This is a genomic window from Lapidilactobacillus luobeiensis (assembly GCF_024345205.1).
Lineage (GTDB): Bacteria > Bacillota > Bacilli > Lactobacillales > Lactobacillaceae > Lapidilactobacillus > Lapidilactobacillus luobeiensis.
Window position 1 is genome coordinate 1 of the sequence record NZ_BROC01000011.1, and the last position, 88,270, is coordinate 88,270.

The 88,270-nt window shown below is 47.2% G+C and carries 65 protein-coding genes, 1 pseudogene and 3 riboswitches; of the genes and pseudogenes, 17 read left to right on the forward strand and 49 right to left on the reverse strand.

Translation table 11 applies throughout. The features are described from left to right. Window positions 1-657 precede the first annotated feature (657 nt). From OCU21_RS05270 to OCU21_RS05280, 3 genes are read left to right on the forward strand one after another with little or no spacing between them, the layout of a single operon-like run. The gene (locus OCU21_RS05270) at window positions 658-1,035 is read left to right on the forward strand and encodes a GntR family transcriptional regulator (protein ID WP_261806424.1); all 378 of its coding nucleotides are present in this window, start codon (window positions 658-660) and stop codon (window positions 1,033-1,035) included. Further along, window positions 1,025-1,921, forward strand: a complete 897-nt coding sequence (locus OCU21_RS05275) for an ATP-binding cassette domain-containing protein (protein WP_261806425.1) — start codon at window positions 1,025-1,027, stop codon at window positions 1,919-1,921. Before OCU21_RS05270 ends, OCU21_RS05275 begins: the two co-directional genes overlap by 11 nt. Next, on the forward strand, window positions 1,918-2,916 hold the full coding sequence (locus OCU21_RS05280; protein ID WP_261806426.1) for a hypothetical protein: 999 nt from the start codon (window positions 1,918-1,920) through the stop codon (window positions 2,914-2,916). Before OCU21_RS05275 ends, OCU21_RS05280 begins: the two co-directional genes overlap by 4 nt. A 135-nt stretch (window positions 2,917-3,051) precedes the next feature. On the opposite strand, the gene OCU21_RS05285 is transcribed toward OCU21_RS05280, so the two are convergent. The 4 genes from OCU21_RS05285 to tnpA form a co-directional block, all read right to left on the reverse strand. Continuing rightward, entirely contained in the window at window positions 3,052-4,071 is a 1,020-nt protein-coding gene (locus OCU21_RS05285; RefSeq protein WP_261806427.1) for a TolC family protein, read from the reverse strand. 226 nt (window positions 4,072-4,297) lie between these two features. Then, the gene (locus OCU21_RS05290; protein ID WP_261806428.1) at window positions 4,298-5,980 is read right to left on the reverse strand and encodes an aryl-sulfate sulfotransferase; all 1,683 of its coding nucleotides are present in this window, start codon (window positions 5,978-5,980) and stop codon (window positions 4,298-4,300) included. Window positions 5,981-6,175: 195 nt separating this feature from the next. Further along, window positions 6,176-6,736, reverse strand: coding sequence for a TetR/AcrR family transcriptional regulator (locus tag OCU21_RS05295; RefSeq protein ID WP_261806429.1), 561 nt, complete (start codon window positions 6,734-6,736; stop codon window positions 6,176-6,178). A 95-nt stretch (window positions 6,737-6,831) separates the two neighbouring features. Further along, window positions 6,832-7,293 (reverse strand): IS200/IS605 family transposase, encoded by a 462-nt coding sequence (gene tnpA / locus OCU21_RS05300; protein ID WP_373875466.1) that lies wholly within the window; start codon window positions 7,291-7,293, stop codon window positions 6,832-6,834. Window positions 7,294-7,370: 77 nt separating this feature from the next. Between tnpA and OCU21_RS05305 the strand changes: the two genes are divergently transcribed. Then, complete coding sequence (locus tag OCU21_RS05305; RefSeq protein ID WP_261806431.1) at window positions 7,371-8,615, forward strand: RNA-guided endonuclease InsQ/TnpB family protein; 1,245 nt, start codon at window positions 7,371-7,373, stop codon at window positions 8,613-8,615. Between the two features lie 456 nt (window positions 8,616-9,071). On the opposite strand, the gene OCU21_RS05310 is transcribed toward OCU21_RS05305, so the two are convergent. Both OCU21_RS05310 and OCU21_RS05315 read right to left on the reverse strand, forming a co-directional pair. Then, window positions 9,072-10,853, reverse strand: a complete 1,782-nt coding sequence (locus OCU21_RS05310) for an ABC transporter ATP-binding protein (protein ID WP_261806432.1) — start codon at window positions 10,851-10,853, stop codon at window positions 9,072-9,074. A gap of 1 nt (window position 10,854) precedes the next feature. Next, window positions 10,855-12,570, reverse strand: coding sequence for an ABC transporter ATP-binding protein (locus OCU21_RS05315; RefSeq protein ID WP_261806433.1), 1,716 nt, complete (start codon window positions 12,568-12,570; stop codon window positions 10,855-10,857). Window positions 12,571-12,976: 406 nt separating this feature from the next. Here OCU21_RS05315 and OCU21_RS05320 point away from each other — a divergent pair, with 406 nt between their 5' ends. Then, window positions 12,977-14,287: a dihydrolipoyl dehydrogenase family protein gene (locus OCU21_RS05320; RefSeq protein ID WP_309297200.1), complete on the forward strand. Its 1,311-nt coding sequence runs from the start codon at window positions 12,977-12,979 to the stop codon at window positions 14,285-14,287. Between the two features lie 500 nt (window positions 14,288-14,787). Here the strand turns inward: OCU21_RS05320 and OCU21_RS05325 are convergent, their stop codons facing one another. The 4 genes from OCU21_RS05325 to OCU21_RS05340 all read right to left on the reverse strand — a co-directional run bounded on the left by OCU21_RS05325 (window position 14,788) and on the right by OCU21_RS05340 (window position 19,207). Continuing rightward, window positions 14,788-16,530, reverse strand: coding sequence for an ABC transporter permease/substrate binding protein (locus OCU21_RS05325; RefSeq protein WP_261806435.1), 1,743 nt, complete (start codon window positions 16,528-16,530; stop codon window positions 14,788-14,790). Window positions 16,531-16,533: 3 nt separating this feature from the next. Then, window positions 16,534-17,757, reverse strand: coding sequence for a quaternary amine ABC transporter ATP-binding protein (locus OCU21_RS05330; protein WP_373875469.1), 1,224 nt, complete (start codon window positions 17,755-17,757; stop codon window positions 16,534-16,536). A 300-nt stretch (window positions 17,758-18,057) separates the two neighbouring features. Further along, the gene (locus OCU21_RS05335; protein WP_261806437.1) at window positions 18,058-18,519 is read right to left on the reverse strand and encodes an 8-oxo-dGTP diphosphatase; all 462 of its coding nucleotides are present in this window, start codon (window positions 18,517-18,519) and stop codon (window positions 18,058-18,060) included. A 7-nt stretch (window positions 18,520-18,526) separates the two neighbouring features. Next, on the reverse strand, window positions 18,527-19,207 hold the full coding sequence (locus OCU21_RS05340) for a GntR family transcriptional regulator (RefSeq protein WP_373875467.1): 681 nt from the start codon (window positions 19,205-19,207) through the stop codon (window positions 18,527-18,529). A gap of 281 nt (window positions 19,208-19,488) precedes the next feature. Between OCU21_RS05340 and OCU21_RS05345 the strand changes: the two genes are divergently transcribed. Further along, window positions 19,489-20,121, forward strand: a complete 633-nt coding sequence (locus OCU21_RS05345) for an NAD(P)-dependent oxidoreductase (protein WP_261806439.1) — start codon at window positions 19,489-19,491, stop codon at window positions 20,119-20,121. Window positions 20,122-20,222: 101 nt separating this feature from the next. Here the strand turns inward: OCU21_RS05345 and OCU21_RS05350 are convergent, their stop codons facing one another. Next, on the reverse strand, window positions 20,223-21,197 hold the full coding sequence (locus OCU21_RS05350; RefSeq protein WP_261806440.1) for a ribose-phosphate diphosphokinase: 975 nt from the start codon (window positions 21,195-21,197) through the stop codon (window positions 20,223-20,225). Between the two features lie 484 nt (window positions 21,198-21,681). On the opposite strand from OCU21_RS05350, the gene lepB reads away from it, so the two are divergent. After that, window positions 21,682-22,260, forward strand: coding sequence for a signal peptidase I (gene lepB, locus OCU21_RS05355; protein ID WP_261806441.1), 579 nt, complete (start codon window positions 21,682-21,684; stop codon window positions 22,258-22,260). Window positions 22,261-22,320: 60 nt separating this feature from the next. Here the strand turns inward: lepB and efp are convergent, their stop codons facing one another. The 11 genes from efp to OCU21_RS05410 form a co-directional block, all read right to left on the reverse strand. Beyond that, window positions 22,321-22,884 (reverse strand): elongation factor P, encoded by a 564-nt coding sequence (gene efp / locus OCU21_RS05360; RefSeq protein WP_261806442.1) that lies wholly within the window; start codon window positions 22,882-22,884, stop codon window positions 22,321-22,323. A 264-nt stretch (window positions 22,885-23,148) separates the two neighbouring features. After that, window positions 23,149-25,080: a WxL domain-containing protein gene (locus OCU21_RS05365; RefSeq protein ID WP_261806443.1), complete on the reverse strand. Its 1,932-nt coding sequence runs from the start codon at window positions 25,078-25,080 to the stop codon at window positions 23,149-23,151. Between the two features lie 32 nt (window positions 25,081-25,112). Next, the gene (locus OCU21_RS05370; protein ID WP_261806444.1) at window positions 25,113-26,174 is read right to left on the reverse strand and encodes a WxLIP family cell surface protein; all 1,062 of its coding nucleotides are present in this window, start codon (window positions 26,172-26,174) and stop codon (window positions 25,113-25,115) included. A gap of 119 nt (window positions 26,175-26,293) precedes the next feature. After that, window positions 26,294-26,920: a WxL domain-containing protein gene (locus OCU21_RS05375; protein ID WP_261806445.1), complete on the reverse strand. Its 627-nt coding sequence runs from the start codon at window positions 26,918-26,920 to the stop codon at window positions 26,294-26,296. A 460-nt stretch (window positions 26,921-27,380) separates the two neighbouring features. After that, window positions 27,381-29,453 (reverse strand): WxL domain-containing protein, encoded by a 2,073-nt coding sequence (locus OCU21_RS05380; protein ID WP_261806446.1) that lies wholly within the window; start codon window positions 29,451-29,453, stop codon window positions 27,381-27,383. Window positions 29,454-29,524: 71 nt separating this feature from the next. Next, entirely contained in the window at window positions 29,525-30,556 is a 1,032-nt protein-coding gene (locus OCU21_RS05385) for a WxLIP family cell surface protein (protein WP_261806447.1), read from the reverse strand. A 194-nt stretch (window positions 30,557-30,750) separates the two neighbouring features. After that, window positions 30,751-31,371, reverse strand: a complete 621-nt coding sequence (locus OCU21_RS05390) for a WxL domain-containing protein (protein WP_261806448.1) — start codon at window positions 31,369-31,371, stop codon at window positions 30,751-30,753. Window positions 31,372-31,708: 337 nt separating this feature from the next. Next, entirely contained in the window at window positions 31,709-32,032 is a 324-nt protein-coding gene (locus OCU21_RS05395) for a hypothetical protein (protein ID WP_261806449.1), read from the reverse strand. 113 nt (window positions 32,033-32,145) lie between these two features. Further along, window positions 32,146-33,384 (reverse strand): tyrosine-type recombinase/integrase, encoded by a 1,239-nt coding sequence (locus OCU21_RS05400; RefSeq protein ID WP_003594421.1) that lies wholly within the window; start codon window positions 33,382-33,384, stop codon window positions 32,146-32,148. A 76-nt stretch (window positions 33,385-33,460) separates the two neighbouring features. Further along, entirely contained in the window at window positions 33,461-33,709 is a 249-nt protein-coding gene (locus tag OCU21_RS05405) for a hypothetical protein (RefSeq protein ID WP_024305600.1), read from the reverse strand. 81 nt (window positions 33,710-33,790) lie between these two features. Continuing rightward, on the reverse strand, window positions 33,791-35,035 hold the full coding sequence (locus OCU21_RS05410) for a replication initiation factor domain-containing protein (protein ID WP_024305599.1): 1,245 nt from the start codon (window positions 35,033-35,035) through the stop codon (window positions 33,791-33,793). A 384-nt stretch (window positions 35,036-35,419) separates the two neighbouring features. On the opposite strand from OCU21_RS05410, the gene OCU21_RS05415 reads away from it, so the two are divergent. After that, the gene (locus OCU21_RS05415) at window positions 35,420-35,965 is read left to right on the forward strand and encodes a helix-turn-helix domain-containing protein (protein WP_024305598.1); all 546 of its coding nucleotides are present in this window, start codon (window positions 35,420-35,422) and stop codon (window positions 35,963-35,965) included. A 181-nt stretch (window positions 35,966-36,146) separates the two neighbouring features. Here the strand turns inward: OCU21_RS05415 and OCU21_RS05420 are convergent, their stop codons facing one another. The 5 genes from OCU21_RS05420 to OCU21_RS05440 all read right to left on the reverse strand — a co-directional run bounded on the left by OCU21_RS05420 (window position 36,147) and on the right by OCU21_RS05440 (window position 39,310). Beyond that, complete coding sequence (locus tag OCU21_RS05420; protein ID WP_024305597.1) at window positions 36,147-36,803, reverse strand: DUF190 domain-containing protein; 657 nt, start codon at window positions 36,801-36,803, stop codon at window positions 36,147-36,149. 10 nt (window positions 36,804-36,813) lie between these two features. Then, window positions 36,814-37,656, reverse strand: coding sequence for a metallophosphoesterase family protein (locus OCU21_RS05425; protein WP_261806450.1), 843 nt, complete (start codon window positions 37,654-37,656; stop codon window positions 36,814-36,816). 63 nt (window positions 37,657-37,719) lie between these two features. Next, window positions 37,720-37,781, reverse strand: a riboswitch (Fluoride riboswitch). Window positions 37,782-37,816: 35 nt separating this feature from the next. Then, window positions 37,817-38,386: a DHH family phosphoesterase gene (locus tag OCU21_RS05430; RefSeq protein WP_024305595.1), complete on the reverse strand. Its 570-nt coding sequence runs from the start codon at window positions 38,384-38,386 to the stop codon at window positions 37,817-37,819. A 48-nt stretch (window positions 38,387-38,434) separates the two neighbouring features. Beyond that, a riboswitch (Fluoride riboswitch) is annotated at window positions 38,435-38,494 on the reverse strand. A gap of 73 nt (window positions 38,495-38,567) precedes the next feature. Then, entirely contained in the window at window positions 38,568-38,918 is a 351-nt protein-coding gene (locus OCU21_RS05435; RefSeq protein WP_024305594.1) for a fluoride efflux transporter FluC, read from the reverse strand. Then, complete coding sequence (locus OCU21_RS05440) at window positions 38,912-39,310, reverse strand: fluoride efflux transporter FluC (protein ID WP_024305593.1); 399 nt, start codon at window positions 39,308-39,310, stop codon at window positions 38,912-38,914. Before OCU21_RS05440 ends, OCU21_RS05435 begins: the two co-directional genes overlap by 7 nt. A gap of 185 nt (window positions 39,311-39,495) precedes the next feature. Continuing rightward, window positions 39,496-39,564, forward strand: a riboswitch (Fluoride riboswitch). Window positions 39,565-39,614: 50 nt separating this feature from the next. On the opposite strand from OCU21_RS05440, the gene eno reads away from it, so the two are divergent. From eno to OCU21_RS05455, 3 genes are all read left to right on the forward strand, one after another. Further along, window positions 39,615-40,901 carry a phosphopyruvate hydratase gene (eno, locus tag OCU21_RS05445; RefSeq protein WP_024305592.1) on the forward strand — a complete coding sequence of 429 codons (1,287 nt, stop codon included), beginning with the start codon at window positions 39,615-39,617 and terminating at the stop codon, window positions 40,899-40,901. Between the two features lie 74 nt (window positions 40,902-40,975). Beyond that, window positions 40,976-43,249, forward strand: coding sequence for an HAD-IC family P-type ATPase (locus OCU21_RS05450; RefSeq protein ID WP_024305591.1), 2,274 nt, complete (start codon window positions 40,976-40,978; stop codon window positions 43,247-43,249). A 191-nt stretch (window positions 43,250-43,440) separates the two neighbouring features. Next, a complete protein-coding gene (locus tag OCU21_RS05455) occupies window positions 43,441-43,845 on the forward strand; it encodes a sigma-70 family RNA polymerase sigma factor (RefSeq protein ID WP_024305590.1) in 405 nt (134 codons plus the stop codon). 324 nt (window positions 43,846-44,169) lie between these two features. On the opposite strand, the gene OCU21_RS05460 is transcribed toward OCU21_RS05455, so the two are convergent. From OCU21_RS05460 to OCU21_RS05475, 4 genes and pseudogenes are all read right to left on the reverse strand, one after another. Continuing rightward, a complete protein-coding gene (locus tag OCU21_RS05460) occupies window positions 44,170-45,219 on the reverse strand; it encodes a hypothetical protein (protein WP_261806451.1) in 1,050 nt (349 codons plus the stop codon). Between the two features lie 99 nt (window positions 45,220-45,318). Then, a complete protein-coding gene (locus OCU21_RS05465; protein ID WP_261806452.1) occupies window positions 45,319-46,851 on the reverse strand; it encodes a MutS-related protein in 1,533 nt (510 codons plus the stop codon). Further along, window positions 46,848-48,392, reverse strand: a complete 1,545-nt coding sequence (locus OCU21_RS05470; protein WP_261806453.1) for a MutS-related protein — start codon at window positions 48,390-48,392, stop codon at window positions 46,848-46,850. The genes OCU21_RS05465 and OCU21_RS05470 overlap by 4 nt, the downstream gene beginning before the upstream one ends. Before the next feature lie 282 nt (window positions 48,393-48,674). Continuing rightward, window positions 48,675-49,256: pseudogene (locus OCU21_RS05475) on the reverse strand (histidine phosphatase family protein). A gap of 236 nt (window positions 49,257-49,492) precedes the next feature. On the opposite strand from OCU21_RS05475, the gene OCU21_RS05480 reads away from it, so the two are divergent. Together OCU21_RS05480 and OCU21_RS05485 are read left to right on the forward strand one after the other, a co-directional pair. Next, complete coding sequence (locus OCU21_RS05480) at window positions 49,493-50,482, forward strand: helix-turn-helix transcriptional regulator (RefSeq protein WP_261806454.1); 990 nt, start codon at window positions 49,493-49,495, stop codon at window positions 50,480-50,482. Between the two features lie 174 nt (window positions 50,483-50,656). After that, entirely contained in the window at window positions 50,657-51,667 is a 1,011-nt protein-coding gene (locus OCU21_RS05485) for a helix-turn-helix transcriptional regulator (protein WP_261806455.1), read from the forward strand. 274 nt (window positions 51,668-51,941) lie between these two features. Here the strand turns inward: OCU21_RS05485 and OCU21_RS05490 are convergent, their stop codons facing one another. From OCU21_RS05490 to OCU21_RS05515, 6 genes are all read right to left on the reverse strand, one after another. Further along, a complete protein-coding gene (locus OCU21_RS05490) occupies window positions 51,942-52,190 on the reverse strand; it encodes a Mor transcription activator family protein (RefSeq protein WP_261806456.1) in 249 nt (82 codons plus the stop codon). Window positions 52,191-52,295: 105 nt separating this feature from the next. After that, window positions 52,296-52,535, reverse strand: coding sequence for a Mor transcription activator family protein (locus tag OCU21_RS05495; RefSeq protein WP_261806457.1), 240 nt, complete (start codon window positions 52,533-52,535; stop codon window positions 52,296-52,298). 223 nt (window positions 52,536-52,758) lie between these two features. Continuing rightward, a complete protein-coding gene (locus OCU21_RS05500; protein ID WP_261806458.1) occupies window positions 52,759-55,077 on the reverse strand; it encodes a YeeR family protein in 2,319 nt (772 codons plus the stop codon). Between the two features lie 263 nt (window positions 55,078-55,340). Beyond that, the gene (locus OCU21_RS05505; protein WP_261806459.1) at window positions 55,341-56,876 is read right to left on the reverse strand and encodes a SpaA isopeptide-forming pilin-related protein; all 1,536 of its coding nucleotides are present in this window, start codon (window positions 56,874-56,876) and stop codon (window positions 55,341-55,343) included. A 261-nt stretch (window positions 56,877-57,137) separates the two neighbouring features. Then, window positions 57,138-61,280: an MSCRAMM family protein gene (locus OCU21_RS05510; RefSeq protein ID WP_261806460.1), complete on the reverse strand. Its 4,143-nt coding sequence runs from the start codon at window positions 61,278-61,280 to the stop codon at window positions 57,138-57,140. A gap of 268 nt (window positions 61,281-61,548) precedes the next feature. Then, a complete protein-coding gene (locus OCU21_RS05515) occupies window positions 61,549-66,033 on the reverse strand; it encodes a MucBP domain-containing protein (RefSeq protein WP_261806461.1) in 4,485 nt (1,494 codons plus the stop codon). 443 nt (window positions 66,034-66,476) lie between these two features. Here OCU21_RS05515 and OCU21_RS05520 point away from each other — a divergent pair, with 443 nt between their 5' ends. Next, a complete protein-coding gene (locus tag OCU21_RS05520; protein ID WP_261806462.1) occupies window positions 66,477-68,480 on the forward strand; it encodes a cation:proton antiporter in 2,004 nt (667 codons plus the stop codon). A 198-nt stretch (window positions 68,481-68,678) separates the two neighbouring features. Here OCU21_RS05520 and OCU21_RS05525 read toward each other — a convergent pair whose 3' ends face one another. From OCU21_RS05525 to OCU21_RS05550, 6 genes are all read right to left on the reverse strand, one after another. Further along, entirely contained in the window at window positions 68,679-69,857 is a 1,179-nt protein-coding gene (locus OCU21_RS05525) for a tetratricopeptide repeat protein (RefSeq protein WP_261806463.1), read from the reverse strand. 387 nt (window positions 69,858-70,244) lie between these two features. Next, complete coding sequence (locus OCU21_RS05530; RefSeq protein ID WP_261806464.1) at window positions 70,245-72,776, reverse strand: excinuclease ABC subunit UvrA; 2,532 nt, start codon at window positions 72,774-72,776, stop codon at window positions 70,245-70,247. 1,001 nt (window positions 72,777-73,777) lie between these two features. Then, window positions 73,778-74,617: an alpha/beta fold hydrolase gene (locus tag OCU21_RS05535; protein WP_261806465.1), complete on the reverse strand. Its 840-nt coding sequence runs from the start codon at window positions 74,615-74,617 to the stop codon at window positions 73,778-73,780. Further along, window positions 74,610-75,041: a MarR family winged helix-turn-helix transcriptional regulator gene (locus OCU21_RS05540; protein WP_261806466.1), complete on the reverse strand. Its 432-nt coding sequence runs from the start codon at window positions 75,039-75,041 to the stop codon at window positions 74,610-74,612. Before OCU21_RS05540 ends, OCU21_RS05535 begins: the two co-directional genes overlap by 8 nt. A 406-nt stretch (window positions 75,042-75,447) precedes the next feature. Next, on the reverse strand, window positions 75,448-76,692 hold the full coding sequence (locus OCU21_RS05545) for an MFS transporter (protein ID WP_261806467.1): 1,245 nt from the start codon (window positions 76,690-76,692) through the stop codon (window positions 75,448-75,450). Next, window positions 76,673-78,514 carry a ThiF family adenylyltransferase gene (locus OCU21_RS05550; RefSeq protein WP_261806468.1) on the reverse strand — a complete coding sequence of 614 codons (1,842 nt, stop codon included), beginning with the start codon at window positions 78,512-78,514 and terminating at the stop codon, window positions 76,673-76,675. The genes OCU21_RS05545 and OCU21_RS05550 overlap by 20 nt, the downstream gene beginning before the upstream one ends. A gap of 829 nt (window positions 78,515-79,343) precedes the next feature. On the opposite strand from OCU21_RS05550, the gene OCU21_RS05555 reads away from it, so the two are divergent. The 3 genes from OCU21_RS05555 to OCU21_RS05565 all read left to right on the forward strand — a co-directional run bounded on the left by OCU21_RS05555 (window position 79,344) and on the right by OCU21_RS05565 (window position 82,425). Beyond that, the gene (locus OCU21_RS05555; protein WP_261806469.1) at window positions 79,344-80,204 is read left to right on the forward strand and encodes a helix-turn-helix domain-containing protein; all 861 of its coding nucleotides are present in this window, start codon (window positions 79,344-79,346) and stop codon (window positions 80,202-80,204) included. A gap of 417 nt (window positions 80,205-80,621) precedes the next feature. Then, window positions 80,622-81,206 (forward strand): TetR/AcrR family transcriptional regulator, encoded by a 585-nt coding sequence (locus OCU21_RS05560; protein ID WP_261806470.1) that lies wholly within the window; start codon window positions 80,622-80,624, stop codon window positions 81,204-81,206. Next, window positions 81,199-82,425 carry an MFS transporter gene (locus OCU21_RS05565; RefSeq protein WP_261806471.1) on the forward strand — a complete coding sequence of 409 codons (1,227 nt, stop codon included), beginning with the start codon at window positions 81,199-81,201 and terminating at the stop codon, window positions 82,423-82,425. Before OCU21_RS05560 ends, OCU21_RS05565 begins: the two co-directional genes overlap by 8 nt. Window positions 82,426-82,567: 142 nt before the next feature. On the opposite strand, the gene OCU21_RS05570 is transcribed toward OCU21_RS05565, so the two are convergent. The 6 genes from OCU21_RS05570 to OCU21_RS05595 form a co-directional block, all read right to left on the reverse strand. Then, the gene (locus OCU21_RS05570) at window positions 82,568-83,992 is read right to left on the reverse strand and encodes an MFS transporter (RefSeq protein WP_373875470.1); all 1,425 of its coding nucleotides are present in this window, start codon (window positions 83,990-83,992) and stop codon (window positions 82,568-82,570) included. 308 nt (window positions 83,993-84,300) lie between these two features. Next, a complete protein-coding gene (locus OCU21_RS05575) occupies window positions 84,301-85,344 on the reverse strand; it encodes a zinc-dependent alcohol dehydrogenase family protein (RefSeq protein WP_261806473.1) in 1,044 nt (347 codons plus the stop codon). 169 nt (window positions 85,345-85,513) lie between these two features. Continuing rightward, window positions 85,514-86,119: a cyclophilin-like fold protein gene (locus OCU21_RS05580; protein ID WP_261806474.1), complete on the reverse strand. Its 606-nt coding sequence runs from the start codon at window positions 86,117-86,119 to the stop codon at window positions 85,514-85,516. Then, window positions 86,119-86,697, reverse strand: coding sequence for a DapH/DapD/GlmU-related protein (locus OCU21_RS11270; RefSeq protein ID WP_309297199.1), 579 nt, complete (start codon window positions 86,695-86,697; stop codon window positions 86,119-86,121). Before OCU21_RS11270 ends, OCU21_RS05580 begins: the two co-directional genes overlap by 1 nt. A gap of 293 nt (window positions 86,698-86,990) precedes the next feature. After that, a complete protein-coding gene (locus tag OCU21_RS05590) occupies window positions 86,991-87,716 on the reverse strand; it encodes a hypothetical protein (protein WP_261806475.1) in 726 nt (241 codons plus the stop codon). Next, a complete protein-coding gene (locus OCU21_RS05595; RefSeq protein WP_261806476.1) occupies window positions 87,713-88,162 on the reverse strand; it encodes a hypothetical protein in 450 nt (149 codons plus the stop codon). The genes OCU21_RS05590 and OCU21_RS05595 overlap by 4 nt, the downstream gene beginning before the upstream one ends. Window positions 88,163-88,270: the final 108 nt, after the last annotated feature.

Below are 88,270 nucleotides of genomic sequence, written 5' to 3' on the forward strand. Positions count from 1 at the left end.
CCTTATTCTAAGCGGCAAAGCCGCTAAGAATAACGACACGGCGATCTTACCCGCCACACTCCACTCCGCCCGCTCAATCGTTTTAAGTAGATTAAGCTGCCACGATACCTCGCCTGCTCGTGTAAAATGACAAATCTCACCGCAGTTAGCGACCATGGCTAGTCGTCACAAGTTCGTACTGATAGTCACACCGTAACAAGCAACTTGATGATCACCAACAATTCCAGTCAAACAGATACAGGACTTTTCTAGCAAAATGAAATGATAGCATTTTGTCCGCCACACTAGCAAAAGCACTTCGTCAACTACTTCACCTAGATTGCAGATAAGCTCGATCCTGCCTAGCAACCGCCTCAGGGCGTGTGGCTCAGCAGTGAAATTTGCCTTAGTGGCTTTGCCACTTAGACAAAGACCTGATTTTGAGACAAGCCGCGCACTTTGCGGATTGGCTCAAAACAGCGTCCACTGCGTTCCAGCCACGACAAACGCCCTGAGGCGGTTGCGTCCACACTAAAACCAACTACACCCGCAAGCAAGCTGAACAGGTAAATACAGAAGCCGCACTTTTAAAATCAGTTCAAAAAAAACCATGAAGAGGACTTGCTTTTTCAAGGTGTACTGTGCATAATAGTACACGTAGACAAGGAGATGATGAGCATGGTCGCGCCAAATTATTCTGGCTTGGCAATTTATGAGCGTTTAGCGCTCAGAATCAAAACACAGGTCTTACAAGGTGTGCTTCAACCAAGTGACAAACTTCCTTCTGTCCGTGAAATGGCTTTACAGGAACAACTTAATCCCAATACAGTCGCTAAGACTTACAAACTATTAGAAGAACAACAGGTGATCTACGTCGAACCGGGCAAGGGCTCATTTGTGAGTCAGATGCAGACTACCGCTGATGAACGTACCAGCACTAAATTTAAAGCACAATTTCGTCATTTGATCATTGCTGCTCGCGCTCAGGGTATCCAACAGGTGCAGTTGGAGCAATGGTTAGCTGAACAATTTGAGGAGGAGAATCATGAAGCTTGATGTAACTAATCTGGCTAAGTCGTTTAGACAACAACCAATTTTGAAACAGATCGATTTTTCTTGGACGGATCAGGAGATCATCGGACTAGTTGGCCGTAATGGCGCCGGTAAAACTACCCTACTTAACTGTTTAACCAATTACTACCAACCAGATCTAGGGGCGGTTTTTCTGGATGAGGTCGGGTTGATGGAGAAACCCGAATTACGACAACATTTAGTCGCAGTCGATTCGCAGCACCCTTTCTTTCAATCCGAGCGCTTGACGGCGATCAGTGACTATTACCAACTGGCTTATCCCAACTTTGACAAGCAACAATTACAGAAATATTGGCTCAGTAATCAAATCGAGCGAAATAAACACTATCGCGAGTTTTCCAAGGGACAGCAAGCATTCATTTGTATCACATTGGCGATTTGTTGTCGCACTGAATTCGTGATCTTGGATGAACCGTTTGATGGTCTGGATCTGATCGTGCGCGATAAGATCGTTCGTCTGATCATCGCTAACAGTACGAAACACCACTGCGGTTTCTTGATTGCTTCCCACAACCTCAACGAGTTGGATGGGCTTTGTGACCGTGCACTTTTCTTGAATCACGGGAGGATCACTCATGATTACGCTTTGGAAGCGACGCGAACGCAGAGCAAGAAATTCCAATTGGTCTTTCGCCAGCAACAAATTCCCGCATTGGTTTATGAGCAGGGTAAGATCTTAACGGTGCGCGGCCGTGTGTTGGAGGTAGTCTTCACAAATTACGACGACGGTTTAGCCGCTGATCTCGCCGCGCTAGAACCGGTTTTATGCGAAGAACTGCCCTTGGAACTGACCGATCTTTTTAAGGCAGAGTATCAGTCAACTTCAACAAGAAAGAAGGTCCTAGCATGACCAATCTGCAGAAAATAATTTGGAAACGACATCGTTGGCTAATTTTTCTATTTATCGGCGTCTTGGCAATTTTTTTGGTCAAATTGGGTACTGATCTGCGTGATGTCGATATTAAAGTTACTTATTCAAACACACTGCGACGACACTCCGACACAATGCTTGTTCTTGATCCTTTTGGTTCGATTCTGCTTACCTCACCGACTGTAATCAGTTATCTCAGTTTCTTTTTCGTTCTGATCACGTCGTTCATTGATCGTCACACTGGTTTTACTGACTTTCTCATGAGCACGGGACATAGCCGTCAAAAAATCGGCTGGGCTTTGTTACGTCAGAATTTGGTGATCACTTTAAGTGCCACATCCGTCGCTGTCCTCCTTCTGACTGGCGGTTTCCTTTTCACGATCGGTCTGAACCAGCCGCAACTATTATTGGGGATCGCCTGGTCTTGGCTCCGGATCATCTTAGCAACGACTGTCTTGGATCTAATAGCAACGTTGTTTGGTATCCTTTTTTCCGGAATTGGTGGCTTGATCGTGCTGGCCGACTTGATCTACATCCTTTCTACCATCATTGCTAACACGGCTAGAAGGTTTCCGATCCTGAGTCTCATCGTAACTGGCTATGGCAGCTACAGTAATTCGAGTCAACATGAAATTTCCCAACCACTGTTGCTCATCGGTCAGCATCTCTTGCTTTACTTGATCGTGATCAGCGTTTACTCTTGGTTACTTAATTACTGCTTCAAGCATTGGTCAGCTGAACAACGCCAACGCTCACTAAGTCTGGATCAGTTTCGCTTACCCTTGTTGCTTATCGCCGTGGTCCCATTCTTCACCATCTGGATCATCCTTGATTTTGTTAATCTGCCCGATGGGGAACTGACCACACCCTTGTTAATCACCAGTCCGATCATCATTTGGTATTTTTGGCCTTTAGTCACCCGCCTATTCACCTCGAAAATCTTCCAGCAGAAAAAACAGTCGCTGGATCAATAACATCAAAACCTAGCAAATCAAAAAAAATACCGTGATCATTGCCAGCCTGAACCAGCCGCTAAGGCCAATCTGGCTCAATAATGATCGTGGTATTTTTTTTGGTGCGGGGACTACTCAAGAATCTCCCCACTCATGCTAAAAGTCGTTCCAGTCATCGTCATCTTGCTCTGGGCCAGAATGCCAGTCTGGTTGGCTCTTAGCCTGGGTTGCCTTGGTGTCAGCTTGATCCGTCTTAGTTTGATCTTTTCCTTGCGCAGATTCGGTCTGATCCTTTTGTTGCTCAAATCCACTTAATGCTCGCTGGGCCTGCTGGATCTCGTGTTCGATCTCAGCCTTATCGCTTTCGCCTTTCGCGCGCTCATTGGCGTTGAAAAATGACCGAACATCTACCATTCGTTGCGTGAACCGCAACAATTTTATCCCGAGACGAGCCTCTGCTGGACTGTCATAATCTTGATGGCTACCGAAACTATCAGATTGAGTTTCCTGCTCCTCAGCTTCAGCTGCTTCAATATCCGTCGCCGCTTCTTTCTGGGCTTCGGTTAGTTCTTCTTGGGCATCTTGTAGCTCTTCTTGGGCATCAGTGATCTCTTCTTGGCCATCTTCACGAACTTCAACAACGTCATCTTGCGCTTCTTCCAAGTCCGCTTGCGCCTCATCAACATTATCTTGAGCATCAACCACAGCGTCCTCAGCGTCACTTAGCGCTTCTCGAGCAGCGTCGGTCTTGACTTTTTCGACATACTCACGCGCTCTGATCACATTTTCCTGGGCCAAGCGAAGGCTTTCTTGGGCCTTGGGGACTTCTGCCTCGGCTTGACGGACACTGGCTTCTGCTTCCCGTAGTGCTGCCGCAGCTTTGCGCTGTGCTTTTTCGATACCGACGCCAGCTTGGGCAATTTCTGCTTCAGCCTCTTTGATCATGGCAGCCGCTGCCCGTTTTACTTCTGCGGTCTCAGCCGCAGCATCGGCTCGCATTTGGGCACGATCTTGCGCCTCTTCGGCAATTTCAGACTCCGCTTCATGCCGCGCCTGAGCAACCTTGGTTCCGAATTTGCTTGCAGTTTCCTGATCGTCCCAATCATCATCGCTCGCAGTGTAAGCTTGCTGATGTTCCTTACGTTTTCCCGCACTGCTAAAAATTTTAATAGCCATGCTAACTCCACCCTTCAAAAAAACAGTTAAGCACTAATCTCATATTATAAAGCAATTGTAATCTTGCTCTCATTATTTAGCAATCCGTCTAAAGTCTCAACCTGCAATTTATCGGCTGGATAAATTCTGATTTTATCTTGGTTAGGCTAAATGCAAAAAACGCCACTCTCCCGCAGTGACGTTTCTTTAGCATTAAGCAATTATTAGCTCCTTGCGCGCCATTTTTTTAATTTGTAACATCGAATAAATAATCCTCATCATAGGTCGCCAAGCGATAGGCTCGATAAACATAGGCCTTCGATGATGGGTTGGAGACGGTCAGATTATAGACCTGTTCCTGTCCATCGACCTCGATAATATTACTTTCAGTGGCATTACTCTTCCAACCGAAGTCGATCAAATAATTGCCATTGCTCAACTTCTGGGTGTAACCGATCGCCGGAGTAAAGTTCGCCTTACCGAGCGATTTCCCGTAGGACCAAGTTTCCGTGATCGTCATTTTCTCCGTGTCGATATGGTATTGGACCCCTTCAGAATATTTACCACTGGTGTCCTTGTCGCCGTTAGTCACGTTGATATTATTATTGTAAAGCAGGATATCCTCACTACTAGGATCACCATTCTCATCTTCTAGCAGATTGATCCCATGCTGACCACCAAGAACACTGGTGCCTGCCGTTGGACTTAACAATAATTTTTGATATTTCGTTGGCCAAGTCGACTTTTTCTTACCTGAATAGATCCATTTTAGGTTGGTTGTTTTCAGATCCATTTTCAAGATCATATCCTGATTTCGACCGGAGATCAAAATACTCTGATCCGTTTTATCATACCAGACCGCATTTTGGTGGAACCAATCAACAGTACCTGCGTCTGATTCTTTATACGATTGATACATCGCTTCAGGTAGGATCCGTTTCAAATCGATGATCTGCTTGACTTTACCAGTAGTATGCGAGATCACGGCCATGGTATCTTCGACATACTTTGAGCCATCACTGACTGTTGCCAACAAATCATGGTTTGGTAACTCGATGATATCATGATGGATCACTGTCTTATCATCACCAGCCTGCTCACTATTACCCGTCTTCGTATCAAACAAATATTCCTTATAAATGCGACCCAAATAGTCTGTTTCCAAGAGGTCATTGTAAGTATCGCCACTTTGGCTTTCTTTCGTCAACATCAAAATGTGACCATTGCTGATCGGCTGTAACATGTGCTGAACATAGTAAGTTGAGTACCAACGAACAGCGCCATCAGCATCAACGGCGAATGATTCTTTTGTGGTCCGCACTAGGAAGGTCAATTGATTATCACCGATCGCCATTTTTTTCTTATCATTTTTTGTGACCGTGATCTTCGTTGACTTGATATATTTCGGTAAGGTCGTACTGGTGGTGATCGTCAATTTCTGCGTGGTCGTGGCGCCGCTTTCGCTGGTGACCGTTATGTTGACTGTATTGTTGCCTGCATAAAGACCAACGACGGGCACCTGATGTTGCGTTTGATAACCACCGTTAACCGTATTGGTGATCGATGTTCCTGCTGATTTTCCAACAACGGTGTAAGACACTTTGGCTTTTTCAGCTGTGGTGAAAATCACCAAAGCAGTCAGCGGTGATGTTTCATAGGGATTTACTTTGATATAAGGTTGAGCCACGGTATATTCAGCATTTGCTAAAGCTGCCTGATAGGTCTTATTCGCTTCGGTTTGATCGTCAGCTCGAGTCGTGACCAGTTTCGTACCGAGATTTTCAATGATCTGTTCCTTGGTCAATGGCGTTTCCGTCTCTTCATCAGCGCTTGCTTGCGTTTGACAGCCACCCAACACAACTAAAATACTGGTCATTGCCAACAAACTTGCTATTCTCACTACTACTCGATGCCTTTTCACTTTTTTCATCCAGCTCCTTCAAAAAACTTACTTATTCATAATAAGGTAAGGATTTGAAACGCCTATGAAAAAAATGATCGAGATATGAATGTTTTGTAAGACTTATGTGACGTTTTTGCAAGATTGGATCAAAGGAAATTCATTATAAATTCAAAAATAGAAAACCGCTCAGCAAGCATTATTGTCAAACGAGGGTTCTGTCGGTTATTCGGACACGACCGTGGCGACCGCCAAAAGCATGACTTGATCGAAGCGTTGGTCGATCTCGTCTGAGGTCAAACTAGCAAAAAATCCGCCAGTTTCCTGAACGACAAAGCCAAATAACGCGGACCGATATAATGTTGTCCCCGCGCAAACATCGTCGTTCTCCAGTTGCAAAGGTCTGAAAACACTGTGATAAAGCCTATTCAAGGCCGTGTGGGTTTGCGGACTTTGACGGTTATTCAGATCCAATAAAACTGGAGCTAATTCCGCATGGCCCCGTGTGGCCTGTCTAAATTCATGAGCAAAGACTAATAATGCCTCTTTACCTGAAACACCAACCAATTCCTGAACCACTGTTGCCGTCACTTCATTAACAAATTCCGCACCGACCAAATCCAGCAACTCGGCCAGACTAGTCACATAATTATAGACAGATTGCGGTCGGATCGACAACGCGTCTGCGACATCCCGCAAGGTCAATTCCGTCAAACCCTTTTCTTCGATCAAGCTTTCCGTGACTGCTAGCACTTTCGCCTGCGTCAAACTTTTCCTCTTTGTCATTCGATCGCCCATTTCTAGATATTCATCTTTCATTACAATTTTGGGCGGGAAACCTCTAACTTTAGTCAGAGGAGGAAAGCCTGCACTTGCTAACGCTAGTTAGCTTTCTTGCTTGGTCGTCCCGCCTTACCCCTTTCTGTTCTCTGATTTTGAATATAGTTGGCAACCGTCTCTTTTGACATGTTGCCGAGTGTCCCCATGTAATAGCTTGGCGACCACAAATGTCCACCCCAGAGGAGTTTCTTGGTCTCAGGATGAGCTGTGAACCATGTCCGAGCTGATGCACCCTTTAAGATCTTGACAACAGTTGCGGGCGCATACTTGGGCTTGAAGCTCAAAAGCAGGTGCACATGATCCGACATGACCTCTGCTTGTTCAATCGTGATCTCGTTATCAATTGCAGTGGTTTTTAGGATCTCAAGCATTTCCGCCACATACTGCGGTGTATCAAAAATTGGTCGGCGATATTTGGTGACCCACACAAGGTGGTAGTGAAAGCTGTATACGTAGCCGCGCTCTTTGATTACATTTTCCGATACCATAGGTATTGCCTCCATTTCTTTACTCAAAGCTGTATTATACTATAAATACAGCACCAAAGGGTATATAATAGAACATAAGGAGGTGAAAAATCATGGCACAGAAAATGGCAGACTTGGCTTATCATTATGGATTGAAAGTGCGGATCTTTCCATCCACAAAACAAAAGCGAACCATCGACAACAACATTAATGCCAGCCGGTTTGCTTACAACGAAATGGTCGCGATCGACAAAGAACTTTTCGCATTGAGTCACGTTAAAACACCAATTAGTATTGTTCAAGATCGAATTGCTTACTTGAATCGCCGCAAGAACAACACCCAAATGTTATTTGCAATCCACCCTTGGCTTGCAGGTACAGGTATTGGTACCGACGTGATCGATCAGGCCCGACGGGCTTATCAGTCTGCGTGGCGCTTGTTCCGCCAGGTACATCGCTCAGGTGTCCCAGTGTTCCACCGCAAACGTGCTGACGGCAGCTATCAGCTTCCGACCCGTTATACAAAACTAGGGGCCGGTTTAATGAATGGTTCTAACCGTTTCCTTGACCAAAATCATGTCACAATCAGTGGACTAGGGAAAATTCGTGTATCAGGATCACAAAAGCGTCTGTTCAGCCACATGAAGGACATCCGCATTGGCACGGTTACGGTACGCCGTGACGCCACTGATCGTTACTACTTGTCGATGCAGCTTGGCTCAAACACACCATTCGTTAGCACCGGCAAAGCAATCCAATCAGCGATTGGCATTGATCTCAACACAGAAAACTTTCTGACGGACTCTGACGGCAACGTCGTTGCCAATCCCCGCTATTATCGTGCAATCAGAGGTAAGTTAGCCCAGCAACAGCGTAAACTAGCACGACGTGCGCTTCGAGCCAAGAAAGAGCATCGTCCACTTCGTGATGCCAAGAACTACCAAAAGCAACGGGTGCTCATTGCTAACTTGCAACGGGAGGTGACTAACCGCCGCAATGCTTTTCTACACCTTGTGTCCACTGCACTGATCAAGAACCACGATCTGGTAGTGGCAGAGGAATTGAGAAGTAAGAACATGTTACGCAATCATGCTTTAGCGATGAGCATTGCCGACGTTGGATGGCGTACTTTCCTAGGAATGCTTACTTACAAAGCGGCTTTGTACGGGCGCAAACTTGTGACCGTTAACCCGAGAAACACCACTCAAACATGTAGTGATTGTGGCTTTGTATTAATGGGTGAACAGAAACTAACGCTTGCCGATCGTAAATGGACGTGTCCATACTGTGGCACGTACCACATCCGTGATCACAACGCTGCTAAAAATATCTTGGCTAAAGGCTTAGCCTTTAACTAAGAATCACAGTCCGTCTGGCAACCTGCGGACTCTAAAGGCTTTGGTAATTAGCACGTAAGACCTGCTTGCAGGCGATGGCTGTATCTAAGCAAATTGTGGTCGTGTCGCCGTTAGGCGATGCTCTCACAAGCCTGTGACTTTAGTCACGGGTGGTTGACTATACGTGTTCGCCACAACGACTTCCAAACAAAAAAGTGACTTCATCGCCAGAGAAATGTTGGCAATGAAATCACTTTTTATTAATTAAGGTCTGTCTGAAAAGCATAGTGCGCTGCCAAAACGCTGGCTAGGCTAATGCTCTGAAGCTGTCCAGGTCGGTTCGCGCTCTGATTTTTGAAACGCGCTTACCAACCTAGCTTCTTCCGCTTAGCTACGCAAAGTTTCCGGAGGCATGGACCCGCCTCCAAAATCCTTGCTAGGCTAATGCTCTGAAGCTGACCAGGTCAGTTCGCGCTCTTATTCAAAGACCATTTGGTTGTGGTAGAGTTCGGCATAGAAGCCGTTTTCTTTCAAGAGGGCTTGGTGGTTGCCTTCTTCGATCACTTGACCGTCGCGGAGCACGACGATTTTATCGGCGTTGAGGATGGTCTTCAAACGATGGGCGATCACGAAACTGGTCCGGCCGGCGATCACATTGTCCATGGCTGCTTGGATCTGCGCCTCAGTCACGGTATCCACATTGGAGGTGGCTTCATCCAGAATCAACAATTTTGGATTGGTCATGATCGTTCGCGCGATCGACATCAATTGTTTTTGACCCGCGGAGAAAATCGTATTCTCATCGCTGATCATGGTGTCATAGCCATCATCCAACGTCATGATGAAATCATGGATTCGCGCCTGTTGGGCCGCGGCAATCATCTCATCATCACTGGCATCCGGCTTCCCGAATTTAATGTTCTCGCCGATCGTCCCGGAGAAAAGTTGCGGATCTTGCAGAACGATCCCGACATTTTCCCGTAAGGAGAACAGATCCATTTCCTTGATTTCTGTACCATCAAAGGTGATTTGTCCTGAATCAAGATCATAGAACCGGTTCAGCAGGTTCATTACCGTGGTCTTGCCTGAGCCAGTTGGGCCGACTAACGCGACCATCTGGCCGGGATCCACATTGATATCGACCCCATGGAGGATCTCTTTTCCTGGTTGATAACTGAAATGGACATCCTTTAACTGGATCCCCTGGTCGATCGTCGTTAATTCCTGACCGTGGGCGGGGTTGACTTCATCAGGTTGTTCCCGCACTTCATTGATCCGGCGCGCGCCCGTGATCGCCAATTGGATCATGGTGTACAGGGATGTCAGGGAAATGATCGGTTGATAATATTGTTGCGCGTACTGAACGAAGATCACCACAAGGCCCAATCCAGCCGCGACGGACATTTGCTGATTCATCACTAAACTTGAACCGACAAAAATCACCAGCGCCGTATTGAACAGCGACATCCCTTGCATCAGCGGGAACAAGATCCCTGACCAGATCTGACCGCGCAACGTCGATTTCTTGACCTTGGCGTTGTGTTTCATAAATCCAGCGATCGAGTCCTTCTGCAGACCATTGGTGATGATCACTTTCTGTCCCGTGATCTGTTCGTTGATATAGCCATTCAGCTTACCAATATCGTCTTGTTGCGCGTTGACATATTTCTGGGCTTTGACGATAATGATCGCCGCCAAAATCACGGCCACCGGCGTTGACGCCACGGTGACCCAGGCCAAGGTCACATTCTGTCGGAACATCATGATGATCATCCCGATAAACAAGGTGATACTGGAGAAAATCTCAAAGAGCGCTTGGTTCATCGCGTTGAAAATATTATCCAGATCTGACGTATAACGGGCCAAAATATCCCCGTCCGAGTGAGTGTCAAAATAGCTGACCCGCATCCGTTGCATTTTACGAAACAGACCGATCCGCATCGTGCCCGTAGAACGCCCGGCGATCTGCGAAATGATCAAGGAACTGATCAACATCGCCACCGCGTTGAAAATGTAAAACCACATCAATTTGATCAAGGCGCTGTTGAACGCCGCCTTTGAAGCCTGCGCGCGAGTTGCTGGATTGGACCAAACTTGGAGATATTTGGCCAGATCACTGATTGCGTCACCCATGAACACAGGCGCTTTGACCTGTAAATAGGTCGCGACGATCGTTAAACCTAAAACGACCAACAAACCGAGCCAATATTTACGGAGATAATGGGCAAAAAACTTACCCGCACCTTTTAAATCACTCATCTTACGCCTCCTCTAACGCCTTTTGCGTCCGATAGATTTCCTGATAAGTTGGGTTGTTACGAACTAATTCGTGATGGGTCCCCATGCCGACCAATTGACCATGATCCAACACGAGGATCCGGTCGGCCTTGATGATCGAGGCGATTTTTTCAGCAATGATCACGGTGGTGGTGTGGCTTAATTCCTTGGCCAACGCCTCTTGGACCAGCTTCTCTGAACGGGCGTCCAAAGCGCTGGTCGAATCATCCATGATCAAAATATCAGGTTGACTGATCACGCCTCGGGTGATCGATAACCGCTGCTTCTGTCCACCAGAAAAGTTCGCCGAACGTTCTTCAACTGGCGCGTCATAGCGTTTATCCAATCGTTCGATAAATTCGGAAGATTGGGCGATATTCGCTGCCCAGCTCATATCTGTCGTCGTCGCTTCCGGCTTCCCTTGGCGCAAATTCTGAGCAATCGTTCCGGAGAATAAAGTTGACCGCTGTAACACAAAGGAAACTGCTTGCCGCAATGAATGTTCATTGACCGTGCGCACGTCCTTACCGCCGACCTCGATCGAACCCTTTTCCGGATCGAATAACCGTGGAATCAATTGCGCCAGCGTCGATTTACCCGAACCAGTCGCGCCGACGATCCCAATCATTTCACCCGGTTTCACGGAAAAACTAATATCTTGCAAAGTCGGTTTCTCATCACCTGGATAAGTGAAAGTCACATCATTGAATTCAATCGCGCCTGATAAGTTTTCATCAGGTACTTCTGGGAATGTGAGGCTTGGCTGGGTATCATAGATTTCTTGCAACCGGTTCAGGGAAACAAGCGCCTGGGAGACCCCAGTCATCATGAACCCCGCATTAACGATCGCGAAAAGGATCTGCATCAAATAACTGACAAACGCGGTCACGGCCGTTAACGCGCCGGGATCAGAGGTGACCATTTGCCCAACCAACATGATCGAACCGGCCACAGCCAGATTCCCCACTAAGAAGAAAGCGGGCATCAGAATAGAAAACAGATTACCGATATGGATCGTGGTGTCGGTCATCTCATCTGAAGATTCCGAGAATTTAGCAATCTGACTCTTCTCTTGAACGAAGGACTTGACCACACGGATCCCCATTAGGTTTTCCCGCGCTAACATATTGTTCCGGTCAAGGATCGTCTGCATTTTCATGAAATACTTGCCCATGCGCGCAAAGGCGAAGACACTGACCAAGCCGATCAGGACCATCATTAAAACAATGACCCACCACAGCTTGGGCAACGTGATGATCGCCAGGATCAGCGAACCAATGAAGAGAATCGGAATCCGCGTGATCTGTTGCAACACGGACATCACCACGTACTGCACATGGTTAACATCATTGGTCAAGCGCACGACCAAATTCGCCGCCGAGAATTTCTCGATATCTTCAAACGAGAATTTCTGGATCTGGCGATAACCATCTTCACGCATATCCGCGGCAACGCCTTGAGCCGCACGCGCCGAGAAAATTGTGTTAAAAACACTGGCAATGATGCCCAAGATCGTCAAACCAATCAATTGGATCCCCAACTGATTGATCGTCTGATCATCTTTCTTCAAGATCGCCGCCAGCATATCTTGCAAAAGATGCGGTTGCCACAAAGTGACGAACGCGATCACCGCCACCGCCAGTGTTGCCCATAACGCATCACTACGATAACGTTTCAAATATCGCATAAATGTTTTCATTCATTTACCCCCAATCGTTTTTGACAATAGAATATGATTTTACCCTAAAGAAAAAATAATCGCAATAGGTCTGTAGACTTACTTTCGTAAGTTTTTTGTGATCGTGATTATGCAAGAGTTATTGGTATTTCGCTTCTAGCGCAAGCTCACTCGCTGAAATCTGTTGAATCTCCAAAATAGCCGGCTAAACGACAGCTTTATATAGTAGAAACTAGATCCGGTAGCCCGTTTGACTGACCAAATGACTTGCCGTGAAATTGTTTTCCCCGCAGATCACAGATGGCGGCGCTCCGCGGTTCGATTATTTCGGTTCGTTGCGCCATGGTGCTATCATTGACCTGTAAGTTTCATTGATTATTGGGAATATTGGGGATTCCGCCCTGTTTTTTTTGCTGAAAGGAAGATTCTGATGGCAGATTATCAAACAATTATTATTGGTGCCGGCCCTGCCGGTAACGCTTTGGCTTATCGCCTGGCCAGCACCCAGAAAGTCTTGGTCGTTGAAAACGATCTCTTTGGCGGCACCTGCCCCAATCAAGGTTGTGACGCGAAAAAGATGTTGTATAGCGGGATCGAAGTGCGCCAACAAGCGCAGCGGCTCCAAGGTCACGGCCTAGCCTCCGCGCCAAAGATCAACTGGCCTGACTTAATGGCGTTCAAGCGCAGTTACACCGAACAAGTCCCAACAGCCACGGAAGCCGAGTTGAGAAACGTTGGCGTGACTACGGTTCATGGCACCGCTAAATTTATCGCCGCCGATATTCTGGAAGTCGACCATCATCAATACCACGGCAACCATATCGTGATTGCCACCGGTCAGCGGCCGCATCAACTCCAGATCCCCGGCGCCGAATTGCTTAAAACAAGTCGGGACTTTCTCGACCTCGACCAATTGCCGCAGCGGATTATTTTTATTGGTGGCGGTTATATCAGTTTCGAATTGGCCAATATCGCCGCCACAGCAGGCGCACAGGTCACGCTGATCCACCACAATCAGCGGCCGCTGAAACAGTTCCCACAAATGCTGGTCGCTAGCCTGATCCAACAAATGACCGCTGCAGGTATCCAGGTCCACTTAGGCGCCGAACCCCAAGCCGTCCAAAAAACCGCCACCGGCTTGCAACTGCAAACCAGCGCCGGTGACTTCGATGCCGACCTGATCATCAACGCTACTGGTCGCCAACCCAATATCGATGCCTTGGGACTGGACCAAGTCGGCATCAACGCCGATGTTCACGGTGTCGCCGTCAATGACCATCTACAAACCAGCCTTCCTGAAGTTTATGCCATCGGTGATGTGGTCAAACGAACTTTGCCGAAATTGACACCCGTTGCTAGTTTCGAAGGTGACTATTTGGCTGACCAACTCTTAGGCTTGCGGGACGACGCCATTGATTATCCGCTGATCCCGACCATTGTTTTCGGCACGGAAAAGCTGGCCCAGATCGGCGTTTCAGTTAACGAGGCGCAAAAAGACACCCTCCATTTCCAAGTGACGGAGATGGATGTGGGCAGCTGGTACACTTATAATCGAATCCAAGATAAAAACGCCAAGGTATTGTTGGTCAAAGATATGGTGGGGCAAGTGGTCGGCGTCAGTGTGCTGTCCGCATTGGCCGACGAACTGATCAATCATTTCGCGGATCGGCTGGCTCAAGGTCACGCGCCACTGTATCTGTATCCAACCACCGCCAGTGATCTAGCCTACTTGAATTAAACCGATATTGTTTGTTCTAAAGTTGGTTGAGCACTCGTAATGTTGGTGGTAGGTAGGTGTGGTGGGGCTCCAGGTCGGGCTGGGGGTGGTGGAACGCTGCGGGCACGACTTGAAGCTTTTCGGAAACCCGCCGAAAATCTTCAAGCTCGGCCTTATTGTAGGCGATAAATCGCCAACAATAATATCGCGGCTGACTCACCCCCAGTCCGACCTTCCGCCAGCTAGCAAACAGCCCACCAACGACAGAGTGCGGAACACAACGGGTTGACTTTGAGCATTAACCTAGTCAGGATTTTGGAAGCGGGTTTCGCTTCCAGAAGCCTGAAGTAGTTAAGCGCAGAAGTCAGTTGTGTGCAGCACGTTTCGAGTGTAAACCGACCTGGGCAGCTTCTGAGCATTAGCCCAGCAATTGTTTTAGGCTCTAGCTGGCAAAACCACTTTGACAGCAACAAAATAATCCCCTTACCTAAAATCAGTAGGGGGATTATTTAGCAAAACAGTTACTTGACTTGCCAAGCCTTGACTTGTTTGGGATGTGCCTTGATCCACTTTTGCGCGGCTTTTTCTGGGCTCATGCCCCGATTGATTGCTAGCATCACGCTTTGCATATCTTTGACGGACCAGTGGAAGTTATCCAGGACCCGATAAACTTCGGGTTGATCTTGTTTCAAGTCCTTACGCACGATCGTGTTGATGGTTTCGCCTTGACCCATTACCTGTTGCGGGTCGGCCAGATATTTCAGGTCGTACTTAGCGAATAACCAATGTGGGGACCAGCCGGTGATCACAATCGGCTGTTTGGCTTTGATCGCCTTTTGTAACGCGACGGTCATCGCGCCGGTGGAGGAGGTAGCCACAGACCAATTGGCCAGATTGGGATATTTTTTCAAGGCGCGATCGGTGGCGGTGACGACGCCTGCGCCAGGCTCGATGCCTGTGATTGTCTGATCCGCTTGATCAGTCAGCTCACTGATGCTGTTGACTTTCATGTAGATGGGAACGACTAGCCCGATTTTCGCGCCGGTCAAATTGGCGCCTAGATTGTCCACTTGCGTGCGATATTTCTGATATTGAGCGCCGTGAGTGTTGGGTAGCCAGGCGGAAACCATCCCGTCAGACTCGCCTTTCGCCATGGATTGCCACATGATCGCGTTGTCTAATGGTGTCAGCTCGACTTGATAGCCCATTTGGCGCAGAACTTCTCCGATCACATTGGTGGAAGCGACCTCTGTATCCCATTGGACATAACTTAACTTCACGGTGCCGCGACTACTGCTGGCGGCGGATCGCTGAGTCGTGATTGCGGAACCCACTGCGATCACTAACATGGCAGTGACTAAACTCAAGTTGAAACGACGACGTTTTTTCTTCGTTTGTCGGTCTTCACTGAGCTTACGTGGCCGATTAAGACTTTGAGTGAAGCGGTCCACGATGATCGCCAGGATCACCAAAGCAACCCCATAAACGAAGCCGTTGCCGACCTGCGCACGCTGCAATGCTGATAAAACGCCGCGACCTAAGCCCGGCGCGCCGATCATTGACGCGATCACGACCATTGATAAGGCCAACATGGTGGTTTGGTTGATTCCGGCCATGATCGTACTTTTAGCCAATGGCAGTTCCACTTTGAAAAGCTTCTGCCAGCCAGTACTGCCAAATGAATCGGCCGCTTCGACTAATTCACCGTCAACTTGACGAATACCCAGATTGGTCATGCGTACTGTTGGCGGTAAGGCGAAAATCACTGAAGCGACCACACCGGGTACGACGCCGATACCGAAGAAGGCCACCGCCGGGATCAGATAAACGAACCCCGGCATGGTTTGCATGAAATCTAACAAGGGTTTCTGAATCGTTTGCATCGTATCGCTTTTGGCCATCCAGATCCCCAACGGTACCCCGATCAGGATCGAGACCAAGCTGGCGAACAGGACCAGGGTGACCGTATTCATCAGATTCGACCACAAGCCTTGATTCCAAATAAACAGGGTCCCCACTAAGGTGAACGTCGGCAAACTCCAGCGACGCCCACTAACAAAAAAAGCCGCGATGGTCAATAATCCAATAAAAACTGGAATCGGTATCGCCAGCAAGCCTTGCGTCAAGGCATTCATCATCCCTTGACCGCCCGTTTGGATCTGATCAAAGAAAGCACTGCCGGCTTTGGTCAACCAATCGGTGAAACTTTCGACCCAATTGGCGACTGGTAATTTTGAGATTGCTGTAATTGTGAGTTGATCCATTAGCTAGACTCCCTTCTCTGGCGTTGCCGTCGTATTGTCGTGCGCGTCTGTTTTGACGGTTGCTGATCCGCTGGTGATTGCTACTGGATCCGCTGGTGACTCAGCTGTGGTCTCGGTGTCTGCCAAGGCCTCCAGCACACTACCCCGGATCACTACTCCGAGCAATTTATTTTGTTCATCAACCACAGCTACTGGTGTATCCGCGGCATAGATGACATTGAAGATCTCGTTAGCGATGGTGTCCGAACTGATTTTAGGGATATCCTGACGCAAATAATCAATTAATGGCTGTCCGTTTTTTAAAGCGGACAATGCCCCATCTGCGGTGATCACACCTTGCAAACGACGTTGTTTATCAATGGCGATCAACATTGAAGTTTCTTCATGCCGCATGCGCCGCAATGCCATTTTTGGCCCGTCGATTGCTAAATTGATCGTCACTGCCGGAATCATGATATTCCGTGCCGTCAAAACCTTGGTGTAGTCCACATCCTGCGTAAAAGTTCGCACATAATCGTTGGCTGGATGCGTCAGGATCTCCTCACCTGTGCCGATCTGTTGGATCTGGCCATCACGCATGACCGCGATCCGATCGCCGATCCGTAACGCTTCGTTTAAATCGTGAGTGATAAAAATAATCGTTTTCTGTAAATTGGCTTGGAGATCGATCAATTCATCTTGCATTTCTCGGCGAATCAAGGGATCCAATGCGGAAAAGGCCTCATCCATCAAAAGAATATCAGGATCATTGGCCAAAGCCCGCGCCAACCCGACCCGCTGTTGCATCCCACCCGATAATTGTTCCGGATATTGATCCGCAAACGGCGTTAATGACATCTCCGCCAAGGCTTTTTGCGCGGCTTGCGCACGCTCGGCTGGAATGACCCCACGGATCTCTAAACCAAACTCAACATTTTGTTGAACCGTTCGGTTGGGTAATAATCCAAAATTCTGAAAAACCATATCCATTTTATGACGTCGGACTGCGCGTAATTGTTTCTTGTCCATCGCGTTGATATCGACGCCTTCTAAGTAGATATGACCACTGGTAGGCTCGATCAAGCGATTCAGTAAACGGATCAAAGTTGATTTGCCTGAGCCTGAAAGTCCCATGATCACAAAGATCTCCCCAGCTTCTACAGAAAAATCAGCCTGATAAACCCCAACGGTCGAACCAGTTTTCTTTAAAATTTCTGTTTTGGAACGGCCAGCTGCCATCATTTTCATGGCAGCTTTCGTTTTCTTGCCAAAGACTTTACTTAAATTTTTTACGGTAACGATTGGCACCAAATTCCCCCTTTTTTCTAGTCATCAAAAAAGTGGCCATACTATCGTATCATAGTGTGGTCACTTTTGTAAAACTTTGTGATTTCAGCTCAGTCACGTTTATGAATCAAAAAGCGCGTCATCATTGACTTGATCAACGAATGACGCGTTCCTAAAATTGTGATTTGGCACCGTGGCTGACTACAATGATCCGATCACGCTAGTCAAAGTCTCTGACATATTTCTCCAGTCAGAGCGCCATTAACGGAATAAAGCCGCGCTGTCCTCATCTAAATAAACCACTTCAGACAGTTCCGGCCGTTCAAATACTTGCAAGAAATCGGCTAATGATCCCGCCAAACGATGTTGCTTTAGCTCACTTTGATCCAGCCAGAAAACATCGCCTTCGCGGCTGGACTTCAATTCACCCTTAAAATTATCGGTCCGATAAAAATAGATCACCCGGCGGAATTTCACGCCAGCGGCAGTCAGATCCGGGTACTGGCACAGGCCGACCAAGCGTAGATCACGGACGAGCAAGCCCGTCTCCTCTTGGATCTCGCGAACGGCCGCATCGTAGAAGGGCTCATTTGGTTCAACGTGCCCGCCGGGGAAAGTAAGTCCTGGCCAATCTTTTTTTACGCGATTTTCAACTAAAACTTGGTCACCCTTGGTCACCATCACCAAATTAAGAAAAAGCGCTTGTTCTGTTGCATGTTTCACTGTACCCTCACCTGCTTACTGATAATCTTGATTCTGGATAGAAATAATGGGTCATTCGCTGAAAAACCAGTTCATTACCCACAAAATAAAGGCAATCATCAACGCTAAGTTTCGCATACGGCCCTGGCGAAACTTGTAAGGTCGTCTTATGTCGCAAGGCCACGATCGTCGCGCCCGTATTTTGCCAAATTTTCAACGCGCCGATGGTTTCATCTAAGTGTTGCGCCTTCGCCGTCAAGACTAACTCAAAAGGTGCCAAAGGGTTGGCTTGTTGGACCCGATTTGTTTGGTCGATCAACTGATCCAGCAATTGCGAAAAATGAGTCAATTCCGCTTTTTGTTGGGCCACACTGGTCAATACTTCACCTTTAAGATCACGCAAAGATGCGACCTCTTGGTATTGCGTCACGAATTCGCCTGCTCGTTCACTGGAAGCCACGAAAAAGCCACTGCCGTGTTTCGCTTCCACGATCCCGAGGTCGGCCAAAATACTGATCGCCTTACGCGCCGTCTCAGGTGAAACACCATAGACCGCCGCCACGGCAGAACGCGCGTGGAGTTTCGTTCCCACGGGATACTTGTTCTCCCAGATCTGGCGCGCCAAATCAGCCGCGATCTGCTGATAGCGCGAGCTGAACTGTTTCTTGGTCGTCACGTTGCGCCCTCCTTTTTTTGAATCCTTGGCCATTTAATTTCATTATTGCCTAAATCATCGAGATCGGCAAACTTGGCAAAAACAACTTTTTTCTCCGGCCTAAGTGCGATCATGATCCAGCGTAAATTTGCTTGCTTTCAGCATACCACGACTGATGACTTTTGACATAAGCGCGTGAATATTTTTGCCAAATGCTACCCAGATTGCTCCACAATAAGTGTCAAGTTCCTCTTGTAAATCTATAGAAATTCGCCTATCATAATAGGTGTGATGTAACCGCTATCAAAAATTAAATGAATAGGAAGTCAATCATTATGAAAATAGGAATTATTGGTGCCACCGGTCACGTCGGCCGCTTCATCACCAATGAAGCATTACGACGAAAGCACGATGTCGTTGGCATCGTTCGCAATGTTCCCGAGGAAGCAGTTCCTGGCCTGACTTATTTACAAAAGGACTTATTCAATCTGACTCGTGAAGACATTACAACTTTTGATGTTTTAGTTGATTCATACAATGCGCCTGAAAACGAAGAAAATCTTCACGTTGCCGCCATGAAACATCTGGTCAATATTTTACAAAACACAGAGACCCGTCTCTTAGTCGTTGGCGGCGCTGGTAGTCTTTATGTTGACAATAAGTTGCAAACTAAACTCTATGAAACAGATGACTTCCCTGTAGATTTCAAAGCCACTGCAGCCAATATGAGCGCCGCGCTCGATTATTTACGCAATGCCAAGAACGTGCGTTGGACTTATTTGAGCCCTTCAAAGGACTTTCTGCTTAATGGGGCTCGCACCGGTCGTTATAAAGTCGGTCAAGAGCAACTCCTTTTAGGTAAGTATGGTAAAAGTGAGATCAGCATGGCCGATTACGCGATCGCGATGCTTGATGAGATCGAAGAACCGGAGCATCAGCAACAACGCTATACCGTTTGCGCTGACTAGTTAGACTCGCTTTACAGCCACAAAAAAATGTGATCGATTTGCCCAACAAAGGCAATTGACCACATTTTTTGTGTCGCAATAGAGCAACCGATCGATGTTGCTTATTTTTCTCCAGGAACAAAAAGTGAATGGATCGATTGGTTATTGTAGATTTTTTCGATCGCCCGAGCAAAAAGATCAGCAACCGAAAGACTGACCAATTTAGGGAAGCGTTTCTCTTCAGGAATACGGATCGAATCTGTCACAACAACCTCTTTGATGACCGACTCTTGTAGCTTCTCAGTCGCACCTTTAGAAAAGATCGCATGAGTCGCACATCCGTAAACTTCTTTAGCGCCTGCCGCCTTCAACGAGTTAGCCGACCAAACCATTCGATTAGCCGTGTCGATCAAATCATCCGCGATGATACAGATCCGACCATCGACATCGCCAATAATATCCAAGGGATCGACGCTAGGATCACTGTCGCGTTTATCCACGATCGCGATCGGACAATTGAAAGTCTCTGCCAAAGCACGCGCGCGTTTAGTGGAATTATGGTCTGGCGCCACCACGACTAGATCGTCGGGGCCGCCCAGACGTTTACTAATAAAATAATCGGCTAAGATCGGTAAACCCTGCAAATGATCAACCGGGATATCAAAGAAACCTTGGATCTGATCCGCGTGCAGATCCAAAGCGACGACTCGATCCGCGCCGCCGATCTCGATCAGATTCGAGACCAACTTAGCGGTGATCGGCTCCCGCGAACGAGTCTTACGATCCGCCCGTGAATAGGCAAAGTAAGGCAGTACCACATTGATCGTGTGCGCGCTGGCGCGGCGTAACGCGTCTAGCATGATCATTAATTCCATAAAGTTCTCGTTGACCGGATCATTAACAGATTGGATCACGAAAATATCATCGCCACGAACAGTTTCATCAATATTGATTTGGATCTCACCATCCGCAAAATGCTTAACAGAGGTGGTCAACAGTGGTGTCCCCACAGACTCAGCCACGGCTTCAGCCAAATCAAAATTACCGTTTAAAGCGATCAGTCGCATGGCGTGACGATTATTAGCTCTAGCTACCATTTGTTCCTCCAATTTAACTTTTAAAATTCAAAAATGGTTTCAACACTCTTATTATAGTTGAAACCAACGCCAATGACTAGAATTATCCCAAATTGCCCCCAATTTTTCAAAATCAAAGTGCGAACCACCCCGGTCAGTGCTTGAGCATTTAGCCTAGTAACTGTTTTGGGAGCCGATTTTAGCTCCCGGAACAGTTACGTAGCTAAGCGGAAAGCACTGGGGTGGTGAGCACGTTTCAAAATCAAAGTGCGGAGCACAACGATTTGACTTTGAGCATTAACCTAGCAATCGTTTCAAAAGCACCCTTCGTTCGGGTCGCTTCTCAGTGCTACCTCAATTATTTCTAAAATCAAGAAAAATAGTCATGATACCATTATCTAAAATTAGCTAAATATTTGCAATTGGCCCCTGAAAATTAGACAATAGAGAGTATAGTAGATTTGGTTAGATCAGGCTTTATATCAAAATTTAGGGGCAGGCACTCATGGATGAACAGGTAAAGCAACAACAACCCGAAGAAAAGCAAGAAAGCTTTTGGAAATGGCTTCTCGAAGTCATTATCTTAGCAGCCGTGATCTTCACTGGTGTTAAATTGGTTTTTACGTATGTTTTGGCTAAAGATGTGGTTTCCGGTCCCTCGATGCAACCAACTTTTTATGATGGCGATCGCTTGATCACGTCACGGATCAGCAAGATCAAGCGAGGCGATGTGGTCGTTTTGGAAGCGCCAGATGAGCCTGGTAGTCTTTACATCAAACGGGTGATTGGGCTTCCCGGTGATACCGTCAGCGCGAAAAGTGGTCACGTTTATGTTAACGGCAAACAACTCAGTGAACCCTACTTAAAAGAATATGATCCTGGCAATGGATTTTCTTTTCAAGAAGATTTCACACTCCAACAAAAACTGGGACGAAAGACAGTCCCGGCTGATAGTTATTTTGTGATGGGTGACAACCGCCCTATCTCCAAAGACAGCCGCAAAATCGGTTTCATCAAAAAATCAGCTATCAATGGCATCGTCAAATTAAGGTACTGGCCTTTGAGTCGTCTTAAAATCTTCTAGCAAACAAAAAAGCGTTCAACCTAACTGGCTGAATGCTTTTTATATTTGCTAGTCCCCGCCCTATTTAGCGGCGCGGCCTTTGTAAGTATTGGTATCAGTGTTGACCGTGATCACATCGCCAGCAGAGATAAAGTCAGGTACATTGACGATCAAGCCCGTTTCCAATGTAGCTGGCTTGCCACTTCCGGTCACAGAACCACCCTTGATCGAAGGTTGCGTTTCCGTGACAGTCAAATCGACCGTTCCTGGCAAAGTGATCCCGATGATCTCACTGCCGTAAAACTCGATCTGTACTGTCGCGTTTTCAAGCAAATAATTCAATTCATGCTCGATCGAATCTGTCGGGATCTCGTATTGCTCATAGGTCGTCATGTCCATGAAATAAGCCAACGTATCTTGTGTATACAGATATTGAGCCTCTTTGTTTTCCATGATCGCTAATTCGATTTTTTCGTTCGGACGCATGGTCGTTTGAACAGTCCCACCGCCGCGAACATCGTATAATTTAACCTGCATCACCGTATTGCCCTTACCTGGCTTATGATGATTGCTTTCAATAACTTTGATCAATTTGCCGTCTTTGACAAAGGTCATTCCCGCTCGTAGATCGATTGCTTCTGTCATCTTTTCTTCCTCGTCCTTCTTGCGAATATTGGCCACGAGCACACTCACTCGCAGCTAAAAGCACATAGCGTGTTTAATTATAACACAGAAATGACGGTCTAACTAGCAATGTCTTAGCTAGGTAACTGACCCTTGGCCAATGTCGATTTTGAAAATAGCGTCACTTTACTGACCGCGATCAGCAGGCGCTCATGCCAAAGCGCCTCTGCTAAAAATAGGACCTGTCTGGGGATTCATTAACAGGTCCTATCCTTGGGGGACACACTATTGAGAAAGAGCGGCAGGTTGAGGCGCGTCACTGGTCAAAGTCCAATTGATCGTACTACTGAATCTTTGCCCTGTACTCAACCGAATTCGGGGATTGGCGCCAAAAGACAAACGTCCTTTGACCTGGACCAACCCTGCAGTATTATGGCTAGAATCCTCAACCGTAACGACTTGATTTTGGCGCAACTCGACACCGGAATCATTCGAAAGACCGCTGATCTTGATCACCGCTGCTGTTACGGCCTGTTGTCCTTGATCCAAAAGCGGACTCATTTGTGCTTGTAACTGCCAAGCGTTGGTTCCGGTCCGCGTGTCCGCAACTTCCAAGAAGTCATCATTTTGATTGACTGAAGTGACGCCAGTTGCCAAATCACCCTGATACAAGTCAGCTCCTGTGATCGCGCCAAAATCAAAGTTCGGCACTTGGACCAAACTCAGCGCATTGGCAGCCGGTGTGATCGACAGTTGGGCCCGATTAGTCGGGATCGTGACAGACGAACCACCCGTAAAATTAAGGGTCATGGTCAAGCCCACATAATACGGCGTGCCTGCCGTTGTTGCCGCTGCGGCCGCAGTCACAAAACTACTGTTCCCGGGGATCGTCAACATCTGCGCCTGATCCAGATCATCTGGATTCGTGAAGCTCCCGCTACTATTTTGGACATCACTAGGAAAAGCTGAGCTAGTATATGTTCCGTTACTATTCTTAGTGTAATACGACCATTGGTAAGTGCTACTTGCCAAACCCGAATTGCTCTGATCACTGGGCGTATAGAAATCCGCGTAAAGTTTATCTAGACCCGCTATGGGCCAGTCCAGTCCATACTTACGTACCGTATCTAAGGGCAACTCCTGAGCTTTCAGGCCACCAGCATAAACCATCGAGGTCGATTTCAATCCGTTTGCTGTCGCGGCGATCGTCATAGGAACACCAGGATAATTGGGATCAGTATTCACTTGATCGGCCAAGGCGCTACTGTCGATCTGAAAGGTTGTTGAACGGCCGGTCATCGTGCCAAAACTAACGGGTCCATTCGTTGACCACGCGACTGAATCAGTTGAGTCGTCCGGAGTGAGCACCGCCGTAACGCCATAACTCAAGTCAGGTAAAACGACCGTTGCCTCCGTATCGACTGAGATTGCTGAGGCAGGAACTGGTTCTGCCATGACCACGACCTTAGCCAAATCGGAATAATAATAACCTGAATTGAAACTGACTCGCATTTGAAAGTAGTAAGTCCCTACTGGTAATTGTTGACTATAACTCGGCCCAAAACCGATATTGGCCGCATAGGTGTTGCTTAAAGTCCCCGAGGTCGTGTTATAGCTACCAGCGTTGGTATTGCTTTTCCATGTCGTCCCATCAGTCGCCAAGGTCCATTGCGTCAACAGTACCTTAGGTTTGGTAAAAATATTAAGATCCAAACCAGTCACTTTGACGGCAAGATCGATGTCACTGCCGACAGTCTGATATTGTTCACTGATCGGCTGTTGGACGAATCCGGCGCGTACTGGGAAATTCAAAACACTCAGACCAGCAATACTTGGTTGATAGACCCCATCTGCCGCAGTTGGCGGAAGAACACTACTGGCGCTTGCTGGCGTCGGGGTGCCCGAATCAGTTACAGCCGCCGCGGTAGTTGGATCTGTTCTCGTCACTGCGCTTGAACTGGTCGGCGAACTCGCTACTGCACTTGTGGTACTTGCCTTTGCTGCCGTTGTTCCAGAAGCCAGGGGAGCGTCTGCTGATTGAGTTGGATCATTTGCAACTGCCGCTACCGGCGCCGTTTTGCTTGCCTGATCCGCAGTTGTCGCCGCAGCGACTGGCACATTGGCAATAGTTTGTAGCGGGAGCGTCAGCAGTAAACTATTGCCAATAAAAGTAACCGTCACTAACAACGCTAACTTTCTCTTTATCTGCTTTCTCATAATCCGACCTCCTTACATCAGATTTTACCAAGCTAATGTTTAAGTCGTGATTTGATCTCTCTCATTTTATGCCAGATAAAGACCAGCGCCCCTAAGGTGATCACGCCGAACCCGATCAGTAGCCAGAGTAGCCAAGGGTAGTGCGTTCGTTTCTGGATCAATTGCCGATCGGTGGCCGCCGCCGTGGTTTTCTTGATCGTGAAACGCCTTTCTAAATTAAAGACACTTGCCCCCGAGGTCAACTTGATTTTTAACTGATAGTGCCCCGGCGCCAAACTTTTTCCAGCTGTATTGATATGATAATCCAGTGTTGAGTTAGGTGCCATTTTGTAATTATGATCCGTTTGTTCAAAGAGGACTTGCTTAGCTCCAGCACGGTACACGCGCGCATCAAGGGCGATCTGCCCAAAAAGCACCGGCGCAGAATTATGAATACTGGCGATCAACGTTGCAACGCCCCCGGTTGCTTTTGGCTTGATCGCTGTCAACGCCAGTTGTGGTGCCAGGCCAGTCTGACCAGCTTGAACAAGCATCACCGGTAAGGCCATCGCGAATTGATTCTTGATACCTAACTGGCCCTGACTCGTGCCAGAAGTGGTTTTTCGTTGAACATAAACACTGCCTAAAACAGTCCCTTTAAGCGGCGCTTGAGGCATGGTCAAGTCAAAAGTGACCTGTTGCTTGCTAGCCGGCGCTAGTGTGATCGTTCGCGTAGTGGCTTGATCATCGGCCAGTGCCGGTAATAATACCGCAGCGCTTTTATCCGGTGCGGTTGTCGCTGGGGTATAATTGATCTCACCTTGATCAGTCGTCGTGGCCGCGACCAATTGAACCGTAAAAGCCAGTTCTTCTGTGGGACTTAAGTTACTGACTGTCACTGTCAACGGATATTGTTGTCCCGGTTGTGTTTTCAAGGAATAATAGGCCAATTGATCATCTGTTTGCCCCGAACCAAAATCGGGGACGATAGTAAAATCCGAGCCCGTATCCGCGGCTTGGACCGGTCGTGTTCGACCTCCCAAAAAGAACCAACAACAGCTTAATAGAATCAACCAATACCATTTGTGCTTGAGCCACTTCTCCGCATTCATCATGATTCCCCCCAGTCTCACGATTGATCAAAGCGCCGATCTAAATCAACTTCATTTAGACCGATTTATTGTTATGTAAAGCCCAGATGCGTAGGTATCTGGGCTTAAACAAGCTTAAAGAATCAGCTTGCTGGTGTTGCGGTCGGTGCCATTGGGCCATTTGAAGTCAGGGTCCATGTCAAGCCAGCCGAATAAGTGTCACCCTTAGCTAAAATAGCTTTAGGGTTAGCACCCAAGGCCAAAGTGTTTGCGCTACCGTCGAAGCTATAGCTGTAATCGCCATGGGTCGTCCCATCGCTAGTCGCTAGACTAACAGGTTGGCTACTATCTGCTACCTTAGTGGCAGTAAATGAAGGCCAAGCCGTGCCGACACCAGCTAAAGTGATCTCAGCGCCAGTTAATGACTTTGCTGGCGTACTCGTTGTTGCAAATGGCGCCAACGCTGCTAACAAAGTCCAATTATTTGATCCTAAGCGGGTATCTGAGATGTTTAGATCTCCGGTGACTGCCGCCGTTTTGCCGGTGAAGCCACCATAAATATCCGCCCCAGGTACTTCACCAAACGCGAAGCTTGGTGCTGATTTGATTTCCAAAATGCCAGCATCAGCATTCTTAGGATCCGTATCTGTAACTGAGAAACTTGCCGTTGAAGTACTGGTTGTCGTATCCGCCTTGGCAGTTGCAGGCGCTAAAGCCAAAGCGCCCAAAACCGCAGCCGACGTAACGAGCCCTGCTAACCACTTCTTCATGGTATAAAACCTCTTTCCCTTTTCAATCCGATTGGAGTTAGACCATTTCCTAACTTCAAAACAGATTATACATCATCACGGCAATGAGGGTTAATCTTTGACTCAGAAAATCGGGTTTTCAAGTTAAAAAGTTGACTAGTTGATCCCCCCAGATCTGAATAAATATCCTATAGAAAAATCATTGATAAATCAATATTATCGCGAGATAAAGTGAGGGTTTTCGCTTGAATCCACATCGCGATATCTGCCTATCCTAGCATAACTTTTACAATGAAAAGCCATCACTTTATCAGTTTTATTTTATACACATTTTTATAAGTTTTGAATAAATCGATTTGCTGCAAACCATTAAAAAAACCACGTTTGCTTTGAATCAAGCAAACGTGATCATTTCTTCTCCGATCGTGGATCAATAGTAACAAGTCGTCATCGTGCTGAACGATCTGTCACCCTGCACGCGTTAATCTAGCGCGCTGACTGCTGGCGCTCCTGCTGTTAGCGTCCAATTGATCGTGGCCGTAAAGCTTTGTTGATCATAAATAGTCACCGCACTATTTCGCGGCAAGGCTAAGCGCGCGCCGACTGCATAAAGCCCCCCGCTACCTGTCCCATCACCGGCCAAGATCGGACTACTCAGGTCACCGGCGTTAATGACCGGTATCCCGCCATTGATATTCGGTAATCCTTGCAACCACAGGCTTGGCTGCTGCACTATTTGTGTTTCCTTAGTTTCATCAACATCATCGCTATAAAAATCCGACAGTTCGGCGGTCAATTGCCAAGCAGCCCGTGTTTCACGATTATCATAGATCTCGAGAAAGCGATTCTCTGTATTAGTCGATAGCGGCATTTTATCAAGATCAGTTCCCGTGCCATTATAGATCGTTGTCGCCTTTAGCGGCGCGAAGGTAAAAGATGGTACTTGTTGTAAGGTCAGTTTTCCCGGAACTTCCGTGGTCGGCAGCCCAGTCACCCGTAATTCCGCATTGTTAGTTGGGATCTCGGCCAACGTGATGTTGCCCCCTGCCAAAATGGAACGTGGCTTAATGATCGTGATGATCAAACGTAGATACATCGGATAACCGCGCTCTAGCTCCGAATTCGCGTCTTTGATCAGTTGATCATTGGCAGGGATCGTTAAGATATTACTACCATTGAGATCAGTTGGCGTTAACCCCTTAAAAGTGCCACTACTATTTTGCACGTTTTTATAAGATTTCTTGAGGGTCGATTCGCTGTAGACTCCTTTACTGTTTGCTTTACTGACGCGCCACTCAAACGTACTCGTTTTAGCGATGTCAGCCTGTGCGCTGGCATCATCACTATCAAAAAAGCTATCAACGATCTTACTGAGACCATCGATCGACCATTGTGTCGGATTAGCCGTCGCGTAGGCCAATGGTAGCTCTTTTGCACGCAGGCCACCAACGTAAAGACTGGCTGCATCGGATAAGTCGTTAGCCGTTGCTTCCAGTAAATCAAAAGATAAACCGGGATCAGCCGTTGATTTATTCACACCGGAACTGATCAAGTTCGCATTAACAGTAAATTCATTATTGCGTCCTTGCTCGAGCAAATAGGTGACGTTGTCTTGAGGCGCTTTCCAATCAACGATACTAGTCGAGGTCATTGGCTTCAAATCAGCATGAACACCATAAGACAACGCCGGTAAGACGACTTTGCTTTCTGGAACGACATTGATCGACCGTGCAGGATCATCACTAGCTAAGACAACGACCTTAGCTAATTTAGAATAGCGGGTCGAACTTAACAAACCATAATCCACACTCATCTGAAAATAATAGATCCCTACCGCTAAACTTTCAAAATTGCTCCCAAAACGGATCGTTGCTTCTTGTTTATTCGACATGCCTTGATTCTTACCTTTAGCCGTTAATTCCTCTTTCGCCCAACCACCGGCGCCATCATTGGCAGCTTCGATCCACTTCCATTTATTGATTTTGATCTCGACATTTGTATAAGGCACCAAAGGAATCCCAGTTGTTTGGACGTCCAGATTGATCTCCGTGCCTTCACGCACATATTGCAATTCCTGTGGCTGGATCAAGAAGCCTTTCCGCAAAGGGACCGATAAAAAATTAATACCGTTGCTATCTGGCTTTTTATAGCCATCAGCCTTAGCCGGTGGATCCGGGTCTGCCAAAGGGACCGCCGTGGCCGCTGTTGGATCTGCCATGTCACTTGTTGAGGCTTCTTCTGTAACGGCTTCGTCAGCGACTGTTATCTCAGCATCTTTGTCTTGATCAGTCGTCTGATCCTCCTCAAGACCATCTTGGCTCGTGACTGTTTCGTTAGCGTCAACAACAGTCTGATCAGTTTCGGCCTGCGGATCCGTCGCTATGATTGTTGTATCTTCAGCGGACTCAGTCGCGTTAGTCGGTGTCGCGGTGGTAGCGGTCGTTTCGGCCAATGCCGCTGCGGCCACGGTCTCCGTATGGCTAAGCGCCAGAGGTCCGATAGTTAAGTTAAGTAGAAAGGTCCCAATGATCAGCCGCTTGATTACATTTCGCAAAATAGTCACTCCCCTCCAGAAAGTGTCAGCAGATCGGTGTGGCGTTCGATCTTATCGGTCTAGGGTCATCCTTATTGTTTTGGCGCACGTTTTCTTAATAAAAGCCAAGTCAATGTCGCAATGATCAAGATCAAAGCGCCAATGATCAGCCAAAGCCACCGGCGTGAGCGCGTCCGATTATCTTCTTGTAAGGTTTTTTCAACACTTTGTCGCTGGTTCGCTTTGATCGTAAAATCCTTGGTCATTTTAAAATCGTGTGATCCTGAACTCATTTTGAGGTGCATCGTATATTTACCCGGCGCCAGCGTTTTGCCAGTCGTTGCGACATGATAATCTAAGATCGAGTTCGGCGCCATTTCGTAATTCTCATTGGTCTGAGTCAGCAATTTCTTGGTCTGACCCCGCTTGGTCACCGCGGCGACCAGCTTGATCTTGCCAAACATAACAGGTGCTTGGTTATGGATCGTTGTTTTTAAATAGGCAGAACCACCAGTTGAGTCCAAGGCCACGCGCTCAATATTCAATTTAGGTAAGGTGACGGGCGCGTTAGCCGATTTGAGAATGACAGGGACCAGCATTGAAAACTCATTGACGATCCCGATATTAGCCTGACTATTCTCATTATCCACTCGATGAACGAAGACACTGCCTAAAACAGTCCCTTGGATACCGTCTTCTGGGATCGTCAATTCATAAGTCACCTTTTGTGTGGCGCCCGGTTTCAAGGTGATGGTTTTGATCGTCGCGCTGTCTTTGACCAGATCCGTTAAAACAGTTTGAGCCGAGGCATCTCGCTTCTTCTTAGTTGGACTATAATTGATTTTTCCTTGGTCACTAGTCGTTGCCGTCACCAAACGAATTTCAAATTTATGTGTATTGGTTTTGCTCAAATTTTGGATCGTGATACCCAGCGGTAACACCGCTTGAGGCTGAGCCGTATAACTAAAATAGTCGTCCGTCTTCGTGTTTTGTTCTTCGGAAAAGACCGGTGAGATCGTAAACTCCGAGCCACTGGTCTGCGCCGCGACTGGCTTGGTCGTCATCCCGACAATAAATATGGTGACGAGCCCCAAGACCAGCGCCAAAAGTTTTTTTGATTTCACCACAAGAACCTCCCCAATTTGATTCTTCCTGACTTGGTCGTGATCCACGATCCGTGATCAGATCAAGGCCGTAAAAAATCCGAGCAAATAAACCACTTTGCCCGGACACGTCTTGATCCAAAAATCATTTTCATAATCACGGGCAGTCGTCTCTGATCACATTATCTGCGTAAGACTGCGCTTTGCTCAGTGACCTAGAGTTCTTCTGCAGCCGGCGCGCCTGAAGATAATGTCCAATCCAAGCTAGCAGCATAGTGGCTATTATCAGCCACGATCGCGCTACCATTCGCATTCATAGAAAGGGTCGGATTATTGATGGCTAAAATAAAGTTCCCGTGTTGCACAGCAGCATTGTTCAAGACAGTGTCTGTGCCATCGTCCGTCACACTAACGGCCTTCTCGCCGAACAAATCATGCTGTGCGGTGAAGGCCAGAGTCGCGCCGATCAGTCTGTTGCTGGACTCATCTTGGAACGAACCCATATTTAGATCCAAGTTCCAATCAGATCCTTTGATTCGATTATCGGCGACCTCCAAATTATTTGAAGTCTCTAAAGTCTCATTGGTGAAACCATTGTAAACTTTACTGACCACAAATGTTCCCGCAGAAAAAGTCGGTACACTCTTCAAAACCAACTTACCACTATCGGGATCTTCCGGATCCGGATTATCGGGGTCTTCCTTGGCGGAAACGGTGAAGTTTGCTGTCGACTCATTATTTAAGTCATCGGTCGCCGCCTTTGTCGTTGTTGTGGATAAAGCAAAAGTACTCGCAGCAAGCAAAGTCACCGCTAATAAAGACATCGATTTTTTCATGTTGAATCTTCCTTTCATCTCCCATGATCACGCTAGGCCCAATTCCTAGCTTTCAGTGTATAATATACAGACAGGTTCAAATTTCGTCAACTTTAAAACTTGCGAAAAACGAATAATTATAGATTTATGATAATAGTTGTAACTCGTCTAGTGACGTTTTGTCACTTATATTATCAGCGTTTACATTGCCTTTAATAGCCGATAAATTAATTTTTAAAAAATATTGATTCTCATATTCCCCGTCAACATTTTTACGTAGAAGTAAATAACGTAGTCAGGATCCTGCGCATATTAATGAACATTTCCAAAAATATAAAATATGCAAATAAACACCTTGTCACTGATCATCAGACAGCTCCTTGGCCGCGCGTAAATGCCACCAAGCCAAAACACCACTTAGAAATACACTACTGGCTACCAATAATAGTAACCAAGTAGCCTGAGCCGTTGAAAGCGGGTCAGTCGTTATTGGCATCAGTGTCACCAAACTCAAATTGCTCCATCCCGACCAATTACTGACGAGACAAATCACCGCCATCGTCCAACACTGCTGGATCAGACTACCCCAACCGGAAAGCTGGTATTTAACTAAAAAGATCCGTTCCCAATAATCGGGAAAGACTAGCGGTAACTGGCGATTCAACCATTGAATTTGTGCCATTGTTTGTAACTCCTTTAGTACCAAGGGTTTGAGGCCCTTGGGTTGTCATTTTTTCGTAAACGTGGGCAAAACGTGGGCAGCATCGTTAAATTCCCAAACACTACCGTTCAACTTCACCCGATTTTTTCAATGAACCGCGTGATGGCTTCCACCGACTTGTCTTGATTTTCATCAAGAGTATGCGTGTAGCCATCCGTAGTTTCGGCTCGAACATGCCCGACCCGCTTCTGCACTTCTTTGAGTGAAATCGTCGGGTCATCGCGCAGCACGGAAATGTGAATGTGGCGGAAGCCGTGAGGAATCGCGTTCTTCGTCCATTCAAAGCCATACCATTCTTGGCAGTGCTTCGTCAACGACTTGTTGATTCGCGTTAGAATCTCACGAAAGCTGTGCGAGGTGATTGGTGAGCCGTACTCCGTCCTAAACAGCGACTTGGAAGCATGAAAGGCGTCCGCCGGAAAGTCGGCCATGTGTTCGTCGAATGCCTTGTTACGCGCAATGACACGCTTTACGGCATCAATGGCAAAGCCCGGCAGTTCTTCGACACGTTCACCAGCTTCGGTCTTAGTGGTGTCTTCGTAATACTCATCAACGCGCAGGTCGTGATATTGCAAGGACTTGTCGATTGTTACCAGCCGGTTCTCGAAATCAATGTCAGCTTCCGTCAATGCGGCCGCTTCACCGATCCGACAGCCCGTCCCAATCATGAATAGCGCCAGATCGTAGTAGGTCTGATGCCGTCGCTTGCGCAATTCTGCCAACAAGGCGTGAACTTCGTGCTCGTCAAGAAACTTCGCTTCGCGGCGCAGTCGCTTTTCGCGCTTCTCCTTTGAACTGGCAGAGAGTTTGATCACACGCGTTGGTGAGAACGGAATCGCGTTGTGCAGAACGCCATAGTCGAAGATTTTGTTGAGCGAGCACTTGATATGCTGCATCGTCGAATGGGTCGAGTGATACTTCTTCTTGTAGTCATTCAACAGGTTCTGAATTAGCAGTGGTGTAATCACTTCTAGTAAGACGTCATCTGCCATTAGCTCCGCTATTCGTTTCAGCACCATTTTCTCACGCGTGACGGTTGGCGGCTTGACCGTGGTTTGCCAAGTTTCCAACCATTTTGCTTTCAGCTCACCGAATGTAACCATCGCGGCGCCGTTGAAGGCACCTTGTTTCTCCGCAATCAGCTCCTCAATCTTTGCAGCTAAGTCGCGTTCGGCCTGCTTACGGGCGCGCGCCGTGTTCGTGGTGAACTTGACGACTTCCCGTTTTGCTTTGCCAGTCAGCGGATCAACATAGCGATCCACTGCATAATACGTTGACTTACCGTTCTTGCGTTTTCTTTCTTCAAAATACATGTTTTATCCTTTCCGGGTAAGGAAAAGGGCAAAACTGAATCTCTATTAGCAGATTCTATTTTAACATCCAAACCCATTATTTTCTGCGCAATTTTGAATAGCCATGTGTCTTCCAGTACAAAAAGTCGTCGAATACCTCGAAATTGATGAAGACGAGCTTGTGCGTTGGGTTCAAGACGCCATCCCGCCACAGATTGTTGTCACGCATCTCACATAGCCAACGATTGAGCGTGTATTTGTTTAAGCCGTCGTATCGGCTCAAAATGGCTTCCTTATTGCCCCATTCAGCATCACTGTCCGATACTGGACTGTATTTGATTTTCATTCATTACCTCACTTGTTGTGTCTAGCATCTGTGTGAGATAATCAGCACAGATAGGAACCATATCTTATCTGTGAAGGGTGACTACTTGCTTTGGTCGGCGTGGTCATCCTTTTTTGATTGCTCACTTTCAGGTGTCATTGCTTCAAACAATCCGTTCTCAAGTTGATCTGCGCCAACTGTGTTCTGTTCGATGATTCGCAGATGCTTGTCTTTTAAGGGTGCTTCACGAATAGACTGCATCGTCTTCTGGTTTCCCCAGTATGCGTCAATTTCATGGAGCACTCGTTGCATTGGCGCAACCTGCGTGTCCACCCATGCCCGCGTACGGTTGAGATCGAACGGTTCTGGGGCAGTCGTCAAGCGCAGCGGCTGGCGATCATGACCGACAAATCGTTGCCAATTCTTGTTGAGCGGCCAATCCAACCGCGGCTTACCTTTTTGAGCATCGACGAAGCGGAGATAACGTTTGATAATGCCAAATATCGTGCGTTCTTCATCACGATAGCAAAGGAGATCATCAACAGCCTTTTCCGCTCGGGTGTTCTTCAAACGAATTTCAAAACGGTTATAGATGTTGGTTGTCAGACCTTTCTTATGCTGCTCTGGCCCTTTCTCGTAAAGGCAGAAGTACAATTCACTCTTGGTGGACCCAATGTATAACGTGGTGCCAGTTTCATCGTCGAATTCTTCGTCGTCTTCATGATAGATGTGGCCGGATACCGTGCCTTGGTACTCACGCATGACGGTGATACACTCGTTGGCCTGAATTTTATGAATCAGGTTTGGAATATCCAACATATTGACCGTATCGTTAACTGCTAGATCCAGCCGTTTCATCACGCCTTTCATATCCAGACACTGATTAAGAAAGTCATACCAGGTGTCACCTCGGCCTAACAGAACGCTTTCCATTTGGCGGCAGCCTTGACCGCGTAGTTCTAGCAACGTGCCTAATTCCTTGTGGCCTGGATCAGAGCCGTAGACTTTGATCTGACCCAGCGAGCGGGTGAACTGATAACCAAACGCCGCGCGATCTTCCGACAGAATACAATCCGTTTGCAAACGTAAGAGGTCATCGACGATTTTGTCCATATCCTGTGTCGGAAACCGAATCCGTACATAATCAATTAGCAGTTGCAGTTCCGGCTCATCGGTCCAATTATTGAGCGTTTTATCAATGTACATTTGTAAGCCGCTACTACACGCTTCGCCATTTTCGATGCGACTAAGGTGGCGTTGTGTGATACCAAGCCGGTGACATAGCTGTACCTGTGTCAGATTCAATTCTTTACGGCGCCTCCGTACTGAATCACTCCAGTAACCCAAATTGTCTACCTCCTAATCTTGTTACCACTGGACATCAGCTTGAATTGTCCAGTCGGTAAGTTCTGTGTCGTATCAACGTTTCTACCCGGAAATCAGGTAGATAGGTGTCATTTACGACCCCCCTGTTAGTACATGGGGGTCTAGGCGGCCGGCTACGCCGACCGCCGCCGCTCACGCTTGCGGCTTTCGCGCTGCACGCCGCGCGTGGCGGCGTGGCCTTCTCCTTTCATCACTAATCGTATTAACCATCTATACGTTACTGCAATGATACCAAGGCTTTAAACCGATTTCCTTAGCTTTTTCATAGCTACAAAACTTTCAATTATAGCTGCTGAACTTGTCGTACGATTGATTATCTGGTAACCTGATGGTGAGGTGATCAACATGACAGAAGTACAATATTTTGGCCCAAATTTAAAACGGCTCCGCCTTCAAAGTGGTATGTCACAATCAGAACTTGGCGCCGCTTTGGACACGCCAGTCAATGGACAGGCTATTTCAAACTGGGAACGCGAGATGAATCATCCTACTTATGAGAACTTGATTGGTATCGCTAAGTTCTTTAACGTCATGCCGTCAGAGTTGTTGCGGACAGAAAAAGAAGCCGCGGTTGGAGAAACCACGGCCGTTCTTGATCGAATCGATGAATATATGCCAAAGGTCGCGGAGATTCGCAGAGTGATGCACATGATGGGGGACTTCTCACCACGACAGTTAGACGGACTAGCTGAGCAACTCAATGAGATTATGCACTACTTTCGCCCTTACACACCAGTTGATGAGGACGGTGTGCCAGATACCGATCAGAATGGGCGAACAATTACAAAGCAATCAAAGTATCGGGATCTACCAATTAAGGAAATCCATCAAACGTACCAAGAGTTAAAGGCTATCCAGTCATACAAGGATGATAAGCAAAATCTGAATTGATAAATTCACATCTAAAACAATACCCGGCACAACCTTTACGCTGAAACTCGCGTAGTAGGCTGTGCCGGGTATTGGCATTGTTTTGGCTTTGTATCGACATTGCAATGCAGACCTTCTGAATGACTAAATAAGGTAGATACCGAAGGTAAACCCTAAAATGGCAACCTTGGTAAGTAGTCCGCTAGTAAGGCCCGTTGACTAACGCCACCGGCACCGTAAACAACAAGCCATCTTCCGACAAAGGTTTGAGCGTCGCCAACACCGCCTGCAGGCTCGCACGATCCACCACCGTTTCAATGACGATTGGCAAGTGTGAGCTCTTATGCGCTGCGGTTTCTTCGTGCACATGGCGGCCGTCGTCATATCCTGCGATACCGCGGGTGACACTGACCCAGCGCACGTGCATCGCTTGCAAATGGGCCACGATCTTGGTGTAGTGGTCTGGGGCAAAGTGCTTATTGTCTTCTCGGGTAAATAACTTCACGTCATAGTATGCTGCGGTATCGTCCATCTCAATGTCACTCCCTGTCTGTCCTTGAACCGTCGTAATTTGACCACGATCGTCAATGAGCTGCGTCAGTTCAGCCAAAATCGCCTGCAAGTTGTCGCCGCTTTGCACCGTTTCGATGATCACCGGCAAGTCGTTGCCGCGTCTTGGCTTGCGTAGGCTTTGGCGCATCTCGTTATACTTATTGACGCCCATGATCGTGCGGCGGATCGTGCCGCCAACGATCCCACGCTGCCAAAAATATGCGAAGATCTGCTTCACTAGTTCTTGGTGGGTCGGCGTCTGCATGACTTCATCAGTCACCACCCGAATCAAAGTTGCTTCTGTCATCGTTCTCCTCCTACCACGCGTCAGCGGCGATCAAGGCTTGGGCCTTGGTGCCGTAATTATGGGTCATATTTTCTGCGGTCACATCAACGTTACTGTAGCCGAAAGCACCGGTGGTCAACGTCCGCGTATACAACGCCGCATAGGGAAGCTGTTCACGGGTAACTAACCTTAGCTCCTGATCAACGTCGTACGGGAGCACACGGAGCGTCCAGCTGGTGAAACGGCCGGCGTCAATAGTCAACAAGCCATACTGAGCGCGCCCGGCGGCTAATTGCGGCTGCGGTGACGTCGCTAAGCCGACGCTACCGGGGTTCATGATGTAGCGGCCATCAGTAGTTTGACGCATTAGTGGCTGGTGGGTGTGGCCATACAGCGCAATGTCTGCGTCACTGCCGGCCAGCAACGCATCGAAGTTCTGTTGCTTAGCCATAGGTTCTGCTTGATGACCACGGCTGGTGGTCGGCGTTGCGTGAAATATGCTCAACTTCACGCCATCGATCACTAATTCTTGATGTAGCGGCCGACTAGCCAACCAACGAAACTGTGTCGCGGTGAGATGCTCGCGGTCAAAAGCCGACGTGATGATCGCCACGACTGCTTTTTGGTTCTTCTCAAACGTCACGAACCGGTGGTGCAACAGGCTAGCATAAACTTCTTCGTGGTTGCCGATCACCCACGCCAGCGGTTGGAGTACTTGAAGTGCCTGCACACACGCTGCTGGCTCTGGGCCACGGTTGCCAATGTCGCCCAACACCATGTAATCGGTGGCGTGTTGTTCGTGTGCGTCTTGCAACACAGCCTGCAGGGCACTGTAATTACCATGTACGTCAGCGATCACTGCGATCTTATGCATCTACTCACCTCCCGGGTCAGAAAGAAAAAACGTCTGCCTCATTACCCCGCTACAGCACAGGGCATTAAGACAGACGTCATCAACAATTAGCTTGTATTAGGGTGAACGTCATCACCATTTCACTTGTTCACCGTCAATATAACATCGTTGCGGCCAGAGTTCAAGCGCTTACCCATGCACTGACCCGATCAGCTAATAAGTGACGATCACGCTGTATTCGATCAGCCAGATAAGCCGCAGCCACTTGGTCTTTTTCAGTTGTCGCATCAGCTGTGAGCTGACGGGTATCGCACCAAATTCCCGTCAGCAAAAGCCCTGCTGACAAAGGCGAAAGTATCACGCCACGCTCTTGATAGAGTTCGGCGAATATCGTGTTGACACTGGCCACAGGTTCGAGACGAATGTATGCCGGATGACTAGCACGAAAGCCACTCATCCGGTGATTATCCACGACCGCTACAACGTTGGCTTCACTAATGTCTGGAGCGCTCACTGCCAAGTCGTTATGGCCGACCATCACCACACCGCCCGCGGCCCCAGCAACTGACTTGACCACTAATGGCGGTGCCACTCCCCAGAATTTCACAATGTCCCGCATGACCGGTGACAGCCGCGTATAAGCACTTGGCGCAGCGTCTTTGCCGAATGCGGAGGCCAGACGCGCGGCGTTGATGACGGCAATGTCAATTCCTATGGTTGATTGCCGCGGGCCGATTGTTAAAATCTCCATGTTATCGTCTCCTTCTAGGAAAAAGACACCTAGCCCCGGACTAAATGCCCGAAACTAGGTGTCATTAGTTTGATAACGGTTATGGCGAACACCTTCGCCTATCATGCTCGAGGCCAATATAACACCATTATCCATGATTGTCTACGGGTGTCATTATCGAGTAAGTGAGTACTGCCGTATCTCACCACAAGCTACCCAGCCACACACCGATGGTCAAGGTGACGATCCCGGCTCCCGTCGTGCCAAAATAATACCAAGCAAACGCACGGTAACGCCGGTTGCGCAATAAGATAAACGCGTCAGTCATGAATGTTGAAAAAGTCGTGTACCCACCACACACACCGGTCAAAAGTAGCAGTGACCACGCTTGCGGCAGTGCGCACATCGCCAAAAATCCCGCTAAGAAGGCACCACTAGCATTGATCACAAGCGTCGCCAGCGGCACCCCAGGCCACCAGTTCTTGCCTAGCTGCGTCAGCACGTATCGCATCACGGCGCCGACCCCCGCTCCTAAAGCCACTAACATCACCATGTCTGTCGCCGCCTTCCCCAGGCCTCGGCGCATAAATACCCGCCAAACGCCGCGCCTAAACCAACAAACAGCTCAAGCAAGAAGATCCCGATTGCATACACCGGCGATTGGCCGACGTGTTTGTAGAGGTTCAGTACCATCGTCGAAAATGTCGTGAACGCGCCGACAAAACCAGTCCCTAACGCCAAAATCAGCCAGCTCGGCAAGTCGATGTACACCGCTAGACCGTATGTGACAAACGCCAGTATGAAGCTGCCCAATAGATTCACCGCCGTGGTGCCGAGCATCGTGTCGGCATCATTGAGCCACAAGCCGATTCCCCAACGGGCGGCCCCACCGAAGCAGCCGCCGATGAACACCGCTAAAATATCTTGGTATCGCAATCGCTGCATTGAACTTCCCCCTAAAACACGGCTACCAAAATACTGGCAGCCGTGTGGTTACACTCATTAAAATTTAATATAACGCCTAGCATTATAGCAAAACGTACAGCTGTAAGACAAGTCCGCCTTTTGCATGAAAATTTGTCGGTCTGGCTTGCGCAAAATTTCGTAAGGGAGTATGCTTTGGGTGTTAAAAGTTAATCGGCGATGACGTTCGCCACTAAAACTAATTGGTAAATCAATTTGATGACGTCTACTGCACAGATTTTGCGTGCAGTAGACGCCATCTTTTTTTACCGGAAGGAGCACAATTATGTCAGTAGTGATTGAATCTGTGAAGTCGCGCGAGATCTTCGATTCCCGCGGCAACCCAACTGTTGAGGCCGATGTTATTCTGTCGGACGGTACGCTCGGCCGCGCGGAGGTACCATCTGGTGCATCGACCGGCGAAAAAGAAGCCGTCGAGTTGCGCGACGGCGGCGACCGGCTCCAAGGCAAAGGCGTCTCAAAGGCCGTGGCCAACGTCAATACCGAGATCAACAAGGCTTTGCACGGTGCCGACCCCTTCAACCAAGCCCACATCGACCAGCTGATGATCGACTTAGACGGCACACCTAACAAGGCACGCCTAGGGGCTAATGCGATCTTAGGGGTGTCAATGGCCACTGCCCGTGCAGCAGCCAACGCCTTGCACACACCGCTGTATCGCTACCTCGGCGGCACCGACTTGGAGCTTCCACAAACGTTCCACAACGTGATCAACGGTGGTGAGCACGCCGACAACGGCATCGATATTCAGGAATTCATGATCACCCCAGTCGATCGTTCCAGCTTCCGTGATGGCTTCGAGAAAATCGCCAACACCTACCACACCTTGAAGAAGGTGATCGAAGAAGCCGGCTACACCACGGGCCTCGGCGATGAAGGGGGCTTTGCGCCTGACCTCAAGAACTCCGAAGACGCCTTGCAGATGCTGCATGACGCCATCATCAAGGCAGGCTACACGCCTGGCAAGGAAATCGCCATCGCCTTTGACGCGGCGGCATCGTACTTCTACAACCGCGACACCAAGAACTATGACTTTGAAGGCAAAACCTACACGCCTGCCGAATTAGGCGAATACTACATTCACCTGCTGGACAAGTTTCCAGAGATCATCTCCATCGAAGATCCTTATGGGGAAGAAGACTGGGGCCACTTCGCTGACTTCACCAAGAAGTACGGCGACCGCGTGCAACTAGTCGCAGACGATCCGGTCTGCACTAACCCAGCCTTGATCAAAGACGCCATCAAACAAGGCATGGCCAACAGTATCTTGATCAAACTTAACCAGATCGGCACGGTCACCGAAACACTGGAAGCAATCCGCTTAGCGCGCAAGAACGGCTACACTACCATGATGTCACACCGTTCTGGTGAAACCGGCGACACCTTTGTCGCTGACTTTACCGTCGCCACGAACGCTGCGCAACTCAAGTCCGGCGCCCCGGCCCGTTCCGAGCGTGTGGAGAAATACAACCAACTGTTGCGGATCGAAGAAGAACTCGGCGCTGACGGCACGCGCTTAGCCCACTTCCCTGATTCAGTCGACTTCGACTGATCAGCATTGACCAAACGGCCGAGCACGAATATGTGCGCGGCCGTTTGTTATCTTGCAGAAAGCTGGTGTCTACTATGACCGAAAAAAACGATCTAAACGGCCTCGCCCAAGCCGAAGCTGACCGGCGACTGGCCCGTGATGGCTTCAACGAAGTGGCCGAACCCCCCTTCAACTTTGCCACGGCCATTATCACTCGCCTGTGGGAGCCTAGCGCGTGGATACTCGAAGCGGCGCTGATCATTGAAATCGTGTTAGGCAAGGGCATCCAAGCCGGGTTCATCGTGCTAATGTTGCTCTTTGCCGCGGTCAATGGCGCGATTCAATCTCGCCGCGCCAACACGGTCTTACGCAGCCTATCACATGACTTATCGCCGACCACCGCGGTCAGCCGCGATGGCAAGTGGAAACAGGTGTCAGCCAAGCACTTAGTCGTTGATGACCTCATCAGCCTACGCCAAGGGGACATTATCCCCGCCGACGTGCGTCTGCTGACGGACACGCTGGAAGTCAACGAAAGCAGTATCACAGGCGAAGCCAAGGCTGTCAACCGCACCCCTGGTGATACCGCCTATGCCGGCACCGAAGTCCTCTCCGGCAATGCCTTAGCGATCGTCACCGCCACCGGTGCTAATAGCCGCAGCGGCAAAACAATCAGCCTGATCAACCAAAGCTCGGCGCCGGGCCATTTGCAGAAGCTCTTGGGCAAAATCATCGGCTATCTAGCAGCACTCGATGCGGTGTTGGCCGTGCTGTTGATCATCGTGGCCATTGTCCGCCATGAAGACTTGGTCGCCATGCTACCGTTTCTGGCAATGCTGTTCATCGCAACGATCCCAATCGCCATGCCATCGAGTTTTGCCGTTGCTAACTCGGTCGAAGCCAAGGTCTTGAGTACCAAGCACGTCTTAGTTTCCGACCTCACCGGGATTCAGGAAGCTGCCAATATGAATGTGCTACTCGTGGATAAAACCGGCACGATCACTGCCAACAAACCCGCTGTGGTGGCCTTCTACAACTGGTCAACGCTCCCAGACGCCGACGTGACCCAACTGGCGATCAGTGCAGCAGATACGCGCAATGCCAGCGTGATCGACGCGGCGCTATTCAACTATGCCCAATCACACAACATTAAGGCCTGGCCTCAGCATGAATTCACGCCGTTCACCTCCGGTATCGGCTACTCCCAAGCCACTGTGGTCACCGATAGTGCCACCGTCAACGTGAAACTCGGCGCACTGAAGAAGTTGACGGCGCTGGCCACCAATCACCCAGACCTAACGGCGGTCAACTTCGCCGAAGGCCGTACGGCAGCCGTGGTCGTTGATTCACAGCTAGTCGGTCTATTCGTACTCCAAGACCAACCTCGGGCAGATTCCGCAACTGCCATCAAGGCTCTGCAGGCACGCGGCGTCAAAGTAATCATGCTGACTGGCGATAACCAAAAAACTGCCGCCGCGATTGCCCAAGCAGTTGGGCTAAACGGTGAGGTGCGCTCGTACACCGAGGTTAATGTCGGGACCAAAATTGCAGACCTCGCAGGCATCGCCGACGTGACCCCAGAAGACAAATTGGCGATGGCCAAGCGTCTACAAGGTGAAGGCTATGTGGTCGGTATGACCGGCGACGGGGTCAACGACGCCCCCGCCTTGAAACAAGCCGACGTTGGTATCGCCGTTGACAGTGCCGTTGACCTCGCCAAGCGCTCGGCGCGCATGGTATTGCTAGGAGACGGCCTGACCCCGATCATTGAGATACTAGATGCCGGCCACCGCGTCTATCAACGCATGATGACCTGGACGATCACCAAGCTTTCACGCACCGCGGAGCTAACACTCCTGCTGACATTAGGTTATCTGATTCTCCACTTCATTCCGCTGACCTTAAACGCGATGATCCTGGTCGCGATCCTGAATGATTGTGTGACCCTTGTGCTCGGCACTGACCGCACGACGATCACCCACCAGCCAGAAAGCTGGAACCTGGCCAAACTTAGCAAGATTGCTGGCATCTTGGCCATAGGCTGGTCAGCGGTCGGCTACGGTTGGCTGACTTGGTTGCAACGGCTTGGTCTAACGACTGGACAAGTCAGCACCGGCCTTTACGTCTATCTGATTTTTAGCGCGATGTTGACGATCCTGATGACCCGCACCCAAAAGCCGTTTTGGACTAGCAGACCCAGTCGTGCCGTGGCAGTAGCGATCGGTGGTAACTGTATGTTGACGCTGGTACTGGCACTGACTGGCTGGGGGATCGCTGCAATCAGCCCGGCCTTGATCGGCTTAGCAATCGTGATCACTTTATTAACGGGCATTGTGCTGACAGCGATTCGATTTGCGGCACACATCTAGCGAACTCTCACCAGATTCACACCGCTCCTGAACCCATTGGCCAATGTATATTGGCTGATGGGTTTTTGCCTTCCTACGATATTAGTTACCTAATTTAAATTTAACGTTTTGGTTTCACCGCCATGTTCAACCTCGGCCTGTGACCTGCGTAAGTGTAACTAATTATCTGTCAATCTAAGGAGGCTGTATTCATGAGCCGCGAACGTGAGGTCTCTCGAATGTTCATCAGATACATGCAACAAGTCCTTCGTAACGAACGAATTAACCTCTATCGTAAACACTTTAAAGACCTCAAAGAAACGCCACTTGAGGAACGGTTGTTGGAAGAAATCGCCGATCCTGGACATTCCGAAGACTTTCTTTTAACTGATGACGAGGTTGAACATCTCGAAACCTTCATCGAAAATGAGCATCTTGCAGCGGCCATTGCGACCCTTTCAACTGCTGATAAGACGGTGTTGTATCAGTATTACTATTCTGAACTTAACGCTGTGGAAATCGGAAACCGCACCGGCAAAACTAGCCAGGGGGTGAACAAGAGGCGACGACAAGCACTAGCACGAATCAAGAAGGTATACAGAAATATCTATAGATAGCTCGCACAACTTGCGCAACGACGGAGAAACAAAGAACCCAACAAATTCAGTATTGCCAGCGAATTATGGGCATGTGAGTATTCAAAGTCCAAGTAAATACCCGGGTACTGTTCAACGAAATATGTGGGCAAAAACGTGGGCAAAAACTGATTTTATTTGCCAAGCATTGCTTAGAATCAGCCTCTACCGATGCCCTGCCGAATCATCCCACGAGTTATCAATAAAATTTGCGAGCAATTAAAAAGCCCGAATTGACGGGCTTTTTTGCTAATTTTCATTCAGCTTTATCAGAGATCCCATACCCACCATGAGTAGCATTGCCAATCAGCCTTGGTTCAACCATTGATTCTCCGCACCCAAGAAAAGTGAACATCCTAATATCCCTAGAAAAAAAGTCCACGGCAGTATCGTCAGCCCTAAACTTACGAGCAGAACAAAATAACGCCAACGTAAAAATGGTGCCAGAACTTTTGCGCCTAAGACCATTCCTAGCAAATACAACAGATAGATCGGCAATAGCGTTCGCTGAGCTAACCGTTGCTGTCCTGCAAAAACCGCATAAAGCATCACATAATTCATGACGATCCCGCGATTGATCAAAGCGTAGTGCCAAGGTGCCCAATGCTGACGCAAGCGGACCCGCGCAAACATTACCCCGGCGATCCCAATGAATAATGCGGTCCAGCCAAGTAATTGTAGCCGCTCTGGCGCGATCCGGATCAATCTTGTCAAGCGTAATAGGTAGCAAAAGATCAATAAGACCAATAACACTGGTAATTCTCGTCGATCGAAACGGCGGCGATCCTGAGCGACAATACCTGCTTTTTGCTGCAGATCGGGAAGTCGCCGGAGCAAGATCAACGTTCCTAACAACGCCAGTAAGTAGAGCACGGCCAATAATAAAAAAGCACCTTGAAAGTTTTTTTCCAAGATGCTTACTCGTTCGACACCGATCAGTAGTCCCAATAAAACCAAACTGACGACGCCATTGCTCCAAGGCGTGACCAACTGTTGTTGCCCTGCGCGACGACTTTTCAGCGTTAAATAATACGGCCAGACCCAACTAGCCGCCAACCCCAATAAGGCCCCACCTAAAAGTTCACTGGTTATCCTCGTTCCCATTGACAGACACAATGACCCAAGTAAGCCACAGCCATTGGCCAACACCAGCATCGTTGCTGCGGTTGATTCCAACAATGCTGTCAAGTAAATACCCACGGCACGAAACGCGTACAACACCAAAAAGGAAATGGCCACAGATCGGTCCTGACTTTGCTGAAAATCAACTAAACAGAAGAAGTAAGGTAGCACACAGCCGGTATTCGCCAATAGCTCCAGCGTACTTAATAAGATCATCCGCGCGATTTTTTTCATAGGTTGACCCCCATATAGTGCCCTCTTCAGCAAGAATAGCAACGCTGATCGTGATTGACACCAACCAGTCCTATGATAGCGCGTGCGCCTAAAAACGTTTCATGATGGTGTGACTTTTTTTGAAAGAATCAAACCACCGGGCACATCTTGAAAATAACGGTCAAAAATGTCGATCCCATAACTGGTCACTTCAGGAAGTCCTGGTAAGATCCGATAAGTCCGTTGCCCGCTTTGCTCCCGTTGCGCACGCAGAAATAGCGTCTGGTCCTGGATCTCAGGTGGCAGTAGCGCGGCAAGATCAGTCAAATGGCTAACCGCGACCACGGTCTGCCCGCCTTTGATCAGTCCAGTCAGGATCTCACGGTTGATCAAGGCCCCTTCATGCGCATTCGTCGATGCAAACGATTCGTTCATCAAGAATAGATTTCGCCCCCGAAGATCAGTCGTTAGTCCGGCAAATCGTTGCAATTCTTCCGCCAGCTTGCCGCTGGTCATCTGCTGATCCTCTTCACGCTTAAAATGAGTCAAAACGTGAGCGTACAAAGGCAGTTGCCCCGCCTGAGCCGGAATGAACAATCCGGCCTGAGTAAAGATCTGGGCTTGCCCTAAACTGCGCAAGAAAACAGTTTTCCCACCTTGATTAGCGCCCGTGACCACAGTCAGCGGCTGTTGCTGCGGTTGGAAATCGTTGCCAATAACGGCGGCGGTCTGACCTTGAGCTAAAAGCAGCGTTAGATTTTGTAGCCTCTGGATCACTGTTGTCGCCGCGATTTTAGGATAGGTCAAAGGGCAATCACTTGGCAATGACTGATGTAAACGTACGGCGCCAAGTAAAAAGCCGAGTTGCCATTTTAACTCCGCAAAAAAGCGAGCCAGTTCTGCCGTGGTATTGATCAAAACGGTCGTCAAATGATAGGCCGCCTGTCCTAAGTTACGCGCCGCTGCCTGATCACTGTTCTCATCACGCTCAGCAATATAGAAATCACTGGTGTCAGCATGATAACGGTTCGTCCAACCACTGACGAGATCCCCTAATTTGGATTGTGGCGGCGAATAAAATAATTCACCGATCTGGCCCAGACAACCGACTTGTAACTGTGCCGGATAGGCATATTCATGATCTGTCGCCGTCAACGCGTTGACCACGTGCCACATCTGTTTCATTTTTTCTGGCGCAAATGTTTGATCCAACCTAGTCCAAAATGCCTTAAAATTCGCCGACTGAACTGAGCCGTGAGGTGATTTTAAAAGCGTTGTGATCCCAGCCAAATAAGTTTGCAACAACTGAGTATTGCTATACAACTGATACGTGACCGAGCCGGTGAAGATCCCCCAGGTCACTTTCTGCGCCGCCGCCTGACAAGCGACGACTTGGTCGTAAAGTTGTTGGATCAGATCAGGTAGCGCCAACGCGTCTTGAACAGCGGCCTGACAGTAATACACCGCCGTTTCAGTTTGCAGTGACTGACACAGCGTCCGCGGAATGATGTCGATCAAGTAGGCGTCCTTTTGGGCCATGAAATCAAGTAACGGTTGTAAAGTCAGATCCTGCCATAACATTTTCTCAGCGTCAGCCAACTGAGGCAACTCCGGCCATTGATCATCTTGACGGATCAAAGCTACTTTCATCATTCCAACCTCCGTTCTAGATCCTGCGCGCGCAAATGGTAAGACTGCAAAAGCGTTAAAGCATACGCTTGACCATCAAGTGTCTGAGGAATGACCTGATAGGTTCGTTTCGTTGTTCCTTGTGCAACTTGGCTCATCATTGATAATACCCCAGCATGTTGGCCCAATTCCGTCAAAAAAGTAATATAAATGCCACTAGCTTGTCGTTTTTGCAATAGATCCAGCACTTTATTGGCCAATTGGAGCCCATCGGCCGCCGTTGTTGAAGAAAACAATTCATTCATGATCACAAAACTCGTTGGCGTAGTTTGTTGCACGATCTGATGCATTCGCTCGACATCAGTCGCCAATAAACCGCTGATTTTTTCCGCACGCTCCACCCGCTCAAAATGAGTCAAGATCAATGGCTTCAATTTCAACTGCGCCGCCGTCCCCGGGATCGGTAAACCTAAAGCCATCAAATAGTAGTCTTCACCGACCATCCGTGCGTAAGTTGTTTTACCGCCTTGATTTGGTCCTGAGATCACTAAAAACGAGCTCGCCGCTGGTAACTGGTAATCATTAGTCACCAGCTGTGCTAATTGGCCGCGATGATCCAATTGTAAAGCGAGCTCAAGATCAAAACTAGCATGGACCTGCTCTGTTCCTGTTTCTACCACTTTAGGCAGACAAAACGACAGCCCCGCATGACGCAAATGTTGGATGATCTTGGTCCAAACTAAATAGAATTGTAATGCCTGCCATAATTCCGCTAACCCGGGCACCTGATAGGTTTGGTATTCTTGGCAAAAATCGGCCAGCTCTTGAAACTTCTCATGCTCCAAATGTTGTAAGCGGAGCAAAACCGAAGTCTGCAGATTATCCAAATCAAAATCGGAACCTGGTCGGACTAATTTCGCAACTGGCGTCGAGATCTGCGTCGGTTCAGCAAACAATCCCTGAAAGCAATCCGTAAAAACTTTCGCAAATGTCGGTGTCGTTTTTGTCTGAGTCGTGATCCAAACATGGCGCCCTTGGAACTCCGCTTGATAACTGATTTTAGTCAACGCTTGATCAAGTTGAGTGATCCTTGTTTGCAGCACTTTTGTCGCGGGAGCAACTAGATAATCTCCTAATTCTTGACGTAATGTCAATAACCCTGACGCCGCTAAAGGCAACGCGATCAATTGTTGGTGAAAATTCGCTAAAGCCCGCTGCTCCGCCTGCAACAAACGCAATAATTGCTCTTGTTGATAAGGCTCTGGATCCAATTGCGTCAAATGTGCACGCCGCCGTTTCAAGATATTCATGACGCCAATAAAGTCCATCACTGTTTGGTAGATCTTCGCTTGCTCCAGATCATGAAAGATCTCCTGTCGAAAAACCACCGCCGCCGCTGTCGTCAAAGGCTGATAACAAAACGGCAACAGGTCTGTTTCATCAGCGCCTTGATCCTTACAGACCCGTTGAAATAATTGCGTCAAATGTAGATCCTGCCAAATCGGCGCAGCACTGGCTTGGATCGTCGTTGGTGTCGTGGTACCAAAAAGCAGATTCGTAAACATCCTGATCCCCCCGTTTTGACCTTAAACTAAACCTTCAGCGCTCACTAGTCCCCCTAGCAAGTTAAACGCTTGTGCCCGCATGATCTGGCCCAAGTCAAGTCGCCAGTATACAAAAACACCTACCATGCCCGTAAGCATAGTAGGTGTCATCAGGTTATCAAAACCATTCAACATAGCGAACACCATCGCTACTTTTAACTGACTGTAGTCTAACATGGACTTTAGCCGGCTGCCAAATAACTTGCCTGAACTTCACGTCGGAACCACACCAAAAATAAACCGTTAATGTTCATCTAGCGCAGAAAAATCAGGATGGATCGTGGCCAATAGCTTAAATTCACCTGCAGCGAAAGCCAGTTTAAAAATCGTGCAATTACTAATGCCATAGATCCGTTCTTGAGTGATCGCCCGCCGCAAGAAATTTCCACAAGCGCCGCCATGAGAGACGATCAGCCCGGTATGTTCGATCGTGGGCATCAACCCTAGGATCGTCGTATAGATCCGTTCGCGGATCTCTGTTTCGGTCTCGCCACCGAACTGTTTGAAGAAATCGCCATAGGGTAGCGGCGGATTGAGCAACTCGTCCTGCCCTTCAAAAACACCGAAACCCCATTCTCGTAACCCTTTTACCCGTTGGTAGGGCATTTGTCCTGCTGTCACCAATTCTAAAGTATCGCTGGCCCGTTAAGCTGTTGATGAAAAGGCATGGTCAAAGGTCACTCCAGCAGCACGAAGATATTCGCCCGCGATCTGGGCCTGCTGGATCCCCCGTGCCGTTAAGGGCGAGTCGCACCACCCTTGGATCTTATGTTGCACATTGAATAAGGTCTCACCATGGCGCATCAAATAAAGATATTTTGTCATTTCTACTCACCTGATCACTTTCTACTTCTGATTCTAACATAAGTTTTCACCAAGTTGCTTACTAAAAAATAACTTAGTGTACTAGCTCGCGAATTGTTTTTGAGCCCGCCTCAGCGCCATGGCGACCCATCATTTCGCCTGATCAGCCTACTCCCACCGATAAAAGCAAATCAAACACTTGCTCTTGCTCTGGTGAAAAGTTACACTTTAAGCAAACACAAATGGAGCGAAGTAAAATGAATTCAGGGTATCGTCAGGCTTATATATTGATCCATCTTTTACAAGGGGAGCACCTCACCAAGGCGACTTTAGCAACTTATTTCAAAGTCGCCACACGTTCGATCCAGCGTGATGTCAGTCAACTCAATGACTTATTGGCCAATGAACATCAAGGCCAAACCATCACTTATGACGCCAACAACCATGGTTACGCTTTAGCGACCGAGCACTCGCAATTAAATCAGCGTCAGGTCTTGTTATTGATCAAGATCCTTTTGGCAAGTCGCGCCCTTGATCAACCTGAACTTACCCAGATCGTTAAAGGACTGAAAACAGTGATCGGCCCTGATGATGCCCGCAGGATCGATCCGATCATTCGCAATGAGATCTTCAATTATCAACCTTTGAAACATCATAAAGAACTGGTGAATATCATTTGGGATTTCAGTAATTTTATTTTGCAACAACGAACGATCAAAATCAGCTATGAGACCCGGCATCAGGAAAAATCTGAGTACACGATCAACCCAGAGGCGATTTTCTTCTCGGAGTTCTATTTCTATGTGATCTCTTTTGATTTCAAGTCACAGCGCGAACGTTTCTTCCGTTCTGATCGGATCAGCGCTTATGAAGTCGTTCCCTCAAATGATAAAATCCCTTACGCCAATCGCTTTCTAGAGGGCGAATTGCGCAAACACATTCAGTTCATGTATACCGGCCCGATGGAAGAGATCGTTTTCGAATTCTGGGGGATCGAAGAAGCAGCGCTAGACCGCTTGCCAACTGCAGAAGTGATCGCCCGTCATCCAGAACGCCACAGCGTGACCATCCGTGCGCAGGTCCTAGGTAACGGCGTGCGGATGTGGCTCCTCAGTCAGGGCAACATGCTCAAGGTCCTAGCGCCGGAAAGTCTAGTCGCCGAGATGAAACACATTTCTCAAGAAATGGTTGACCTTTACTCGGGAAAACTGGGGAATCGTAATGAGCCGCCCCATTTTCAGATTTGACGGTTATTTTCAAATTCGCTTTATAGTCAACTTCGCCTTGTTTCGACGTCAACAAATGACTAAGCTAAAACAAACGGACCACCGCGGCGAAACTGAAGGATCGATTACCTTATTGATCACCAATCGCGCCACGACCATTTTTACGACCTGTCCGAGGAAAGGAAGGATCGGCTTATGACCACGACTGAACGCCGCCTTTATCTTTATTTACGTTTACTGGACAATCAAATCGTCAGTAAGCAAGAACTTGTCAATAAATTCAAGGTCACGCCGCGAGCGATCCAGCGTGATATCAGCCAATTACGCCAAACGATCGCCGAACTGCAGCTCCCCCAAGAAATCGTCTATCTCCCGCAGGAAAGGGGCTTTTGTCTCAACAGTGAACAGCACCAATTAAATCGTCAGGAGATCCTAGTGATCATTAAAACCTTGCTCGCCAGTCGTTCCCTGAACAGCGCGGAAATGGCCGCGACGATCGATGGCCTTTTGGGCTTGATCCATAGTGATGATCGCGCGCAGATCGAACCCCTGATCAAAAACGAACGTTTCTTTTATCAACCTCTGCAGCATCAGCGTCCCCTTTTGGACAAAATTTGGGCGTTGAGTCACTGCATCGCCACGAAACAAACGCTCCAGATCGACTACCAACGTCAGCACGCTGAACATATTACTCGTCAGATCCTCCCCCAAGCTTTGATTTTTTCCGAATTCTACTTTTATTTGATCTCATACAGTCCTAAACACAATAGTAGCCTACTGTATCGCGTTGATCGGATCAGCGATTATCAAGTTCTCGGGCATCAGATCCAACGTGATTATAAGGATCGTTTTCAGGAAGGCGTCTTTCGGCAAAAAATCCAATTCATGTACCCAGGCCAACCGATCCAAGTCAAGTTCCGCTTTTGGGGCATCGTGGAGGCGGCGCTAGACCGCCTTCCTACCGGTAAAATCATTGCGGCTTTTGCTGCTGACAGTCAACCAGAAGCCATTAGTCCGCAATTACAGCCTTCCCGCAATGGTAGTGTGATCATCAGCGCCGAAGTTTATGGCGAGCGGGGTATTTTAATGTGGTTCCTGAGTCAAGGCGCAAAAGTCCAAGTATTGGCACCCACGACTTTGGTGACTCAGCTACAGACTGAATTGACTAAGATCCAAGCTCGCTATCAACCAGAAGCCACTCACTGATCGGCCTCCTAAGATAGACTTCCTGATCCTAATAATAAAAGAAGTAGTCCCCCTTTTTGACTACATCTAAGGGTACTACTTCTTTTTTTGTTAGTCTCACCGGGCTTTTCCCCGTAGAAACACGACCGCTGAGTTTAGTTTCGTTTGTCAATGTATGGTGACCTTTTGCGCGCGCATCACGCCGGTGACTCCGATGCTGAGTTAAAGTATTTGTGAGTCTATCAGCTGATAACCTCCATTTGATTTTTTCATGTTCTGACGGATCATTTCTAAATCAATGTTGATTAATGATTTTTTGGATCCAACGTTGCGAATAACCGTACTGATCCGCCAATTGCTTAACGCTGTGACGAGGATATTCGCGCTGTACTGCGGCGATCACTGCCTCACGATCATATAATTTCATTGGCAAGCTCAATTGTGTGCCCCGATATTCCTCATATATTTTTAGCATCAATTCAGGACCAACAAGTTCACTCAAACGTTTATAAGATTGCTGTAATGCCTCTTCCTTAATGTTCAATTCATCACGCCCCCTTTTTTATTAAATACTAGCAAACTTGCTCATCACTTTAAAACACGTGGAGCCACCAACTATGCATGCAGTTCTGTTTGGCTAAACGTAATTTCACAATTTCAAATAACGGCGCACTGTCCGCTCGGCTACTTGATAGCGTTGCGCCAATTGTCGCACCGACGCGCCGCGTTGATGATCCGCCTGAACCGCTGTGACCACGGCCTGACGCTGTTGTAAATGTTGGGGGAAGCTGACCACACTGCCACGATAATATTCAAAAACGACTTGTGCCTGCTGCGCGCCGATCAAATCCGCCAACTCCTGATAAATTGGTTGCCAATCTGTTGTCATTGGAGCCATCATCTTTGCTTCACCATCCTCATCAATTGATACCTTAAGTCTACCAAGTCGGTTAGACAATAACCGTCTAGTCCAATTTTTACGCACCAAAAAACGCCAGTTTATCGACAGCGCCTCGCAAAAGTTAACTTTTTTTGCGACTCATCTCGATAAAATGGCGTTTTTTCTAGATCCTAGTGCCTGCGGGTTTATCATTCCAGCAAAATCTTAGCTCCTAGCTAGGCTCACTAACGACCGTGATTTCTGGATCAGGGAAAAACTGATCTTCTTTTCCGCTGACCTGCTCAAGTAGTGGTTGTTCAATACTTTCTCGCTCTTGGAAAATATGATCCAATAACTTGGTTAAATAGTCCCGAATAAAGCCACGATGATTTTCTTGCGCAAACATCACTTTGAAAAGATTCTGTTTGTCCGCTTTCATAAAGACTTCTTGCGCGATCCAAGTGAACTCACTAGTGGATAAATTCTGAGTTAGAACGATCGCAATAAATTCTTCCTTGGTGATCCGAATCATTAGGACCGCATCATCCTCACTAAAATGGTCCAGAATCTTTTTTGTTCCCATCGCCGTCAGACTACCGCCGATCATGGCACCGATCGTCGAACCGATCCCAGGAGCAATCATCGTACCTAGCACCGAACCGATCGCCGCGCCGCCAACAGCACCTGCCCCTGTGACCAAGGTATTTTTGACCAATTGCTGCATCGATATTTGTCCCTTAAAATAATCGATCACATCCGGCCCCACAGTGATCGCGGCCGTGACCGCGATCATCGTACCTTTGGCGATCGTCTCAGTACCAACTTTGCGCCCTAGTCCATTACTTAGTGATTTCGCCAGCCCTTTACCCATTTGACTACCAGAGAACTGCGAAGCGGTCATATAAATAAAACCACTAGTGATGATCGGCTTGATCGATAACGCTAAGGCATTGGTTACCGCTTCTTTCGGCGACTCCCCATGCCAAATATGATCAGCACTGATCCAAATGACCATGACCGTTGATGCGGGAAGGGCCAGACGTACTCCGGTAACAAAATCAAAACCGGCTGAATAAACCAATTTTTGCCCAAAAGTAACTTGTTTCACAACCATTTGTCCATTCTCACGAACAGTGATCGTTGAACCACGATCAAAAATCGATTTGGTCGCGATTTTTGCATGTTCGTAGGTCATTGCACCTTTTTTGACATAAAGAGCGGCATTATTCGGATCCGTTTCATTAGGAACCTGCCCCTTCGCGATTCGTTTACGTATCAAAGCAATACTTTGCTCATACTGATCCTTAGGAACTTCAACGACCATCATGCGACCATTATGAAGATAGATCGCCTGCCCATCTGAAGTAAAAATCTGGCCGACCGTCTTACCAGCAGTTGCGCAATACTTTGTTTGAACATAACGACCATTGACGATCCGATCGGCACCATGTTTTTCATGGGTACCCCCTAATCTCGTCGCTTTTCGTCCCAACCAAGAATCGCGTTCGTGTCCAGCGGCCTCGCCAACGACACCGTGACCTTGTCCACCACCAAATCGATCATTGGTCTGATTCATATGCAGATTATAACTACGATTAGAGATCGAGCCGGCCAGCATCGCGTCAGCAGTCGCTCGTTCCAGCACCGCATCATTCTGACGCGCTTCAGCCGCTTGAGCTTGATCATCGACCTCCACAGATGCCGCAGCGATCTGACTGGTATCGATCGTAGTCGGGTCACCATCCAGGTCCATCATCGCAGGTATCACTGTTCCTGCCTGTTGCTGCGCTCTTTCCGGCATAGTAGCGGCCAATTCCGTTAAAACACCTTGTACTTGTTGAGTCCAACCTGAATCGATCGCGGTATCCAAGACCAACTCAAGCAATTCAAGCCACTGTTTTTGAATGAGGATCACCTTGATCTTGCCAGACGAATACATAACGAAAAGATGATTCTTGGCTACATGATAATCATAAAGACCCTGAAACGGCAGATTGATCTGCTTTAAAAAGAATTTGTCATCCTTATTTTGCTGATCACGCTTCTCCCGGCGGGCTTGGGTATTGATCACGATGCCACTGGTCAAAACAAGGATCCCATACTCTTGAAAGCTCAGCTCGTTATCCGCCGGTCGCGCCCAATAATAGATCGGAAATAGACCATCTTGATCACCCAACAAAGGACTATCTTGCGCGAAGACCAAGACTCTTGGATAAGAGATTTTTTCAGACATGGCTTCCAGCGGCCAATCCGCATCATTAGACGTTAGTTGCGCCTTAACGTTACGTTCAACATCATCAGAAAATCGATAAGGATCCAAATGGTCATAGTCCATTCTTTTCCATCTATGGATCGATTTTCGTTCTCTAATAAAGAAAATCAGAAAAATCAAAAGCAATGCTAAGACCGTTTTTTTAGGTGATAAAATCAAAAAGAACAATGTGATCAGGCTACCGAACAACAATAAGATCTCTTCGCCGACCGTCACATGCAATTTGCGCCGTAAAAAAATAAAAAACCAGATAAATAAAATCAAAAAAATCAATTCCATTTTTCTTCCTCCAAGTGACTACCCCTAAGATACTAACTATCTAGTAATTCTACACTGTTAGGTAGCCAGATTTTGTCCACCGGGTCTTGTTTTTTGAAATTAATTTTTTTGCTAAACATTCAGGAAGCCCACTATGAAGCTTTTTTCACCAAAATAAGCCATATAAATGGCCATGGATCTGTCACCGATGCCATGGCCTGCACAAACGCTTTAAATTGTTCTAATCAAAACGGAAATAATAAGTTAACCAACTGATTTCAGCGCTATGACTCAACTTTGCGAATAAATTCTTCGCCAAAGAGCGTCACGATCCCCAGCAGTCCTAAAACAGCGGGCCATTTAGGATCAGCTTGCGCGCCAGCCTGAGGTAATTTCCCAGTCGACTTCCCAGCCGAACTTACTTTCTTCGGGCCTGGTCGACCAACGACCGGCTTGGTTACATGTGGTTTTACTGGTACCTTCGGCTCTACCTGATTAGGGATTTCGGGCCGGGTCGGTGTTGTTGGCTTGGTTGGTACGGTCGGTTTAGCTGGTGTAGTCGGTTTGGCCGGTGTGGTCGGTTTAACTGGTGTGGTTGGCTTTACCGGTAAAGGATAGTCACGATCTGTGATCTGAACATGACTATAAGCGCCATTCTCCAAAGTGATCATAAAAGGCACTGGCTCATGATGTAATGCGTAACCATCCGGCGCCTTAGTCTCAACAAAGGCATAACTCCCAAAGTCGAGGCCCTCAACATAGATCTCGCCTTGAACATCTGTTACTAAACCTTGCCGGATCACGACGCCATTTTTTTGTAATTCATAAATGGCGCCAGCTAATTGTGTTTGTGCTTTGCCATCATACTTGGTCAATTTGGCTGAACCTTTATACCCAGTTCCTGTCCCCGTACCGCCCCATGCGATACTACCACTGGAGATCGTGCCATGGTGTTCACGATCCGTCACGTTGATCTCCGTATTATTGGTCCATTTATTACCAGCGTCCAGATTCAGATTCGTGATCTTCGTCCGATAAACAATACTGATCTCTTGGTTGATGTCACCAAGATCGACAAAGATCTGGTTGCCTTTCGTGCTGACCTTGACTGCCGCCGGTTCAACATTAACACCATTGACGCGGATCATCGCTACTAAGGAATCAGGAATAAAGGTCTGATCTGGTCCTAGTGTGTCAGTAAGCACGACTTGGCTTAAAGGTTCTGCATTAGGATTGATTGCGATATTCCAGTATAACTCATCAGGAGTTCCATCCTCGTTCGTCGCGTCCTGATTGAGCCAGCCATATTTGTTGATCAACCAATCGCTATTTGAGGCTTGGGTCTCATTTGTACCAAAAACGGTAAATTTCAATGTCCCTTCACGACCATAGATTGTTTGTGCCAGCGCGTGCGAAAAGGTGATTGTCCCTACACCTTGCCCTTTTTTGATCTCGGCTGTACCAACGACCGTGCCATCCTTATCGGTCAAATTGATTTTCAGGTCACTGATTGCTTGAACGCTATCTGGCAGTTCGAAATTCACAGTATCTCCAGCGGTGATCGTTTGAGCGTCAGCTATAGACCAATGATAGGCCACAGTATAGTGACTGTACCGACTTAACTCCGCCTCATGCGTCACATCACGGCCTTCACTGTCAGTGATCGTGGCGCTATTCGCGTCCAGTCCGACCACTTCCAACTCCGCCGCGCTTGCTGGCGCACGGGTCACTCGACTGATCCCTACTATCCCCAAGATCAGGACCAGTGAGAACCAGAAAAATGTTTTCCACAATTTCAATTCCTGAGCAATTTTTTTCAACTTTGCTCCCCCCTATCTTAGCATCGTGATCATTGCCCGAATTATTCTCAAAGGAGAATAACCCTGATTTCGGCTATACAATACCACCAGATCGGCATCAATAAAAGTCAGAAGCACCAATATTTCACATAAACTAAACTAGCCAAGTTGACGTAGATTGTAGCCCTTTTTTCACATAAAAAAAGAAAATGCTCAGTTTCGCTAACTGAACATTTCCCGTTAATACAATCTAAAAGTCTTATCTTAATGATCATGAAGCAATCATTGCTCTATTTCTTTCTTAATAATAACTACCCCAATCAAGAGGAAGAGGATCGAACCTATCAGCAATGCGCTCATCGATTCACGATTGCCAGCTTGTGGTAAGCGTGCTTGTTTAGATTTGGCCTTTTCCGTCTGCTTGGTAACTTTATTCGCACTAGTTGCTTTATCCGGTTGTTTTGGTTGTTCCGGTTGTGGATCGACTTCATCAGGCTTCTCTGGTGTCACTGCTTGCTTTTGATAGACAAAAACCAACTCTTGCGGCACTTCGGTGAAGTGACCTGTTTGCGACCTATTATTAAGCACTTTGACTTCCTTAAAATCATATCCCACAATAACTTTCTTCTCGGCGTGATACTCCGTACCCACTTCACCTTTCAGTTCTTCCGAGTCTGCGATCTGGTTACCCTCTACATCTTGGTAATGGACGGTCACTTGGCCTTGTGCAACTGGTTCCGGCGGCGTTTCTTTTTCGTAAATGAAGGTCACTTCTTGATCCGCTGCTGTGAATTGACCGCTGTCAGCACCGGTGACTTCCTTGAACGTATAACCGGTCACCCGTTTCTTCTCGGCTTGATATTCCGTACCCACTTCGCCTTCCAAGACTTCCGAGTCTGCAATCTTTTTACCTTCCACATCTTGATAATGGACGGTCACTTTCCCTTGTGCAACCACTTTTTCGTAAATGAAAGTCACTTCTTGATCTGCTTCTGTGAATTGACCGCTGTCAGCACCAATGACTTCCTTGAACGTGTAATCGGCTACCGCTTTTTCGACAGCTTGATATTCCGTACCCACTTCGCCTTTCAGTTCTTCTGAGTCTGCGATCTTGTTACCCTCTACATCTTGGTAATGGACGGTCACTTTCCCTTGCACGGGTACGGGTAACTTTTGAAAGTTGAACGTTATTTTTGCATCTTTATGATCTTGATCGATCTTAAAGTTCTGTTCAGCCGCATCGTTTAGTTTATATCCCACCGGCGCTGTCAACACTTTGATCGTATAAACGCCCGGCAATAATTTATCTAAAAGACTGATTTCAGTTGTTGAGGTGAGCTCTTGCACTTGGACGCCATTAAGATAAAGACCAAAATTAGCTCCAGCAAGCAATTCTTGGGTATCTTGATCCTGGGCTGTTAATTGCAAAGCTCCCGAAATCGGAACATTTTTAATTGTCAGTTCAACCGCGTCTTCCTGATTCTCTTTAACACTGAATTGATTTGCTTCTTTCTCTGCTTTCTTATCTTCGGGGAGCACATGATCAATCGGCGCTTGGATCTCCTTCAAATAGTAATGACCAGGAACCAAATTAGGAATTTTTAATTCTCCCAAGGTATTGGTTCGATAGATCTGATCCGCATTAAGCTGTTGATCGGAATCATAATCATAAAGCTCAAAAACAGCATTATTTAAATGGTCCCCTGTGATAGCATCAACTTTGGTTATTTTGGCCATTGCGGTTGACTCCTCAACGGCAACTTCAACATTAGGTGTATAGATTAGATCTGCACCCGTGGCGATGGTCGAACCAACAGTTGTCCGCGCGATTGCATTAGGATCTAGCTCACTTGCATTGACCGTTGCGGGATAGTCAAAGTTAACATCCGTCTTTGGTAAAATATCGATTCCTGACTTGAGTTGTAGTTTGATCATGGTAACACCTTTAAAATCAGTGACTTGATCAGCCGTTTTCCAAATAGTATCGTTATCAAATCCTTCTTGGTCAGGCTGGTCGCTTGAAGTTGAATAATAAATATTAAAAGCCTTCGAGAAATCATCGGGACTATCCTCGCCATTTTGGGTAACGATAGGACCATTTAAATAAACATTGAATTCTGAACCCTTTTTATCACCCTGACGTGGTAACTGTGTGATCATTCCAAATTTCTTGACTGTCGCATTTCCCGGGTTGTATAAATTCATTCGGTAAGTCAATTGTTGCAATTTACTAGCAGTTCCAGATAATTGCGTCACAAATGTGCTGTCGCCCTTTGCTTTGACCGTGCTTGACGCTACTAGTTCAGTTGGCCCCATATAATTTACTGAAAACTCATCAGCAAGTCTCTTCTCAGGATTATCTACCGCCTCATAAATAACTTTCGTATATTCGGGCCACTCTTTATCTTTATTCACTGAAGTCGTGACCTCAACGGACTGTCCTGAGCTATCGCCTAATAAGGAACTATAATTACCATTATTATTAGTGAAGGCAAGATACGTCTCAATATTCTTTTTTCCGCTACGAAGAATGTTCTCGGCAATCAAAGGAATCGTAAAACTTTCATTAACACCAAAAACATTCATTGTAGTCGTGGTCAGCACTGAATCCGGAGTACCAATAATCGCAGTTTTGCCAGAATTATTAAAATTACGCTGAACCTTGATATCCCTTAATCCTTTGACCAAACTACTCTGGGAGCTATCGTAAGTGACCCCATTCGGCACAATGAAATAAACTAGTGGATTATCCAATTTGGCCTTCGAATCAGAGAAACTTGACAAATTAAATGCCTTGGAAACCAAGAAATAATTATCCGGTCCATAATAAAAAATGCCATCTTCTATGTGTGTCAATGTGAAGCGCTCGTTACGAATTTTAGGAAGGGTCGTCTTAGTCAGCAAAAGGCTATCTTCACCAGCACTATTATAAACATCCTTTATTACAAAATTACTTTCGTAGCCCGCTCGGACTGCTTCCGAAAGTCTTATTGAACTATACTCACTTTGCCTAAATTTCTCTACTTCTTCAGGAATCACGCTTTGGTCCAATAATAATCCCATTTCCGAAGAGTTCAACAAAATCGGACCAGCTGTGAAGCGCAATTCAACCAAATTATATTTTTGTAAAATCAATGAATCGAAGGTCTGCCCACCAGATCCAATATTGGTCGCTAAAACAGTTTCATTTTTTTCTTTATCGATCCCAATTAACTGATTTTGAAAGGCATTGCTGGGAACGCTTCCCCAAAAGCTGATTCTATTCGTAGAGACAATATCATCGCCGTCCTTTGCAAAACTATCTGGTGTGATCGTTAACCGTGTGAGTTTCAAGTGGTCATCCATACCAAGCGCTGCTAGACTCCCTTTCGTAACAAACCAAATCTTAGTCGAGACCGGCTGGTGGTCAGCTATTTGGTTAATATTGGCCCTGCCCAAAGCATTACCTTGGTCGTCCTTCAATCCAGGAAAAGTACGAATCAACTGTGGAACAACGGTTTTTGCGGCCAGCGTGCGCGCGTCTATTAATTCGAGAGTTGCAGTCGTTGTACCAACAATATCTGCGCTATTTGGATATCGATAAGAAAGCGGAAGTGTTATTTTACCAACTTTTGTGCCTGCCTTAACGATCAAATCTAAAGCTGCTAACGGCTGATCATTAGGTACATGGAGAGACACGGTATTCTTCGTTGCATCAAACTGCCAACCAGCATCACGATTACTCTGCGTATCATTAAATGTAACATTCTCAGGAAAAGTGAAGGTCACATCTAAGCCGCGCCGATCTGTTCCCGTTCGATCACCCGGACTAGCTAGTGTTACTGCACGATCCTCTAAAGATTCATTGTCACTATTCAGTTCCTTTTCTTGATAGATTGTTTTAGTTGGCCAAACATAGTCGAATCCTCGTGGCACTGTGGTGAGCAATAAGTCCAAACTGCTAGTTGCCAGCGCTGTGTCCTGACCATTGCCAAATATCTCTTGCTTAACCGACGCAACAGATCCGGCGATGTTTGGACTCAGCGGCCGTACTGAAAATGGATATTCCGCTGAAAAAGTGCCTGCACCGATAGGTTTCAACTTAAATGTAATATAGAAATTATCCACATCAGCGCTTCGTTCTACACTTTCAACTTGAGCGGCCGCGCTTGTAGTATCAGTATCTTGCGGCTCAGAGAACCATTTTTTTGATAGCGTTATCCGGATACTCCCTTGGTCCAATGCCTGCTGTGATACCTGAATACTTGTTCTCATACCGATCGATTTTTCCACAGGATACCCAACAGTAGACGGATTTTGAACAGTTAGCTGACCGCTAACTGCGGGCCCAGTTTCCTCAGCCCCCTTGACTAAACCTGCTGGCGCAACCAATATTTGAGCCAACAGCAAAAAAGCCATCAATAAATGACGTAACTTCGACTTCATTTTGTCTTCCTCCTCAAATTCCCCAATAATTTCCCAATTAAGCAGCAATAAGTAACCGCTTTCTATGTGTAAATAATAGCACAATCTAACAGAAAGGAAAAATAATAAGAATCTAATTTGTCGATTAATTATCAAGATTGGCCATAACTTGATTTTGACACCAAAAAAGCTGAGTCGCTCTGCAGCATCACTCAGCCTTTTTTATTACTATTTCACTAGCATAAGGTGCCCTGTGGGTAGGTCCTAGCTTAGTGTTCTCCCACGCGAGTTAGTCATGGCGCCGATCTCGTGACTGTTCTAACCCGACACCAACGATCACAATAGCTAAAGATAGTCCGATCCAAGACAAGACTGTTCGTTGTTTTTCACTAGCCCGTGGTAATTGGTGCTGCCCTGTCCTTTTCCCTGATGATTTAGCCGATTGTACCGGTCTGTTTGTTTGTGGCTTGTTCACCTTGTTTGGTGTCGCTGGCTTTTCCGGCTGATCAGGTTCGTCAGGGCTAACGACGACAGAATCGACTTGACGATACACGTAAGTCACTTGTTGAGCGCCAGCAGTAAAAGTACCATTTGGTACACCAATTTTTCTGACTACTTTATGACCAGAAACCATCTTCTCTGTAGTCTGATAAGGCGTCCCCACTATTCCTGTGAGGATCTCCGCAGTAGCCAACTCTTTGCCATTTTCGTCCTGATAATTGACGATCACCTGACCTTCATCTGGTTCCGGCGGCGTTTCTTTCTCGTAAATGAAAGTCACTTCTTGATCCGCTACTGTGAATTGACCGCCGTCAGCGCCGATGACTTCCTTGAACGTATAGTCAGCTACCTGTTTTTTCTCGGCGTGATATTTCGACCCCACGTTACCTGTCAATTCTTCCGAATCCGCGATCTTGTTACCCTCTACATCTTGGTAATGGACGGTCACTTTTCCTTGTGCAACCACTTTTTCATAAACGAAGGTCACTTCTTGCTCTGCTTCTTTGAATTGACCGCTGTCAGCACCGATGACTTCCTTGAACGTATAGTCAGCTACCTGTTTCTTCTCGGCTTGATATTCCGTACCCACGTTACCTTTCAGTTCCGCCGAGTCCGCGATCTTGTTACCCTCCACATCTTGGTAATGGACGGTTACTTTCCCTTGCGCAACCACTTTCTCATAAATGAAAGTCACTTCTTGATTCGTTGCTGTGAATTGACCGCTGTCAGCACCATGGGTTTCCTTGAACGTATAGTCAGCTACCTGTTTCTTCTCGGCTTGATATTTCGTACCCACGTCGCCTTCCAAGACTTCTGGGTCCGCGATCTGGTTGCCATCTACATCTTGATAGTGGACGGTCACTTTCCCTTGCGCGACCACTTTTTCGTAAATGAGGGTCACTTCTTGATCCGCTACTGTGAATTGACCGCTGTCAGCACCGATGACTTCCTTGAACGTATAATCGGCCACTTGTTTCTTCTCGGCGTGATATTCCGTACCCACTTCGCCTTTCAAAACTTCCGGGTCTGCGATCTTGTTACCATCTACATCTTGATAATGGACGGTCACTTTCCCTTGTGCGACCACTTTCTCGTAAATGAAAGTCACTTCTTGATTCGCCACCGTGAATTGACCGCTGTCAGCACCATGGGTTTCCTTGAACGTATAATCAGCCACCTGTTTCTTCTCGGCCTGATATTTCGTACCCACGTCGCCTTCCAGGACTTCCGAGTCCGCGATCTTGTTACCCTCTACATCTTGGTAATGGACGGTCACTTTTCCGGCAACTGGTTCCGGCAACTTTTCATTATAAATGTTTAGGATAGATTCCCCGCTTTGTCCAGCAGCGACCGTAAAAGCATTAGTCTGAGTTTCGTTGGTTCCCTGAGGTAAACCATAGCCAGCTGGGAGCTTGGTCTGTTTCAAATAATAGTTTCCTGGAGCTAGCGCACTCAAAACAAATTCGCCCTGAGTGTTGCTGGTATAGACTTGATCATTCACTAAAGTATCTTGTTGGTCCTCACGGCGATACAATTGGAAAGTCGCCCCAGGTAAAGGTTCTTCCGTTTTCGTCGCTAAGGTCCGAACTCGGACGAAATACTGGTCATCGCGATTCAATGTTACGACCGCCGCTGATGAGCGCGTAAATGTCGTCTGACCAGCGTCAGTGGTGGTAGCAAACACGTTATGAACGGAACTAAGATCTGGCGCGTCACTTGCCCCAACTGTGACTGCGGGATAATCAAAATAAAACTCATCACTATTTTTAAGATCAACGCCATTATGAGCCTGGATCTTGATCATACGCACTTTTGAATAGTCGCTAGGTTGGGCTACCCAATGAGCCTGACGATAGTCGGTCGCCACATCCGTAGGCGCATCTGTGGAATAGAAAATATCAAAATCACTTTGACTGTAGCGACTGGTTTGATTATTCGTACTAAAACTGACCGGGCCGGTCATTTTGACTGAAAATGCAGAATCATCTTGCCCTTTCACTGGTAAAACATTGATGAACCCAACATGCGCGATCGGCCGCTCGGAATTATTGAACAAGCGTAAACGGTAAGTCAAGGCCTGCTCGTTGGCCGTCTGACTAAGATTAGCGACAAAATTTGTATTAGCCGCCGCTTTAACAAACGCGTTCAAATACAAACGCTTTTCAGGGGCGAAAGTGAAATCTGAATCATCCCCGGCTAGTCGATCAGGCGCTTCGGTTAAATCAAGCAGTGCCTGCGGGATACCTGGATTTGCTTTTGGTGAATCAACGAAGTAAGATTCCGAAATATTAGTACTATTTTGATTTTTGATCACATAGGTCGCACCATTATTCGTAAAATATAAATAGGCCTCTAATGGAAACCTTGCCTGATACTGAAAGACACGACTCATCCTTACTGGCAAAGTGAAATTATATTCACCACGCCGATTTGGCCAGTCTGAATTATCAAAGTCACCATCTAACTTTCTAGTTGGCGTACCAATCACGACCGTCTTGCCACTGTCCTGATAATTCTGAATAACTGTTATGTCTTTCAGTCCATGTACTTGCGCAGAATCGCTGGGCTGGTATATCAATCCATCTGGCAAAAAATAATAGATTTTCGCATCTTTAAGCGCTGGCACCTTTCGACCAAGTATATATTGTATTGTCAGTTCGAAATTTAATAACATTATCTGTCCAGGTAATAATGATCCGCTTAAATCTTTATTTAAACTTGCATTAGAAATCTCCGGCAAAGCTGGCTTTTTCAAATAGAGATCAGCCCGTCCGCTACCAGTACTATATTGCGATGAACTATCTCGAAAGTAACTGCCTAATAAGCTTAAACTTCTCGACTGTACATTAGCTTGCTTGAATTGATCAAGAAAACTTTGCCGAAACTCTCCGTAAACAGTTAATCCTAGCGCTGACTTGGATGTGTATGGTGCAACATTAATCGTCTGATCAAAAACAAGTTCAATCCTGGCATACGGTTGCTGTAAATTCTCTGGTAATTCAACCCGATCAGTCGTTAAATTCTCAGCCAAAACTTGGGTCGTCCCATTTAACGTCTTGCCGATCACTTGATTGACTTTCATCTCACTCGTGATCGGTCCCTCTAGAGCAAGTGCCATCACCTTGAGCGAAGTCGAATTATCCTCGTATCCATTCTTATCCGCAAAGTTCAAACGAAGTGATTTGACTGGTACTGCTTTATCTTCAGTTGTGACGTCATTCATATACAACCTGATATTTTCTTGGGCCATACCCGTCATATCATTAATATCAAGATTATTGTCATAAGTATTATCTGATTTTTTCTGACCCAGTAGTTGGATCTCGACCTTCGGCTTCTTCTCACTCACTTCATCAAGTCCTAGCGAAACCGTCGCAGTACCACTGGCATCCTTGGTCGGGTAGAGATCGCCATTGGCAAAAGTAACTTGATACTTGATCGGGAATTTAGCCGTTAACGCTGTTCCCTGCGCCAGCGTGTAAGGCAGCTCCAGACTCGTTTTATCTAGATAATCGGTCTGAACTGTTGCCTCTCGTGTTTTGGGATCATATTGCCAAGCTGATTCTTGGGTCGCATCAAAATCCAACCCCAGCGGCAACGTCAACTTGACAATGATCGGTCGAATATCGACTGACCCATTGCCATTATATGAAGTAGTGACGGGAAATTTACGTGACAATGGCGCTAACAGTTGTTGCTGCGCGTCTAACTGCGCACTGGTCACAGCATTCACTTGATCATTAACCAGCGGCCTTAACTGGGGAACACTAACTTTCAGATCAAAAGTTGATTCTGCCAGTTGTTCGCCTGATTCATTCAGTACTTGCTGCCGCAAAGTGAAGGTTTTGCCTAAGTTGGCCAATTTCAGCTTAGCCTTTGATGAAACGCCATAATCCACCCCTGACGGTAGTGATGGTAGCGTATAGGTGATCACATAATCGCCAGCCTCATCATGACCCAGCTCCGCTTTCCCATCTTGGATCTCACTGAAGTCCGGCTTCTCAAAGATAGTCGCCGGCAAGGTCAGTTTGATTTTCACATTCTTCAATGCTTGATCACCGGCCACACCAAAACCAAGATTGGACGTGACCAACAAGGTATCACCTGCATTAAAAACGGTAGAACTCCCATTCCCCTGATCGACCACTTTGATTTGACTATTGATCGAAGCGACGGGATCACTCGCCGCGGCGACCAAACGTAATGGTAACGCAAAAAAAGGCGTCAATAATAGTAGAACCATCATCAGCGCAAAACCTGTCCGATGTTTCATTTTACTTACCCCCAAATTCTTTTTAAACTCCCAAAATAAAGCACCCTCAAAATCACTATGACAAGTTGAGTATAACACGATATCAGAATTCTAATGTCTATTTAGGTGCCAAGAAGTCAGCAAAAAACGCCTAGATCCTAGTCTTTCTAGAATCTAGACGTTTGATCAATTGGCTTACTTGACGTCTTCAGGCTCTGGTGCCAATCCTTTTAGCAAAAACTCAGTGAGCTCCTTGCTGGCCTGTGCCACATCAAATTCAGGGAAGTTTTGTTGCCGTAGCGCGTGTTTCATACCTATGGATATGGTGGTACTACCATCTATCAGCCGAAAACTAATGATCAGAAAAATCAGTCTGGTCAGGTCTGAACTCAAACCGTCGAATACCGCTCTTCAAACTTCTTGTAGTAAAATAATAGGCATCAAGTGCTGTGGGGGCAAACGCAATGGAAACTGTCTTTCTGATATTACTGTTAGTAGCAGGGGTCGTGGCTGCTAACGCGCTCTATGCCAAATTCAATCGGGTCCCTGTCGCCTTTTTACAGATCGGCGCAGGCTTGTTATTGTCGTTGATCCCTCTTTACCAAAAGTTCGAACTGAAGCCCGAGGTTTTCTTGTTCGCGATCATTTCAGTTTTGATGTTCAAGGATGGGCAGAATACCAAAATCAGGCATTTCACGCGGCAGTTGGGGACGACATTGTCCTTATCCGTGGCGTTGGCAGTCGTGACTGTCCTGTTGGTGGGATCAACCACCCACTGGCTGTTGCCGACGGTCGCAATCTCTTTGGCCTTTGCCTTGGGCGCGATCATTACCCCTACCGATGCCGTCGCCGTTGCTTCGTTGACCACCAAAGTTGTGGTGCCCAAATCGGTCATGTCCACCTTGGAGAACGAATCCCTATTAAATGACGCGTCTGGTATCGTCGCCTTGAACTTGGCCTTGTCCGCTTACGCCACTGGAAAATTTTCCTTAATTAAGGGATTAGGTAATTTCCTTTATGTTTTTGGAGGCGGCATTTTATTAGGGATGGTCGTGGGCTATTTGATCGTGCTTGGTCGCTCGAGCCTGATCAGGGCTGGTGTTGACACCCCTTCCGTGATCGTACCTTATTCATTGTTGACGCCGTTCGTGGTTTATTTTCTGGCGGAGAGCGTTGGTGTCTCTGGCATTCTGGCAGTGGTGATGACTGGGTTGATCCACGGGATCCAGCGTCAACGCCTGCGTTTGACTACTTCACAGATTCAAATCACACTGACCACGACTTGGACGATCATTAGTAGTCTGCTGAATGGGATCGTGTTTGTCCTCCTAGGTGTTTCCCTACCTGAAGTGATCGAGCACATCCATAATCAAAGTTTGGTGAGGATTTTTATCCTGATCGGCGTTGGCTTGCTACTCTATTTGGTGATGACGATCACCCGCTTTCTCTGGACATATTTCGATTTTGCCCGTATCCGAGCTTGGGGTAAACACGACAAGCTCACCAATAGTCTGATCATGGCCTTAGGCGGCATTCACGGCACTATCACCTTAGCGATGGCCTTTTCCCTGCCACAAATAATCAATGGCCGACCCTTCCCCGATCGGAACAACATTATTTTCATCGCTACGATCGTGATCCTCATTAGTTTACTGGTCCCCAGTCTGGTGTTGCCGCTGATCCTACCCAACCGCGTAGAGGCGTTCACTTTGAGCGAACTGGCCGCCGCCAAGGTCGAGATCGTCGACAACGCGATCAAAATGGTCCAAACACGTTTTGGCGCTAGCCCCAGCGTTAGCCAAGTGGTCCTAACTCTCGATGGCCAAAAAGTCATGCAAGGTGAATTGAACCGCCGTGACTTGGATGACTTATTCGAGCAGGCTTTCAATGTGGAGACCGCCGTGGTCAATAATATGGTCCACGCTGGAAAAATCGACCAAGTCTATGCAGATAAATACTATCATTTGGCGCGACAAGCTGCGTTACAGAATCAAAGCGGGCTAGTACGCCAGCTCAAGTTCTATTTCCGTTTTGTGATCCTGGTCCGGTTGCCTTGGAGCAAGGCCGGTCGTTTGCGCCGAGAACTACTTAAACAATATCCGTCTAATCAAACCAGTCATGAAGACGTATTGGCGCGGCATAAAAAAATCTGGCAACGCATGAAAGAAATCGAAAACGAACCCTACCAAGAAGTATCGTGTTATTTAGCAAGTTTGTATGATGGCCATAATGACTTCGAGATCAATTTAGTTCGGAAATTCTACGACGAGCGACATCGCCGGTTTTCCGGAACACGTGACCTACAAGATCAACAAAACGAGATCTTGATCCAAGCCTTCCAACAAGAATACAACTTCATTCAAAATCAAGTCGCTCAGAAAAAATACAGCCGTGCTCTAGCCAATAAACTCAACGCCCAGATCTCCGTTGACCAAACGTTTCTGCTCCAGAGTATCAGTAACGACTGACTTGCTTTTTATTAGAACTAGGAAGATCATAATGCTTTTATCCCTGGCCATGATCAAAAGAATTCTCAAAAAAGCGTCGGGTCGGTCAAACACATTTGACTGATCAGACACTTTTATATAATGACCATTTTATTTTTACCAACCCCAAAATCTGGATCGACGCGCGCGAGGATCCTGAGATTTCCCTAAGACAAATGACTATTTCCAAACACCAAGAACGCGCAGATTGCCGGTGCTATCTTGCCAATTGATCTGGCCTGTGGCGGTGAAATCCAATAAATAAGTATAATTCGGCTCACCGACTCCCACAAAGTGAACTGTGATCGTTCCTGTTTCAGCGTTAGTTGTCGTTAACATTGGTTCGCAATCTTGCTGGGCCAACTGGTTCGCTTTTTCCCAATACTTCTGCGCTAATTCTTCCGCAGTCGTTGTGGTCAAGGTCGTTACTGAACTTTGCCGGCGCTCAACTAATAATTGTGGGTAATTAGCCTCAAGGATCGTCGCAGCAATCCGGGCATCTCCCATTTTTTCTTGAGCTTGGGCAAAGGCTTCATCGATCGCCGCATCAGGGATCTGCGTGATTGTTGCTAACGAATAGCCCATGATCCGAACCAATAATTGCCGATAGTAACTAGCTGTCGTTTGGCTGACTACCAATTCCTGAGTGGTATTATCACTAGCCGTTGCGTTATTAGGATCAGTCGCTTCTGTAGCGGCTTCATTATCTGTTGCCACTGGATCGCGGCCAGCAACTTCGGCGGGTGTTTTGACTTGTTCAGGCAATAGAACATCGCTAGGCCGTTGCTGCAAAAGGTGCTGAAGGACCGAGCGTCCCAGCTCACTATACTGGGTGTGTAGCTTCGCCAAATAAGGTTTATTACGCCAATCGATCGTATCCATTTTTATCAAAAGGGTATTAGCCGCTTGATAATCACGTTGGGCATAAACCGTTTGTACCTGTGCGATCTGGGTGGTGACAGTTGTGGCTTCCTTGGTAGCAGTTTGAATAACTTGGCGTAATTCAGCACCCGCTGCCTTTAAGGATTCCGCTAAATTTGCGCGCTGGTCCATTCGATCTAACTCAGCCGCAGCCTGCCGCAGATCGCCCTGACCAAATGCCTTTTGCGCAACAAGATAGTGATTGGTCTGCGCCAGCATAAGCTTCGCCGACTGATCACGAGGCGCTTCCTTCAATGCATCTTCAAAATAGTCCTGCGCCCGAGCCATATTATTGGCTGCCAGTGCCGCAACACCTTGATCAAAAGAGCGCTGATATAACGTTGCTCGTGGTTTTTGCTGACAGGCGCCTAAGATCAGCACTATTGACCCGAAAACACTTAATAGCCCTAGTTTTTGCGCCCAGTTATGCCCAGTCATCACACCACTCCTAAATGAAAATTGTTTCACATAAGTTCAGCTTACCGCAAACCCAATTTTCTGATTACTTTATCGCGACAACTTAACCAAGCCTTAATAATTAGGTTCTATTTATAATAGGATCAAGTGACGGTTTTCGGCTTATTCTAGTCCCTGTCGGAAGCGTGATCGAGATGATTCCTGTTTTTGATCTGAAACATATTATTTTCGACTAAACATAGACCATTATTGTTCATTACTTTTCAACGCCTGATTAAATCAGAACGACAAGGTCCGACCACAAAAAATCGGACCCATAAAATTTACTGGGCCTGATCAACTAGCGGAAAAATCAACGTAACTAGAATTAGCCGAAGTGTCAACTAGCTGGTACTCAAGGTGGCCACTTTACTTCGGGGAATGCGCGTTAAATTTCTGCCAATGCTGGCTTAAATATTGAAGCGTCAAGCTCGTCGGTTCTTGTACCAATTCCGCCGGCCGACCCGCCGCCATCACTTGACCACCCTGCTCGCCACCTTTAGGCCCAAGATCGATCAAGTAATCAGCATTGGCCATAAGGTCCAAGTCATGAGTGATGATCACGATCGTGGCTCCCTTGGCTTTCAACTGATTGAGCACCCCTAAGAGCACTTGAACGTCCAGGGGATGCAGACCCACCGAAGGCTCATCAAAGACAAAAACAGTATCTGGTTGCTTTTGATTCAAGTGGTTGACCAGCTTTAAACGTTGGGCTTCACCGCCTGATAAGCTAGGTGTGCTCTCGCCTAAGTGCAGATAATCCAAGCCGATCTCCTGTAATAAGACCAGTTGGCGGTGGATCTTCGGCACCTTGGCAAAAATTGGCAACGCCTCTTTAACAGACAACGCCAATAGATCCACGATCGAATAACCCTGCCACTTGATCTGCTGAACAGCTTGGTTAAAGCGCGCCCCTTGACAAGTGGGGCAAACCTCATCCATATCTGGCAAATATTGAATGTCCAACGTGATCGTCCCTTGGCCCCCACAATCGGGACAAGCGCCTTGCTTGTTGTTGTAAGAGAAATAAGCGATTCCATAATGCTTGGCTTTCGCCGCCGGTTGGCTGGCAAAAAGCCGGCGCAAATTATCCATGATCGTCGTGTAAGTCGCTAACGTTGAGCGGGTATTTTTGCCAATGGGCGTCGCGTCAACGCTGACCACATGCCGCAGATCAGTCGTCAAGTCGGTCACTTGTTGCGGCAGCCGTTGCTTAGCCGCCCGCGCCTTGATCGCCGGTAATAAACTGTTCAAAATCAGGCTAGTTTTCCCCGCGCCGGAAAAGCCGGTGACCGCGGTGATTTGGTGATCCGGCAGGGCCACATTAATATCATGGAGATTGAAATAATCACCGATCTTCAGTTGGGTCCACTGGGGCTGAGTCACGACCGGCGCGACCTTGGCGTGGAAAATATTGGCTTTACCGGCGATAAAGGGACCGATCAACGACTGTGGATCCTTCGTCAAGGCAGCAGGCGTGCCTTGAGCGATGATCTGGCCACCAGCATCACCTGACCCCGGACCAATCTCAACGACCCAATCCGCCGCGGCCACAATATCAACTTCATGATCCACCACGACCAGCGAGTTGCCCTGCGCGATCAATTGCCGGAAAATCTGCAAAAGGCCTTGGATATTGTCGGGATGCAACCCGATCGAAGGCTCATCCAAGACATAAAGAACACCAGTTGTCTCAGTCCGCAAGGTTTTCGCCAACTGGATCCGCTGCAATTCACCGGTCGATAACGTATTACCACTCCGAGATAACGTCAGATAGTCCAAGCCCAATTCTAGTAGCGGTCGCACATTATCACTCAAATCTTTGAACAAGATCGCCGCTAAATTTGTCATATTGCCTGGCAATTCCTGTTTGGTGGTTGTCTCCCATTGTTGCAACGCGCCTAAAGTCAAATCCGCGACTTCCGCGATATTCAACCCGCCGACCAATTGATTCAACAATTCCGGATTCAACCGCGAGCCATGACAGGTGGGACAAGTTTCAAAGTGGAAAAACTGGTTGACTTGGGCGATCGCCCGCTCACTTTTGACAGTTTTTAGAGAGTCGTAAACCGCATCATAGGCGTTCTCATATAAGGTTTTGTCCGTGTGAAAGACCCGGCCGGTGCTAGTGTGAAAATCAACCGCGTACTGTTTCTTCTCACCATGCAAGACAATTTGTTGCTCGGCCGCGGTCAGCTCGCGGTAAGGGACATCGGTGCGCACGCCGATAGTGGCCGCGACGGTCGGCATGAAGTTCCGTCCTGGTAAATGCCAAGACGCGACCACGCCCTGATCTAAAGTCAGCGAATCATCACCGATCAACTTACTCTCATCTAACGTCCGGATCTTGCCCGTGCCTTGACACTCAGGACAAGCCCCACCAGAATTGAAGGCGAAATCTTCGGCGCCTTTGGCCATGAAGCTCACGCCACAAGTTGGGCAGGTCAGGACCCCCATTTTGTCCCCCGCCAGATCCATCACCTGAGCGATCTTCAAACTGGGCGCGAGCCGATGCCCATTGGGACACACCACCGAACCCAACCGGGAGAAAATCAAGCGAACCGTGTTGAAGGTTTCACTCATTGAACCAACGGTGGAACGCTCTGAAGGTACTGTCGGCCGCTGGCGTAACGCGATCGCCGAAGGAATATGTCGCACCTCTTGGACCTGCGATCGTTTATTCTGACTGATCCGCCGCCGTGTATAGGTCGAGAGCGCTTCAAGATAGCGCCGTGACCCTTCCGCGTACAAGATTCCCATCGCCAACGAACTTTTTCCAGAACCAGAGAGGCCGGAGATCGCGACAAATTTATTCAAGGGAATATCAACATCAATGTTTTTCAGATTATGAACCTGACCGCCGCGCACTTCGATCTGCGTCGGTATCGTAATTGTTGCCATAATGACCCTCCCATTGCTAAACAGATTCAGCTTACATTAACCAAGTATAACGCAAGATAAAAATGGACAACAGTATTTGCCGCTAGAGTGCAACCCACCCTGGGCAGCTTCTGAGCATTAACCTAGCAATTGTTTTGAAAGCTGGGTCTTGCTTTCGGAACAATTGCGTAGTTAAGCGCAAGAAGCTAGGGTGGTTTGCACGTTTCTATCTAGGCCCTAGGCCGCAGCTTGCGCTGCGAAATTCGGGGTGAGCTCGCTGTGGGCGTCACTTTGAGCTTCGCAAAACCCGCGAATCTCAAAGCTGAGCCTTGTCCTAAGCGGCAGAGCCGCCAAGGACAATCTCACGGCGATCTCACCCCGAATTTCTCCGCTCCAGCCGCTCAACGTTATCATAGTCGTTTGAGCACTCACGCCGACTGGTAAGCTATGGCCAATTGATGAGGAACCACGCAATTGACAATCGTGGTTAGTGGTCATCAGCTTTAAATTGGTGACACCAGCGCAGTCTGCCTGATGAACAGACCTAGTTCTCAGTGAATCAACTGAATCGGTCGATTTCCAACCAATGATTGTTTATGGAGCGGATAAAGATGTTCAACCTACACAAAATAGGCCGATCTCCTAATCCGAATCTGTTGGCATTGCCGTACCACCTCAAAAGAGGGCAATTGTTTGACCTCAATCTTGCAAATGCACTTCGTCAAATACCCAACTTCGATTGCAGATAGGCTCAATGCTGCCTAGCAACCGCCTCAGGGCGTGTGGCTCAGCAGTGAGATTATTCTTAGCGATTTATCGCTTAGAATAAGGCCTGATTTTGAGACAAGCCGCCGGGCTTGCGGATTGGCTCAAAACAGTGCCCACCGCGTTCCAGCCACGACAAACGTCCTGAGGCGGTTGCGTCCACACTCAAACCCACCTACACCTGCAATCAAGCGCAGGTTCAAGAATAGGAACCAGCCGTTCTAAATCAATTCAAACGATGTCCAGCACACCGGCACTCAAAAAGTTGCTTTGATCAACGCAGCGATTTCCACGCTATTACTTTCTAGGGCAAAGTGACCACTATCTACCAATTTAACCACAGCATCAGGAACATCTTGTTTGAAGGCCAGCGCGCCAGGATAAATGAATGAGGGATCATTTTTACCCCAAACCGCTAACAGTTTCGGTTGGTATTGGCGCAAGTAAGCCTGAAAACGCGGATATTTCTTAATATTATTTTGATAGTCAAAAATCAGATCCAACTGATTCTCCACATAATTTGGTCGCTGCGTGTAGGCAATATCCAAAGTATAGCCGTCAGGACTGACACTGTTCGCAGGTGTGCCGGTCAAGTATTGGCCCTTAATTGTCTCCGGCGCGAAGGCACTACGGTAACTGGCACGTTTGGCTGCCGTTGGATGTTCCCAAAAATCGCGTCGGGTCGCCCATTTTTCGCCTAAACCGGCTTGATAGATATTCCCGTTTTGGCTGATGATCCCGCGGATCCATTGGGGATGCGCCATTGCAATCATGAAACCGATCGGCGCGCCATAATCGAAAACATACAAATAGAAATCCGTGAGTTCTAATTTGGCCAAGAATTCAGTCGTGACCGCCGCCAAATGCTCAAACGTGTAACTGAATTCTTGATGATCAGGCATGCTCGATTGCCCGAAACCCGGATAATCCAGCGCGATCAAATGAAAGCGATCGGACAACAAAGGCATCAAATCTCGAAACATATGGCTGGCCGAAGGGAACCCATGCAAGAGCACCATCGTCGGCAAATTAGGATCCCCCGCCTCACGATAGAAAATCGACAACCCTGAAACTTCTAACCGATGATAACTAATCATGTTTTTCACTCCTTAATTTCTGATTATTACTCGTTAATAAACAAGTCATCGCCACTTTATCAGCGCCTAGTTTAGTATCCGTATACTGACCAAATTCCGCTAAGCACTGATTGGCGGTTTCGAGAAAGGCCGCGCTGGCAGGCAATAATGCTAAACTACTAGCTCGACCAGTACTGGTCATTTGCAAAAGTCCTTGGCGTTCCAGCGTTTGCGCCATCCGATATAGCGACGAACGCTCATAACCCAAGCGCTGGGCCAGTTGTACCACCGTTTGCGGTTGTTCATCTTCCAATGCCATCATGATATAAGCGTACGCCGGCTTCAACCCAGTCGGCGCGAAAATCCGATCAGCGACCTGTTCCACTGTCCGCATATACCGAGCCGCCGTGAAATACGCGCAAGTTTGTTCAAAATGATGCGTCACGATCATTCACCTCAATTATTTTTTAACTATCAATCCCGCTTTACGTGTATATACACTATAAATCTTTTTTCTTGCTTTGACAAGTCCGTTGCGGAATTTTTTTGAGATGATCTTGGTGGCGGTGAAACGCGGCAGAAAACTACCAAGATTATCTTAAACGCGGCTTGTACTGCGCGTGGCGCTGGGAGTAAGCAGATTTGGTAGGGCTCCAGCAAGTCGCTACAACTAGTAGGCACCAGATAAAGGCGGCTCGACCAATTGGTCGGACCGCCTTTATTTGAGTCTAAGAGCTCACAGTTAAAAATCGTCACGCAGAACAATGACCACGTCAGCTCGTTCTAGGCTTTCGCCTATTCGGTTTGTGACAGTCGGCTCACGCCCTTATTATATTGCTTAGTTCGGATCGTTAGTCATCAATTTGGTCTTCTTCCGCTTTCTGTTTATCACCAGTAAGGAAATATTTCGTACTGAATACCGCAAGTGCGCAGATGGTAAAGACGATCAGCGCAACGTTGACTGAGGCCGTGCTTGCCACCAACATCAGTGTCATTGATAGGACTGGTGTCGCTAAGCCAACCATTGAATTCATGAATCCAGCGACTACGGTCAATTCATCGGGCTCAAAGCTCGTCATTAATTCCGTCATGAATGATGGTGTGGCAGCGCCGATACTCAAGCCAAAAACAACTTGCAAAACGACGATGATCCAAGCATTAAACGTCGCAATACTCCCGATTGCTAGGATCAGCAATAGAATTGCCAGTCGTAACTGGGTCGTACTATTGTGGAAGATTTTTTGAGCAGGTTTTGAAACCAGATTCCCTAGCAAAAATCCGACCAAGACACTGCCCGTGATCAAAGCCACTGTAAAGCTGTAGGAACCGATCACCATCTTCGGATGATGGGCGATTTGAAGTTGGGCGATCGGTGACATGGTAGACAGCGAGGCATTCAGAAAGGCGAACAGGGCAATGTTTTGAAAAATAATCGGCTTTTGCTTCAGGATCACGATGGTATTTTTCAACCCCGGAAATAGGCCGATTTTTTGCGTTGCTTCGGTGGCGGGGACTTTTATTTTCGCGTGGATCGAGATCATGATCAGCGCGGCTAAAATAAAGGTAGCCGCGTTGACCGAGGCAAAAGCGCCATAGGATAAGAAGGACAGGATGATGCCCCCTAGCAGGAGCGCAAAAACATTGATGAGTTGATAGCCGAATTGTTCCAGCGTATTGATCGGCTGAAAAAGTTCCTGGGAAACGTTGGTCGTAAACAAGGCGATATCCAAACCATTGCGATATTTCCCCAGCATGTCTGAAATGAAATTGATCACCACAATGACCAGAAAGGTTTTTTCAGCAACCCCGGTAAAAAACATGATCGCGATCACGCTGTACATAGCCGCTCGTAAAAAGTCTGCCAGGATCAATAACCCGTATTTTCGTTTCGTTTGTTGCGCGTAGTGACTACAGACAACATCAAGGATCCTGGGAATCGATTCTGAGAAGGTGACTGCCGTAATGGCGAAGCTAGGATTAGGTGTGGTTGCCGCAAAGGTCACCATGGCCAAGTAGAAGATCGTATCTCCGAAAAACGAGATAAAGGATGATCCCACAAAGCTTCTGGCGATTTTATTACTCAGGACTGCTTTCATAAAGTAACTCCTCCAATTTCGTAAGTTCCTTGGTGTTGTCAATAATTGGTTGATAGTAGCGCTCCAGCTCGAAGGGGCTAAAGCGATTGAGATAATGATTCAAAATATTGAGAAATTCCGCGACATTGTCTTGGGTTTCCGGATGTTGGTCGAAAAACAAAGGAACTTGCTGGCGTAGGACTGCTTTCTCGTACTCGAGAGTGTAGGCCATCCCGATGAAAGCATTCACGGTTTCTTGCAGATACGCTTGCGCTAGTTGCCTAACCACCGGCTTTCCCAAATTGTCCAGGAAAAAGGCCGTCTGCATGGCGCGGACAAAATTTTCGTGATCACGCGTATTCTCGCTAGTGTCAAAATAGACCAAATGGAGTAACTCATGAATGATTGAAAGCGTCTGGGTCGTTGGCTTCTGCGGATCTTCCACGGAATAAACCAACGTTTTGTCAGCTGTTTTAAGCGTATATGATTCACGCCTCAAAAATGATTTATTGCCAATGTAGACCTGGTTATTTGAAATGGCTTGTTCTACTTTCAAACGAGCGGCGAGCGACACGTGTTTCTCTAGAAAGTCTAGAAATGTTTGTTCTACTTCGCTAAAGGACACTTTTGCATGAGCTTGATAGGTATCCTTGATCATTAGGTTGTGTTTCAACAATTCAGACTGACTTGGCTCAGCTAACAGGCGCTTCTTTTCAGCCGATAGGATCGGCATTCGCACTAACTTGGGATCAAAGACCGTTATTTCATTCAGCGGACCGATCCACGGCGACTCATGGGGCGCGCTCCGGTGATTGACGAAACGATACTGGCGTTTGTTTTTGGTTTCAAACTCGCTGTACAGATTCTTGGCGAATTTATTGCCAACGAAGTACGTATTCAGTTGAAAGTCAGCAAACGCATAATCCGCATCCCCCACCTCGAACAGGTCATCGAAAATCATTTTTGCGATGGAAAAGGTTAAGAACCATGAGTTAAAAATCGCGCCGGAATTACTGCACAAATCACGCGCGCCGTCGTCCGCAGTCAAACCAGTCGCAAGCTTGCTGTGCAGCTCTTTCCAGTTTTGCGCGGTGATCATCAAACTGCATTGTTGCAGAACCGTATATTCGTTTAAAAACAGTTTGGCTTTGGGAAATTCATGAAACAGGTTTTCCACAATGTTTAAGGCCAGATAGTGATCATCGGCGCAGTCAATCACGTACTGGAAAGCCTCAAGATCCACCAGTTCCTTCAGTTGACGATAGGTCCGCACGCACTCGTTGATACTCGTGATCTCAACACTTGCGCTTTCATAGCGCTTTTTAATAACGTCGACTTTGTAATGGCCAACATCACTTGCCAGATAGCTCTGTGCGGACAAATTCTCCAAGGCTACTTGGTCGCCATCAATGATCGTGAAATGCTTGAGTCCAATTTTATGGAGCATCTCTAGTTGGTAGCTTCCTGCCGTGCCCAGGCCAATGACCAAGACTTTCGCCTGGTTGAGCTCCCCTTGATAAACATCGAAATCCTGATGTGGGAAGGTTGATACGAAACGATCCAGTCGTTCCAATTCGATTGGTGTTTTTGCGTTTTCCATCCGGAGATATTGATGATCAATCAGGAAATCGATAATTTGCGTCTTCTCCTCTTTTGTCAAAAAGGGATACTCAGCCAGCTCGCTTTCACTCCGCGCTTCGCCAATAAAATTCAAAAAGTTGAATGTTCCCTCTGGATCGTCAACCAGTAATTCCTTGCACAGATTGGTATTTGTTGAATAGACAGTCAGTTTGTCCGCTTTTAAACGCCAGTGAAGTTCACTTTTGATCTGATATTGCTTCATTTACTCACCCCGCATCCATCATCAACTACTATACTTCGTGTTCCTACAGTGTCTTGGAAATATCTCGAATGATAATGTATAAAGCATTATCCGAGTCCCCAATAAATTTTTAATTGATCCTAATTTGCATTTGTGCCACAGAAAAAGCGGTTGAGTAATTTCAATTCCTAAGTCAAACAGAATCAATATTTGGAGATTGGAGCTAGAACTTAATCTAGCATTGGATTTATTCCTTGAATCCTGCCGTCAATATTATATTCTCTCGCAAGAAAAATCATTGAATAAATCAGATCGTCATTGTGTTTGGGCCACGAGTTCACCTAAGATTGCCAGAATAATAAATCCAAATTAGAATGAAGTCAAAAATTTTCAATCATTATTTAATCTAAACCCAGTAATCTAATCTAGACAAGCTTGGGTGAATATTTACAGCTGGAAGATCCCGCACAAAAATCATGTTATATTTTGGTGAATTAGAGCTAACTCATCGTATGGAACGGAACATTCAATATATAATGCGCAGATTGGTATTTGTTGAATAGACAGTCAGTTTGTCCGCTTTTAAACACCAGCTTCTTCCGCTTAGCTACGCAACTATTCCGGAGGCACAAACCAGCCTCCATAATAGTTGCTAGGCTATGCTCAGAAGCAATGCAGGCCGGCTCTCACTCTTTTTATTTTCCGTATGTGACATCTCCAATTTCCAATTAGTTATCTGCTACGTTTGTATACCTGTATCATATCCCGGGTTAAATTTGGCGGTTGTTTTTTTATCCTATAGGTTAAACCACCAGAAGTGCTATACTTGAATAAAGGAAGGTGTTCACATATGAATGGTAATGATTTGGGCGTAACCCTACGTGAGTTGAGACAGTCTAAAGATATGACGTTAACAGACACAGCCAAGGGAATTGTTTCAGTGCCCTTTCTGTCAAAATATGAGCGGGGCAATAGTGATATTTCTGCAACTAATTTTCTTAGTTTGCTCGACAGATTGAACGTTAATCTACGCGAATTTGACGAAAAGAATCATCGTATCAATCAACGCTCCCAAAGAGTCTTTCTTCACGAATGTAACGAGGCTGTCATTTCAGAAGACACCTTTCTCTTGACTCAGTTGATAAAGCGGGAGCAAGATTTTCTTCAACAAGACAATAACTATCGGCATGAATACAATATAATCCTGATGCAGCAGTGGCTAAACAGTATTAATGGGGTGCCCTTTGATAATGATCAGGTCAAAGTAATAACCAACTATCTGCTTCAAGTCGACGACTGGAGCCACTACGAACTTGAATTATTTAATAACGGGGTTTTCTGTTTTTCCGCAGAAACAGTTGGCTTTTTATGTAAATCGGCCTTTAGGAAGGCCACTGCTTTTAGTAAACTGATCACCAATCGGAATGAATTGGCACTGCTCGCGATCAACGTGATCCTATTATTGTTAGATAGAAATGCATTGGACCAAATCGCTTCGATCATTGCCATGGCCGAGAGTTCTTTAACCGGAACGAAATTTTATTACGAACGGAATAAACTCAATTACGTTAAGGGTCTTTACGCCCTCCGCACTGGCGACAAAGAGAACGGCCTGAAATTAGCTAATGACGCAATCGCGATCATGTATAGTTTGGGCAGTCATCACGACGCCAAAGCCCATCAAGATGAATTGAAGAAATATTTAAATTAATTTCCGGTTTAACCTATATGAAAAAAATGGCGCCGGATTCACCATAAATTCGATAAGCCGTTATTCCTATTCATTCGGCGCCATCAGTCAATTGCCAATATTTTTGTTGCGCCAAAGTAGCTGGTGGCAATGCCTCACTTTAAAGTCACTCACTGACCATCACCCAAGGACATTGAGTGATGGTCGGCAAAAACGACACACTCCGTATCATCTCTAGGACCGCCGATACTTTCGGACAGTCCTATTTTTAATGGCTGCTTTTAACAGCACCTAGGCAAGAACTTTTGAGGTCAGATCAGTGCTCCGCCCAATGTAGCGTAAGTTACAAGGCCGATCGTAAATTTAATTTACTGTTTGTAATTTATTTTTTTTAGGCGTAAAATAGAAGACGTTTGTCAGGAGGTAACTCAACTTATCATGCAAAAACGCAATCTTAATCAACAACGGATCATCGAAGTGGCCCGCCAGGTCGTCAACGAATCAGGCGCGTCCGCCTTAAATTTTGGCAATGTGGCCGGTTTGCTAGGTGTGCGCCCCCAAGCGCTTTACGCCTATTTTGGTAATCGGGAACAATTGAAATTTGCCTTGATCATCGCCTTTCTCGATAACCTGACCGCTGACTTAAATACGGCTCTGGTCGGGATCAGTGGTGAACAAGGCCTGATCATCTATGGCAGTGAGTTGCACCATTCACTTTTAGCAGAACCGAATTTAACCAAACTGGCTTTCGGCGGTATCAACTATCAACAGGAAAGCGAGGCTGGTCAACACTTGCATCAGTTGGTCTTAGTGTTAGACCGCTTACTGGCGCCTTATTACGACAATGACCGGGAAGTGATCGCTCAAGCGCGCTACCTAAGAGCGCTGATCTTCGGCTATGTTCAAAATGAACTGTGGGGGTTGTTCAGTCAGCCCGATCTATCTGCCGATACGACTTTTAATGAAGCACTGACTCAAGCGGTGATCAACATAACTGGGAAAGGCGTGATCAAACATGGATGATGCGCAACGAGAAAAACAACCTTGGCGAAAAAATTTAATCGTACTTTGGGCCTGTACTTTTATCGCGGGGATCTCCTTCAGTGAGATCATGCCCTTCATGTCGCTTTATGTTGGTGAATTGGGTGACTTCACCAAGGCGCAATTATCTTTTTATAGTGGTTTGGTTTTTGCGGCGACTTTCTTTGTGACTGCGATCGTTTCGCCGTTGTGGGGCGCTTTGGCCGATCGAAAAGGGCGCAAGATCATGTTGATCCGCGCCTCTTGGGGCATGGCGGTCGCCTTATTTTTAATGGGCTTGGCAACAAATGTTTGGCAATTGATCGCTTTAAGAGCCCTGCAAGGTGTTTTCTCCGGGTATATTTCTAATGCCCAAGCCTTGATCGCTTCGCAAACGCCGCGAGCCAATGCCGGTAAAGCACTGGGCACCTTGGTGACCGGATCGACTTCAGGGATGTTGATGGGCCCGATCATTGGTGGGATCTTGGCTGAGGCCTTCTCGATCCGCAACACGTTCTTCATCACCGCCGCGCTACTGATGATCACTGGGATCCTCTCCGCGACCTTGGTCAAAGAGGATTTTGTCCCGATCAAGCGAACCGTCGATCCTGAGAAAAAAGGCATGCTGTCCGGTTTACTCAGCCAATTTGAAAATCCCCGCCTGATCATCGTACTTTTACTGTCAACGATGTTCGTCCAACTAGGCAATGCTTCGATCTCGCCGATCATCAGTCTTTACGTTAAAGAACTGATGCATAACACCGGAAGCGTGCCCTTAGTGGCCGGGATCATCGCTGCTCTTCCTGGTATTTCAAATATCATTGCCGCGCCACGGCTGGGTTCCTATGGGGACAAACATGGTTCCGGTAAAGTTCTGATCGCCGGTTATCTATTCGCCGTGTTGGTTTACATTCCCCAAGGATTGATCCCCAGCGTCTGGGTCCTCGGGATCTTACGTCTACTCGTGGGTGTGTCTGATGGTGCCTTGTTCCCCACGATCCAAACCCTTTTAACGAAAAATTCTCCAGTCAGTGCGACCAGCGCGATTTTCTCTTGGAACCAGTCCTTTCAGGCACTCGGCAATATGTTCGGCGCTTTATTGGGTGGCGCTTTGGCCGGTTGGTTCGACTATAATGTTGTCTTCATTACTACGGCTGGACTTTTATTGATCAATTTCATTATGCTCTGGTTGACCGAGCCATCCCTTCGCCGTGGTCAATAAGCTTGGTTCGTAACCAACAATATCGAAAACTGAATCTACGCCAAAAAAAGTGTCACACCTTGAACCGAACAGGTGTAACACTTTTTTGGTTCGATCAATGCCGATCTAGCTTGGGTCCGGCTTGAATCTTGATCTGCTCGATCTAATCTTTAGCCGGCGTCCTACGGCCTTGGTGATACTGGATCCAAAGATTAAGGCCTAAGGAAACAAGCATCAGTCCCAATGATAGTAACATGATATTCTGGAGACCTTGATGGAGGATCTGCCGCATTTGCGGGATCAACTTTGTTGGTAAACTGCTCAAATTAGCAGCATCGCTCAATTTATTCATCATTTTCATTGTGACCATTCCTTGACTTTGTTGCACACCGCGCCGTAAAGCCGCATTCATGATCAAGCCAAAGATCGATGCAGTAAAGGTCTGGCTCAACATCCGGATCAAGAAACTAAAAGACGTCGCTACTGGCACATCTTGGCGCTCGGCATCTTGTTGCACTTTGACTTGTAGTTCATTAAAGCACATCCCATTCCCAAAGCCTTCAAAAGCGGCCGCTACTAAGAGGATCCAATAGGGTGTCTTGATGCCCCAGAGTAACATCAGCAAGAAAGCAATCGTTAGCGTGACGATCCCAATCGTGATCACCCGTTGTGGTGAAAACCATTTACGAAAAGTAGCAACTGAACCAGAACCGACAAAATTCGTCACCGATCCGGGAATCTGAGTGGCACCGCCAACTAAGGCCGTCGTTCCCAAAAGGCCCTGTGCCCACATAGGACTGTAAATCAGAAAACCAACAAACGCACCCCAGATCAGCGCAAATAATATAAAATCCCAGACCAAGACATGGTTTTTGAACAAACGGTCAGGAATGATCGGATCCACCGCATTTCGTTCAAAGCGAATTAAGGTGACTAAACACAGCGCCGCGAAAATAAATAATCCGACGACTAAGCCCATATTTGAACTGCCGACCAATTCGATCCCGGTCAATAAGCTGCCCAAGCCAACCACTAGCAAGATACAACCTAAGTAATCCACTGGCTGGACCTGTTCCCGTCGGTCATCGATCCGATAAAAAATCTGCACCAAGATCGCCGACAATAAACCAATCGGCACATTAATATAGAAGACCCAGTGCCAGCTCAACACATCGACCAGATAACCGCCGACTAACGGTCCAATGATCGTAGCCATGCTATAACTGGCGGAAACAAAGCCCAACACTTGCATGCGTTTCCGCGGTTCCGGATAAAGGCGCGCATAAATAATGTACGGTAACGAGACCACGCCGCCATTGCCGATCCCCGCCAATAAACGCGCCACGATCAACACGGTCATATTTGGCGCCAGCCCTTCTAATAAGGATCCGACCACGAAAAACATTGCCGCTAATTGGTAGCTTTTCTTATTGCCAACATGTTCCCCGAATTTACTCCACAAGGGGGTACTGACTGCCGTCCCCAGTAGAAAAATCGCCACGATCCAACCCATCATTTCGATACCATGTAAATCGGAAATAATTGCGGGCAATGCTGTATTAATGATTGTATTATCCAGCCCACTCATGGCGTTGGAAAGTAATAGGGCGCAAGTGACAATCAATGTATTCCGTTTTGAACTCGACAAAGCCAACGCTTCTTCCTGAAAAAATCAAATTATATTCTGAAAATAGAAAACCATATTTTCTATCTTACTCTTTTTCAGACGGATTTGTGATTTGAAAACGCTGAAAACAACTATTTTTTTATCTGAACAGAGATCCTCTTTCACCCGCATTTCTCATTTAAGCAAGCTTTAGTCAAAAAGAACCAGATAAGATTTGCTCTTATCCAGTCCTTGAACCTACTGTGACGTTAAAAAACTATGATCATTTGTTACTGAGCGACCACGACCATCGACTTGATGACCTCACGGTTTTCCATAGCTTTGTAGGCATCATCGATTTGTTCGAGCGGAAAACTCTTGGTGAAGACTTTACCTGGGTCGATCTCACCGTCAAGCACGGCTTTAAGCAGGAGGCGCTTATCGTAAGTCGTGACGGAAGCAGGGCCACCAGCTAACACCAGATTTTGCATAAATGGCGTAGCCACATCGATCTTGGGCATGTGTGGCACGCCGACCCGACCGACAGCAGCGCCTGGACGGATGATCCGGATCGCAGTCTCTGTGGACAATTCTGTCCCGACACATTCCAAAACCGCATCCGCACCAGCATTGTTGGTCAAGGCTAGCACTTTAGCGACCGCTTCATCCCCACGTTCTGGAACAATGTCAGTCGCGCCGAATTCCAACGCCAATTTTTGCCGATCCTCGTGGCGGCTCATGGCGATGATCCGCTTAGCACCGCGCATCTTAGCCGCGATCACTGCACAGAGCCCAACAGCGCCATCACCAACCACGGCCACAGTATCGCCTGCTTGAACATTGGCGACCCGAGCGGCGTGATAACCAGTCGCCATTACATCAGCTAAAGTCAAAAGTGAAGCTAGCATCCCTTCACTATAATCTTGCGGTTGACCGGGGATTTTGACCAGTGACCATTCGGCATGCTGGTAACGCGCATATTCGCCTTGAAACCCAGAACTAAAATTATCACTATGATTCTGACAACCACCTTCAAAGCCAGCCAAGCAAGCCGCGCAATGACCGCAACCGTGCGTGAATGGCGCAATAACGAAATCACCAGGTTTGACAGTTGTGATCGCCGCGCCAACTTCACTGACAATTCCGATTGCCTCATGACCATCATTCAATGAACCGGTCTCTTTCTTATCAAAGCCACGGTAAGCCCAAAGATCAGAGCCACAAACACAGGCGCGAACGACCTTGAGGATCACGTCATCATCGGCTTGGATCGTTGGCATGGGTCTATTTTGAAGCGCTACTTTACCAGGCTCCATAAAAATCGTTGTTTTCATTGTAAAACCTCCAATTTTATTTCTATCAATTTCATTATAAGACTTCGAGCGCACTCGAAGGCAAGGAGCGATTTGGTTCTAATCAATTATTTTTCAAGCAGATAACTGGCAGGAATTTTGCTTTAACGATCGTTTACGACCTAGGTTCTGTGTGGGTCAGGCGCCGCTCTTAGCGCCAACCAGCAACGATCTGCGCCGAAAAATCACCAGTTTGTTGTTCAATGACTTTAGCCGCGGCAGCGCGGTCAATGAAATGACCAAGTAGATGGACCCCGGAATATTCACCGACATCGCCCCAATAAAGAACCACTCGCGGTTCTGGCGACCAGTAGGCTAAATCACCGGTCTGTGGATCAGCTGCGTCAGGCGATCCTTTTATTGACAAGGGCCGCTGGAGATCAGCAATTTTCTCCGCAAAACCGCTACTGAATTCTCTAAAATCTAGTTTCAATGGTAGCTGCCGCCATAATTGTGTGGCCAGAGAACTGGTATTCAATTGGGCGCGTAACTTATGCTGGCCGAACGTCACCGTGATCCGTTGATTGGCAGGAACCGTCGTTGCCCTATTGCTCACCGAACTATTGGTCGCAGTTTTATTTAGTTGCTGGCCTGCTTGCTCTGAACGAGGCAATTGTTTACTCGGTGCCTGTCGAGTCGCATTCAATACGTGCGTTCCCCAATAGACCCCGCCAAAGATCAGCGCCAGAGCCAGCAATGCTCCCAATATTCTTAGCCACTTCGTTGCTACTGCTCGTGATTTTTTTGGTGCTGCCATCAGTGCTCCTCCTCTTTGATACGGCGTAAAATACGTGCCGGCGTACCTACAACAATGGTGGCCGCCGGAACGTCCTTGGTGACAACTGATCCAGCGCCAACAATAGCCTGTGCACCAATGGTCACGCCAGGCAAGATCATTGCGTTGGCGCCGATCCAAGCGCCTTTTTCAAGGTGGATCGCCTGCGGTCGAACATCGCGGCGATGCTTAGGATCCTCGATATGGTTGACCGTGATCAGAGTCGCGTTCGGCCCGATCAGAACATCATCAGCTAAATAGATCCCGCCGAGATCAATCATCGTCACACCTTGATTGACAAAAACCCGTTGACCAATAAAAAGATGCCGACCAAAGTCACAACGTAGCCCAGTATGAAAATCACTACTAACAGGAACCGAATAACCAACGATCTTACTCAAGATCTCCCGCCGGGCAGCGTCTGTTCCGGCCTGATCGAAATCACCGAGCAACGCTTCCGTTTGCATCATAGTCGCATTGATCTGCGCGAACCCGGGATCATTGAATGTTAGTCGCTCGCCAGCAAGCGCTCGCGCCAAAATCGGCTTTTCTATTGTCATCTTGGACCTCCTCGTCTTACAGTAAGCAATGTTCTCCCCAACTGGATCCTTCAGTCACGAACAACTCACTTGCTGAAATCTAGTATACGAGGCAATCATTTTTATATCCAATACTTATATCGAATCTTGTTTCATTACAAAAAAGCATATGTAGGTCATTCCATATTATTAGCTATGACGTTTCTCTCTTTTCAAAAAAATGAGTGTTCCCATACTCGGCACAATACTTTCAAAATTTCAATTAACCACAAAAAAATTCGAACAATGACTTGTCCGAATTTAGTCAATTTCAATTATTCTGATGCTCGGTACAACCCCTCATTAAACCAATTCTCATTCTGTAATTCTCCCGCCAAATATTCTTGTTCTGTCCCGTCTGGGTCTAAAGTGAACATTTGAACGGTCATATTACCATTAGCATAGATATAAGTGGCGATATAATATGACCCATCATTAGCATCAACAACTCTGAAATGAGTCATCTCTGACTCCTCAACATAATCTTCGACACTAAATTTTGGATCTTGATCCTTGGGCTGAATAAGATCTGCAAATTTCTGAGAATGATTAATAATTCTTAAGACCGTTTCCTGCCCATTCAAAACAAGCTCAGAATCAGCGGAATATATCAGCGCACCATTAGAGGTACGCCCATAGCCATCCGGCAACTGTTCTGACTGATTGTCCTGATTGGTGTTTTGTTGATCAGCCTGTTGCTGTCGCTCGTTTCCATAAACCCGTTCATATTTCTTACTTATGCGAGCGGCGATATCATCTGTTGCTTCTTTACCATCACTTGTTTCAGCAGCACTTTCTTTATGATCAGTTTCCCCTTTTGAATGCCGCTGCTTTGTTTTCTTTTTTAACGTTGCTTGTTGACTTGTCTTGTTTCCTGTCTGTCCGCTATTTGCTTCAGGGCCCAATGCTGATTTATTTTGACAACCACCCAAGAATAGCATCGCCCCCAATAATGATACCGTGACTAAAGACACATTTTTATCATGTTTAAATAACATCATTTTTTCCCTTTGATCTTCTGGCTTAGATCTTGATTCAAGAATCGAGCTACTGCAGCGATTAGACTGACCAATCCGGCAATGAGATAAACGATCCCACTGAAACCCAGACCCATGCTTCCACCTGAATAATCCAATTCACTACTAAGCTGTGACTTTAGAACGAAAACCAAAATCAGCGCTAAGATCGGCATCACTAACTTGATCAATTTCTCTGATTTCTTCATTGCCGTGACATAATTTGTAATCAACGTTATTGCGGGACATAACAATAACAATGTTCCCATAATGAAGTCAGTGTTAAATAGCATTTTGTATCCAGTCACATTATACTTAACGCTATAAAAACCACCATCACCTTTATAAAACGTACCAAAGAATAGAAAGGCGATCATGACAATTGACCCGATCAGATCCAAGTCATTGATCCAATTCTTTTTTGGAGCCACATCTGTTTGGCTATTTCTGGCATTCAACTTATTTTTAATGAAACTGCAAGCGAAAAAAGGCGCAAAAAATCTCTATCTGTACTATAATAAAATTGCTGGTTTTTATTT

Coding starts and splice junctions, on each gene's coding strand:
- OCU21_RS05545 (WP_261806467.1), bottom strand. CDS start 76,692: ATGAAAGCAGTCCTGAGTAATAAAATCGCCAGAAGCTTTGTGGGATCA.
- tnpA (WP_373875466.1), bottom strand. CDS start 7,293: ATGGAGGCAATACCTATGGTATCGGAAAATGTAATCAAAGAGCGCGGC.
- OCU21_RS05405 (WP_024305600.1), bottom strand. CDS start 33,709: ATGAAAATCAAATACAGTCCAGTATCGGACAGTGATGCTGAATGGGGC.
- OCU21_RS05440 (WP_024305593.1), bottom strand. CDS start 39,310: ATGCAGCGATTGCGATACCAAGATATTTTAGCGGTGTTCATCGGCGGC.
- OCU21_RS05500 (WP_261806458.1), bottom strand. CDS start 55,077: ATGGAATTGATTTTTTTGATTTTATTTATCTGGTTTTTTATTTTTTTA.
- OCU21_RS05305 (WP_261806431.1), top strand. CDS start 7,371: ATGGCACAGAAAATGGCAGACTTGGCTTATCATTATGGATTGAAAGTG.
- OCU21_RS05425 (WP_261806450.1), bottom strand. CDS start 37,656: ATGCATAAGATCGCAGTGATCGCTGACGTACATGGTAATTACAGTGCC.
- OCU21_RS05515 (WP_261806461.1), bottom strand. CDS start 66,033: ATGAAACATCGGACAGGTTTTGCGCTGATGATGGTTCTACTATTATTG.
- OCU21_RS05465 (WP_261806452.1), bottom strand. CDS start 46,851: ATGATGAAAGTAGCTTTGATCCGTCAAGATGATCAATGGCCGGAGTTG.
- OCU21_RS05295 (WP_261806429.1), bottom strand. CDS start 6,736: ATGACAAAGAGGAAAAGTTTGACGCAGGCGAAAGTGCTAGCAGTCACG.
- OCU21_RS05420 (WP_024305597.1), bottom strand. CDS start 36,803: ATGACAGAAGCAACTTTGATTCGGGTGGTGACTGATGAAGTCATGCAG.
- OCU21_RS05530 (WP_261806464.1), bottom strand. CDS start 72,776: ATGGCAACAATTACGATACCGACGCAGATCGAAGTGCGCGGCGGTCAG.
- OCU21_RS05400 (WP_003594421.1), bottom strand. CDS start 33,384: ATGTATTTTGAAGAAAGAAAACGCAAGAACGGTAAGTCAACGTATTAT.
- OCU21_RS05560 (WP_261806470.1), top strand. CDS start 80,622: ATGCAAAAACGCAATCTTAATCAACAACGGATCATCGAAGTGGCCCGC.
- OCU21_RS05495 (WP_261806457.1), bottom strand. CDS start 52,535: ATGACAACAGATTGGCAACCAATTTATCAGGAGTTGGCGGATTTGATC.
- OCU21_RS05430 (WP_024305595.1), bottom strand. CDS start 38,386: ATGGAGATTTTAACAATCGGCCCGCGGCAATCAACCATAGGAATTGAC.
- OCU21_RS11270 (WP_309297199.1), bottom strand. CDS start 86,697: ATGACAATAGAAAAGCCGATTTTGGCGCGAGCGCTTGCTGGCGAGCGA.
- OCU21_RS05555 (WP_261806469.1), top strand. CDS start 79,344: ATGAATGGTAATGATTTGGGCGTAACCCTACGTGAGTTGAGACAGTCT.
- OCU21_RS05480 (WP_261806454.1), top strand. CDS start 49,493: ATGAATTCAGGGTATCGTCAGGCTTATATATTGATCCATCTTTTACAA.
- lepB (WP_261806441.1), top strand. CDS start 21,682: ATGGATGAACAGGTAAAGCAACAACAACCCGAAGAAAAGCAAGAAAGC.
- OCU21_RS05370 (WP_261806444.1), bottom strand. CDS start 26,174: ATGATGAATGCGGAGAAGTGGCTCAAGCACAAATGGTATTGGTTGATT.
- OCU21_RS05565 (WP_261806471.1), top strand. CDS start 81,199: ATGGATGATGCGCAACGAGAAAAACAACCTTGGCGAAAAAATTTAATC.
- OCU21_RS05315 (WP_261806433.1), bottom strand. CDS start 12,570: ATGAAAACATTTATGCGATATTTGAAACGTTATCGTAGTGATGCGTTA.
- OCU21_RS05510 (WP_261806460.1), bottom strand. CDS start 61,280: ATGAAGTCGAAGTTACGTCATTTATTGATGGCTTTTTTGCTGTTGGCT.
- OCU21_RS05450 (WP_024305591.1), top strand. CDS start 40,976: ATGACCGAAAAAAACGATCTAAACGGCCTCGCCCAAGCCGAAGCTGAC.
- OCU21_RS05375 (WP_261806445.1), bottom strand. CDS start 26,920: ATGAAGAAGTGGTTAGCAGGGCTCGTTACGTCGGCTGCGGTTTTGGGC.
- OCU21_RS05535 (WP_261806465.1), bottom strand. CDS start 74,617: ATGATTAGTTATCATCGGTTAGAAGTTTCAGGGTTGTCGATTTTCTAT.
- OCU21_RS05395 (WP_261806449.1), bottom strand. CDS start 32,032: ATGGCACAAATTCAATGGTTGAATCGCCAGTTACCGCTAGTCTTTCCC.
- OCU21_RS05340 (WP_373875467.1), bottom strand. CDS start 19,207: ATGGCCAAGGATTCAAAAAAAGGAGGGCGCAACGTGACGACCAAGAAA.
- OCU21_RS05435 (WP_024305594.1), bottom strand. CDS start 38,918: ATGGTGATGTTAGTGGCTTTAGGAGCGGGGGTCGGCGCCGTGATGCGA.
- OCU21_RS05275 (WP_261806425.1), top strand. CDS start 1,025: ATGAAGCTTGATGTAACTAATCTGGCTAAGTCGTTTAGACAACAACCA.
- OCU21_RS05280 (WP_261806426.1), top strand. CDS start 1,918: ATGACCAATCTGCAGAAAATAATTTGGAAACGACATCGTTGGCTAATT.
- OCU21_RS05470 (WP_261806453.1), bottom strand. CDS start 48,392: ATGTTTACGAATCTGCTTTTTGGTACCACGACACCAACGACGATCCAA.
- OCU21_RS05345 (WP_261806439.1), top strand. CDS start 19,489: ATGAAAATAGGAATTATTGGTGCCACCGGTCACGTCGGCCGCTTCATC.
- OCU21_RS05520 (WP_261806462.1), top strand. CDS start 66,477: ATGGAAACTGTCTTTCTGATATTACTGTTAGTAGCAGGGGTCGTGGCT.
- OCU21_RS05575 (WP_261806473.1), bottom strand. CDS start 85,344: ATGAAAACAACGATTTTTATGGAGCCTGGTAAAGTAGCGCTTCAAAAT.
- OCU21_RS05570 (WP_373875470.1), bottom strand. CDS start 83,992: ATGAGTGGGCTGGATAATACAATCATTAATACAGCATTGCCCGCAATT.
- OCU21_RS05485 (WP_261806455.1), top strand. CDS start 50,657: ATGACCACGACTGAACGCCGCCTTTATCTTTATTTACGTTTACTGGAC.
- OCU21_RS05330 (WP_373875469.1), bottom strand. CDS start 17,757: ATGAAAATGATGGCAGCTGGCCGTTCCAAAACAGAAATTTTAAAGAAA.
- efp (WP_261806442.1), bottom strand. CDS start 22,884: ATGACAGAAGCAATCGATCTACGAGCGGGAATGACCTTTGTCAAAGAC.
- OCU21_RS05525 (WP_261806463.1), bottom strand. CDS start 69,857: ATGACTGGGCATAACTGGGCGCAAAAACTAGGGCTATTAAGTGTTTTC.
- OCU21_RS05455 (WP_024305590.1), top strand. CDS start 43,441: ATGAGCCGCGAACGTGAGGTCTCTCGAATGTTCATCAGATACATGCAA.
- OCU21_RS05415 (WP_024305598.1), top strand. CDS start 35,420: ATGACAGAAGTACAATATTTTGGCCCAAATTTAAAACGGCTCCGCCTT.
- OCU21_RS05590 (WP_261806475.1), bottom strand. CDS start 87,716: ATGATGTTATTTAAACATGATAAAAATGTGTCTTTAGTCACGGTATCA.
- OCU21_RS05285 (WP_261806427.1), bottom strand. CDS start 4,071: ATGGCTATTAAAATTTTTAGCAGTGCGGGAAAACGTAAGGAACATCAG.
- OCU21_RS05550 (WP_261806468.1), bottom strand. CDS start 78,514: ATGAAGCAATATCAGATCAAAAGTGAACTTCACTGGCGTTTAAAAGCG.
- OCU21_RS05350 (WP_261806440.1), bottom strand. CDS start 21,197: ATGGTAGCTAGAGCTAATAATCGTCACGCCATGCGACTGATCGCTTTA.
- OCU21_RS05290 (WP_261806428.1), bottom strand. CDS start 5,980: ATGAAAAAAGTGAAAAGGCATCGAGTAGTAGTGAGAATAGCAAGTTTG.
- OCU21_RS05325 (WP_261806435.1), bottom strand. CDS start 16,530: ATGGATCAACTCACAATTACAGCAATCTCAAAATTACCAGTCGCCAAT.
- OCU21_RS05460 (WP_261806451.1), bottom strand. CDS start 45,219: ATGAAAAAAATCGCGCGGATGATCTTATTAAGTACGCTGGAGCTATTG.
- OCU21_RS05310 (WP_261806432.1), bottom strand. CDS start 10,853: ATGAGTGATTTAAAAGGTGCGGGTAAGTTTTTTGCCCATTATCTCCGT.
- OCU21_RS05390 (WP_261806448.1), bottom strand. CDS start 31,371: ATGAAAAAATCGATGTCTTTATTAGCGGTGACTTTGCTTGCTGCGAGT.
- OCU21_RS05270 (WP_261806424.1), top strand. CDS start 658: ATGGTCGCGCCAAATTATTCTGGCTTGGCAATTTATGAGCGTTTAGCG.
- OCU21_RS05365 (WP_261806443.1), bottom strand. CDS start 25,080: ATGAGAAAGCAGATAAAGAGAAAGTTAGCGTTGTTAGTGACGGTTACT.
- OCU21_RS05580 (WP_261806474.1), bottom strand. CDS start 86,119: ATGGCAGCACCAAAAAAATCACGAGCAGTAGCAACGAAGTGGCTAAGA.
- eno (WP_024305592.1), top strand. CDS start 39,615: ATGTCAGTAGTGATTGAATCTGTGAAGTCGCGCGAGATCTTCGATTCC.